This window comes from Alteromonas sp. G4i35, assembly GCF_054960375.1.
Genome location: NZ_JBHNZD010000014.1, coordinates 57,672 through 149,233, shown reverse-complemented (window position 1 = coordinate 149,233; position 91,562 = coordinate 57,672). Strand labels below are relative to the sequence as shown.

The following is a 91,562-nucleotide window of genomic DNA, read 5'->3' as shown; positions in this document are numbered from 1 at the left end:
CAAAAGTCCAAAATTACCTTTACGATAAGCAAAAAAAAAGCCAGCATGATAGCTGGCTTAAAAGTAAATTCTTTATTAACGTTTTGTTCTTCTAAATGCGCCAATTCCCACTAAGGCTAGCGACAAAAGAAGAATACTTGAAGGTGCACTGACTGTACTAACATTGCCTGTAGGTAAAGAAGTGATCGACAAGCTATTAAAGCCTTTTTCGAATACTTGTACGCTTTCTACGCCATTCGCATCGAAGGTAAGAAAAGAAAACGAATTGATACCAGTCAAGGCGTTAAAATCTAAATTAATAAACCAAAAATCACTTGAAAACGAAGAGAGAATTAGACCATCAGTACGATTAGCTCCCCACGTCATATCAACGTTGTACCCAGAAGATGTCGTAGTTATTACATCATTTCTCAGAGCTACATTTGGATCGTCTACAAAAACGATTTCCCCGTCACTGAGAGTGATATCAAAATTTACATTTCCCTTGACACTCCCTGGACCACCAAATATTAAATAAAGACCAAGCTGTCCAGCATTATCATTAGCGAAAAAACCCACTAACTGATTAGCTAATTCAAATCCAGTATTGGCACTGTAGTTACTTTTTGAAAAGTTATAGAAAGAAACTAAAGATTTGTTGATATCTAAAGCATTTACTTCACTACCGTTAACAGATAGAAGCCCTGCGTTGGCGTTTACACTCACACTTAAAAAACAGAAAGCACAAATAGCTTTCAGAAAAATACTCTTCATTGCAACTCCGGATATACAATAATTACTTCATCAAGCGTGTTTGCTTTTTGAACTCCTTTGAGACCATCATAATCAAGCAACTATCAAGCCAACATAAAAACAACAATAAAATCATAAACTTGAATTTGACAGTCATTTAATAAAACAGCTCTTGTTAAATAATTTGACACTTCATTAGCGCTTTTTAGAAGCCAACATTTCCTTAAGTTCATTGAGTTGCACTTTAGCGTGGCCAAAGAACAAGGTGATATACATGAAGGGGTAGATTAAAGCCCCACTTGCAATCAGAAGGATTAGCGATAAAACATCACTATTTACCCAATTGGTTATGTGTGGCTTTATAGTAATTAACAAAAAGTACATTGAAAGCGCTGAGAAGCTAGGTGGCACGAGTGAGCTAAACAATCGCTTTGAGTCTATTGAAACATGTCTATTCACAATAAAGATTCTAATTGGCAAAGAGATAAAGCTTGCTACAACCAAACTGATGAGCATAAATTTGATGCCAAACCATATCGTAGCCCCAGCGACCAATATATTCGAAATCAAATTAAGCAGTGTCAACTTAAAGGCATCATTTGTCTTTCCGCTTGCGATTAAAAGGTTTGGTAAAAACCAAGCAACTACACCTGGGAACATGGTAAATGCCGATATAGCCATAAACTCTGCACTTGGAGCAAACTTATCTCCAAACGCAATAGTTACAAATGGGTCTGCTACCGCCGCTAGTCCCATAAAAATCGGCAACACTAGTAATGCTGTTATAGTTACCATTTTTATAAAAAGGTTCCCCAAGTCATCTCTTTTCTTAACTCTTGAAAAGCTTGGAACGACCATTGAATTTATGGAGCTCATGGTTACTTGATTTATCACAAGCGCCCCTTTATGAGCAGCTGCCAAAAGCGCAAAACTAGCAGGTCCTAACACAATTCCAGTAAATAGATTACTCGCTTTTCTATGAAGAAAGTTCATTATTGTCATGCCAAACAACGGGAGGCAAAAGCTGATGAGTTCTTTATTATCTTCTCTATTGAAGTGAAAATAAGGTTTGAATTTAGCAACGTAGATAAGAAGAATATATTGAATGATAGCATTGACGAGCTTACCAATTATCAATGCCCATAGTCCATAACCACTCTCAGCCAACACGATAATGGTGGCTGCAGAAATGAGGGTCGCACAGAATTTTGCGATACCCATTTGTTTATTTTTAAACTCACGCAGAAGTTTTCCGCTAACAACCACTTGTAAGCTTGTTACGAGAGTAATCGGTGCGAGGCTTGCAACTACCCATGCTGCTAACTCAGAATAGGAGTAATAAGCTATTGGAGTACCGATACCGAGAATACCGATAACTACAACCAATCCCATTCCGGCGACGAATGTCATAGTACTTGCTGCGTATCTATCTTCCCACTTATCACGCTGTACGAGGTTTTGGTTAACGCCAGCGTTTACAAGAGTATTAGCGAATTCAATGAATAGAAAGCAGAAACCAGCTAATCCAAATTCTTCTAGCGTTAGAACTCTAGCAAGATATGCATAAACTAAGAAGTCTACAACATTGATCCCTGTTCTTGTAAGCGATGTCCAAATACTACCTTTGGTGGCTTTTTTCTTAAGCGACATTGGGTTTCTCAATAGTGAATTTGAAGAGATTTAAGGAAAGTAAATTAAGCTCTATTCGCTTCTTTTCCCAACTGAAGCTTTGTGAATTCACTTAAGCTTGTAAGAAAAATTAATAACAAAAGCCAAACCAAGCTGATTTTTCGTTTTATTGACAAGCCTGAGTGCAAACAGGTTTTTTTTGTTCTCCCCAAAAACATTTTTACCAATCCTACACAAAACCTCAGTTTCTCCTTAAAACCCGCTTTTGAGAGCTCAGCATCCCATGTTCCTCCGACAACCCGCCTCCGTTTTATCAACAATTCCGATTTATTTCTGGAAGGATGAAAAACTTCTGATTTTTTTGAATATATGATTTTTCCGCCAGAATTAACTACACGCTGACTGAACTCAACGTCGCCACCTGACTTTAGTTTTTCGTTAAAACCCTTGTGCTTTTTTATAAGCGACATCGAACAAAAAAGATTGGCAGTTATACACTTTCCACTGTTAGCATTTTGATCTTGTTTCATTGAAAACATATTTTCAAAATCCAACGCACTTTGCTGCGTTTGCTTTGAGGCATCGGAGAAAAATGAGACCTTTCCTGCGACTATCACATCGCCATGCTGCTGCGCCGCGCATCTTAGTAAGTTAGTAAGCCACTCTGTCGACACCAAACAATCAGAATCTGTGAATGCAACATACTCGCCCGATGCGACTTGCAAACCTTTATTTCGAGCAGCATATGACCCTGGCGTTAGACATTGAAGTAAACGAAAAGTATCGCTCGCTATCCCCTCCATTAACTGTTGCAAGTACTCATATGTTCCATCAGTAGAACCGTTATCGATAATTATCACCTCATAGCAACTAGCTGGGTAGTCGATGGCTTCTAGCTTTTCGATACAAAGGCCTACTCTATCGATATCATTGTATACTGGGACTAGGACACTAATTTTCGGAGTAGATGACGGAAAACTATAATCTGAATTCATTCCATTTCTCTTTAAGATTCTAAACTGTAGAAAGAATAACTTTCCAAGCATTAACCACTTTGTCTTCTCCGTAGCATGCGATCACTTCCTTGAGAACTTCCCTTTTGGGTACAAACATACTTTGCAATTTTTTCTCGGAGAGATTAGAAGTGTCCACAAGATGGACAAAAGAGTGTTGCCCATTCTTGACTCGACCAAATTCGCTTTCGTTGATTAAGACGTTACACCCCTCCCCGATAGCATGATAAAAAGATCCCGAGCTGATCATTGTGCCGTCAGAGTGAGGTAGAAGGACAAACTTAGACGTTCGAAGAAGGTAATTCAGCTCTTCACTGGAAAGAAACCGGTTGTCCCAAACAACGTTAAGCCCTCGCTCTTCGATAATAGATATTAGTTTTTTTGTATAAGTTGGATCTGAACACTTCCCTGCAATCTTAAGTGAAAGCGTTGCTGGCCAATTACTCAGAACTACGTCCAAATTTTTATAGGGCTTTATCCCTCCGAAAAACAAAACATCGGTCGTATATTCACTCTCGCCCTGCTTCATATCTGCGAAAATCGCATTATCGGACTTGTATAGGGGGTGAACAAGTGAAGGAGAACTAAAGTAATCTTCCAATGACACTGGGCGGATTCTCAGTAACGTGTATAGATTGCATAGAAATTTAAAACGTTTAGTGCTTCCATTACTATTATGTGGCCTGAAATTATGTTTCACCCAAACCACTTTTTTAGCGAAAATCTTTGAAAAAGTTATCAAAGCAATCATCTTGAAGAAGTATTGGACTGCTGTTTTATAAGATCTGCCATACACTCTGTCTTCTACCCAATTTAAAATAACAATTGCTTTGTTTGGACGAGTAATTAAATACTTAATAAATGCAAAATCAGTAGGCTGAACGTCATAGCCTAATTTTTCAAGAGCTATTTTATTTAAGTTCAAGAACTCATTTTGACTTCTAGGTGGGTACATAAAAGCTTTTTCTGCAATTTCCTGACTCATTTTACATCTTTTCAATTTGCGACTTTCCCTTAGCTTTTATTTCTTGTACTAAATAGACATGGGTTGTTTTAAAACCTTTCTTCTTAAAGCTCGATAGAAAAAACTGACCGTTGCTTTAACGCCAGCGAGCTTTACAGATAATAAAACCCATTTTGTTTTGCTATTTTTGTATTTAAGTGAAAACAATACTTGCTCACTGATTCGCTTTCTGAACCAATAATCACCAAGGAAGCTTCTATGCTTAATTGCCGAGGCTAACCTGGGATAGATGTTTTCAGGGCTTAAGTGACGAAGCTTCGCTCCTATACCGTCAGCATTTTGAAATCGATATGAAAACAATGCTTTTGGAATATTTCGGAATTCGGCATTGCTCAAAAATAACCTCACAAAAATATCCCAATCTTGCCCATTAGGGAGTTCTTCATCGAACCACAGGTTTTCTAACAAATCCCTTCTGCAGCTAAATCCAGACATACCGCAATAAGTATTGCCACGTAATAACGAAGTTTCAGTTACTCTGACGTCGTCATTTACGACTATTACACTCTCATTCCCTAACTGTCTAAACCCCGTTACTACTGCATCAGCCCCTTCTATATACTGGCGCGAAATTTCGCATAGATAATCAGGTAGCCAAACGTCATCATCGTCTAAGAAAGCAATAACTGCGCCTGAACTCTTAGTAATACCAATATTTCTTGCCCTATTAGCTCCGCTCCTTTTATCTAGGCGGACGAATTTTGCATTATTTCTCTGAATAGCGCTCAAAGCTTCTTGATAAGATTCTTCAGAACAATCGTCTATCACTATGACTTCTTTTGGCTTTTTCGTTTGTAAAGATAAGCCACTCAATGCTTCTATCAAAAAAGCGGGTCTATTACGTGTCGTAATTACAACTGAAATGTCCAACTAGATTCCTTTCTAACTGCGTGGAATTAATTTTTTAAATTAGGAGCTAAATTAGCAAATTTTGAGCGTGTCCCAAAGTAACATCTGAAATACTTTCCCAATTATATTTACTCAAAAACGCATCTCTATTGAGATTTAAGTCTAGGCCGGATAATGATGACAATTTTCCCGCTAGCACTTCTACATCCCCCACTCCAAAATAACAGTCTTTCGGTGCATCAATGTCCAAATTAGGAGAAATATCACTCAATAACACTGGACATCCAGCACTAATTGCTTCTAATGCAACTATAGGTAAACCTTCATGGTATGAAGGCAAAATAAATACGGATGCATGTTGAAACAACGCCTTGAGTTCGTCGCCAGACCTCCTTCCGGCGAACAGGATATTGCTAGAAGCAGATTTTCGTAGATTGCTACAATATTCATCTTGATGATCTGAATCACCAACAATAACCAGTTTTTTCGTTATATCTGATTTTTTGTAAGCGTCAACTAGGTCATGAAAACCTTTCTCAGGAACGAGCCTTCCTACCGTGAGAACGTAGTCATCTGAATTTATATCTAGATCTTTGGGTAAGTAATTACTTGATAGTTTTCCGGTAAATGTGGGAAGCATCCCGTTCGGAACAAAACTCACTTTATCGGCATGCTCAGGGTATGAAATTTTAAGCGCTTCGCTTAAACTGCGGCCAACTACCAGCACCCTATTCCCAAATACAATCCCCATTTTCTCGCCAAATCTAAGTACTTTTTTAGCGAAAGAGCTCCATTTCTGTCGATCGTAGTCTGCACCATGATGGGTAACCATGACTTTCATACCAAGTAGTCGAGCCAAAGGTGTAAAAAGTGCAGGTCCAATTGCGTGTAAATGCACGATATCAGGTTTTACGAACAATCTTGCGTAGATAATAGCAATGAACGTATGAAGGAACGTTTCTAATAGTTTGTGCCGAAGCGCCCAAACGCTAATCACTTCAACACCTTCAAAATTGTAGCGCTTTTGATTTACATAAGGGGAGCGAGCAAGCACAGTAACCTGTACCCCTTGCTGCACCATTTTGGGATACAGTTGTTGGCAATGGGACTCTATTCCCCCCATAACATCTGGAATACCGCGAAGGCCAATTGCACAAATCTTCATAAAACTAATCCCTTGTCGTTAAAAGTGCTAGCTGAGTTCTAAAGCTTAAGTGGGTTTTCGAAGGCTTTGTATTCCCTAAAGACACCCCAATCAGGATTGCAAAAAAGATTAACCCCTCTATGTTCCATAAAGGCATAGTTGCTAAATTCATTGTCAAAAAGCCAATTAGGGATAAAGGTAAAATTTTTGCCAACCGCTTGTCTGATACGTTTGCAGTTACAAACAGCGCATATAGACAGAGTAAAAGAAAAGACATTAGGCCAATGTAACCATACTCATAGAAGTAAGAAACGTAGGTATTGTGTGCATAATGCTTAAATACACCTTTCCAAGAGTCAGGGCCAAAGCCAATCATTTGTCGAAGCAGGTCTGAATTGGTAAGTGCGTTGATGTACTGACTCCACAGATAAACTCTAGAAGACATGATATCTTTTTCTGCTTCACTGAAATAAATCGGTGATTTAAATATCAAATCCAGGTTAGAAGCTAACGTACCTACATCCGCAAACCTTTCTCTTAAAGTAAAAGAAATGGCGACAAATACGAAAATAAGAAGCATGGAAACTATAGTCAAAACAGGCGCTTTTTGAGAAGGCTTGAGACGTTGCTCGACCAACGAGTAGTAAAATATTGCAGCTATGGGAAGGATAGTGAGTACAGCAGTTCGATAATTAACCAAGATCAGTAAGAAAACTGCGACTGTGAACAAGGTTGTTCGAAACTTTACTGCATTTCGCTCTGTTAAGCCTAACACAAATATGAAGCTCACAATGATCATCGAAAACGCCGCCTCATGGTTATAGCCTCCGATATAACTGGCTGAGCCGTCATTTTCTGTCGCCTTAACTTCACCAAGGGCGATAGACAAAACTTGTAAAGTAACCGGCATAAAAAAACAAACTAATAGTTTCTTAAACGTCTCACTGTGACCTTGGACTCTTACAGAAAGAAATATTGCGCCCGCTAAAACAAGAAAATAACACCATTTTACCAAGACATTAATGGTGCCCGGTATCTTTAAATTAATGAATCCACTGACAAATATTGTCAAAAATAAAAAATAGAAAGGTGCCAACTTTCTAAGCGCAAACACTTTGAGCGGGAGAAAGAATAGGCCCAAAGCAGCAATGCTAATGCTGCTTAAAGCATTAATGGAAAAACCCGCAACCAGTGAAGGGTACGTAATAGTATGAAATGCTGCTAAAAAAAACCTAAGCCAGATCGCGCAAATGGCGAACGCTAAGTATTTGTTACAGTTCCCAGTTATAGTGCGATACACCATAATGAAACTGATCAGGCCAACAACAACTTTTAACCCTTCGAACATGCTTATTTACAAACCTTATCGATTATCGCAATCACCTTTTCTTGGAAGGCATGGTAAGAGAATTGCTGCGCACAGACCTTACTCTTCATTGCATATGAGATGCGTACGCTCTTGTCTTCAAACAGTTTTAACGCGCTGCACACACCATTTATATTTTTCAATTCGCATAGGATACCGTTTTTTTCTTGGCTCGCACCAGACACATGATAAGGATACTTTTCAGCTATAATTTCAGCAGGCCCCGATTCACAATTAGTAGCGACTACAGCCTTCTCTAAACACATTGCTTCTACAATAGCGTTTGGAAACCCTTCAGCATTCGATGTGCTAATAAAATATTCAGCGCTTTTCACGTAAGGATATGGATTCGATTTAAATCCGAGGAAATGAACTTTGTTACCCACGCCGAGTTCGTTTGCCAGTTCTTTAAGCAATAATTCTTCATCACCCACGCCTAGAATAACTAGGTCTTCTGAAATATTCGCCTTTGCATACGCATTAATCAAAAGTGAGAAATTTTTGTTTTTTACTAATCGTCCAACACTGATGACATAGGGCGTTGATGGTAAATCTGAAACACCTTCCGCTGCCTGCCCCCTCAATTGCTCAATATCATAGGGATTATATAACACAGCGATTTTAGATTCCGGCACCGCATAATTTTGAATTAAGTCGGCTTTTACCCCTTCAGACACAGCAACTACACTATCGGCCTTATTGTAAAGCAATCTAACAAGCAGCCTACTTACGGTGTCTTTTAACCCACCTGAAAGGTGACTAGTAGTGTTGACCCGTTCACTGATGATGGATTTAAAACCCATCCGCCTGGAAAGTGAGACGTTTAGGAAGTTGCTGCGCGTGAGGAAACTAAACACATATTCTGGGTTGAGCTTTTGCAACACTGGCTTTAATTGTTGATAGCCCTTAATTAGGCTGCCCTGTGAATTCAGGACAGTCTTGTTGACGTACACGGGGCATTGATGAGACTCAGGGAGGTCATCTAAAAGGATGAGATGAACGGGAGTCTTTCTTTCTTTGAAATAAGGTTCCATTATGGTTAATAGCTTAACCATAACGCGTTCAGCGCCACCGCCTTCAAGTGAATTTATAATAAACACCGCTGGACGCGCTGAGTACTTCATGAAAGTTCCTTTTCGTTGTAATAAAGCTACAAACATTTGCAATAGTACAGGGGTTATCAATACCCGTACACGCTTGCTACCCTTTAAATTGAATCAAAGGCTCGAAATTATAGTGATTTTCTAGTGGCTTGTGTAAATACACCTTGTAATTAAGAAACACGAATTATGCCAATTATGATCACTTTTGAGTAAAAGATAATTCAGTTGAGCAAAAACCTTTTAAGTTATCACCAAGTTTGCCATCATTAACCTAATCACAGGTGAGTCAGCGTACACCGTTGTAGTGAAACATTTTTTACACTCACCTTAATCTATTGCATTTAAGTACCCACAGTTTGCACCAAAAAGAACGCTACGGCACGCGAACACAAAATTCAGCCACTCCACGCAGTTTAACTACTGCTGCACGTGTTGGCGCCGTTTTAGGATTTTGCGCCTGCTTTCTTACCTCTGGTGTTGCCCAGCAAAAGACGGTCTTTACTGAGCAGGTTTATCAGCGAATTGATATGGTGTATGGCAGCGATGCCGCTGAAGATGTTGCAGATTGGCGACAATTGATCGATGAATTACAGCATGAAGCGATTGATGAAAAACTCTATTCTATCAACCGTTTTTTTAACCGCTTTGATTTTGTGGATGATCTAGTTCACTGGAATGAGAAAGATTACTGGGCCACACCAATAGAGTTTATAGCCACCGGCGCCGGTGACTGTGAAGATTATACCATTGCGAAATATTTTTCACTGATTGAACTTGGGGTACCCGAAAGTCAGCTAAGGCTTATGTATGTTACGGCGTTAGAATTGCGCCAACCACATATGGTGTTAGCTTATTACAAAACGCCCACCTCAATACCGTTGGTTTTAGACAATATTAATAGACAAATTTTACCTGCAAATAAACGTAGAGACTTGTCCCCTATCTACAGTTTTAACGGTAATGGATTGTGGGCAGCAAAAGCAATGGGTACGGGCCGCAAATTGAGAGGAAGTGGCCCGATGAAAATGTGGGACGACATGGTAGAGCGACTAGAGCGCGTAATGTACGGAGATAAAGAAAAATAATGAGACTATCTACCCAATTAAGTACGAGCTTGGCCATATTTCTGGTCTTAGTGTTTGCTGGCTCTTTCATAATAAATGTTAAGCTAACTCGCGAGTATGTGAATGAGCAATTGGCGACTCACGCACAAGATACGGCAACGTCGCTAGGGCTTTCTATAACGCCTTATATTGGCGAGCCCAACGGAATAATTGTTGCAGAAACTATGGTAAATGCCATATTCGACAGAGGGTTCTATCAGTACATTACTGTCACTGACATGGAAGGCAACTTACTTATTGAACGCCAAAACCCACATACTCAAGATTCAGTGCCTACGTGGTTCACTAACCTAGTCGAAGTCACTCCACCTGTTCAACGTACAGAATTAAATGACGGCTGGACCCTTGCTGGAGAACTGACAGTTCAAAGCCATCCCGGGCTTGCAAACGAAACGCTTTATGAAAGCGTCAAGCAAAGTGCTTTTATGTTTTTCGCCGCATTTGTTGTAGCGTACATTGCGTTACTTTTCATTATTACTACTATTACAAAGCCACTGAGAATTGTGGTTCACAAGATTAACGACATTCAAAACCAAAAGTTCTCTCAAATAAACTACAAGCCGTTTACGCAAGAGCTTACGTTTATCACTCAAGCAGTGAATAAGTTATCCTCTTCTGTAGAAGGTATGTTTAAGGAACTCACTCAAAAAGCAGAGCATTTTAAAGCTCAAGCGTACGAAGACAGCCTGACGGGGGTTCAAAATAGAGGCGCATTTACCCGTCATATGAACGCTCTATTGAGCTCTACAGCCCACTCAATTGAAGGCTATTTGGTGATTGTGCGGTTGGCGCAACTTAATGCAATCAATACATCTCTTGGCGCCCAAGAAGGCGATAGCTACGTTACCTCTATAGCCAACATCCTCAAGCAATTTACTCACGAATCGGCAGAAACGACGCATTTATTTAGACTATCTGGCGCCGACTTTGCGCTAGTTACTGAAGCAGTATCTAAACGAGAATGTGCCGACCGAATTGGGAGACTCAGTGAAACCCTAGCTCTCAGCAACCCTTTGAAAGACGGTAACCGCTCAGTTTGGATGGGTGTGACACGATTTAGCGATGAGCAATCATTTTCCGAAATTATGGAAAATGCTGACAGTGCGCTTATGGCGGCAACTAAACAAGCCAGCGGATGGCAATTTGCCTCAGAACTTTCTCATATTCATAGCAATACAGCTTGGCGAGAGCGGTTAAATATTATCTTGAAGCAACAAAACGCAGATATTCTTATCCAGCCCATTATGAGTAGTGAAACAAACACCCCATCCTACTTTGAAGCTTTTGCTCGCTTTAAAGACAAGGAAAGTGGCAGTGTTATACCCATGTCTCAACTCATACCGGCGTCAGAACGTTTGAACCTGATCCCAGAAGTTGACAAATTGGTAGTGACCCTTGTTCTAAGAAAGCTTTCCCAAACCAAATGCGATGTAGCCATTAATATTGCAAACGCATCATTGGCGAGTGCTGATTTTAGGTCTTGGTTGGTGTCACAACTGAACCAAAATATCGCACTTTGCACTAAGTTGGTGTTTGAATTCGAGGACGCTGCGCTTATTCATTATAAAGATGACGCTATCTCTTTTTGTAAAACTCTGATGGAGTTGGGATGTCGCGTAACAATTGAACACTTTGGAGAAAATCTTGCATCACTTGCAGGGTTAAGAGCACTTCAGCCTCATTTCGTAAAAATTTCTGGAAAGCTTACAAAAGATATCCAAAGCGACAAAGACAATCAGTTGTTTGTAAGTAGCTTGTTGAGCATAGCACGCGGGTTAGGCATTAACGTTATTGCTGAGCTAGTTGAAAATGAAGAAGAGTCTGTGGCACTAACTCAACTGGACGTGGCTTATCAGCAGGGATTTTATTTTGCCAAGCCGACGCTTTGGCAACATTAAAAACCTTATCGAAAAGTCGTATAACAAAGTGAAGACCTAGCCAGTTTACTTGTTGTACAATATTACCAAGTGGTGCTAGCAAGAAGCTGGCTCAAGTTTATGAATAAAAGGATAAGCTATGCGTAGCAACGTTTTTTTATCTTTGTTTTTTGTTGTACTGTTCGCACTTTCTCCATTGTCGTCAGCGCAAGAAGGTACCATTCCTGGTATTCAAGTAAGAAACTTGCTGGTTACTGAACTTGAAAAAGGTACGGACATTCAAGGCGCATCTAACCAAGTAAGCGAAAAAGTAATTGATGAAGCTCTTTATTTTGATGCTTCAGGCACTGCCTATCTTGCCGAAAACCAGAAAGTGTTCGAGTCTCTAGTAGGTTTACTTAACGACAATGCTTCAGGATTTGAATTAGCAATAGCCGGGTTCGCGCAACTTCCCGATCAAGCACCTCAAGTCGTTACTATTACTATTCTGATGTTCCCTGATAGCGCCAGTGAAGTTTATAACATTGCTCTGCAAATGCAGGTAATAAGTGAAGAGGATGCATTGTTGGCCGTCATTAATGCTGGAATAGACCCAAGCACACTTACGGCGACAGCAGCGGGTGGAACCGGAAATACATTTTCTCCTCTTGGTGTCGGTACGGGTGCAGCAGGTGCCGGTGGTGGTGACACAACAATCTCGGCCAACTAGCCAATTTATAACTGCTTAAGCTTTAACTATTTATATTGTAGTTTTTTATGGTTAACGTTCTGAAAACCGAAAAGTTTCTTTTCGGTTTTCTTTTATTTACTCTGTTCTGGCTTCCGCTGTCTTTGGGTGCAAACCGTCCGTGGGCATGGGCACTGATGCAAATGTCAGTATTTTTTATTGGCGGAATGTTAGTGATTATCAGAGCCTCATTGCTATCTCAGCTTTATACAAGATACAAGCTGTTCGTTATTTTATGGCTCGCTTTTCTTGGGTGGCAGCTTATCAATATTGCCCCCCTCCCCCTTTCGCTTGTCGAAGTAATTCGGCCGGAGCGTGTCAGTCACCTTCTGGGCAATGGATTAGGTTTTCAAGAGAATATTACTTCAATGTGGCTATCTTTAAGCTTTGACGTCGGTCAAAGCGATGTCACCTTTTTTAAGTCCCTTGCTTATTGTTTTTTATTTTTTATCGCGCTAACCCTCATAAACTCGGCCGAGCGCTTAAGGTACACACTTATTGTTATTAGTGCCGCAGGTGTTTTTCAAGCTATTTATGGCTCACTGGAAGTCATGTCAGGCTTAAAGTATAGCTTGGTGTTCAAAGAGCCTGTATCACATATCGCAACAGGTAGCTTTATCTACAAAAATCATTACGCTAATTTTTTGATGCTTTGCTTAAGTGCAGCCATTGGGTATTTAATTGCACGTTTACACTTAGATGCTGACACCAGTAAACGTGAGAAACTCCGAAGGCTTGTACAGTTTTGGCTCAGCAACAAGGTGCTGTTTCGCATAGGCATTATTATCATGGTGATTGCCTTGGTTATGTCTCGCTCGCGAATGGGAAACAGCGCATTCTTTATCGCCATGACAGTAACAGCTACCCTCGGATTGATTTATTTCAAGCCTCGTCAAAAAAGCTATATCACTCTTTTCGTTAGTATGTTGATCATTGATATTTTGTTGGTGAGTAGCCTTTTTGGTCTTAAACAAGTGCAACAGCGTTTGGAGCAAACCAACCTAGCACAGGAAAGTCGGGACGAAGTAGTCCTCGATGCACTCCCTCTACTAAGCAAATATGGGCTGATTGGTACAGGCGGCGGTACTTTTTATACCATTTATCCCCAAGTTCAGAGTGAGAGTATTCAGCACTTTTACGACCATGCTCACAACGAGTACCTTCAATTCAGTATTGAGTTCGGCATCGTTGGTGCTTCACTTCTAGCGTTGCTGGTACTGTTGTGCTCTAAGAATGCCCTAAGCGCCATTAGACACAGACGCCATCCATTGCCTAGAGGTACCGCCTTTGCAAGTGTCATGGCTATCATAGGTATGGCATTACACAGTAGTGTGGATTTTCCCCTACAAGCCCCGGCAAATGCGGCTATATTTGTAGTTCTTCTAGCATTAGGCACGCTTAGTAGAGATATTTCGATGGGAAGGCAACCACGTAAATAGCAAAAGTTGCATGTTTACTAGCGTGTTTTTATCTTATCTCCTTTAAAAGGATCTTATGTGGTTTTAAAAATTAAACGCCCAGTTAGAGAAGAGCCTAACGTTCAGCACATGCTTGAACGCATGCCCAAAAAAGTAGCAGACTCATTCTCTGAAGAACAATTATCTCATTTGAATATCGCGCTGTCTGGAAGGCGTTGGGGGAATCACAAGATAGATGTTCGCGGTACAATCGGTATATTAAGAAGCCGCTACTATTTCGTTCTATTAGCAGGAAAAGATAAACGAGACTTATCTCGAACAGAAAGTCGGATTGGTAGAATTGCTATGGCTACAAGCGTTGTGCTGTTTTTCAGCGTGTCCTTGGGGTTAGGCTTAGTGCTGCTGTATATTCTTAAAAGCTGGCTAGGAATAAATCTATTCGAAGGGTTCTCATTGGGGCTTTGGGATTGGTTGAAAGGAAAGAGTTAATTGCGCAAGGCACTAATTATACGTTACACAGTTAGGTATACGCTTTCTAACAGGATAGCTTGAGTCATTCAACCACCGACATACTGTCTCAGTCACGTTATGCTGCTGAATCGCTTGTAAAACAAAGCTTCTGCTTAGCGGGTTTTGAATCCCTGCATCTAAGTGGCGTTTTAGTAAGTCTTTTACCTCTACGTAATGTAATGAACGTGCGACAAACATGTCTAACCCATACGCTACGACAAATTTATGCACAATCGCATCCTGTGGACCCACCTCAACCGCTCTTGCCAAATAGGCGTAGAAGGCGCTGTCTAACTCTCGCCGCTTCCATTTAACAGAAGCTAATCCTATCCAACTCCCGGCCCAATTAGGTCGAAGCTCAAGGCTCTTTTTGTAGGCGACAAACGCTTGATTCAAATTTTCAGGCGAATTAGAAGGAACTGTTTGAACGTCGCTAGGTACAGCTTCATCCTCTACGCTGAACGCCTTCCATTCATATAACTGACCCTGCATTTGGTAATAAAGTGCATTTTTAGGGAAATAGCTAAGCGCAATCTCTATTTTACCAAGAGCACGATCCACCTTAAATGCATTCACTAATTCTGGCTTTCTCTGCCATACATCAATGCTATTCTTAACGCTATAGTAGGCATTGCCCGCGATAAAAAGCTGTACACTCCATACAAAGCTCCATAACCCTATGAGTGCAATGATCCACTTAAGCCAAGCATCCATACTCGCCTTGTGTTGAAACTTAGCAATGTTTAGAAGCGTCATTGGGCATCTTTCTCAGGCGGAATACCCAATATTTCCGAGGGTCTTTTCAGGAAAACTTCCTCAGCCAAAGCTGTATCAAAATCGTAAACCACATCAAAGGCCCCTTTCATATCGTTAGGGCGTCGAATCGGGTCGTGGGTATCTGAAGCTACAACATGAAAGGCTCTGCGATGCATTAAACTTAACGCAAATTGCGCGACGTTGTCGCCAAAACGACCCGTAAGTGCACCTGCCGTAACTTGAAATAAACAACCTTGTCGCTGAAGCCAGCTAAACTTGGCTGGCTCAGCTAGCAACTCTCTGTTGCGCTCTGGATGTGCAATAAGGGGCTGCACGTTGTTGCGCAAGAGCCATTTTATTAAACTTTCAAGCCCTTGGGGAACGTGGCTATGAGGCATTTCAAGCAATAGGATTTTCTTGCCGTTTAGCTCACCAATAAAAGGTAATTCGCCCTGTTTATACCATATGGGAATAAGCTCATTTACTCTAACTTCCGCCGCGTAGGAAAGAGCGAGCGGAATTTCAGCTGCCTGAACAGCAGTCACAAGCTCGTCAAAAACAGGTTTAATTGTGCCGAGAGAATTGTCGAAGTAGCCTTTGTGTATATGCGGCGTGCAAACCATACGGCTGATACCACAGTCAACGGCTTGTTGAGCCATCTCTAAGGCAATATCTAGAGACCTGGCACCGTCGTCGATGCCAGGCAATATATGACTATGTAAATCTATCAATAAATACTATTAGCTGTCTTTATGACTCGTGTAACCATATTGGTCGTAGAATCCAGCATACCTTTGTGCCGCACCAGATTTGCGTAAGTCTACTTGATTTAGTACCACCCCATCAAGACGATGTCCGACTTGTAGGAAACGAGACAATCCATTGTTGATTAGTTTGTCGCTCGTGCTGTCCGCACGAACCACATAAATCACAGAATCACATGAGTTAGCAATCACCATAGAGTCACTGACCGCTTGAGTAGGAGCTGTATCAACAACAACATATTTGTATTGCGTTTTGAGCTGTTCGATAAGCTCGCCGAACCCCTTGTCGGCTAATAGCTCTTGTGGGTTTGATGGGATAGTTCCGGCGGTTAGGATATCGATTTTAGATTCTTCATCCTGCACCAAACACTCATCGAAGGTGTGAGACTTTAAGATGAGGTTGGCTACACCGGGCTGGTAATTTGGAATACCAAACTGCTTACCCACACTCGGGCGGCGTAAATCAGCATCAATCAGTATTGTTTTATCGAGCTGACCCAAGGCGAACGCTAAGTTGATTGAAACGGTTGTTTTGCCTTCTTTAGGCACGCTCGATGTGATCATTATAGCTTGCTGCTCTTTATCCAAATTCAGCAATGATAGACTTGTTCGAAGGGTACGCACCGATTCAGCAAATTGATGTTTTTTACCATCGAAGAACGAACGTATAGGTAAGTCTGTCTTTTTCTTATGCGGGAGCCACGGAATAAGACCGAGCATTCGCTGTCCAAGCTTACGCTCGACATCTTCAACTGAACGAATGCCGCTGTTTAGGGTTTCCATTGCAATAGCAAGAAAGACACCAAAACCTATGCTAAATACAAAAGCAGCACCTATTAGCAGCTTTGTATTGGGTTCAGAAGGCGTATATTTGGGTAGAGCAGCATCAAGCACTCGTGCATTTGCTGACTCGAAGCCACCTAACTCATCGGTTTCTTTTAATCGAGTAAAGAAAGAGTTGTAAAGCTGCTGGTTGATATCAACTTCGCGCTGAAGTGCTCTGCGTTGGTTATCTAGAGCAGACAGAGAACGAAACTCTGCTTTTGCTTGCGCGACTTCTTGCTCCAGTTGCGCAACGCGATCTTCTGACACTTCATATTGCGTTGTAATGCTTGTAATTAAATCCCTTATTTGGCTGCTTAATGTTTCGCGAATAGACGTCAGTTCGGCATTTGCAGCGATCATTCGAGGGTGCTTAGGTCCATAAACCTTGCTGAGCTCGCTTACACGAGTCATAGCTTTAGCTTCATCACGTCGAACATCTCTGATAGTGGGATGGTTCAGCACTTCAGGAAGACGAGCGATGTCATCTAACGATACATCATTACGAGTTTGTTTGTAGATAACCGCGTTAAGCTTAAGTGCGGTTTGCGCATCAAGTAGCTGCTTGCTCAATTGTTCTAGTTCGTCAGCCGCAAGACCCACCACCCCATCAATATTGACGACTTGATTCTGTTCATAGAACTTGGCGAGATTGCGCTCAGCCACAGTAAGCTTTTGCTTAAGTCCTTCAAGGCTGTCTGTTAGGAATGACGTTGCCTTAGCGGTCATATCTAGCTTTGCCTGAAGGTAGTTTTCAATATAAACGTCTGCGACTGCGTTGGCCAATTCTGCTGAAAGCGTGGGTGATTCCGTAGTAATGGTAATTCTCATCACTTGCGTGTTATCTACCATTTCAACGGTTAAAGCGCTCATCAACAGTGACGTAGCTTTACGTTTCTTTGCAGCTAAAATTTGCTCTTCAGTTAGCTCAGTGGGTTTTTCCTGTGGTAGAAACGGTAAAGTTTCGATGAGGCTAGCTTTAAGTTCATCAAACAACGTGGGGCCTTCATCATCCGGCATGAATTCTTCGTTGTTATACAGTGATAAGCTTTCAACGGTCCGCTCTGCAATTTGACGAGATTGCAGTATTTCAAACTGCGTTTGCATATAGTCCTTGCGCTTTGTATCAAGGCCGTATACTTCTTCAATAGAAACAACATTTGCTTTTTCAGCTTCTACCAAAATAGTTGTAGTAGAGGTAAACATCGGCGTCATTCGCATTACTAGCAATGCCACTAAAATTGTGAATGCAATTGCTAATGAAACAATTCGAAATGCGTAACGCTTTATAATTCCTAAGTAATGAGCAATGTCGATGGTCTCATTTTCAAACACACCAGCATTGAACTCTTCCCTGCCATTTACTGCCATTTTATTTCCTGCACGCTACGTAATTTAGAAGAAACGCTGATTGATAGTAATAATATCACCAGGCTGGATCATATCGCTGACGGTTACAGTGAACTCGTTAGTTCTGCCATCCTTTTCACGAATAATGGTGATTTTGTCTCGCGCTGCGCGCTCTGTGTACCCACCCGCTAATGCTGCGGCTTTGTTTACCGAAAGCCCGGGTTGATAAGGATAACCACCTGGCCTTTTTACTTCACCATCGATAAAAAATGGCCGGTACTCAACAATTGCCACTGAAACAGAGGGGTTTACTAAATAATCTCCAAGCAACCCGTCGTAGATTTTCTTTTCTACCTCGTCAGCGGTCAAACCAACCAGTTTGATTTCTCCCAAAAAAGGATAATTAATTGTGCCTACATCAGGCAGACGGACTTCCATAGAAAGATCGTCTTGCCCAAAAACACTTATCTTTATTCTGTCACCAGAACCAAGTTGATACTGACTCATGCTTAAGTTTCCCTCTTGGGCGAAGGAAATTGAACTGAACACGAGTAGGAATAAAATCGAAGCTAAACTAATTGCCTTCTGTCTCACAATGTTACCTCAGCAGTCACGCCAACGACGCTTTTATCGTATCCGATAGTTTCTCGGTTACTATCGCGGTCGGTGAATTGATAGTAAGTACTGAATTTTAGCCACCTACGCGCTTGGTAATTTAAAGCCGCAGAGTAATTCATCAGCTCATCATCTCTATTATCAATATCAACCTCATTAAACACATACTCGTCGTTTTGCTGAGTAACACTAAAAGAAGTGCTTAAGCGCTCAAGCCAATCATGATTCCAACGAACACTATAATTTTGACCTCGGATAAAGTCACCTTCACCATTTGTTTCAAATGTGTCTGCGCTTGTTGAAATTCTGAAGGTTGTATAACTGACTGGTTGCCAGTCAATGCCAACCTCCCAGTCCGTACCATAGAAGGTACCGCGAGCTTGGTTGTCGAAATCTTTTTCCTTGTAGCCTACTTTCGCAAATCCCGTTGTCGCGGCCGTGCTTTCCCACACAACACCAACCAGGACGCGCGTTTCGTCACTGTCACGTGTAACAAAATTCAATTGTTCATCATACCTAACATAGGTCTTGGTTACGTCTAGTACGGCTCTTGTGGCGGAGCCTACTTGATAGCCAAACTCTCCGCCCACCATGGTTTTTACCCTGTCACGGATTAAGTAGGCGTCCTCAGACCTATCATAGTCGAGAGCCTGTCGACGTGTTTTGAGAGTTATTAGGCCGTCGGAGGTAACAGCACCGTAAGAATATTCAGCAGAAAGGTTCGAGCTTTTATAGGTATCCGGCGTCGAAATATCTAATCCAGTACCGATTGAAAAACCGGTACCGCGATCTTCGTGACCATCTTCGTACTGGGCGAGCGCGCTCACTCGATGTCGACTATTCAGCTCGAAGTTCCCAGAAGCTTCAACAAAGTGATCGGTATAATCGTCGTTGTCACTGGAGAAGTAAACGCCACGCTCTAACCGATACCCTATTTGAACAGGGTTTCCGTCCACTTGAGTGGCCGCTATTAGTTCCGGCGATAAGATAGTACGCCAGCTGTAAATCTTTCTTTGATTGTCGCGTGCATTCGCTACGTTATCTACATACGCCATCGAAGATGTAAACGAAGGGATCAAATCAAATTGCCCAGCTTGAATTCGACCTGCCTCTTGGGCATTGAGGGTCGGTGTGGCGCAAATTACCGACATCGCTAGAATGCTCTTGGTCCTTATTAACATGTTATTTCCTTCCTACGATGGCTTGGGTGTATTAAAACGGTGCAAAATTATCACTATAGCCTTTTTCCTAAAACTCTTGAAAAAGCGCTATAAACAGCGAAACAGATAGATCACGTGTAATTATTACAAAGCAATTAAAGCTAGTACCTTAATAGTTCACTGCTCTACAGAATTCAGCAATACGCGTGCCGCTTTTGCTGACACGCGCTTTATACATCAATGTTACAGCGCTCGCGCAAACGGTTTTAAGTGCTATATTTTTTGTGTCACCAATGAGATAGCTAAGTATTGCAAGTTATACCTCGGTATTATTGCAGCCATGTGTACACGACCATTACTGTGATACTTGCTATCTTACTTATATTGCCCATGAGAAGCGCTAGCGCTATATTCTACGCATTTTGCACCAAATTAGAACGCTGTGAAGTTTGATTTTGTAATAAAATTACAATGTCCATATAATATCGTAACACTAGAGCGGTTAAGCTTTAGAATTGATCAATTTCATCGTGAATGTAATCAGCACGTTGTAACGTCTTATCCTAAAGCTTTTTAAAGTGGGCATAATACTTGCCTAATTTCTATTAGTTGTCTTCGCTATTCTTCTTAATTCATGGCTTGGCTTGTTTATGTTGTCATTAGCTTTGGCTACAGGCTTCACTTTTCACTTAGAGATTACTTAAATGGACAATAGAGTAGAATCTAACAAAGCACTTAAAGCTCATCCGGTAGAGCCTAATACAAATGGTGGTTTGGTAGTAAGGAATCAGAGTGGTTTTTCTACCTTCTACAGGCTCATCGATCTTTCGTTGGTGACAATTCTGTATTATTCATCAGCAGCGTATTACGGTACCCAGATAGACACCACCAGCTTAATTCTTCTTTTTGTAAATGTTATCTGCTTTCAAATCTCAGCAGAAGGTGTTGAGCTATATCGTTCGTGGCGTGGACACAGAACCCCTGAAATGCTTAGAGCTGCGGCAATTACTTGGACACTGAGTGTTTTAGGTACGATGTCGATGGGATACTTTTTTGTACAAGAAATTAAAACACCACCTCCGGCCATATTGTTGTGGTTTGCCTCCTCTTTTGTTGTCTTGATTCTGTGGCGTTACATCATGAGGAAATTTCTATTTCAAATTCGTAAAAGTGGTCTGAATACACGCCGCTCTATTATCATTGGTGCTACTCATTTAGGTGCGAATGTAGCGCTTCAGATACAACAGAACGAGCATTTAGGTATTCGTTTTAACGGTATATACGACGATAGAGAAGCAGAGCGCTTGCCGCATGAAATGCAAGGTGCGGTGCTTGGCAATATTGATGCCGCAATAGAAATGGCAAAGCGAAACGAGGTTGATTATATCTACATTGCACTACCTATGAGTGCAGAGAACCGTATTCGTGCAATTCTCGAACAATGCAGCGATACCACAGCTAACGTTTATGTTATTCCAAATTTCTTTATGTATAACCTGCTAAACGCTCGCTGGCAAACCGTTGGAAATGTACAGGCTCTCAGTGTTTACGACACTCCGTTCCAAGGCGCAAGTGATCTGCTGAAACGACTAGAGGATGTGGTATTAAGTAGTATAATCTTGATGCTAATTTCCATCCCTATGCTAGCTATCGCCCTTGCGGTTAAGCTAACTTCTAAGGGACCAGTCATTTTTAAACAAAAGCGCTATGGGCTCGATGGAAAGCAAATAACTGTCTATAAATTCCGTTCTATGACGACGCAAGATAACGGCGCCGTTGTGAAACAGGCAACGAAAAACGACGCTCGCTTAACCAAGATAGGTGGATTTCTAAGACGCACGTCGTTAGATGAGCTTCCTCAGTTTATTAACGTCTTACAAGGTCGCATGTCTATTGTCGGTCCTCGCCCGCATGCTGTGGCGCATAACGAGGAATACCGGAAAATCATTACGGGTTATATGCTTCGTCATAAAGTAAAACCTGGTATCACCGGCTGGGCACAAGTGAACGGCTTGCGCGGCGAAACGGAAACAACAAACAAAATGGTCCAGCGTGTTGAGTATGATTTGGACTACATACACCGATGGTCTATTTGGTTTGATATCAAAATTGTGTTTATGACTGTTTTCAATGGCTTCGTAAACAAAAACGCGTATTAGAAATACACTAATTCAAGAAAAGGACATCAGTTTATGAAACCTGTTGTATTGGCTGGCGGCACTGGTAGCCGCCTTTGGCCAAAGTCTCGCGCCGCTCTTCCAAAACAGTTTTTGTCGCTTACATCCAACAGCACGATGCTTCAAGATACAGTCACTCGACTTAATGGAACAAATGCCGAGCCTCCTGTATTTATATGTAACGATGCACATAGGTTTTTAGTTGCTGAGCAGCTTCGTAAAAAAAATATTGAACATGACGGTATTTTATTAGAGCCAGCGGGGCGAAACACTGCGCCAGCGATAGCACTTGCGGCATTACATGCCACAAAAACTGGGAATGACCCTGTTCTTCTTGTGCTCGCTGCAGATCATTTAATAAAAGACCAAGAGGCTTTCCACAGTGCTATTGTTAAAGCTGAGGCCCTAGCGAATGAAGGGAAGCTTGTCACATTCGGAATAGTCCCCGATAAGCCACATACAGGTTATGGTTATATTAAAGCGGGAAAAGTACTAAACGTTGGGTTTGAGGTCGCTGACTTTGTAGAAAAGCCACAACCTGAAACCGCTAAACAGTATGTTGAATCAGGAGATTTCTTCTGGAATAGCGGAATGTTCATGTTTAAGGCAAGCCGTTATATTGAGGAGTTGGGTAAATATAACCCCGAAATGTTAGAAGTGTGTCGACGAGCAATCGAAACTGAAGCGCCTGATTTAGACTTTATTCGCGTAGATTCTGAGATATTTTCCACGTGCCCTGATGACTCTATTGACTATGCTGTGATGGAGAAAACTGATAGTGCAGCGATGGTGCCTTTGGATGCCGGGTGGAGTGATGTAGGAAGCTGGACATCACTCTGGGAAACCGCAGATAAAGATGAAGACGGTAACGTTTGTGTAGGTGATACCATCTTAGAAAAGACCCGAAATAGCTATGTAAATGCAGAGCAACGCCTAGTTTCAGTAATAGGCTTAGAAGACGTTATTGTAGTTGAAACTAAAGATGCTGTTATGGTCGCGCATAAAGATGATGCGCAAAGTATAAAGAACGTAGTAAATAAATTAAAAGCAGAAAAGCGCCCTGAATTCGAATTTCACCGTGAAGTTTTCCGTCCCTGGGGCAGCTACGATTCAATTGATAACGGCGCCCGTTTTCAAGTTAAACGCATTACTGTTAAGCCGGGTGAAAAACTATCGGTTCAAATGCACCACCACCGCGCCGAACACTGGATAGTAGTTTCAGGCAGCGCCAATGTCACCATTGACGACAATACTAAATTGGTAACAGAGAACGAGTCTGTTTACATTCCTATTGGAGCAGTACACGCTTTAGAAAACCCTGGGAAAATTCCTCTAGAGCTCATAGAGGTGCAATCAGGCGCATACCTTGGTGAGGATGACATAGTTAGGTTTTCCGACCGCTACGGCCGTGTTGACAAGAAATAAGAGTACTTCACACTAAGATAATGAATACAAGCAGAGCTTCGGTTCTGCTTTTTTCTCTTTACCCCAAAAACGAAAAAAGGCGAGCATCCTGCTCGCCTTTTTCCGAAAGAACTTAAACTTAATTAGTTAATAATTAAGCTAATGCGCCTTTAGCCGCTTCGACTAGTGCGCTGAAAGCTGCTTTGTCATGTACTGCGATGTCGGCAAGGATCTTACGATCGATTTCAACAGACGCTTTCTTCAAACCGTTAATGAAACGGCTGTATGACATACCATTTTGACGAGCAGCAGCATTGATACGTGCAATCCATAGTTGACGGAATTGACGCTTGCGCTGACGACGGTCACGGTAAGCATATTGACCAGCTTTAGTTACAGCTTGTACCGCTACGCGATATACACGTGAACGTGCGCCGTAATAACCTTTTGCCTGCTTGAGGACTTTTTTGTGACGAGCACGTGCGATAGTGCCGCGTTTTACTCTAGCCATTAATCAGTCTCCTAAGTCTTATACGTAAGGCAACATGCGCTGAACCAATTTGGTATCAGAGTCATGAACCAGTTTTTTGCCACGAAGGTGACGTTTACGCTTAGAGCTCTTCTTAGTCAGAATGTGACGTAAGTGAGACTGTTTGCTTTTAAAGCGGCCAGAACCCGTTTTCTTAAAACGTTTGGCGGCACCGCTTACAGTTTTCATTTTAGGCATTGCTAAAACTCCGCATTGTTTGATATCGGTATTTTTCGTGTTGCAGTCACTTCATACCGGTTAATGTTTAGCAGCAAGGTGTTTAAGGGTGCAGATTCCTTAAAACTTTAGACCGTTACTACTTCTTATTTGGGGCTAGCACCATGATCATCTGACGGCCTTCCACACGACGTGGGAAAGACTCGCATGTAGCGATATCTTCTAAATCGGTTTTAACGCGGTTTAGTAGATCGATACCGATGTCTTGGTGCGCCATTTCACGACCGCGGAAGCGGATCGTAACTTTGGCTTTATCACCACCTTCAAGAAAGCGACGCAGGTTGCGCAGTTTGACCTGGTAATCGCCTTCATCAGTGCCAGGGCGAAATTTAATCTCCTTGACCTGAATTTGCTTCTGTTTTTTCTTCTGCTCTTTTTGAGCTTTACTTTTTTCGAAGAGGAATTTGCCATAGTCCATAACTTTACAGACTGGCGGCTCGGCATTCGGACTGATTTCTACTAGATCTAGGCCCGCTTCTTCTGCGTTACGAGTAGCTTCTGCTAGAGAAACCACACCAACCTGTTCACCGTCTTTGCCAATTAATCTTACTTCTCTGGCTTTAATCTCATCGTTAATGCGGGCTTTATCGCCCTGAGCCTTGTTGTTAGCGCCTTTAATGTGCTATTCCTCCAAACATTTAATTCTTTTGTCTGCTTTTGGGAGGTCGATTGACCTAAAGTAAAACCAAAAGCAGACACCTTAATTGTGCATTATACACAATTTGCTCAACTACTTAATCGTCTTTTCAACAACTTCTTGTTGAGCCATGGCAATAAAGTCTTCCAGGCGCATTTTGCCTAGGTCGTCGCCGCGACGAGAGCGTACTGCTACTTCGCCTGCTTCCATTTCTTTATCGCCCACAACTAGCATATACGGAATACGCTTCAATGTGTGCTCGCGGATTTTAAAGCCGATCTTCTCATTTCGCAAGTCAGACTTTGCTCTAAAACCTAATTCTTGCAGTTTTTTTACACAATCTGAGGCATATTCAGCTTGTTTGTCGGTAATATTCATTACCACAACCTGCTGAGGTGCCAACCAGAGTGGGAAGAAACCTGCAAATTCTTCGGTCAAAATTCCAATGAAGCGTTCTAGTGACCCCAAAATAGCGCGGTGAATCATAACCGGCACTTTGCGTTCGCCATCTTCTGCTACATAAGTAGAGCCCAAGCGACCTGGCATTGAGAAATCTAGCTGTACGGTACCGCACTGCCATGCACGGTCTAAGCAATCGTGCAGCGTAAACTCAATTTTCGGTCCGTAGAACGCACCTTCTCCAGGCTGATAATCGAATTCGATGTCATTGGCTTTAAGTGCATCTGCAAGCGCAGCTTCTGATTTGTCCCAAATCTCGTCAGCACCTACGCGCTTTTCTGGGCGAGTAGACAGCTTAACTTTAATATTTTCGAAACCAAACGCAGCGTATGTCTCGTACACCATCTTAATACAGCCACTCACCTCTTCTAGGATCTGTTCTTCAGTACAGAAAATGTGAGCATCGTCTTGCGTAAAGCCACGAACTCGCATTAAGCCGTGTAGTGCGCCCGATGGTTCATTACGGTGACAGCAGCCGAACTCAGCCATACGAAGAGGCAGGTCGCGGTACGATTTCAAACCTTGATTGAAAATTTGTACGTGGCCTGGGCAGTTCATTGGCTTAACGGCATATTCACGCTTTTCAGATTCAGTCGTAAACATGTTTTCAGCGTATTTGTCCCAGTGACCTGACTTTTCCCAAAGCGAGCGGTCCATCATTAATGGGCCTTTTACTTCGTCGTAACCGTATTCGCGTAGTTTCTTACGCACGTAGCTTTCAAGCTCGGTATAAATTGACCAACCGTCGTTGTGCCAAAACACCATGCCTGGCGCTTCTTCTTGCCAATGGAAAAGGTTTAGAGCTTTACCAATTTTACGGTGGTCACGCTTTTCAGCTTCTTCTAAGCGCTGTAAGTAAGATTTAAGCTGCTTCTTATCTGCCCACGCAGTACCGTAAATACGCTGAAGCATTTTGTTGTCGCTATCGCCACGCCAGTAAGCACCTGCCACTTTCATCAGTTTGAAGTGATGGCAGAACTTCATGTTTGGCACGTGAGGGCCTCGACACATATCTGTGTATTCTTCGTGGTGATACAGTGCTGGGCGGTCGTCCTTGCTGATGTTCTCATCAAGAATTTCCATTTTGTAGCTTTCACCGCGCGCTTCAAATGCATCGCGTGCTTCTTGCCAGCTAACTTTGTTCTTAACCACGTCGTAATTAGTTTTAGCCAGTTCAAGCATACGCTTTTCTAGTTTAGCTAAATCTTCCTGGGTTAGACTTTCTTCCATATCAACATCGTAGTAGAAACCGTTGTCAATAACAGGGCCGATAGCCATTTTGGTGTTAGGCCAAAGTTGTTTGATAGCGTGACCTAACAAGTGCGCGCAACTGTGACGAAGAATTTCTAAACCTTCATCGTCTTTTGCAGTAATAATTTGAAGTTGTGCGTCCGCGTCAATCATATCAACGGCGTCAACTAACTCACCGTTTACTTTTCCTGCAATGGTTGCTTTGGCTAAACCAGGGCCAATATCATTTGCAACATCTAGTACAGAAACAGCGTTATCGAAAGCGCGTTGGCTTCCATCAGGAAGGGTAATTACAGGCATTTTAATTCCTTTACAGTGGTGACGCCTACTCTGCGCCACATGCATATTTTTGAAAATTTAATCGTGCTTTATAGCACTCGAAACTTGCTTTATTTGAAGCAGCATAAAAATACAGCGCATTGGTACTGCAAAACTGCATACGCGTCGAACTTACTGAGTTTTCTCAGTATTAAAGCAAGTTGTGGATTATAACCAGTGTAGGGGCAACTTCAATATCGAAAAGCCTTTATTGGCTAATTTGTGAAGGTTTGATTTCGTTTAGGAAGATTTTGAGTAGGAATTTATGCATTTCACCGTTTTTATCCCATACTTTAGTGTAAGGCGATAAAGGTTGCTGGACCGGCTCTTCGCTGGTGTTCTAGTGTGCCATAGGAAAGTAGTCACTCAACACTCCAATCGCCTTGAAAAAAAGCATGAAAACAAGCAGAGCGTGCAATATGTGGCATTTTATCAGCGAGCATATTTCAGATGAAACCCAGCAGTTTTTTAGCTGCCAAAAAGCCGAACGAGTAAGTGGCGGAGATACACACGAAAGTCACATCATAAAAGATACGACCCATCGCTACTTTGTTAAAACCCGCAAATATGATGATACTCAGCAATTATCTCATGAAGCCGAAGGACTAGCGGCCATCGCTAACACGCAAACCATTGCTACCCCGCGAGTCATTTGCCATGGAATTACAGCCAATGAAACGCCCAATATGGAATATTTGGTACTTTCTCACGTTCGATTTATTGAACCTACTGAAAATGACTATTTCATTTTAGGGCAGCAACTCGCTGCACTTCATGCGGTTAACGCCTACACCAGCTATGGATGGCCGCATGACAATTACATTGGTGCCAGTGTACAAACCAATGGAAGAATGGCGTCTTGGGCTGACTTTTTTGCAGAAAAACGGATTGGTAGCATGCTAGAACGCTTGGCATCAATTGGTACATGGAAAAGCGGAGATGGCAATATAGACGATGTTGTTACTCGAGTAAGACATCTCTTGAGCTTACATCAACCCCACCCTTCACTACTTCATGGCGATTTGTGGGCGGGCAATGCAGGCTTTAATAAAAAAGGACCGGTGTTATTTGACCCCGCTGTGTATGTTGGCGATGCGGAAACCGACCTTGCCATGGCCGAATTGTTTGGTGGCTTTCCCCAATCATTCTTTGAGGGCTACCATCAACACACTCCAATTGAAAAAAATTACCCATTAAGAAAACCAATTTACCAGCTTTACCATATTTTAAATCACGGGTTATTATTCGGCGCGCATTACATTACGCAAGCCAAACAAATAATAGATGACATTTACAAGCGTTGATGTAACAAACAAATTCGCTTGCATTTGTTGCCCATCAGCCGTTTTACCTGCGGATTAAGAAAGAAAGCACCGCAAACTGTAAATAGATATAAGTCGATTTAAAATAGAGAGTAGCTTTTATTATGACAAACTCAGGCCCTGTAGCACTCATTACCGGGGCAGCAAAGCGAATTGGCGCCGCCATGGCGTGTCAGCTTCATAGCGAAGGCTATCGCGTTATTATCCATTATGGGCATTCTAAAGACGAGGCACTTGCACTGGCTGAAAAGCTAAATAGTCAGCGGGAGGACTCTGCTACCTGTCTTCAAGCCAACCTTTGTAATTCAGACGAAGTAAGTGCACTTGGGCAGCGAGCATTAGGCATTTGGGGTCAGATAAACGTTTTAGTAAATAATGCTTCTAGTTTTTACCCCACTCCGGTGGGCGAAATTTCAGAAGACGACTGGATATCTCTGATAGGCAGTAACGTGAAGGGGCCATTGTTTTTGTCACAAGCATTGGCACCAGCATTAGCGGTAAGTAAAGGCTGCATTATCAATATGGTCGACATGCATATTGACCGTCCACTCCCCAAACACAGTGTTTACCTCATTGCTAAATCCGGTCTTGCCTCACTAACCCAATCGTTAGCTATAGACTTAGCCCCCAACGTTCGCGTAAATGGTATTGCGCCAGGAGCAATTTTGTGGCCAGAACGGGAAATGGACGAGGACGAAAAAGACAAACTGATATCGAGTATTCCACTGGGTGAACTAGGTACACCAAATGACATTGCTAAAACATTGTCGTTCTTGGCATCGGCCCCTTACATCACTGGACAAATCATTTATGTCGATGGCGGGCGCGGACTTCATACTGGTGCCTCCGCGTGAATATTTCCCAAGCGAAACCATGGCACCTAAAAGTTTCGCAACTAAGAAACGCTTGCCGCGCTGGTGTCATCAGTGTTGCCATGTTTGCTTTGCTAGGCTGTTTTGGCGGTAGTACCGTAAAGCAAAGCATTGACGATTACGCCGCACGACTCTCGCGTGTACTCGATACGCCCCTCCCCGATTCGTTTAACGATAAGATTACCACCCCGCTTCCCAAACTTGCTGACTCCGCCACGCTTAAACACGCTATTGAGGGCGTGAGTATAAACATGCGTGAGTTTTATGCGCTGCAAGATTGTGAGCTGGGCACTGTAGTTGCCGAACGCAATACGTCGCTAGGAAAAAGTCAGCTGCCATCACAGCGGCTTGTTTATGAGAGCAAGCTGCTTACTGTACTCAAAAGCTGTGAAGCAGCGCTCACGAAAGAAAACGAGTCTAACAAGAGAAACGCGGCACTGGCAGCTACCATCGCATCGTGGCGTGAACAAAAGACACAAGAATACAGTAAAACGTGGGCAAACCTAGTCCAAGGGAGCCAAGAGTTGCGTCTGGCGCTTAATACACCTGAACGTCTTTTCTCAGTTGAGAATAATAAAGACGCACTTTCTAGCGTAAACGCGCTTTATTATATTAACAACTTAAGTAACAAAGAATTGCTCTTGAGCGATGTGTATTCTTCCAATACAGCATCGAGCGATACAGAAACAGAGGCTACGAATGAAAATAATAGTGAGAAGATTATTGAGAGCAGCGAGCTTGAACAACAGCTAAAAATTATACGCTCAGCCAGGTTACCCGCTACACTTTGGCATACACAACAAACCTTAACGCAAAACCTCTCATTGCTTACGGATATGCTTGAAACCGAGCTTGATGCTGTAAGCTGCCCAGAAGGTCGCGCCAGCGACAAAGCAAAAATATTGCGTAATGTATTCTATCTTTTCTTTATTGAGGAAATACAACCTGTAGGAAGTTTGGTAAATCAATACCATTACAAACTAGCGCCATTATGGGAAGACTGGCTTGCGCAGCCGTCGCTGCACGAGGAATTCAAACGCTACATCAGGCAACAGTCACAAGACGGATTCAATCAATACAGCAGCGTCATGAAAGCGCATGTCAACTTATGGCAAGGATTCCTTGGTAGATGTAATCTATCGCCCGTCGCGCCTGTTTAATAGCGCGACGAGCAAATCCACCAGCCCAGCTTTTGCTGAACATCTCCTCACCTCTGGCCAGCTTTGCTGTAGCACGTTCAATATGTTCGTTTCCCTTCTAGATTCCAAAAGAGGGCAAATTAGCTATTCCAATAAGACTTTACATAACAAACGCTAAAGAATATTTTCTCCTGCTTCCGGATCTCTCGAATTCCGAGCCTGCTCACGTATTTCATGAGCTTCGGAAGACACATCATCATTAATTTTCGATTCTTGTGGGCGCGAATTTCCAGCCCCTTTAGCACTTGATCTTTCGTTTCTATTTTCTGTGGCTCCACTACTCTTTTCGCTATCCAAGCTTTTTACGTTCTTTTGGCCTGTTGTTATTTCACTTAACTCATTTGCTTCATTTTCAGAAGGGCGAGCGCTTGAAGCGTCTTTCTCGGAAGCCTGGTAAATATGCATACCCTCAGGGAAAATGCGCTCTCTCGCATCATCAGGCATACTGATATTCGCCTCTAAGAAGGCTTGGGTGATTTTACGCATCAGCACCGACGCCATTTTTAGTACACTCGTTTTCTCTACATCCACCCAAAAATAAACCTTGATGTTGTAGGTCGAGGGGCCTAATTCGTCGATAAGAATTTGCGGTTCAGGGTCGATTAACACGTTGTCTTGTGCTGACGTAATTTCTTGCGCCATCTGCTGTGCGTGTTGTATGTCAGCATCGTAACCCACGCCAATAACAAACTGACCACGCATTAGCGGGTTGGCCGTAAGGTTTTTGATTACCCCTTTGTAAATAGTCGCGTTAGGTATTTGAATATGGTTGCCGTCAAAATCCACCAGTGTAGTCGCACGTGCCGTAACTTTCTGAATGATGCCGGTGAAATCGTTGATTTGTACGATATCCCCTATTCTAAAGGGGCGTTGAATAGTAAGCAGTAGGCTTGAAATAAAGTTCTCGGCGATGTCGCGAAAGGCGAAACCAAGAATAAGCCCCACCACACCTGTACCACTCACCACCGCGATTGCAAAACCAGTGAGCCCAGCTAAGAACAAAAATAGATAAATACCGAGTAAAATTAAGACTAAACTGACACTTCTTTGAATGACTGAGCGCAGCAGTGGAGATGTGGTCGTACGGGTTAACGGTTTAACTAAAACCTTGGCAATATGTGGCGCTAAAAGGATAAACGCCGCCATGATAACTAAACCTAGCGCCAACCCCGGTAAACGATAAACAAAGTTCTCCCAAAGCTGAGAGAGTAGCGACTGTGCACTTGATAAACTGCTTATTGCGCCACCTTCGTCACTTTGTTGAAGCAAAGTTTGTATAAAAGGTTCGCTGTCGGTTTGCGAGAAAGAAAGCCCCGCTCGCTTATTTAAAATAGAGGGTTGTAATATTTGTTGCGCACTGAACATCACCTCACTCCTTGGCGTTCATGTGTTTCGGTTTTTAATATAAATAACTACGACGCGATAACTAAATAAGATCCCAGCCCGATGGTAAATAAAAAACTGCCCCATATAGCGTGTTCTATAACCACCACGGGCGTCGAGTTAGTTTGCATATACCTATAACCGAAAATGCCACCGCCAATCCAAGAAATGACTACAGCAATCCAGTTACCGTACACTAAGTGGGCTAAACCAAATAAAAAAGTACTTAAGGCCCACCTTGCATATTTCGAAGGTAGTATTCGCTTGTAACGGTGAAAAAAGTACGTTCGAAAAATGATCTCTTGCGGGATGACCGACACTAACGGATAAATCAATAATGTAGCTATCCACATCCATGGCTGGTTCATAGACCAATGTAGGAACAATTCCGGTTTAAAAAAGTAAACTACCAGCGCCAGTAAGCTCGCCCAAGGCAAAAATAACCTTAGCGTACTTTTTAAATGCGTTCGATAGTCTTCCCAATGCCACAATTTAATGCGTTTAAATTGCTTATCTGCTAACAAGATAGCTAAGCAACAAAGTCCCATAACACCTAAAATAGGCATGAGATAATTTGCAAAATGCTTTATCCAGTAGAGAACGGCAAAGGGAATCACCACAAAGAGCAAGATCAATTCAGACCACAGCTTTGCCACAACTCACCTCTTTCTCTCGATCATGCTAGGTTCGCTGATCGATTCCCCAAACGTTTTTACTAACTAGAATCGATGCTAAACCAACAAGATAATTACCAACCGATGACACTTTTGTGAATTTTTACGGTTTATGTCTATGAAAGTGTAGTGCCAATTTGCAAAGCATGAGTGGTTAATTAAGTGCTACTTTAGCCCTATTCTTTACTGCGCATTCGTAACTCTCTATATAGATAAGGTTTTTTAAGAGCAGTGGAAACTTATAAGCGTTTTTTAGTAATAAGCAACAACGCTCATTATAGTGTTCTACTTCAATAATCGGCTTCGAAAAACCTATTTTGAAGTACGTGAACGCGTTGAATTCAGGTAGTGTTTGTATATCGCACAAAAGTCGTGAAATAATTGCATAAGATGTATAAGGCGATACCAATGACAAAAAATAGCCCTAGCGACGTTTTACAGCAAATTGAAAACCACTATGCCTCCTTGTCCCCTTCGGGCAAGGCTATTGCGCATTATATTCAGCAGAATCCTATCGCAGTATTAAGTCAATCTACGTCTTTAATTGCAGAAAAAACGGGGACGTCAAAGGCCACAGTCAGTCGCTTCTTTCGCCAGCTGGGTTTTGACTCGCATCAGCAAGCTAAAGAGGCGCTTATTCAGCTACGTGAGCAAGGCGTGCCTGTTGTAAGCCCTTCAAGTGGTGTACTTCAGCATGAGAATGATAGTAAGAATTTGGCCAATACATTTGATAGCACTTCCTCAGAGGCGTTGACAGATATTGCTAAATTGCTGGCATCAGCAGGCCAGGTCACCTTGATTGGTTTTAGAAACGCCTACCCCATTGCACTTCATTTTAGGCAGCAGCTCAAACAAATTCGTGCGTCGGTCCGTGTGCTTCCTCAGCCCGGTCAAACACTTAGTGAAGATATTATCGACCTAACCGAAAATGATCTTGTCGTACTTTTTGGTTTTCGTCGTAGAACCCGACAATTCAAATTTGTTTTAAATAGCATTAAACACTGTAAAACCGTATTAATTACCGAGCCAACGGGCCAAGGATATCGTCACGATGTCGACCACCTGTTGGTTACCCACATTGGCAGTGACTCGCCTTTTGATAGTTACGCGGCTCCAATGAGCCTGGTTGCATCACTGTGTAACCTTACCTACGAAGTATTAGGAAGCCAGGCCGCAGACCGCGTCGACGCGATTACTGACATCTACATTCAAATGGATGAGCTAGAAAGTCCAAAGCGTTAACCCTTCCCACAGAACATTTTTTAAGCAATACTATAAAGAGAGCGGATAGCAGAGAATTGTTATTTTGCAAGCGTAAAGGGAACTAAAGCGCTTAAAAATGGGTATAAGTATTAATTCACAACGCTTATTTTGGGTTTTAATGCATAAAAACGTACCTGTTAATTTAATTTCACTGCTAAAAGCGTGTGGTTGGAGTTGATATGGATAAAACGCAAGTAGTCATGGAAGAAGCTAACGGTGTGCTAGACTTTTGGTTTGGAGAACTCTCCCCAGAGCAATGGTTTAAGGAAGATGCAGCACTAGATAAAACGATCACTTCGCGATTTTCAAAATTGCGTGCAGCAGCCATAAAGGGCGAGTTGTGGCCTTGGCGAGCGACGGCTACCGGTCGTCTTGCCGAAATAATTCTTCTCGATCAATTCTCGCGAAATATTCATCGCAATGACAAAGATGCATTCAGTGCAGACAGCATTGCTTTGGTTCTTGCGCAAGAAGCGGTAAGTGTTGAAGCCGATAAGGTACTTACACCGCAGCAGCGCGCGTTTCTGTATATGCCGTTTATGCATAGTGAATCACTCGCAATCCACGACGTCGCATTGGAACTATTTTCACAAGAAGGCCTTGAAAGAGAATTCTCCTTTGAAAAGCGCCATCAACAGATAATTGAAATGTTTGGCCGCTACCCTCACCGCAACCGAATTTTAGGGCGCGAGTCGACACCAGAAGAAGTTGCATACCTGAAGCAAAACCCCCAAGGCTTTTAGCAACTTATTTAGTGTTCTTTAACGATTTACTCAGCGCTTTACCAATTATGTAACTCACAGAAAATAATGTACGTACTAAAATGCCCAATGAAGTAACGTTCGTTTCTCTTGACTTTTTAATGAAACAGTTGTTTCATTAATCTAAAGACGAATAAAGAAACAATAACGAATAAGTAACGCGCTGTGAGCTCTCCTTTTGTACTGAAGCCCTGTGATGCCAAGTTCACACAGGCAATTAAAAACCTAGAAATCGCATTCAGTCTTGACGGTAGTGTTAAAGATGACGCATTTTCGGCGTCAGGAAAAGCGCTGAATCAGGCAAAAAGTCAAAGTAAATTGCCGCTTAGCGGACTAGGTCTGGCAGTGAAAGATTTGTTTCACATTGAAGAATTGCCAACCGCAGCAGGAAATCCTGATTGGTTAGCCACACACGCGATTCCGAAAAACACAAATCGTTGCGTAGCAAAGATGCTTCAAGCGGGTGCCACGTTCAAAGGCAAAACCATCACTGATGAACTTGCCTACAGTTTACACGGGCAGAATAAGCACTACGAAACACTGGTAAATCCAGTGGCACCAGCTCATATACCTGGTGGTTCTTCGTCAGGTTCAGCGGTAGCCGTTAGCGCGCACCTTGCCGACATAGGGCTTGGCACCGACACCGGCGGCTCTATTCGCGTACCGTCTAGCTATCAAGGGTTATGGGGGCTTCGCACCACGCACGGCGTTGTGGCCTGCGACAATATGGTGGCACTTGCTCCGTCGTTTGATACCGTGGGCTGGATGACACGCGACCTAAACACGCTGACTAAAGTTGCCAATGTCTGCATAGATAGCGCAACACAAAGTGAAATATCAGGTTCGCTTCGATTTGGCATAGCAGCGCATTTATTTGAGCAGGCCGCTCACAAATCGCTGTGCAAAACATGGCTTGCAGCGCTGGCAGATAACAACGACTGTATTGTATTGTCAGAGACTCAGCTTGATTTAGACACATTACAAACAGCTGCTACTTTTCGTACCTTACAGGGCAATGAAATATGGCAGCAACATGGCGAATGGATTGAAAATACTCAACCTGATATCGCTAAAGATATCGTGTTGCGCTTGAATTGGTGTAAAACCATAACGACACAAGATGTACAACAAGCTAAAGCGCAACAATCTGTGGTAATCAGTCATTTAAATGCTCTATTTGAAGACATAGACGTACTGATTATTCCCACGACACCCGGTGTAGCACCTCGATGTGATGCCGATGAAACGACTCTGGCAAATGATAGAAACGCTCTGCTCGCACTTACGGCGATAGCTGGGCTTGCGGGTTTACCCCAGCTTCATCTGCCGTTGTTTACCCTACACAACGCTCCATGCGGATTATCGCTAGTGGGCAAAAAAGGCAACGATCTTGCACTTCTCGCGTTAGCAAAAAAGCTAGCCACTCGCTAAACGTGTAAAGCGCGCCTGTTTTATTTAAGTTGCACTCAAATAAAGCATTAGCGCCCTATCGCATTCAAGTAGAAAGTAGAAAGCGGAAGTAAGACCTAAGCGCCCCGTCATTTTGCCTTGTTTGGGCTTGACCTGACTGCGCGATTGCCGAGTTTTTGAAGGAATTAAAAATGAGTGAAAAACCAAATATAGCGTTTACCGCCCCTCACTTTGCAGCATCGCAAGTGGGCTTAAACATACTAGAAAAAGGCGGCACAGCTATAGAAGCTATGGTAGCTGCGGCGGCCTCTATCGCGGTTGAATACCCGCACATGAATGGCATGGGCGGTGATGGATTTTGGCTAATCAGTGAGCCTGGTAAAAAGCCGATTGGCATTGATGCATCTGGTGTAGCAGCAAAAGGTGCAACGCCTTCTTTCTACGAGGGTAGCGATGCCATACCGAGTCGAGGCGGAAAGTCTGCATTAACCATGGCAGGTGCTGTTGCTGGTTGGCAAGCCGCGCTTGAAATAAGTCACAAATGGCAAAGCGGTTTACCGTTAAGCACATTGTTCGATACGGCGATTAGTCAAGCTAACTGGGGGATTGAAGTTACCCAGAGCTTGGTGGATGCCAGCAACAAAACCTTTGACGAGTTAAGTGCGGATGAAAATTTCGCTCAGTTTTTGATTAAGGGGAAAGCCCTTAAAAAAGGTAAAATTTTAAAGCTAACAAAGCTCTCTGAAACTTTGAAGCATTTAGCAGAAAAAGGATTAGATGACTTTTACCACGGTGAGTTAGCTTCACAGCTGGCTGAAGACTTAGAAGCCGCCGGCTCCCCTATTCGTCTTGAAGATTTTAACAATTACAAAGCGACAATTGTTGAGCCATTGTCAGTATCCACCAGCAAAGGCAAGCTTTATAACTTGCCGGCGCCCACGCAAGGTGTGGCGTCGCTCATTATTTTAGCCCTGTACGACAAAGTTCAGCATTTAGGGAGCACCGATGCTGACATGGTGCATTTACTTATCGAGTGCACAAAACAAGCTTTTATTGCGCGCAACGCGAACGTTACCGACCCGTCTCGTACGCCCGTTAACTTACAAAGCCTGTTAAGTGATGATGTACTTGATGAAATGGTGAAGAACATTTCTTTAGATAAAGCACTTCCTTGGCCCCATGAAGCCAAGCACGGCGATACTATTTGGATGGGTTGCTGCGACTCTGAAGGTCGAATGGTGAGCTATATACAGTCGCTATATTGGGAGTTCGGCTCGGGCGTAGTGAGCCCGCAAACAGGCATTGTGTGGAACAACCGTGGCACTTCGTTTTCAGTCGTTCCAAGCAGTAACCAATATTTGGCACCAGGCTTAAAACCATTTCACACACTTAACCCCGCTTTCGCTGAGCTTGTTGACGGTCGACGCATGAGTTACGGCACCATGGGTGGTGAAGGTCAGCCTCAAACCCAAGCGGCGCTGTTTGCTCGTCATGTCTACCACGGCCAACCTATCGCCAAAGCTATTTCCCTCGGCCGTTGGCTACTTGGTAGAACCTGGGGCGATCAAAGTCACAACTTAAAAGCAGAGCGTGACTTAGTTGAGTATGTGGGGGAAAGCTTACTGGCACGAGGACACGATATGGTGACGGTAGATCCTTGCAACGAACTCATGGGTCATGCTGGTGCAATTATTCGCGACACAGAAGGTACAGTGAGTGGCGCAAGCGACCCAAGAAGTGACGGCAAAGCCTACCTTGGACACCGCTAGTTTATTCGCAGTGGCTAAGACGCAGCACTGACAAATAGTTAAACCAATAAACGTTAAAGAGAAAGAAATCACATGCAGTTTTTAATGGATAACCTAACGGTTATATTATCGCTTGCGGGAACAGGCGTGTTCGCAGGCATACTAGCAGGAATGCTTGGCGTAGGTGGAGGCATTGTTATTGTGCCGGTACTGTTTTTCTTGTTCCAAGCCCTTGGTGTGTCACCTGAGAGCGCAATGGTAATAGCCACGGCCACGTCATTGGCAACCATCGTCCCTACTTCAGTAAGCTCTATTCGTGCTCATCACAGTAAGGGCAATGTAGACTTTGCGTTGCTAAAAGCGTGGGCAGTGTTCATTTTAATTGGCGTGCTTGCCGGAAGCTATGCGGTGACGGCGGTTAACCCGACGTTCCTAACCTTACTGTTTGGCATTATTGCAACCTTGTCTGCCATTAATATGCTTATTGGCAAGAAAGACGCGCTATTTAAAGGGCTACCGGGCCGCGCGGGTCAGTCGATTATGGCAACCTGCATTGGCCTATTTAGTTCTATGGTAGGCATTGGTGGCGGTACGTTAACCGTGCCGACTCTCACATTTTGTAACTACCCAGCACACAAAGCGGTGGGTACCGCTGCTGCAGTCGGTTTAATCATTTCGCTTCCAGCGGCACTCACGCTGCTATTTGTTGGTACCACTCCTGTTGACGCTCCCTTCGCTACGTACGGCTATGTAAACTTGCTGGGGTTTGTCTGCATTGTTCCGCTCACCGTGTTATTTGCGCCTGTCGGAGCAAGCATAGCCAACAAGCTAGACGCTGGCTTACTTAAGAAAATCTTCGCCGTTGTTCTCATCATCACTGGCTTGCGCATGCTAGCGCAAGTGCTTATCTAGGAGTGCCCACATGTCTAAAGAAGCCTCTAACAGAATCTTTGCTCCACTATCCCCGCCGCCTCGCTTGCTAATGGGACCGGGCCCAATTAACTGCTACCCCCGAGTGTTAAGCGCCATGTCTACCCAGTTAGTAGGTCAATATGACCCTGTAATGACTGGCTACATGAACGAGGTGATGCAACTTTACCGCGATGTTTTCAATACGAAAAACCAGCAAACCTTCTTGGTTGACGGTACGTCGCGCGCTGGAATTGAAGCTGTATTGGTGTCGGCAATTGAGCCAGGCGATAAAGTCCTTGTGCCTATCTTCGGGCGTTTTGGGCATTTGCTTGCTGAAATTGCAGAGCGCGCCGACGCTGAAGTTCACACCATTGAAGTGCCGTGGGGCGAAGTGTTTTCACCTGAACAAATTGAAAAGGCGATAAAAGACGTAAAACCAAAACTGCTTGCCATTGTTCAAGGGGATACGTCCACCACCATGCTGCAACCGCTTGCAGAAATTGGCGCGATTTGTGAAGCAAACGATGTGTTGTTTTACTGCGATGCAACAGCGTCAATAGGTGGGAACCCGCTAGACGTTGATGCTTGGAAATTAGATGCGGTGTCAGTTGGCCTGCAAAAGTGCTTAGGAGGCCCATCAGGCAGTGCTCCTATTACACTAAGCGACAAGTTTGTTAAAACCGTGCGTACCCGTCACCACGTTGAAGCCGGCATTCGCGATGCTCACCATGAAGCCGCGCGTGGCCCTAAAATTCGTTCTAACTACTTCGACTTGCCCATGATCATGGATTATTGGGGCGAGGAGCGACTAAATCACCACACCGAAGCGGCCAGTATGCTCTATTGCGCCCGTGAATGCGCGCGCCTGCATTTAGAAGAAGGCCAGGAGAACGTGATTGCTCGTCACAAAGTAGCGGGCGACGCCATGCTAGCCGGTATTCAGGCCATGGGACTTGAGCCCTTCGGCGACCTGAAACACAAAATGTACAATGTTGTAGGTGTTCATATTCCCGAGGGTGTTCATGGCGAAGAGGTACGCGAAACCTTACTTCTGCGTTTTAACATTGAAATAGGCACTAGTTTTGGTCCGCTAAAAGGAAAAATTTGGCGCATTGGCACTATGGGCTATAACGCCAGAGAAGATGCCGTGTTACATACCCTCCAGTCCCTTGAAACTGTGCTTCGTATGCAAGGGGTTGCGCTACCTGCCGGTAAAGGGGTAGATGCTGCGCTTAGCGTTTATGCTAAGGCTAAAGCGGCGGGAGTCACCAATGGGTGAATTCGCAGAATTTGCTGAATTAGCTACGCAAGTTATGGCAAGGTGCGAAACATTAGGCACCTTAAGCCAGGACCCAGCCTGTTTAGACAGGCGCTATTTGACCGAACAACACAAGCTTGCAAATCAACTAGCCTCAGGGTGGATGATTGAAGCCGGAATGACCACCTGGCAAGACGCCGTTGGCAATATATGGGGGCGCTATACATCAAGCGTGCCCAACGCACCGCGATTAATTCTAGGTAGCCACCTCGACACTGTGCCTAACGGCGGAAAGTACGACGGCATGCTAGGCGTGGTCGCCGCTATTTCGCTGGTCGCTATGTTTGACGGCACGCAAACCAAGTTCCCTTTTCATATTGATATTGTGGGTTTTTGTGATGAAGAAGGCACGCGATTTGGCACCACCCTTTTAGGAAGCCGCGCGCTCACCGGTAAGTGGCAAGAGCAATGGCGTCATCTAAAAGATGAAAATGGCGTGAACTTAGAGCAAGCCATGGCAAACTTCGGCCTTAATTTCGACGCAGTAAACAGTGCCGCTATTTCCCGTACCGACATTTTGGGCTACATAGAGCTTCACATTGAACAAGGCCCTGTTTTAGAGCAAGAAAATCTGCCTGTTGGCGTTGTCAGTGCTATTGCAGGTGCAAAACGTTTTAATTTTTCAGTAGAAGGCATGGCGGGTCACGCTGGCACTGTGCCAATGTCTATGCGACGAGATGCATTGTGCGCAAGTGCAGAGATGCTATTGGCTGTAGAGAGCATAAGCTTGCAGCGTCCGGGCGTTGTAGCCACGGTAGGTAAAATTGAAAATGCGCCAAACGGTGTTAACGTCATTTCTGGTCGCACACGTTTTTCTCTCGATATCAGAAGCGAAGATGATGAATTGCGAGATTCTGTATTGGCAGAAATATTGCAAAAGTTTGATGCCATTGCGCATGCACGACAAATAACGCTAACACGGGAGCAAACACACAGCGCACCTGCGGTGCATTGCGATAGCCAGCTGAAAGAAGCGCTAGTTCGAGGCGTTAAAGAAAGCGGGATTGAGCCGAGGGTACTTGCCTCGGGTGCAGGTCATGACGCTATGGCTATTGCTGATATTTGCCCTGTGGCCATGTTATTTACTCGTTGTAAGGGGGGAATAAGCCACCACCCTGCAGAATCTATTACCATTGATGACGTGGCCGCAAGTTTGTCAGTACTTTATAAAACCATTAGCAAGCTCAAGCATACGTAGTGGTCAAATCAGTAAAGTTTTAATGAAGGGTTAATAATGAAAATAACAAGGATTTACAACGATGAAGCAGGTAAAAGTCACTTTGGCGAAGTGGAGATTGCGCTAAAAGACGGCGGTCCTATCGGTATGCTTTCAGAGAAATTCGGTGCAGATAAAATAATTTTTCGCGAAACGCCCGCAGATTATGATTTTAAGTGGCATCCAGCGCCGGCGCGACAACTCCTTTTCATTATTAAAGGGCGTGCTGAATTTACGGTGTCTAACGGTGAACGTCATGTGTTTGGAGCAGGTGACGTACTATTGCTAGAAGACACAGAAGGCGAAGGCCATTGTTCCCGCGCAATGTACAATGAAGTACGCCACTCAATTTTTGTGACGTTAGATGAAGGCGTAGTCCTATAAAACGACCGTTCGCACTGCTCTAAAAAAATGCGCTAATTTAGCGCATTTTTTTGTTTAGGCACCAAAATGGGGCTTACGAATTGCCTAATTATTTGCTCCTGACCCAAACCGACATAAAAAACACTTTAAAACAACAACTTAAAAACACATTACCAAGCAGACCAACTGGTCAATATCTTGCAACCATAGAGCAACTATTGCTAAGAAAAATTGCTCATGTCATTTGTTGTACGAACCCTGTTCATTTTGTCTTTATCCTTTGTTGGTCTTTATTCCGCCGCAAACCCCTTTCCCACTGAAGAAGACGCAAACAGTTGGTTTAAGCAATATACTCAGTCATTGACCGATTCACAGACCTATCAACTACTTAAACAGTTTCCAAAAGGCGGTGACTTGCACCATCACTTATCAGGCTCGGCGTACGGCAAATGGTGGTATGAGCTAGCAACTAATCAAGCACTAAACGGCGGCTATCAGTACTTCACTAAGATAAATCATAGCGAGTGTGACTCGGCGCCGTTGTTTCATACTATTTCTAACACTACCCACTCTAAACTAACGAAATGTAAGCAAAAGCAATATAAAGCGCTGAATGCCCTAAGTAACAAAGAACAAGAAGCGTTTATCCATAGTGTTGAACTTGATAAGCCAGAAGAAGGTCGAGAGGAGTTTTTTGAGTTTCACTGGCAGCGTTTAAGCGAGCTTACTCAAAACCCCTATATTACAGCGCAGGTTCTGCTTAGAAACATGCAGCTGTATCAACAAGAAAATGTGCGCTATTTAGAAACGCAAATGAACGTTAGGTTTATGAATCGCGCAGATGGGAGCCGCTTTCCCCCTGCTGAAGCGCTCAAAGTTATTACAGACATGCTCGATAGCGAACCAGCGAAAGCTACTGGTGTCACCGTTCGTTTTCAATATGCCTTGGTTCGTTTTACTGACAACATTGAAGCTCAACTAGACTGGATCTTCAAATTCGTAGACGCCAATAGAAAATGGTATGTAGGGATAAATTTGGTTGGCAGGGAGGACGATCCCCGAGGTCAACCCACGCGCTTTTTAGCGCCCATAACGAGACTTAGAGCTCAATATCCAGCCATTCGCCTCTCCTTTCATGCAGGTGAATCTGAGCATGCAGATACCAATATTCGGGACACCTTATTGTTAGGCGCAGAGCGAATAGGCCATGGCATTAATCTGCTAAAAGATCCTTCAACGTATTTGCTCATGCGCCATAACCGCTATTTGATTGAAACCAATTTAATTTCAAACCTAAAGTTAGAATACATCGATGATTTGAGCGCTCATCCCTTTCCTCAACTTTTAAGAACCGGTGTACCCACTGCACTTTCAACCGACGACCGAGGGATGTGGGATGCCACACTCACAGATGAATATTACCTGGCATTTACCCAGTTCAATCTAAGCTGGAGTGAGCTAGTTACATTAAGTCAAAACAGTATCAAGTACAGCTTTTTACAAGACGAGAAAAAAGAGCAACTACTTACTGAGCTAAACCGAGATCTAACACAGTTTTTAGCCTTAATAGCGGAAAGCGCTAACCAAATACCTTCTGCAAACAGCAAAGTACAACCTCTTAACAGCAACGTGGAACGCTACAGTGATTTCATCTGCGAGTTTGCCGCCTCGGTCTGCGCCAATGAAGGAAATAACAAGGAAATAACAAGGAAATAACCATGTCTTCAAATCACAGCGAACTACTTTACGATTTAAATGATAGTCCGGCATTTCTTCCTTCACTTACCGCGGCAATTCAGCATTTACTTGCAAGCTTTGTCGGTGTTATTACCCCGACTCTTATTGTTACATCAACACTGGGCCTTACTGAATACACGCCTTATCTTATCAGTATGGCCTTGTTTGTAAGCGGCTTAGGCACGGCAATTCAAACAAAGCGTATAGGCCCGGTAGGCAGTGGATTGGTAGCCATCCAAGGTACCAGTTTTGCGTTTATTAGCGCGTTGATACTGGCAGGAAATCAGGTCAAGGCGGATGGAGGAACACCCGAAGATGTTCTGTCTTTGTTGTTTGGATTAACTATGGCGGGTGCCATGGTCGAAGTGGTGTTCAGTCTATTTGTACATAAACTCAAACGTATCATTACACCATTAACTACAGGAATTGTGATAACCGCTATTGGGCTAAGCTTGATAAACGTAGGCATGACTGACCTTGCGGGCGGCTTTCACGCTGCTGACTTCGCCAGCACAGAAAACTTAGCCGTCGGCCTTGGCGTGTTGCTCATTATTGTTTTCTTGAACGCCTCAACAAATCATTGGCTGCGTTTGAGTGCCATCTTTATAGGTATGGCGATTGGCGCAACCTATGTCGGCATTACAAAAGGATTAGATTTCAGCGGCCTTGCTTCGCTTTCCGTCGTAGCGATCCCCACCCCTTTTGCCTTTGGCATTGCATTTGATATCACTCTCTTTTTACCTATCGCGCTCATCTATTTGTTTAGTGCAATAGAAACGGCCGGCGACTTAACCGCAAATAGCCTTTTCTGTAAGCAGCCTGTGAGCGGCCCGATTTATCTTGCAAGAGTGAAAGGCGGGATTTTGGGCGACGGCGTTAATTCGTTACTTGCTGGCATGTTCAACACCTTTCCAAATACTACATTTGGCCAGAATAACGGGGTTATCCAATTAACCGGCATCGCCAGCCGTAAGGTCGGCTTTTTTGTTGCAGCGCTATTCGTTGTTATTGGGTTCTTTCCCATTGTAGGTGGTGTGCTGCAGGCTATTCCCAAGCCAGTTCTTGGCGGTGCTACTCTGGTTATGTTTGCCATGGTGGCCGTGGGCGGTTTAAAGCTTTTAGCCAGCTACGCGCTTGATAGGCGCAGTAGTTTGGTGACAGCGTGTGCGCTAGGTATGGCGATTGGTGTAATGATGGTACCAGAAGCCCTTTCTGAATTGCCTTCATGGCTTGAAAATATCTTACTTTCTCCAGTAACCTCGGCCGGCCTTACCGCCGTCATCCTTGATTTAACCTTACCTGGAAAAAAGCCCCTTGCTTCCCCACACGCTAGTGCACAAAAAATTGAAAGCAGCACTGGCGTTGCACGGGACAACCCTGCTTACGAGCCTATTCAAAACCCAAAGCCAGAAAGTAGCCGTAGGGCGCCGAAAGTACTCAATGAAAAAGCCTTTGTAAACCATGAGGCTGTTAAGCACTCAGCACACTCGACATCCATTTTAAGTATAGACGGACAACCGGGCGTAACCTCTGCTCTTTTTAGTGCAAAAGCTCGCTAAAAATCACCTTATAAGTGCATGCATTTATGCGATTGAGTTTATTTACATAAAAATAACAATATAAGAACAACATTATATATTTTTATCCCTATAATTCAGCAACTTAAGAGAAGGTTAAAAGTTGACCAACTGGACAAGTAGTTGGCACTCATCCTGCTAACTCTCTTGCCAATAACAAAACGCATATAAAAATGCGTGAAAAGAACCCTAAAAAGGGGCAACTAAAAATAACGAGGAAACCATGAAAAACACTACATTCAATTTATCTCCTCTAGCAAAAGCTTTTGCAATGACTACCGCGGTCGCGCTATCGTCGCAAGCTTTTGCTCAAGAAGAGACAGAGGTTAAAGAAAAAGACGTTGAAAAAATTCAGGTAACAGGATCCCTTGGGAGCCTTCCTGGCCAAGACGTTGAGTCAGTTTTTGGCTTTGGCAAATCTATTCTCCAAACGCCTCGCTCAGCGTCCACGATTTCTCAAGAGCAAATGGAGCGCTTCAACGTTTCAGACATTGATGAACTCGTCGCGTTCGCACCAGGTACATTCACACAGTCGTTCTTCGGTGTTGCAGGCTCTCTGGATGTGCGGGGCACGCCCGGGGAAACTTACTTCCGCGGTGTTAAGCGCTTAGACAACCCAGGTAACTACCCTACGCCTATTGGCGCGTCCAGCCGAATCGACATCGTTCGTGGTCCGGCATCACCTATTTACGGCCCATCAAAAATTGGTGGTTATCTGAACTTTAATCCCAAGTCTGCCCGTGCGTCATCGGGGCAGTATTTAGATGCACCAACAGGCGCGTTGTCTTACACAACGGGGTCGTGGAACAAGAGCATTTTAACCGCAGAAGTTGGCGGACCGACTAGTGTTGCCGGTAAAGAAATGGGCTATTACATATACGGTGAGCTAGAAAACTCTGACAGTTACTACGACAATACCCAGACTGATCAAACCGTACTTCAAGCATCATTTAATATCGATATTACCGATAACCTTCGCTTTGAATTTGGTGGTATGTACCACGACTACGATGGTAACCAAGTGGCCGGCTGGAACCGATTAACTCAGGAGTTAATTGACGACGGAACCTATATTACAGGTACGGCTCAACCATTAGATACGGACGGCGACGGTCAAATCAGTCACGAAGAATATGCTGAAGTCGCCGACTTGATTTCACCGTTTATTTTCACGCCAGCTGTCCCATTAGATTCGGTTACAGGCGACTTTTTCGATCCTTTAATGGCATTACAAAACCCAGGTACCACGACCTTAAGTGGTAGCCAAACTTTGGTAGCACCTGATGACCAACTTGGTAACGAAGCCATAACGCTCTACTTCGACACCATTTACTACACGGATAATTGGGAAATTCGCAACCAGCTTTTCTATGATGCATACGACAACATAAACGAAAATGCTTATGGCTTCTCACAATTCCATGACAGCTGGGTTATAGAAGACAAACTAATTTTTGCGACAGAATATGAGAACGACGGACTATTAGCGCAATTTCAATTTTCTCCATCTGTACGCTATACCGACTTTGAGCACGGCGATGACTTTACTTACGAGTTCTTTAATCGTCGCGACCTAACCATGCCGTCTTCAGCGCTAGATCGCCGCCTTTTGTCTACCCGCTCGGGTAAAAACTACGACAACTATGACGTAGGTAATTACTTAGACTTAGGCATTGCTGCAATGACCGATTTAACTTGGGACTGGGGTTTAAACTTAGTACTAGGTTTACGATACGACACTATTGATATTGAAAGCACATCGCGCACGGATTTACTTCTGGGTGCTACTGGAGATGAAACACCAGTTTATGCTGAAGAAACCGTAGATGGATGGTCTTGGAACGCTAGTATTTCATATGAATTTGAATTTGGCCTTATTCCTTATATCACTGCAGCAGAGCAAGCTACCCTTGTTGCAGGCCAGGGCGCCGAGATTGGTGTTGGCCAACTCAATCAACCTGGTGGTGGCGGTGCATTCGACACCTCTGAGCTGATGGAATACGGTATTAAAGGTTCTCTCGTTGACGATACACTCTATTTTGCCCTTTCATTCTTTGAGCAAGAGCGTACCGACTTCAATACTCAGAATACGGTCACCAACAACACAACCAATAACGAAGGCACTGAATTTGAACTTCGTTGGGTAGTCAATGAGAACCTTGTTGTTTCTGCTGGCTATACAAATATAGAAGTTATCAACTTAACTGCACTTGCCAATGGAAACCAATTTGGGTTCTTAGGTGCTGACGATTTAGTTGCTCTTGATGATCCTTCGTTAATTTTTGGCGGGAACGTAGTAGGTCTTAACCTTGTTGGTGAAGGAGAAACAAACTCTGACGGACGAAAGGCCGGTATTCCTGAAAATATTTACACGCTGACAGCAACCTATGACTTCCAAAATGGTTATGCTGCCAACGTGAGTATTGTGGATGTGGATGAGGTCGCGTCTGGCTACTCAGCTGCAGTGACACTTCCAGCCTACACGTTAGTCAATGCTGGCTTGTCATATCAAGCAGAAGATTGGTCGATAAACTTAACCGTTAAAAACTTAACTGACGAGCGTTATTTCCGCTCTAACTTCCCTGATCTATTTGGTAGTCAAATTGTACTACCTGAACTACCGCGTCACTGGAATGCTAAATTTACTTACTCATTCTAAGTTCGCATACTCTTTGAGCGTGGTCGTGCCTCATGTGTAGATTGAACGTTCGACACACGCTCTCAGGCCTGTAAGTTTTTTCGATAAGAAGCCCAGTTTGATAATGCTGGGCTCTTTTTTAGGAGTACTAAATGCATCTTTCTTTTTATCCACTGCTTAAACAAAAACGGTCTGCCTTTTTCAACGCTTTGCTTATATTGGCTATGTTTTTGGGTTTCTGTAGCAGTAGTTATTCTGCCAGTGTTAAAACCAATGACGCTAAGCCGCCAATGAAAGTGAAAGTTGTTGTGGTAAGTATGTTCGAAATTGGCAGCGACGAAGGCGACGCGCCTGGTGAATTTCAATTGTGGAAGGCTCGCCAGAAACTCACAACCCAATACCCTTTGCCTCATGGCTTTCACGATATTTACGCCAACCCTGATACAGGTGTAATCGGTATGGTTACGGGAATGGGCATTGCGCGCGCTTCAGCAGCAATAATGGCACTAGGTCTTGATCCTCGCTTTGATTTATCCCAAGCCTATTGGTTGGTTGCAGGGATCGCGGGAGTCGACCCAGCGGATAACACCATTGGAAGTGCAATTTGGACCGATTACGTAGTCGATGGCGACCTAGCACATCAAATTGACGCTAGAGAAATTCCGTCTCAGTGGAGTACGGGTTATTTCCCCCTCTTCACTCATGCGCCCTTTGAGAACGCTGACGCTGTAGACGTAAACAACAGCCCAAATGGCGAGGTGTACGCGCTGAACTTACCGTTAGCAAAGTGGGCCTATTCGTTGACAAAAGACACCAAGCTTTTAAACAACGAAGCGATGGATGCATTGAGAGACAAGTACACCAACTCAGCTAATGCGAGGGCACTTCCAAATGTATCTATGGGTGCGCATTTATCTGCTTCTACTTTTTGGCATGGCGAAAAACTAAATGCGTGGGCAAACGATTGGGTGGCATACTGGACGCAGGGCAAAGGAAATTTTGTTACCTCGGGCATGGAAGACTCAGCAACACTTCAAAGCTTGAGCTACTTGGACAATGCAGGGTTAGTCAACAAAGACCGCTTACTTATTCTTAGAACGGCGAGCAATTTTACCATGCAGCCACCATCGTTGAGCGCTGCGGAGAACCTAAAGTTAGAGAGTTCTGGCGATGGATATGCAGCAATGGGAGCCGCTATAGAAGCCGCCTATAATGTCGGCTCGCAGGTTACAGACTATATTGTAACGCATTGGGAAACCGTAAAAGATACGGCCCCTTCAGCGGAATAAACGTACTTTAACCTCTACGCTGTCACTGATTTAGCATTTAGTGCATGGCGCACCTGAAGGGTAACGTCATTTTGTACCACGGGCTTGGCAAGAAAATCGGCCATGCCCGCATTGCTACAATTAGTTTTATCTTCAGGCGTTGTATTTGCCGTTACAGCCACAATACGACCGTGTTTGGGCAATAAGTTTTCTTGGACAATAATCTTAGTCGCACTTACCCCATCGAGCACTGGCATAGCGCAATCCATGAATATAATGTCGTATTTTTTAGCTCGAGCCATTTGAACGGCCACTTCGCCATTTTCGGCTTCATCTGGAAGGTAATTAAACTTCTCTAGCATGGATGCAAGCACGAAACGGTTTATATCGTTGTCATCAACAACCAAAACGTTAAGAGGAACGCTAAGCAAGTCTGAAGAGAGGATAACGTCACTCTGCTTTTCTTTATCTAAAACTGCCATTTCTACAGGTATAGCAATATCGAAACAGGAGCCTTTCCCTGCGCTTGAGCGCACTTCAAGCTCGCCATCCATTTTGCCAACAAGTTGATTGACGATAGACAACCCTAAACCGTTTCCATTTAACTCCTCAGAGGCACTGGCGGTGTCGTTTTGAAATGGTCTAAAAATACGTGACAATATTTCATCACTCATGCCCACACCAGTGTCTTCAATTGACGCAAGTAAGATAGGCACATCGCCTTGGTGCTTTAACGTAACTTGCACCGAAATATACCCTTTCGGCGTAAATTTAACCGCGTTCGATAGTAAATTTGTAATGACTTGACTGATTCGGGCGGCATCTCCGTGAACATAAGTGTTTTCGTCAAAAGACAGCACCGCGTAAAGCCTTACGCCTTTCTCTGCACATTTTGTTTTAAATACATCCAGGATATCTTCAATTAACGAACGCGCACAAAAGTCGCTATATTTTAGTGAGAATTCGCCGTTAATAATGGACGTGTAATCCAAAACATCGTTTATAAGAGACAATAAGCGGTCTGCGCTATGAAGCGCCACATCCGCTTTACGCATTCGCACATTTTCTTTATTTTCGAACTTGAGCGCCTGCAGCATGCCGGTAATGCCATTAAGCGGCGTCTTTAACTCGTGGCTTATACGGGATAACAACATGCCACGTTCTTTAGACGCAGCTTCGGCTTCTCTTCTTCTCTCATCCAATTCAAGTCTAAGTTGCACCGACTTGTTTACGTTTTGGCAAGTCCCAAACAAACGAATACACTTTCCGTGCTTCATCTCAGCCATGCCGTGGGTTTCTATCCAAACTGAATTACCTTTGGCGGAGACAAGTTCAAGCGTTGCACTCCACGGTTCACCCGTAGCGACCGTGTGGGAGACAATGCGGTTTATCTCATCTCTATCAAACCCCTCTTTGTAGAAGTTGATAGCTGTTTCTAATGTGGGGACAAAGTCTTCTGAGACTTCGTGAATAAGCCGAGTTTGTGAAGACCAGCTAAGTGCATTAGTGGTCAAATCAACTTCCCATGTGCCTATGTTCGCTACGCTTTGTAACTTTTCGTACAACGTGTTTTGATTGGTCTCTGCTTTTTCGAGATGAAACTTATCCAACATCACGCTCAGGCAATCGTCTAACAGCGACAGCTTGTCGAGGTTTACCGACTGTTCCGGGCACGCATTAATAAAGACTAAGCAGACTTGGCTTCCATCTAGGGTATGAACACGGCCTCGAATGTATTTTTCGGCATTAAAATAAGTAGAAAACCATTGTTTAAATGCAGTAGAACACTTAGCGCTGTTTACAGGGAAACAGTTGTCTACAGGCACACAGGTAGAGAAAGAAGGGACCGACTTAAAGTTGGGTGCATACGCCGACGAAGCTTTAACCAATATATTAACTGTCTCTTCGTCCAGCTGTAAAAGTAAACCTTGAAACACGCCAAACGAATCGCAGCCTCGCTGTACCAAACTGGTTAGCGATGCCTTCAACTGGTGTTCCAGTTTCACATTCAAACTCGATTGTTCGTCAAAATAAACCATGGTTCGCTACCCAAGCGTAAAGACCACAAGATTCTTGCCGCCTTGCTCGATTCGTGCACAGCGGCCCCGCATTTATAATGATAGCTTGGGATTTGAATACGGGATATTAAACAATAGGCTAGAAATTCTATTTTTATGATGGGATATTGGGCGGTGGCCTCAGCCCTTGGCTTGGTTTCGCCCTAATTCTTTTGCTTCAAACAATGAAATGTCAGCGTCTTCTATAAGCGCAGCCACATCGTCTTCAACCACATCCGTAGCTTTCCAAACTGCAAAGCCTGCACTTATTGATACGCGACTTTCTATCCCTTTACCATGTGGAATGCTTGCATTGGCGACAGCCTCAACAAGCTGTTGTGCCACTAGCTTTGTGCCCTGATGGTCGATATAGGGGAGGACGACCAAAAACTCTTCGCCGCCAAAGCGAATAACGGCATCTTTCGGCCGTTTAACCGTATCCGATACAATTTGCGCCACTTTTTGAAGACAAATATCGCCTTCGAGATGCCCGTACGTATCATTGAAAAGCTTAAAATAATCGATGTCGATCATTATTGCTCCAACCGTACCTTTGTCTCTCGCAACTTGCTTAATGAGTAACGGAATTTCCTTGGTTAAATACGTACGATTGTACAAACCCGTTAGCTGATCGTGAAATGTCATCATTTCAAGGAATTCGGTGCGAAGCTTATTTTGCAGATGTGTTTTGATGCGATGCGTTAACGTAGAGGCGTTAACCGGTTTCATGACAAAGTCTGACGCCCCTACTTCCCAGCACGCATTTTCACTCTCAATATCCATTGTAGATGTAACGAAAATGACGGGGATATGATTCGTTTCAGGCGAGGCTTTTAAAGCGGTACAAACATCTAACCCATTAATGTCTGGCATGTTCATGTCAAGCAGGACTAGGTCAGGAAGGTTTGCCTCGCAGTAGGATATGGCTTCTTCTCCCGACTCGGCTGTAGCACAGGTAAACACCGACTCTAGGATGGATTCGAGCAGCATACGACTCATCGGCTCATCGTCCACAATAAGTACGTTACACTCTGCGTAGGGTTTTATTTCTTTTCGATTCATCAGGTACTTTTATTGTTACTACACCAAGGTGACCATTCTCGCTTGCGTTGTTTCTGCTTTTACAATATCAAAGTAATAACAACGCTTTACGCAAGTCTAACACCTTACATCCAAATTTGTATCGAAAAGTCAGCTAGTTTGCTTTCAAGTAGGTATGGTTTGAACGACAAGGTTATAAAGAAGAGACTATCGATTAGCACTCTACTCAGCGGCCAGTGAACTTTACGCTACTTGGCAATCATCGATGAACTTCGTGAAGAAATCCGCCATCGCCATAGGGCGACACATAAAATACCCCTGCCCTAAGTGACACCCAAGTGCTTTGAGCGCGGCAAAATGAGATTGGGTCTCTATCCCTTCGGCAACAATGGTTAACTCTAAGCTTAATGCTAAATGCACTATTGCCGTTACGATATCATGTGCCTGCTGTTCTTTATCCATATCAATAACGAAAGAGCGATCTATCTTAAGCACATTCAATGGGAACTGACGTAAATAAGAGAGACTTGAATAGCCCGTACCAAAATCATCCAACGCAATAGTAACGCCCAATGAAGCCAAGTCGTTCAGGATATCTCTGGTTTGTTCAAAGTCGTGCATTAAGGCTGATTCTGTTACCTCCAATTCTATAGACGACGCGGCGATACCCGCTTCGTTGATAATTTCAGCAACTTCTTTTGCGAACCCTGGGTTTGAAAGCTGTTTAGCAGCTACGTTTACCGCCACTTTGAAGTCTTGCCCCAATTCGTTGCATCTAGCGACAAACTCACAGCTTTTTTGCAACACTTGCTTACCTAACTGATGTATTAGCCCAGTCTCTTCTGCCAGCGGGATAAATTCATCGGGTCCAATAACTTTTCCATTTTCGTCGAACATTCTGACTAAGCTTTCCGCACTTAATACTGCGCTATCGTCAAAGTTATATTTTGGCTGTAGGTAAATGGCGAGACTGTCGTTCTCGATAGCATTTCTAAGCTTTACCTCCATCTCCACACGATGATGCATGGCATGCTGCAGGTCTTTTGAAAAGAAACTGAAAGTGTCTTTGCCTTTTGATTTAGAGCGGTACATGGCTGAGTCTGCATGGCGCATCATCTCTTCCGCATTAACAGCATCTTGGGGATAAAGGCTAATTCCAATGCTTAAGCTAAGTTGATGGGCCTTACCGTCTATATCAATGGGCTCTCTGCCCGCCTGCAAACACGCCATAGCAATACTGTCTGCACTGTAGCCCGAACCAATTTCAGTAAGTAAGCAGGCAAACTCATCGCCACCCACGCGGGCGAGCGTAGCGCTTTCTCCAACAACCTTTGCAAGGCGCTTTGCAATAGACGCAATAATATAGTCGCCGACTTGATGCCCCAGGCTGTCATTGAGGTATTTGAAATTATCGATATCGATTAACAGTAACGCTATGCTTTGCTTAGAGGTAAAACAACGAGTGATAGCTTGAACAACTCTATCGTGCAGCAGAACTCGGTTTGGCAGGCCCGTGAGCTGATCATGATTGGTTAAATGTGTCATCTTTACTGCCATTTCAATGGCTTCTGACACATCTTGGAAAACGATAACCGCGCCAGACAGATGGCCATCCTCATCAATGATGGGCGACGCTGTATCTTCTACCCTGAATACTTGATTGTGTCGGCTTACCAGCGTGGCGTTATAAGACATAGCTACCGGGCGCATCACTTCTAGTGCGTAAAGAGCGGGGTTTAAAAGACGCTCATTTGTCGAGGCATCTCTTAAATTCATAACCTCATCGATAGGTTTGCCAAGGGCTTCCGTTTCACTATAACCGGTTAACCTTTGCGCTACCGGATTAATAAAAGTTACATCCCCTGCTGCGTTAATTGAAATAACGCCGTCAGCTATAGATTTGAGAGTAATAGCAAGCTGCTTTTTCTCTGCTTCTAATTCGTGATTAACACGAGCAAGCTTCGTTTTTTGGTCCTGAATAGTGAGATGATTTCTAACTCGCATCTGGCACAACCCAATATCAATGGGCTTGGATATAAAGTCTATGGCACCTAACGACAATGCCACATGTTCATTTTCTGGATCGCTATGGGAAGTGACAAAGATTACTGGAATTGCTGCCGTTTCTGGACACGCTTTTAACTGCTTGCAGACCTCAAAGCCAGATAGCTCAGGCATGCTTATATCTAGAACAACCAAATCAGGAAGTTGTGCTTTTATCACCGAAAACGCATTCGCGCTTTGCGAGACCGTAACAACCTTTGCTAGAGATTCTACTGCACTTTCTAATAACAAGAGTGTTGTTGGTTCATCGTCAATGATGACTACTTTCTGTGTCTCATTATCCATGAGAAATTCCACACCATGTAACAAATATCAGAATAAGTATCGCCCGAGATACGTAAAAAAAAATTAGTCTTTAGTCTAGGGCCTGTTGACCTTTGGTGTACGAATTTTGGTCTAAATGGCAGCCTTTTAATCGCGGAACAGTCCTGCAAGCCTAGCGGGCTAAGTTAAAGGACTGTGACAAAGAGTAAAAGGCTTCCATAACGACCCCTTCGGGCAGCGCCTTTGTGCCATCTATACTGCGTTGAATGTTCTCGATTTAGAACCACTAGACCGTCAAACATTCGCCTTGTCTAGATGGCACACAGACCGCTGCAAAAATGTACAGCAAAGGTCAACAGGCCCTAGGTTTTGCTGGTTTATGAACCGCAGTATGCTAAGCGGCTGAACTTGCTGTTTTTTGTTTAGAACATTTATTGTACACTGGCATAACGCTTCAATTACGGTGGCACATATGGACACATCTAACTCAAACGATACGCCCACTCGAGAACAATTATGGAACCGCGATGCCGCAATAAGCAGGCTGGGTGGAAATGAGGGGTTATTGAACCGTATTGTTGAAATGTTCCTTGCGCAAATAGAACAAAAACAACAAGCACTTCAAAGTGCAGCGACCGCATTAGATGTTGAAGCTGTTAGATTCAACAGTCATGCTATGAAAGGTGTGTCGGGCGATGTAGGTGCCGATGCCATTCGGGAAAAGGCATCGTCTATTGAAAACAAAGCCAAGCAAGACGATTTAAGCGAAATCGTTCAAGACATCGCAGAATTAGACAGTTTGATTAAGCAAACTATTGCAGTCATGCAATCGTAAAATCACATTAGCTTCTCGCATTAATCGCCAGAAGCTAACGCGACTATCTTCCACTCCTCGCCTTGCTAGGGCCTGTTGACCTTTGTTGTACATTTTTGCAGCGGTCTGTGTGCCATCTAGACAAGGCGAATGTTTGACGGTTTAGTGGTTCTAAATCGAGAACATTCAACGCAGTATAGATGGCACAAAGGCGCTGCCCGAAGGGGTCGTTATGGAAGCCTTTTACTCTTTGTCACAGTCCTTTAACTTAGCCCGCTAGGCTTGCAGGACGGTTTCGCGATTAAAAGGCTTCCACTTAGACCAAAATTCGTACACCAAAAGTCAACAGACCCTAGGCTGAAAGAACCTTTTCAACAAGCTGATTTTTCTGCTCCTGCGGTAAAAAACTTGCCTTAAAGCTATTTGCTACCAACGTACGAATTGTTTTTTCGTCAATACCCAGAGACTGGTGCAACGCTTCAAAATTGTCATTTAGGAAGCCACCAAAATACGTAGGATCATCAGAGTTAACCGTGACCAGAAGCCCAGCATCAAGAAGCTGGACAATATTGTGGTCTTTCATATCATTTATCACACACAGCTTGAGGTTACTTAACGGACAAACAGTGAGTGGAATTTGTCTTTCTTTCAAGAGGTCCATAAGCGCTTCATCTTCTTGGCAGCGTACACCGTGGTCAATACGATCAACGTCCAATAGCTCGATGGCTTCCCAAATGTAAGATGCCGGTCCTTCTTCTCCAGCATGGGCGACAATTTTAAATCCCAGCGCTTTGGCTTTTTTGAATACGCGTTCGAATTTTGACGGCGGATGACCAAGTTCGGAGCTGTCTAACCCTACCGCTGTAATGTGCTTGTAATAAGGCTCTGCTGCAGAAAGCGTATCGAAAGCAGCATCTTCAGGCAAATGGCGAAGAAAAGACATGATTAAATAGCTACTGATACCGTATTCATCTTTTGCTTTTTCCATCGCCTTCAAAAAGCCTGGCATGAAAATATCGAAACCTATGTCACGCTCTGTATGGGTTTGCGGATCAAACATAATTTCTGTGTGGACGATATTGTCCTCATGACACCGCGTTAAGTATTCCCACATTAAGGCAAAGAAATCATCCTCATCGCGAAGCACGCCCGCCCCTGCATAATATAAGTCAAGGAAGCTTTGTAGATCTTCAAAGTTATACGCCGCTTCTATCTCTTCCACGCTAGCATAAGGAAGTGATACACTGTGCTTTTCAGCTAGGCGCCACATAAGTTCAGGCGTTAAGCTACCTTCTATATGCAGATGCAGTTCGGCCTTTGGAATGTTTTTAATTATTGATGACAGCGACATGGCCCCTCACTTATTTGCACCACAACAATGCAATGGCATTTAATTGGTGCGTAATAGTTTATCTTTAATGCTATCTGTAAACGAGTTCTATTGCTCATTTAGGTTTTGTTTGCGGTTTTTTTGACTTCATCTATGTTGATTACTAACCGTTTGGCTGGCTTTGTGCTGCCTGGCTAGTGACCTTGAGTCACGCAATGGCTATTAATTAGTCATTGTACTGAAAAGTAAGTTAGCACAAAACACACCAACAAGTTGACTAATTGGTCAGTTTATTGCTTTCAACGCACAAAACACACAATGAAATACTAACAGAGAACTCTTGATGTCCAACAACGTAATCGAACGGCTATTTAAGCTGCAGGAACACGGAACAACAGTAAGAACAGAGATCATTGCAGGACTTACTACGTTCGCAGCCATGTCTTATATACTCGTGGTGAACCCAGGAATTCTTGGGTTAAGTGGCATGCCCGTAGAGGGCCTAATTACAGTGACAGCAATAGCGGCGTGTATTGGCACTTTAATGATGGCGCTAATGACTAACTACCCTATTGCGTTGGCACCAGGTATGGGCTTGAACGCCTTTTTCGCGTTTACCATTTGTCTCGGTCGTGAAATTCCATGGGAAGCAGCGCTTGGTATTGTTTTCTGGAACGGCATTCTCTTTTTACTCCTTTCTCTCACCGGAGTTCGAACCAAAATAGCCGAGTCTATACCTCCTTCTCTTAAAATCGGCGTGCAGTGTGGCATAGGTTTGTTCATTGCCTTTATCGGCCTTAAAAATGCGGGGCTGATTGTTGATAATCCCGCAACCTTCGTACAGCTTGGCGACCTTTCTGAGCCAGCAGTAATGTTAGCGCTCATCGGCATTATCTTTACTATCGTTTTGATGGTGAAACGCGTTACAGGCGCTATCTTAATCTCTATCGTAACACTCACCTTAATTGGTGCTTTTATCCCCACTGAAAACGGTACCTTAACTGCAACGCCTTCTGCTGTAGTTGGCATGCCAGAATCTATTTCAAACACTTTTATGGCAATGGACTTTTGGTACCCAATTGATCACCTTGCTGAAACGTGGGACCTCATTTTCGCACTTATGTTTGTGAACATGTTCGATACCATTGGCACCTTAATCGGCGTATCTCGAAAAGCCAATCTACTTACTCCCGAAGGCAAGCTACCGAAAATTGGCTCAGCAATGACAGCCGATGCATCAGCGAGTATTGCTGGCGCATTAGTGGGTACATCTCCAGTAACTAGCTATGTGGAGTCCGCTACGGGCGTATCGGCGGGCGGCAGAACCGGGCTTACCGCAGTAGTGGTTTCTGTCTGCTTCTTACTCTCGCTATTTTTAACACCGCTAATGAAAGTTATCCCGCTAATGGCCACTACGCCAGCGCTATTGATGGTAGGTATTTTAATGATGGAATCGATTCGACAGGTTGATTTCGACGACTTAGGTGCGTTAGCCACTGCTTCTGTTGCACTTATCGCCATGCCGCTCACATTCAGCATTAGCGAAGGCATTGCCCTTGGCTTTATTACTTATGTTGGCGTTAAGGTAGGTACGGGAAAATTTAAAGAAGTAACACCGCTCACTTATGCACTGGCGATTGTTTTCTTATTACGATACTTATTGGATTTAAAATAATTCAACGGCGCTTATTGCGTGCCTGTAAATTAACGCTTTAGATACAAAAAAGGTGGCTTTCAACGCCACCTTTCCTTTTTAAATTAAGCAAGTAAACAGGATATCGTTTACTTCAGCCCATCATAAGTGAAAGTAACAGCTTTATCACCCATAAAAACGATTTTAACGTGCTTACTGTCTTCCTTGCCCCACGTACATGCCATGGTACCCATTGTTTTTCCGCAGTTGTCAGCTGAACCCAGAATTGCTTCAACTTCGTCCTGAGACATACCCATTTCTAATTTATCGTAGTTTTCTTTAGTCAGCTTTGAGCATGCTGTCAGCGCTAGCGCCCCAAGGGCAATAATGGCTAGTTTTGTTTTCATGGTTTTGTCCTTTATTAAGTGAAGGCGATAGCGCTCCATTTGTTTCACTTTCGTCTCTTCACTTTACTGTACTTCAAATATAGTAGGCGTACTGTAAACGCTACGTACGCGGCTTGTCACCACCATCTTTAGGATGAAGCTCCAACCAGTGACGGGCAATTTGCTCTCGTGTCGCTAGCCATACTTTATCATGAGACTTAACGTACTCGATAAAGCGCTTAAGTGCGGCGAGTCGAGCAGGCCGTCCTATTATGCGATTATGAAGGCCGATAGATAGCATCTTAGGCGCTTCTTCTCCTTCTTCATACAACACGTCAAACGCATCTTTTAAGTAGGTGAAAAACTGTTCCCCACTGTTGAAGCCCTGAGGCGTGGCAAAGCGCATATCATTGGTGTCTAATGTGTACGGCACCATCAATAACGGCTTGCTGTAATGGCAGTCGTAGTAAGGTAAGTCGTCAGCATATGAATCGGCGCAATATAAGATATCGTCGCGCTCTGCAATCAACTTCAGCGTATTCGGACTCGTTCTTCCTGTATACCAACCTACAGGTTTACTGCCCGTTAACTGCTCATGAAGAATAATCGCCTCATCAATTTGTTTACGCTCTTGCTCTTCGTCCATGTCTTGATAATGCACCCAGCGCATGGCGTGGCTGGCGATTTCCCAACCAGAATCCATCATGGCTTTTACTACGTCAGGGTGTCGTTGCATAGCCATAGTGACGCCAAACACAGTAACTGGAATGTCGTATTTATTAAGCAAACGGTGTAAACGCCAAAACCCTGCACGACTGCCGTATTCGTAAATAGACTCCATGCTGAGGTGGCGATCTTTATACGCTTGTGCGCCGATAATTTCCGATAGGAATATTTCCGACGCCTCGTCACCATGAAGCACGCAATTTTCGCTACCTTCCTCGTAATTTAATACGAACTGAATCGCGATTTTTGCGTCGCCCGGCCACTTAGCGTGAGGTACATGTTGACCGTAACCAACCAGATCACGAGGGTAAACAGACTCTGTCATGCTACACCTCGAAGTTTTCTGGCACAGATAACCCACAGCCACCGAGCACGAGTTTTACCACTTGTTTTGTAGCGTCTTCAAAATCTAATTTTGTCATCTTTTTACCGCGTAGACGGGTTATTTGCGCAGAGAAGTCAGCATAGTGCTGGGTACTCGCCCAGATTGTGTAAAGCAAGTATTCACCTTCAACAGGTGGCAGTTTGCCGGCCTTTACCCATGCATCAATAACCGCAAGTCGCCCTTTCATCCAAAGCGCATGCTCTTCATCAAAGTAGCCACTTAAGTTTTGTGCACCATTGATAATTTCCATCGCAAAGATCTTAGAGGCCATTGGATGCGTTCGCGACACTTCCATTTTCTCGGCGATATAATTGGCGAGTACCTCGGCTGGGTCGTCTTCTACTGTGGCTTTATCAAAACGTGAGTTCCACAGCGAGAGGGTTTCTTCTAGTACCGCTACGTAGAGCTCTTGTTTTGTTTTGAAATAATACAAAACGTTAGTCTTAGGAAGTCCTGCTTCATCAGCAATTTTTTGTACTGCTGTGCCTTTGAAGCCAAACTGTGCAAAACATTTTTCAGCGGCTTGGAGTATTTTTCTTCTGTTCATAGCGCCAACGCCAGCGTCAGCACTTTTTACCTTCATCATTATTATTAAAATTCCTTTGCAATCTACTTTGCAAGCGCACGGGCAGTATAAATGCTGCATGCCTTTTCGATAGGTTAGCATTTATTGCCGACGAGTTGCTATGCTCTTATAGATCATACATACCCTATGCAGGGAGTGTTAACCATACTAAAACACGAATTACGCGAATAGTTCAAAACCTTGCACGAATCTTGCCTTATTCTTTATTAACAAATCGACGTAGTGTTTAGCAAAAGAAAAATAGAAAGGTATCACTTCTTTTTTTCCAATCAAATTTGCGCAAAATCATGGCCTTTTAGAACTCGGCCTTTTTTTATAAGCAATAAATTGACCAAATGGTCTACTTTTATTGAAAAAATACAGCTATATTAATGAATACAAGAATGAATTTAACAAGAAGGTGTGAGTATGATTCGCTTTCTAATAAATAACGATGTCGTTGAATTAAATGAAGCGCGGGCCGACCTCACCCTTCTACAATTTATTCGCGAACATCGCAAAAAAACAGGCACAAAAGAAGGCTGTGCAGCAGGAGACTGCGGTGCATGTACCGTAGTACTTGTGGAACCAGCCTCCTCAAATAGCGCTGCAAAACTTAATTATCGAACAGTGAATAGCTGCATCACGCTAATGAGTGCAGTTCATGGGAAGCAGCTTTTATTTGTTGAGCATTTGAACGATGGTAAACACTTACACCCCGTACAGCAGGCGTTAGTTGATCACCATGGTTCTCAGTGTGGCTTTTGCACACCTGGTTTTATCATGTCGATGTTTGCCTTATATCACAGCAATACAAAACCAAATCGCGACGATGTGCTGCACGCTTTATCAGGCAACTTATGTCGCTGCACAGGCTACCGCCCTATTATCGATGCTACGATGGAGGTGTGCGAACAAACACCTGTTGATCAATTCACTGCACGCCAAGCTGCCACCCTTTCTGCATTACTGTCATTATCTGGTGAGAAACCCACTGGTACGGGCAATATCCATACGCCAACGTCTCGCGAAGAACTGAAGACTCTGATTCAAGCGCATCCAGCTGCACAGCTAGTCGCTGGCAGCACGGATTTAAGCCTTCAGTTCACGCAACAGCTAAAAGATGTAGAAACGCTTATCAGTGTGACGCATATTGATGCACTAAAACAATGCACCAAAAGCGAGCATTCTCTTATTCTTGGTGCAGCTGTACCGCTAAATGATGCGGCACCTTTAATACTAAATGCATTTCCGCAAGTGGCTGAGCTTGTTACCCGATTTGCCTCGTTGCCTATCCGCAATCAGGCTACCATTGGCGGTAACGTGGCTAACGCTTCCCCTATTGGTGATATGCCACCGTTACTACTCGCGTTGAATGCCATACTGCATTTAGATAACGGCGAGAGCGTTCGTATGATCCCAATTAGCACATTCTTCACAGGCTATCGCGAGACCATGCTGGCGAAAGATGAATGGATAAGTGCAATAGAAATACCATTGAAACAGCCCAATCAAGCATTAGCTGCATATAAGATATCGAAACGATTTGAAGATGATATTTCTGCAGTATGCGCCGTATTTAATGTCACACTCGACAACGGCAAGGTAGAAGCCATTAGCAGTGGCTTTGGTGGTGTAGCAGCAGTTCCGTCAACCTGCAATGCGTTAGAAAACGTTTTGAAAGGTAAGCAGTTCGCTAGCAACGAATGTTTAACGTTGGGCAAACAAGTCTTATTCGATGCATTTTCACCTATCGATGATGTGCGCGCTACAGCCCAATACCGTAAAACTGTTTTAGCTAACCTGTGGCATCGCTTCTGGTTAGAGAACCAAACAGCAAACCAAATTGAAACACGGGTGGTGCAGCATGCGTAAGTTAATTGATGCCCCTAATCCACTGCAACAAAACGACAAGCAAAGTGTCGTTCATGTATCTAAAAAACACGAGAGCGCAACACGCCAAGTACAAGGCAGCGCAAACTATGTTGACGATGTTATTGAACCTCAAGGCACTCTTTATGCTGCAGTTGGTGTAAGCCAATGCGCAAAAGGTACGATTAACTCGATAAATCTTGACGCTGTTCGCCAAAGTGAAGGCGTTGTAGATGTGGTTACGATTGACGACGTGCCTGGCCATAAAGATATTGGACCTGTGTTCGAAGGCGATCCGTTACTTGCTAATGGCGAAATCAAATTCTTCGGTCAGCCTGTATTTGCAGTGCTTGCCACTTCGGTAAACCTTGCCCGACAAGCTGCGCTAAAAGGGAAAGTAGAGGTGAGTGAAGCCAAACCTATACTTAGTGCCGAAGCTGCCCACCAGCAGCAAACGTTTGTGCGTCCCCTACATCGGTTTGGCCAACATACTGACCGCGTTGAAAGTACATTTGAAAAAGCGATCCACCAAGCACATGGCACGCTCAGTATTGGTGGACAGGAACATATGTACTTAGAAGGACAAGTGAGCCTTGCGATCCCTGATGAAGAAGATCGCATGAAAATCTATACGTCTAGTCAACATCCCAGTGAGGTACAAAAACTCGTTGCCGAAGTGCTAGATGTAAAATTGCACCGTGTAATGGTAAACATGCGACGTATGGGCGGCGGCTTTGGCGGAAAAGAAACGCAAGCCGCGCAATGGGCCTGTATAGCGGCTTTACTGGCATCGCGCAATCAATGTGCGGTTAAGCTTCGCTTACCACGCTTCACCGATATGCATGTTACTGGCAAACGTCACCCGTTCGAAAACGAGTTCGACGTGGCCTTTGACGAGACAGGTAAAATTGAAGCCACCCGCATGACAATCAATGGTATTTGTGGGCACTCGCCTGATTTATCTGACGCCATTGTCGATAGAGCCATGTTCCATGCGGACAACGGTTATTTCTTAGGTGATAGCGACATTATTGGCCACAGATTGCAAACCAATATGGTATCGCACACCGCTTATCGAGGTTTTGGCGGACCGCAAGGTATGATTATGGCTGAAGCCATGATTGATAAAATTGCCCGTGCTATTGGCAGCGACCCCCTATCGGTAAGAAAACGTAATTTATACGGCCCCACGACAGGTAGTTTTACCCCCTACGGAATGAAGGTAGAACATAACCTTCTGCCCGATATGATTGCCGAGCTAGAAGAAACCGCTCAGTATTGGCAGCGCCGTGAAGCTATTGCAGCGTTTAACCGCGAAAGCCCGGTGATTAAGAAAGGTTTAGCGCTAACGCCTGTTAAGTTTGGCATTTCATTTACCGCGAAGCATTTAAACCAAGCTGGCGCTTTAGTGCACATTTATACTGATGGTAGTATTCAGGTGAACCATGGTGGTACTGAAATGGGCCAAGGGCTTCACACCAAAATAGGCCAAATTGCAGCCAATGAATTTGGACTAGATTTGGATATGATTGAAGTCACTGCCACACGCACTGACAAAGTACCTAACACTTCACCAACAGCTGCTTCAAGCGGCACTGACTTAAACGGAAAAGCCGTACAAAATGCGTGTATTACGCTAAAAGCCCGTTTGGCCGAGTGCTTTGCCAAAAGCTTAGGTCTAGAGGACCGCGCTGGCGACGTGCTATTCATTAATGAGCACGTGGTATTGGATGAGCACAAAATTACCTTTACCGAGCTTGTGCAGCAAGCGTATTTTGCTCGTGTATCTTTGTCTTCAAGCGGTTTCTACAAAACCCCAAAATTACAGTATAACCGCGACACCGGTGAAGGCCGTCCGTTTTTCTATTTTGCCTATGGCGTCTCAATGAGCGAAGTCTCTGTCGATACACTTACCGGTGAATATACGGTAGATAAAGTTAACGTACTCCACGATGTTGGCAACAGTCTTAACCCTGCCATTGATATTGGCCAAATAGAAGGCGCGTTTATTCAAGGTATGGGTTGGCTTACCACAGAAGACCTTAAATGGAATGAAGCGGGTAAGCTGATAAGTGAAAATATGGCGACCTATAAAATTCCAGCTATTGGCGATACGCCAAAAGAGTTTAATGTGAAGCTGTTTGGTAGAAAGAACGCTGAAGACAGCATTTACCACTCAAAAGCGGTTGGCGAGCCACCATTTATGCTCGCTATTTCAGTGTGGTGCGCCCTTAAAGACGCCATATCTAGCCTATCTGGCTACACAGTTGATCCGCAACTAGATACACCAGCCACACCAGAACGGGTGTTAAATGCAGTAAGTGCTATGCAGCATTCTTCCAGTCGAGGCGGTGTTTTATGACACTCACTGCAGCAAAGTCATCTCGCGCGCCCCAATCATTTCGTGCAACAAACTGGTATGAGGGAATAGCCGAATGCCAAGCGCGTAATGAAGGCTATGTGCTTGTGACTGTGATTGGCACTGCAGGCTCTACACCTCGTGAACCCGGGAGTAAAATGGTAGTTACCGCTTCACAGAGCATCGATACCATTGGCGGAGGGCACCTTGAGTTTGATGCCATTGCCCGCGCACGAGAGTACCTTGCAAAAGGCGAAGCATGCACTGAACTTCACAGCTACCCGTTAAGCAGTTCTTTAGGACAGTGCTGCGGCGGCGCAGTAAAGGTGCTATTTGACGTGTGTAACGTTCATCAGCAGCACATCGCCATTTTTGGTGCTGGCCATGTTGCAAAAGCATTGGTGCCTATTTTGGCTCAATTGCCTGTACGCATTTCGTGGATAGACAGTCGCGAGGAACTGTTTCCATCGTCTTTGCCAGCCAACGTGCACAAAGTCGTGGAAGAAGCACCAGAGAGCGAAGTTAGACACCTTGATGAGAACAGTTGGCTGATTATACTCACCCACGATCATCAATTGGACTATCGCATTACAGAGCAGGCGTTAAAGCAACCTTCCCTCCCCTTTGTTGGGTTAATTGGTTCAGACACCAAAGCAAAGCGCTTTATTACCAAGCTGACTCAACGTGGGTTTGACGACAACGCGCTGGCAAGGCTATTTACGCCAATAGGTAACCGAGATATCCCTGGCAAGCAACCAATTGAAGTCGCCGTTTCTATATCTGCGCAAATTATCGAACGTCTTCATGAAAAAGAAGTAACGGCAGGCAACAGTAACAAATACAGTGAGAAACCCGCTACAGCGCTTCACAAAGAAAAGGACACCACCAGTGACACTTAAAGAATTAAATACGCTAAGCGCTGAAGAGGCGTCATCTTGGTTTGAGCAATGCTGCGCGGCGAAAACCTGGGTTTATCAAATGGTAAAAGCACGCCCCTACAGCGACAAGAATGCACTTGTTAATCAAGCGAAGAGCGCGTGGGCCAAGTGCAGTGATGACGACTACCTTGAAGCTTTTACGGCACACCCCATGATTGGCGACGTTGATTCGTTGCGCAAAAAGTTTGCAAATACCAAAGCCATTGCTGCGGGCGAGCAGTCGGGTACAGCCAGCGCGTCCGAAGCCGTTTTACACCAGTTAAAAGAAGCCAATCACGCCTATTTAGACAAGCACGGGTTTATCTTTATTATTTGTGCCACCGGTCTTTCTGCGCAGACTATGTTAGAAGCATTACAAGCTAGGCTACCCAATACCACACAGCAAGAGATTACCAATGCTGCTGCAGAGCAAATAAAGATAACCCTATTGCGTATTAACAAAGCGCTGGATTAACCCCCGTATTTTCAAAAAAATGGTCAATACGCATTGAATAGTTTTTAAGGAAAACAGTATGAATACGCTTTCTAGCCACGTACTCGACACTACATTAGGTAAGCCAGCACAAGGCATTGCCCTTACACTTACACTACCTGACGGTAGCACCCTTTCGGGTGAAACGGATAATGACGGGCGTTTTAACAACTGGGGCGTTGAAGACGGTTTTGCCGCAGGCGTTTATACCCTGCGCTTTCACTGCAAGCCTTACCTTGTAGAAACGCATGGCAAAAGTTTCTACCCACACATTGATATTACATTTGAACTTGATGAGAATGGCGGTCATTATCATGTGCCACTTCTTATCTCTCCATTCGGTTTCAGCAGCTACAGGGGCAGCTAACAAACATGCAGCTTTTTCGTGCAAGCATTGCGCACTTTCCTAACCAAACTACACAGTTCGATAATGACATCGCTATATTCAAAGACGGTGGTTTGTTAGTAGACAATAAAGAAATAAAAGACATTGGCACATTTGAAGAGATAGCAAAGCGCTACCCTGCTGCCACTGTGACAGATTTTTCAGGCAAGTGGATTTTGCCAGGTTTAATAGACAGCCACCTGCATTATCCGCAAACACAGAGCATAGCTCATTATGGCGAACAGCTGTTGAGCTGGCTTGAAAACTATACGTTTCCCACAGAAATGCAGTTTGCTGACAGTGAACACGCTAAAACCATTGCTAACGTATTTTTGCGCCAATTGCTAAAGAACGGTACTACCACAGGTTTTGTTTTTACTACGGTTCATAAAAGCAGTAGCCACGCATTATTTAGTGCAGCAAGCGAAATTGATATGGCAATTGTGGCCGGTAAGGTATGTATGGACAGGAATTGCCCTAGTGCGCTTAATGACTGCGCCGACACAGCACAAGCTGACAGTGCAGAATTAATCGAAGCTTGGCATAACAAGGGCCGCAACCGCTATGCGCTAACGCCCCGTTTTGCGCCAACCAGTACCGAAGCACAACTTGCTGCATTAGGGGAACTTGCCAAGCAGTATACCGACGTTTTCATTCAAACACACTTGTCTGAGAACTTAGACGAGATTGCATGGGTGAAGAGCTTATTCCCTAAAGCGGACGGCTATTTAGATGTATATGACACCTACAGCCTTGTGCGTGAACGTGCGGTGTTTGGCCATGGCATTCACCTTACGCCTAACGAATGGGCACGCTTAGGCGAAAGCGGCGCTACGGTGGCCTTCTGTCCGACATCTAACCTGTTTTTAGGAAGTGGCCTTTTTGATATGACCGCAGCGCGTGCTAACAAGGTCCATGTGGCCATGGCCACCGATGTGGGTGCAGGCACTACGTTTAACATGTTTAAAACCTACGGCGATGCATACAAGGTTAGTCAATTGCGCAGCGAGCCCATCAGCCCGTTAGAAGGCTTTTATCTTATGACCCAAGGCGCGGCCGTAGCTCATGCGCTTGATCATGAAATAGGCAACTTAAACCCAGGCACCACTGCTGACTTTATCGTTGTTGAGCCTAGGTTTGACGAATTGACACAATTGAGAATAAAAGAAGACGCGGACTTTGACGATGTGTTTTTTGCCTTGAGTATTTTAGGTGATGACCGCGCTATCGACCAAACGTGGATAAGCGGCACCTGCCGCTATAAAAAAGAACATCATTAATAACAGGCTGCTGTAGGGCCTTTTGGCCCTAAATAAGGAGAACAATAATGCCGTGGCTAGATTGGATAAGTTTATTTGTACGTTGGTTCCACGTTGTAGCGGGTGTAGCGTGGATTGGCGCGTCGTTTTACTTCATTTGGTTGGATAACAATCTACGCACGCCACCTAAATGGAAACAGGACAAAGGTATCAAAGGCGACTTATGGGCTATTCACGGTGGCGGCTTTTATGAGGTTGCAAAATACGCCTATGGCCCAGAGAAAATGCCAGAAACGCTACACTGGTTTAAGTGGGAAGCCTATACCACGTGGTTGTCGGGCTTCGCACTACTCATTATTGTTTATTACTTTGGTGCTAGCGCTTATCTTATCGACCCATCGGTAAACGCCATGTCACCGACCACGGCAATATCTTTAGGTTTAGGGTTAATCTTTGGCGGACTAGCCTTATACGAATTTGCGTGTCGCAGCCCATTGGCAAAATATCCACTCGCCTTCGGTATTGGATTAGTCGCGCTTGTTTGTATTGTCAGCTACCTGTCTACCCAGTGGTTTAGCGGTCGCGGTGCTTATATTCACGTTGGCGCACTTATTGGCACTATCATGGCAGGGAATGTCTTTTTCAACATCATGCCGAACCAGCGCAAAATGGTAGCAGCTGTAGCCGATAAGAAAGATATTGATCCTAATTGGGGGGCGAGCGCTAAATTGCGTTCGGTACACAATAACTACTTTACGCTGCCACTGCTGTTTATCATGATTTCAAATCATTACCCCATGACGTATCAACACCCGCAAAATTGGCTGGTACTCATTGCGATAATGGCCGCTGCCGCTTGGATACGTCATTTCTTTAACTTGCGTCATGTAGGCACCACTAAACCTGGTATTTTAGTGTCTGGCGCAGTCGCCATGCTAGCAATCGCCCTATGGGTATCATGGCCACAGTCGCCATCACATACATCGAATGAGGGACATGAAGATGTGAGCCTTGTCGATGAAGTAGGTAAAAAAGTAACGGCTAACAATGCAGTCATCCAAGCGAGTTCTGAAGTAAGCAATGAGCGAGTAGTAAGCTTAATTACAACCCATTGTGTGGGTTGCCACTCGCGCACGCCAACCGACGATATCTTTAAAGTCGCACCTTTAGGCGTAGTGTTAGATACATGGGAAGATATTGAAAGGTTTGCGCCACAAGTGGTTCGAAGAACCACTGTGACCAAAGACATGCCATTTTTAAACAAGACAAAAATGACAGACGAAGAGCGTCAGGAAATAGCGCGCTGGTTCGCTCAAAGACAAAAATAGAATGGCGAAAGCGATGTAGATATCGAGTCTCAGGAATAGCTGTCTACATCGCTTTATCAATCGCGGTTAAAACTTGCTGATAACGCTTTTTTCCGTACATTACCTCATCGGCCTTATCTAGCCATTCCTGCACGGTTTCAATCCCTTCGCTCCACTCAACCCAGCCAACACTGAAGCCAATTGGTACTACCTTATTGCCATCTACATTAACTTCAAAGTCGCTTTGGGCAACCCTATTAAAAAAAGCTTCCGTTTCCTTTTCACCCGTGCCATAGAGCAAGATGACAAATTCATCTCCTCCAATACGACCGAATCTATCACTATCACGCAGCAAACTACTCATTCTTTCAGAGAACTCAACAAGCGCCTTGTCTCCTACCTTGTGACCATATTTATCGTTAATTTCTTTGAATTTGTTTAAGTCTATATAAACAAGCGTTGACGTTTGTTGGCCACGATCCATACGAGAAATTTCGTCACTTAACTGGCTAAATATCTCTCTCCTATTGGCAAGTCCAGTGAGCGAGTCGGTTTTCGACAGGTGCTCTAATTTAGTAACGGCGCTCATCAGAGCTTGTTGCTGCGTTTTCTCTCTTGTTATGTCGTCGGCTGTACCTAAAATAAGCGACTGCATTTCACGGTCGTCAAATATCAAGCTTCCGCGATCGTGAAGGTACTTCACTTCGCCTTTCGAGTCGTATATACGATATTGAATATCCCAATTCTGCAAAGGGCGTTGACTGAACAGTTTTAACACCCGTGCTTTATCATCTTCATGTACATGATCAATAAAACTCATAGGGTTACAGTAAAGTTCGTACTCGTTGCGACCGAATATGTTTGAATAGCCATCGTTAACGTATTGCAGTTTAGACAAGTCTGGCGTCGCCACCCATATAAACGTTCTATCAGAAAATGCGCTAACAATTTTGCTAAACAAGGCATCAACTTGAAAGAGCTCAGACTGGATGCGCTTTTTCTCGTCGATATCTTCCACAATAGAAATAAAATAGTCTGGGTTGCCGCGCTGATCTCTTACTAAAGACACTGTTAACTTCGCCCAAACTTGCTCGCCATCGCGCCTTACATATCGCTTTTCAATCGCATAGTCATCAATATCACCTGCCATCAGGCGCTCTAAGTAACTTAGATCTTCATCAAGATAATCTGGCGCAGTTAATTCTTGAAAGGTTAACGTCGTTAGTTCTTCATCAGAATATCCTAAAAAATCACACAGTCGCTCATTTACACGTATAAAGCTTCCATCCACGCTTACGTGAGCGAGCCCAACAGGACAAAAGTGAAAAGTTTTTTCAAACATAGGGCATCGCCCCGTTCGGTAATTGCATTCCGTCGCCTCAAGAGGTGGCACTCAAAGGATAATGAGCACCCTTTTATACTTTAGTATAAATCATTATAGATTAACTTTTTTCATTCGCTAAAAAATGCATCTAAGAAAAAGGCTTAGATAGCGTCTAACTGCGACATAGCGGTAAAAGGCATTTGATGGTGGAGATTGCTTTTCACCTGAAAAAAGTTGCTAGTCAGCTTTAAACGCTAACCATTACTCCGTTAGTTGCCTATGTTAGCGTTTTTTCTCAATAGGACAGTAAAATGATCGAGTTTTCAGTCGTAATCTATTCTCAACCAAACCAACAAGATGCACTTTTAGACGCATTGTTACCCTTGGTTAAATCAAGCCGAGAAGAAGTCGGCGCAGTGATGTATGACCTACATGCAAGTGAAGAGGGTGTGTTTGTTATTACGGAGAAATGGCAATCTCAGGATGCCCTTGATGCTCATGAAGCTACTGAACACTTTGTTGGTTTCCAAGAAAAAGCCGGAGAGCTTGTTGAAAAAGTACTTCGATTACCGCTAGTGTCGGTCTAGCTCTTTATAAAGCAAATGCGGTGAGATAAATGCTCACCGCTAGCGGTATTCAATCATTCGTGTGGTTTTCAGACCAGACTCTTAGCTGTTCAAGAATATCTAGCGCTGAGCGCCCAAACTCGGTGAGACTATAAGCAACCGCAATTGGACGAGAGTCGATAACGTTGCGGATCACCATACCGTTGTTTTCCAGCTCTTTAAGGCGCTGATCGACCATCTTCCGGCTGGCGCCGCCAAGCATTCTACACAGGTCGTTAAATCTAACAGGCTCATCTTTGAGATGATAAATAATAGAACCCGTCCACTTTCCACCAATTAGGCGCATTCCACGCTCTATAGCACAAGGCTCTGTACAAGTATTTAGAACGGTTTTTCTACCCTTAGCGTCTGTTTTTATTTCACTTTCCATCTATTTTCCTAAAAAAACCACCTAGTTACTAAAAGTATACTAATTGTTTGTTTGAACAAGGTAACTAAAATAGACCACATAAGCAAGTTTGGCCTCTAGTATACCTTTAGTTAATTAGTCTAACTCCAATTCGAAAGGTTCATTCGGGCGTCTATGGAGTGAGGGGTTATTAAAGGGAGAGCCAACGCGGCCAGATTTTAATAATACCAATTAAAACAGGCAAAACAGACCGTTCAAACCAAGTACAGCGCCTTGGCGAGAGCATATTAAACATTAACTTCACGGTGACACAAACCATGATTGAATTTACGTTAAATGGAAAAAGAGTGCAGACAGATGCTGCATCAGATACGCCTCTCGTTTGGGTAATACGCGATGAATTTGGACTAAAAGGTACCAAGTTTGGGTGCGGTGTAGCGATGTGTGGCGCATGCACGGTACATATTGATGGTAACGCTATTCGCTCTTGCTCCTATCCCGTTTCGTTAGCTAAAGATAAGAACGTAAACACTATTGAAAGCTTCAACAACGCGCATCCGCTGCAATCTGCTTGGGTAGAAGAGCAGGTTCCTCAGTGTGGCTATTGCCAGTCTGGCCAAATCATGCAAGCAGCGACATTGCTAGATAGAAATCCAAACCCGAGCGACCAAGATATTGTTAATCACATGAGCACCAATTATTGCCGCTGTATGGCTTACGCGCGCATAAAAAAGGCGATTAAGCGCGCTGCAACGTCTTCTGTTCAATACTTTGATCCAACCGCTTCATCAGAAGGGGAAAACGCATGAGCATGAAAAATATCTCTCAAGAAAAGAAAGACATGATCAACTTATCTCGCCGGTCTTTTATAGTGGGATCAGTGAAAACGTCTTTATTCATGGCATTTGGTGCTGCCGCTATTCCATCCCTGCTGTCGGCGAAAGAAAGTATTGAAGCCAAACAGTTTTCTCCAAATATTTGGTTTGAAATGGATACAGATGGCAACGTTACCGTCAACATAGCCAAAGCGGAAATGGGTCAGCATATCGGCACGCCAATCGCTAGAATCTTGGCTGATGAGCTTGAGTGCGACTGGGAGAAAGTGTCTATAGTTCACGTTGATACAGACCCGAAATGGGGCTACATGGTAACAGGCGGCTCTTGGTCAATTTTCCATACTTACAAGCCAATGTCTCAGGCGGGCGCCGCTGGCCGCATGGTGTTAATTGATGCAGGTGCGAAGCTACTTGGCGTGCCTGCCGATAGTTGTAAGGCAGAAAAAGGCTTTGTTATCTCAGGTAACAAAAAAATTAGCTACGGCGATATCGTAGCGAATGGCAAAGTAGACAAAACATTCAGTGCAGATGAGCTTGCTGAATTGCCAATTAAACCGGGTAAAAAACGCCACCTTATCGGTGTTAACGCAGACTACAAAGCACTCGACATCCCGCCTAAAACTAACGGTACTGCGGTATACGGCATTGATGTGGAAGTGGAAAACATGCTTTATGCACGCCCCATTCTGCCTCCGACTCGTTATGGCAGTACAGTAACAAATGTCGACGACAGTAAGGCTAAGAGTCTACCGGGATATAAAGGTTATAAAGTGCTTACCGATCCGAGCGGTACTATCGAAGGTTGGGTTACTGTATTGGCTACAGACTACCCTACTGCGATAAAAGCTGTTGATTTGGTGAAAGTTAGCTACAACGCCGGTAAAACTGCCAATGTTTCTGAAGCTGATATACAAAAAGAAGGCGAAAGAATTGTACGCGATCGTAATGAAGGCACCGTTTTTGTAGATGAAGGAAATATAGAGCTGGCGCAAACAAAAGCGGCACAAACCATTGAAGCTTTATACACCACCGCGACTGCCAATCATTTCCAGCTAGAGCCACTTAACGCCATTGCTGAATTTAAAGGTGGTAAATGGCATATACATACGGGTAACCAGTGGCAGAGCCTAACACTTCCTACTGTAGCTAAAGCCGCAGAGGTCCCAGAAAGTGATGTAGTCCTTCACCAGTATTATCTTGGCGGTGGCTTTGGGCGACGCCTTTTTGGTGATTGGGTTGTTCCAGCTTTGCTTACAGCTAAAGCTGCTGGCCAGCCAGTCAAACTGGTGTTCATGCGCCCGGATGATACATTATTTGATCAACCCCGCTCTGCCTCTACTTCACTGTTTAATGCGTCGTTCGATGAAAATAATCAGTTTTTAGGCATGGAGCATGCGCTAGCGGCAGGCTGGCCAACACTAAAAATGGCACCAGGATTTCTAGCACCAGGAGTAAACGGTGAAGGGAAAGTCGATATGTTTTCGGCATCTGGTGCCGACCACTGGTACACCATGTCTCACCATCGCGCACGCGCGGTTAACAATAAGGTAGCGCAAGATACGTTTACGCCAGGTTGGCTGCGTTCGGTAGGTCAAGGTTGGATTGTATGGGGCTTAGAATCATTTATTGACGAAGTGGCAGTGAAAGCCAACAAAGACCCCGTCGACTTCAGACTTGCTATGTTAGATGGTAAAGGTAAACAAGGGGGCAAAGCGCCTGAAAGTGTCGGCGGTGCCACACGACTTGCCAATACGCTTGAAATTCTTAAGAAAAAGACTGCGAAAGTTAAACTTGGTGCTGATGAAGGCATTGGCTATAGCGTAAGTGCAGGTCAAGAACGCACTATGCCAGCTTGGCTCGCGACTGCAGCTCATGTTCACGTTAATAAGCGTACTGGAAAGATAACGGTTAAGAAGTTATGGGTTGTGTCTGATGCTGGTATTGTTATTCATCCAGATGGCGCAATGGCACAACTTGAAGGTTCACTGCTGTGGGGACTGAGCTTGGCACTGTTTGAACATAACGAAGTGAAAAACGGTCAGGTTTCAAAAACAAACTTACATACCTACCTTCCTCTACGTATGAACGATGTCCCAGAGATGGATATTGAACTTGTTGAAAGTGAGGAGTTTCCAGTAGGACTGGGTGAACCAGGCGTTATTGGTGTCGCGCCGGCTATCGGCAATGCCGTGTACCAAGCTATTGGTGTACGGCTACGTCATTTGCCCATGCTTGCTCAACACGTTACCGCAGCATTAAAAGCATAAGGGCAGTATGATGAAAATGATAACAGTCCTATTAATTGGTGCTCTCTCATCATTCGTCCTGAGTGGGTGTATTGCAAATAAAAATGACGATAGCGACCATAGTAATTTGACCGCTAGCGCTTCAAAAGCAGCTAACTCAACGCCTGCTTTTGAGGCTTATCAGCAAGACCCTAACCCAACGACAGCATTTAACTATTTGTTCGATGTAGCAACACATCCACGGTGTGTGAACTGTCACGGTGTTATTGAAGATGGCGCTCACCGACCGACAGTGGGCGACAACAGCGTCCCCCACCCTATGAACATTACCTCTGTGAATAACTTGAAAATGGCGGTGCAAGATGGAAAGTTTGTTCAGGTTGGCGAAACGCACCCCGTAAACTGCCGCGGATGTCACCAAGATGAAAATGCGCGTGAACCCGGCAGGCCGCCTGGTGCAGCAAACGACCTTATGCCAGGTTTCGTGTGGCACATGCCGCCTCCTACCATGATTATTGGCAGCGACATGACACCCTCAAAATTATGCAACAATTGGTTAAACCCACGTTTGAACTCTTTTCTTGCTCAACGTGGGGGAAGAGATGACATGAAAACGTTTAAAAAAGAATTTGAGCATCATGTCAGTGATGACCCATTAGTGAGATGGGCATGGAACCCCGGCCCAGGCAGAACACCTGCTCCTGGGACACATGCACAGTTTGCTAAGGCAATGTCGGTTTGGATTAACGGCGGCGCACCTTGCCCGACAGAAAGTTAAGTTAAAAGAGTTTTTGCCCAACATTGAACAACCCGCGTTTTAAGCGGGCTGTTCAACAAAAGAAGTAGGCATTGCTTGTTTAGGCGAGATTAGAAATGGTAGTGAGCGCTCAATACGAACGATTCTGAACCAGGGTTCGTGTCCCCTAGCCCACCGTTAGAAATATGGCCAATTTCAGCTTCTAGCGAAAATGACTCAGAAAAATTGTAGAGTCCGGAAAGTGATGAATAGAATTCAATGGTGTCGCCTAAATTTTCAGATTCATCAACAATGCCCGCGTGAAAGGCAACGCGTACTGAAAAGTCATTGTATTTGTAGACATCTTTTGCCAACCCCGCAGCGAAATAGTGTTGGCCTTGATCTGCGTTTACCAAGAGAACTGTTGGTCGAATTCCGAAAAATGATTCGAGCGGTTTGTGAACATAAGCCACATGCAATGCGTAACGGTCTGCGTCATCAAACAAGTTCCATACCGCAGCCCCAGCTTTAAGCTCACTTCCTTGCGGCAGGGCTTGAGTAGAAAGAGAAACAAGGGGAGAAAGTAAAGATAATGCAAGTGCGAGTGTTTTTACTGGTGTTTTCATGTTTATACTGTTCTAAGCAAAAGTTAAAAATAGTGTTCCGTCGACGCTTCTGTTCGAAGCTGTTTTTATACGTGAGTACATAATGGTAATCAGGTTACTTTTTTCAACCTAATAAATATTAGTAACCTTATAACTTTGAGGAAAAACACATTCTTATTTGCTCTAAACGTACAGATTGAATTAATGAATAACCTAGGGTCTTTTGACCTTTGCTGTGTTTTGCACATCAAAAATCAACGGCTCCTTATAGCTCAACGAGAGCTGGCTGTAGCACTGAGTAGAAATGTATGACTGACGAGAACATCATTGAAAGCAATGTAGAGAGCACTAAGAAAAGTAAGAAAGTACTGGTTCTCTTTGCCCACCCCGCGCAAACCCGTTCAGAAGTAAATGTGCCGCTTTTTCACGAAGCAAAAATGAATAAACACGTTACTGCTGTTGACTTGTATGCAGAGTATCCAGATTTCAATATTGATATTGAACGGGAGCAGCAGCGTTTAATCGACCACGATGTCGTTGTTTTTATGTTTCCACTTTACTGGTATTCCACACCTTCAATCTTAAAAGAATGGCAAGATTTAGTGTTGGAATATGGTTTTGCCTATGGGCATGAAGGCACTGCACTTAAAGATAAATTATTTCTTTGCGCATTAAGTGCAGGCGGTAAGGAAGAAGCCTATCAAACTGATGGCTTTAATCATTACACCATCAGGCAGCTGCTCCAGCCTTTAGAGCAAATGGCTCAGATCACGCACATGACCTACATTGCTCCTTTTGCGATCTTTGGCTCTCGTACTGCGCAAGAAGAACATCGCATTGCTGAACATAGAGGTAAGTGGACAACCTTGCTAAACAAATTGACCACTAACACCCTAGATCTAGAAAAAGCAAAGCACATCGAGAATCTCGCAGACCTTTGTACATCGCAAGGAGAGTAACGTGACTGGCTATTTCTTATATGCATTTATCTATCTGGTCGCCGCCGTAATTGCAGTGCCCATTGCGAAGCGTCTTGGATTAGGGTCTGTACTAGGCTATTTAATAGCAGGGCTAGTGATTGGCCCGATATTCGGCCTTGTTGGTGACGAAACTGTTGCCATTCAACATTTTGCTGAATTCGGTGTAGTCATGATGCTGTTTTTGGTTGGGCTAGAACTAGAGCCTCGCTCGCTGTGGGCGATGAAGTCAAAACTAATGGGATTGGGCGGCCTTCAGTTAGCGTTAACCACCGCCCTTATCACAGGCGTAGCCATATTGCTTGATCAGCCTTTTAGCATTGCCCTTACAATAGGCCTTATATTCGCCCTTTCTTCAACTGCCATTGTTTTACAAACGTTGCAGGAAAAAGGGCTGCAAAAAACGGAAGGAGGCAAAAGCGCTTTTTCTGTGTTGCTGTTTCAGGATATCGCGGTTATTCCCATGCTTGCGCTTATCCCTCTTCTTGCCATACCCGAACTGGTCGAAGCAGGAAATGCACATGGCGGCGATACAGGGTCACACGATAGCTTTAATTTAGTTGAAGGGCTTGCCCCATGGGCTTCAGGTCTTGTGATCATTAGCTCAATTGCCTTTTTAACCATCGGAGGACACTACTTAAGTCGCCCCTTATTTAAGTTTGTTGCTGCATCGGGTTTACGGGAAATTTTTACCGCCACTGCGCTCATGCTCATTATAGGAATTGCAGCACTAATGGGACTTGTAGGTCTCTCTCCCGCCCTTGGTGCATTCTTGGCTGGTGTAGTTTTAGCAAACAGTGAATTCAGGCATGAACTTGAAGCTAATATCGAGCCGTTTAAAGGCTTACTGTTAGGCCTCTTTTTCATAACGGTAGGCGCAGGCATTAACTTTTCCGTACTTAGTGAGAGCCCAATGCTAATAGCAGGGCTAACCGTAGCTGTTATGCTTGTGAAAGCCATTGTGCTGTTTATCATCGCCTTAATTTTTAAAATAAAAGGCACTAACAAATGGCTATTCACATTAAGCCTTGCTCAGGCGGGTGAATTTGGCTTTGTGCTATTAAGTTTTGCCTCGCAAAACTATGTGCTTCCCAGCGACATTATTTCTGTTCTCTCGCTGGTTGTTGCCATTTCAATGTTCCTAACGCCAGGACTTTTTATTCTTTTCGACAAGGCCATCATTCCGCGCTACAAAAACGCGAAATCACAGCGAGCTGAAGATGAAATTGACGAGAAAGGCACAGTCGTTATTGCTGGAATTGGACGCTTTGGACAAATCATTAACCGTCTTTTAGTAGCCAACGATGTAAATACCGTTGTGCTTGATATTCGCTCTGAGCAAATAGACCTTATCAGACGGATTGGCACCAAAGCCTATTTTGGCGATGCATCCAAACCAGACATCTTGCATACTGCTGGCGCCCATGAAGCATCGTTACTAGTTATTGCTATAGACGATAAAGAAACCGCTGCAGAAATGGTGAAATACGCCAAGCACGCATTTCCTAACATTAAAGTGCTTGCCCGTGCCTTTGATCGCGGTCATGGGTATCGCTTGCGCCAGTTGGGTGCAGATTTTGTGGTATCTGAAACGTACCACAGCGCTCTTGAGATGGGCGCAGAGGCACTTCGCTCACTCAACATTCACCCTTTCCAAGTTGAACGGCAAAAAATGGCGTATAAAAACATTGAGGCTCAGCAAAACGATGTGCTTTATCACGCGTGGGCGGATGAGGCCAGCGGAGAACGAGTAGACAATAATTATCTGAAACTCTTTATTGAACTTGAATCGCTAATCGAAAATGCGCTAAAAGCAGATTTACACGACAAGCATTCGAAAATGCGTGGCTGGACTCCACCGCCTAAAGGATATGCTGAAAAACTAGCGCCCGATGAAAACCCTGATTAGGGTGAATTGCGAACTAGCCGGCGGTATTTCGAGAAGGTAATTGTCTGATAGTGACCGGTCACCCACGAATATTTATGGGCGGTAGCATACTATCGCCTTGTAAAAATAAACAAAAAGCTGATCGAAAAGGGAAAAAAGCGCTATAACCTGTATGTATATCAAACTTGTCGTATATTGGCTTTTTATCTTTCACGTTCAGAAGTTGACACGCGCCTTGTACAAGATAACCCATTGCCTAAGTGGGAATAAAAAGTGGTCTATTTAAATGGAGAGTTACCATGTTGTCTGAAAAAAGTCTCTTTCACAGCTTAGCCCTGCGCACTGTGATGGTATTTACTGCACTCGCTGGATTAAGTGCGTGTGAAGAAGCCCCTACGCCACCCAAGGCAGTCTCATCAACACCGGTAACGCTTTATAAAGTGCAGCACTCAGACGAAACCATCGCCAAATTCCCGGGGCAAGTGGAAGCGGCTGAGTATTCAAACCTTTCGTTTCGCATTGGCGGCAAACTCCAAGAACTCAAAGTAAAAGCGGGCGAGGAAGTTAAAGAGAACCAGCTTATCGCTAGACTTGATGATAGAGACGCGAAAGCACAGTTAGCCACCGCCCAGTCTCAGTTTGACGTGTCATCGGCTATGTTTGAACGTATGGAGGCTTCCGTTGAAAAAGGCGCGGTAAGCCGCTCAACTTTTGATGAAGCGAAAGCCAATTTTTTAGCCGCTAAAGCCAGTCTGACCAACGCACAGGATCAGCTAAGCTATACGGAGCTTCGCGCACCGTTTGCGGGGCTTATTGCGTCTGTTCCTGTTGAAAATTACCAAGTCATTGTACCGCAGCAAACCATTGCCGAGCTTCATATGCCGGGTGCAATCGACGTTACGTTTCAATTGCCAGAGCAAAAAATGCGTATGATTGATCGCTCACGAGCCCGTGAAAATCGTACATCTGAAATGGCATGGGTGAGCTTTTCAGGTATGCCAGACAAGCGTTACGCGGCCATGTATAAGGATCACGAAAGCACCACGCGACAAGGCGAGCTTAGCTATGAGGTAACAATTACTCTGCCAGAACCAGACGACATCAATGTTCTAGCGGGCATGAGCGCCACCGTATTACTTGATATGTCGAAACTCATTGAGTCTAACGCAAAACTTTGGCTAGTGCCTTTTGGTGCGGTGGTTACCGACAATGCAAATCCAGACAAAGCGATTGTATGGCGTTTTAAACCCAGTGATAACGACGCGACGAAGGGCACCGTAGAAGCAGTAGAAGTGATGATTACGCGCGGTATTTCCAACGGTCTGTTAGTTGAAGGCCCGCTAAACGACGATGATAAAATCGTTGCTGCTGGAGCTCATCTTGTAAAAGAAGGCCAAGCTGTTACGGAGTGGACGAAAGAAGGGGGCCTATAAGCCATGGTCGAGTATTTTTTTCGTCAAAAAGTAATTAGCTGGATGGTCGCCATCATCTTGGGTGTTGGCGGCATTGTGACTTTTCTTGGCTTAGGTCAGCTAGAGTTTCCCGAATTCACCATTAGAAATGCTCTGGTTATTACTCAATACCCAGGGGCAACGCCTGAGCAAGTTGAGGAAGAAGTTACGCTGCAGCTTGAAAAGGCGATTCAGCGTATACCCAATGTGAAACGAATTAGCTCAGTAAACATGGTTGGGCTATCGCAAATTACTGTTGAGCTTAAAAGTAGTGTTCAGGCCAAGGACCTAGAGCAATACTGGGACAACTTGCGCCGTAAAGTGGGCGATGCACAAGCATCACTGCCACCTGGCACCAGCACCTCGATTGTAAATGATGACTTTGGTGACGTTTTTGGCCTGCTGCTTACCCTTAAAAGCGAAGACTACTCCCTTAAGCAAATGGAAGACTTTGCAGATTTAATGCAGCGAGAGATCCAGCTTGTTGACGGTGTAAAAAAGGTATCTATTGCCGGTACCGTTAATGAACAGATTATTGTGTCGTTAGATCACGATAAAATGAAAACCCTTAATGTTTCTGCAGAATCCATTGCTGGCCTTTTAACCGCGCAAAATGTAGTGGGCAACGCGGGGTCGATCAAGGTTCAGGGCAAGCGCCTGTCCATACAGCCCACTGGCGAATTTGATAACCTAGAAGCGTTAGGTCAGGTGGTGATTGGCTCACCGGCAAGCGGCCTTATTCGCTTAACAGATATTGCGACTATTGAGCGCAAGCTTAACGATACCCCTTCAATCCTTTATCACAGTTCTGGCACGCCGGCTCTGTCAATTGGTGTATCGTTCGCGTCGGCGGTAAATGTAGTTGATGTAGGTAAACGACTTGATAGCAAAATTGCCGAGCTAGAGCAGCGTATGCCCCTGGGTATGACGCTGGATACCGTTTACAACCAGCCTACAGTGGTCGACGATTCTGTAACTGGCTTTCTTATTAACCTTGTTGAAGCCGTGGCCATCGTTATTTTCGTGCTGCTACTTTTCATGGGCTGGCGCAGTGGCGTTCTGATGGGGCTCATTCTTGTGCTTACCATTCTTGGCACTTTTATATTGATGTCGGTAAAAGGCATTGAGTTGCAAAAAATCTCCTTGGGTGCGCTTATTATTGCTCTTGGCATGTTGGTCGACAACGCCATCGTGGTAACCGAAGGCATGTTGATTGGTGTGAGAAAAGGGCAAACCAAACTTCAGGCGGCAAAAGACGTGGTATCGCAAAATGGGTTACCGCTGCTTGGCGCGACTGTGATTGCCATCACCGCTTTTGCGCCAATTGGTCTATCGCCAGATGCCACAGGTGAATTCGTCGGCTCCCTCTTCTGGGTACTGTGCTTTTCGCTTTTCTTAAGTTGGATCACCGCACTTACCATTACCCCCTTCTTTTTCGACTTACTGTTTAAAACTGAAAAAGAGCGCGGAGCTAATGACGAAGATGACGACCCATATAAGGGCATTATTTTTACGGTATACAAGCGTGTGCTTACTGCTGCTATCAATCATCGTTACGTGACAATTGTACTGGTACTTGTTGCATTAGTAGGCAGCATGGCTTCAGGTAAATTCGTAAAAAATGCATTTTTCCCAGATTCATCCACACCGCTGTTTTTCGTCGATTTATGGTTGCCTGAAGGTAGCGACATCTTAACCACCGAGCAGTCTATTCGTCGCTTAGAAAACAACGTGTTAGGCATGGAGAATATCGCCAACGTAACAAGCGTTATTGGCGGTGGAGCACAGCGCCTTACCCTCACCTATGCGCCAGAAGACAGATACGCCAGTTATGGTCAGCTTATCGTTGAAACTGATACGGTTGAGTCTCGTGATGCTCGTATGCGAGAAATTATCGAGCTGGTGCGAGAAGACTTCCCTAATGTGCAATACAAGGTAAAAGCACTGCAAGTAGGCCCTTCTGCAAAAGCGGCAATTGAAGCGAGAATTTACGGACCAGAGCCTGAAGTTTTGCGTGAGATTAGCAGCGACATTGAAGCCATATTTCAAGCAGAGAAAACCATGGACAGCGTTCGCTTGTCGTGGAGCAACAAAGTCCCATTTGTTGAACCTGTGTTTCTGGAAGAACAAGCCAGGCGTATCGGCGTAACGCGAGATGCCGTTCACACCGCATTTTTACTCAACAATGAAGGTGAGACTGTGGGCCTTTACCGCGAAGGCAGCGATTTAATACCTATTGTCATGCGCAACGATCCAAACCAGCGCTATGACATAGATAACCTCGCCTCGCTCAACGTATGGAGCCAAGAACAAGGTAAATATATAAGCATGGCTGATGTTATCAGCAATGTGGATGTATCGCTTGATAACCCTATCATCAAACGCCGCAACCGGGTGCGGATGCTAGCGGTTTATGCAGAGCCCATGCCTTTATCCGGTGAGACAGCTGCGAGCGTGCAAGCTAAAGTTCGTCCTCTTGTAGAAGAGCTTCAACTGCCAGATGGCTACCACATTGAATGGGGCGGCGAATATGAGACATCAACAGACGCGCAAAGCGCCCTATTTGCAAGTATGCCTATTGGTATATTAGGTATGTTCATTATCACCGTTTTGCTGTTTGGCAAGCTTCGTCAGGCGTTAGCGATATGGGGCGTAATTCCGCTCACCACTATCGGCATTATTGGCGGCTTGGTGTTAGTTGGTGCCCCCTTTACATTCATGGCGCTGCTCGGCAGCTTAAGCCTTATTGGTATGGTGCTTAAAAACGGGATCGTATTAATGGAAGAAATAAACGTACAGGCAAAGGGTAACAGTGGCGCATTCGATGCCGTAGTAGCCGCGTCAGTATCTCGTGTACGTCCCGTTTCAATGGCAGCCATCACCACTATACTGGGTATGATTCCGCTGTTTTCTGACGCGTTCTTCGCGTCAATGGCAGTTGTTATTGTATTTGGTCTGACCGTTGCCACCGTACTTACACTACTCATATTGCCGGTGCTGCACTGTACGTTCCACGGTATAAAGTCAGAATAAAAAGTACGCACAACAAATTCGATTAGTTGTGCGCTAGTTCGTGTAGGTAGCGCAAAAACGGTTCGGACCTAATATTGTTAACAGCCAGCATGAGGAGAGTCTACTCATGCTGGCTGCATACTATCGCTTAGCTGCAATCTATCCTTCTCAACAAAAACTACACCCACCAGTTTACTTTTAACAAAATTAGTTTATTATGGGTAAACTACACTGTGCAGTATACTTTTTTTTATTTAAGGTGAGAGCATGCCCGTTTTTAATCGCACACGCTTTCTTGTTGGAGTTTTATTTATGACATCTTTCTGTGGTTCTTCAAATATCCTTGCTGCAAGCGCGCCGCAACCTGAAAAATTCACTAATACTCATATTGAATATAAAACGACGTGGCGAGACATGTGGAAAGTCACCAAAGCGTATTTTCGTGACAATAGAGATGCTGCAACGCCAACGTTTGACATACCCGTGTTGGCACTTACACCACAAATGCTTGACGCAGTTGCAGAAGACAGCGTGATAAAGCTGGGCCACTCTACTACCCTATTGAAACTTGCCAAACGTTATATCTTGATCGATCCGGTCTTTAGTGAGCGTGCTTCTCCCGTCCAATGGATGGGACCTAAACGTTTCCACCAAGCGCCAATTTCACTGGAAGATTTGCCTAAATTAGATGCCGTTATCATAAGTCACGATCATTACGACCATTTAGATAAGGGCAGTATTGAAATACTAAAAAACAAAGTCGACGTGTTTATTACACCGCTAAAAGTAGGCAATCATTTACGTGACTGGGGTGTGGATGCAAATAAAGTTGTTGAGCTAAATTGGTGGCAAAGTACAGAAGTGAGCGACATTGAAATAGTGGCCACACCGTCTCAGCATTTCTCAGGGCGAGGTTTATTTGATAGAGATGAAACTCTTTGGGCAAGTTGGGTTATCAAGTCTGCAAATACCAATATCTTTTACAGCGGTGACTCGGGCTATTTTGACGGATTTAAAGCCATTGGTGAAAAGTACGGTCCGTTTGATTTATCGATGATTGAAACCGGTGCGTACAACGAGCTATGGTCTGACATTCACATGCTGCCTAAAGAGAGCTTGCAAGCCCATATTGATATTCAAGCTAGTGTCATGATGCCCGTGCACAACAGTACCTTTGATTTAGCACTACATAATTGGAATGAGCCTTTAATAAAAATCACAGACCTTGCTGGTGCTAAGGGTGTTCCCACCAGTATTCCTATCTTTGGCGAAGTTGTTCCGGTTAAGGGTGCAGGCGAAGCTCCGAACAAAACCTGGTGGTTAGACGAAAGGTGAGTAGCTAATAAACAGCGCTTGCTTCATTATTCTGGGCTTTAATTGCTCGCTTAACTCTATGTTTTGCAGTACATTTATTATTCGCCGCTTAGGCACTATTGGCGGGTATAACAAAAGCCTCAATCAAAGTGATAGCACTCGAATTGGTTGAGGCGAATAATAAATTTCTCAGTTAAAGGAGCTAACTGCTAGCAATGAAGCTGTCTAGTCAAATTAATTTGGGCGTTTTTGCCCTTATGCTTTTAGCATTTACGGTGTTGTCGAGTATTGAGCTAAGCGAAATAAAATCTCGCACTTCAGTGTCAATCGAGCAAGAAGCTGAAGAAGCACGGCTGCGTTACGAAACAACCGTCTTACAAACCTCTGCCTTGTCTTCTCAGTCGAAGCAATCAGTGATTGATGCCTTGCTTCGTCAAATGGTATTGCAGCCGTTTTTATCTGCAGCCAAAGTCATTGATGTCGAAGGAAATGTGTTTGCGAAGTACGAGCGCTCGCCTAACACTATTGTTCCTAATTGGTACTTACAGCTGGACTCCGCACCTGCCGTTAACAAGAAAATTCCTTTTTCGAACAATGATGGTTATTTGTTAGTTACGTCAGACACGTCTTATATTTACACTGAAATCACCGCTATTCTCATCAAAAATGCTGTTATCTTTTGTGGGCTATTTTTCGCCCTCGCGCTATATATCGTCACGGTAACCAAATTTGCTAGGCGCCCCATTGCCAACACCATTAAGAAGCTTAATGAGATAAATAGCCACGACTTCACCCCCTCGCAGGTAAATGCGTTTACAACAGATTACCGCCAACTTACCAGCACAGTGAACACTCTAACCACGTCGTTAGCATCAAAATTTAATGACATTGCTCAGCAATCTGAGCGATTCAAAACAGAAGCCAATAAAGATACATTGACGAAGTTGTCGAACCGCAGTGCATTCGAGCGACACACTCGCGCGCTGTTGTCTGACACGTCTAATTTCCAGGAAAAAGAGCTGATTCTCATCAGGCTCGCTCAACTTACCACTATTAATACAAAGTTGGGCATGTTGGCTGGTGACAATTATGTAAAATCTATCGCGGACTTTCTTGTGCATGAGGCGAAGCACAGTTGCAAAAGTGGCTTTGTATTTCGGTTATCAGGCGGAGATTTCGCCTTGATAAGTGAAATTATGGGGCGGGACGAACGGGATTTGATGTTAGAAAATATGTCGAAGCAGTTTGCAAACGCCACGCCACTTCGAGATGGAAGCAAAGCAACGTGGATGGGCGTAACACGTTTTTCTAGCCAAATGTCGTTACAGCAGGTAATGGAAAGTGCTGACAGTGCGTTGATGGCGGCAATGAAAACGCAAAAAGGATGGCAGTTTTCTTCAGAAGTGTCTCAGGTTCATAGCAATACAAAATGGCGTGAGCGCCTCAATTACATCGTGTCGCAGCAATATGCCGATATTCTCATTCAACCCGTGATGAATGTAGAGCGAAACGCACCAGCATATTACGAAACGTTTGCTCGATTTAAAGACAAAGACACCAATGATGTTATACCCATGGCGCAACTTATCCCCGCATCAGAGCGATTGGACCTTATTCCTCAAGTCGATAAGTTGGTAGCAGGCATCGTGTTTAAAAAACTAACGGTAACGTCTCATCAGGTTGCTATAAATATTAGTAACGCCTCAATTGCCAACGGCGAGTTTAGACAATGGTTAATTGAAGAGCTTCGAACCCGGGAAACGCTATGCCCAAGACTTATTTTTGAAGTCGAAGATGCAGCGCTTATTCATCATCGAGAAGTAGCCGAAAACTTTTGCCGTCAACTCATACAGCTTGGCTGTAGAATTACCATAGAACACTTTGGCGATAACTTTGCCTCGCTTGCGGGTTTAAGGGCAATTCAGCCTCAATTCGTTAAGCTTTCGGGACGGCTAACCCAGGGAATTCATACCAATAAAGATAATCAGTTATTTGTCTCTAGCCTTATCAATATTGCGAAAGGCCTTAATATCCATGTTATTGCGGAAATGGTAGAAAACGAGGCTGAGTCTGTTGCACTGAGCAAACTAGACGTTGAACACCAACAAGGCTATTACTTTTCTAAACCCACACTTTGGACAATGTACTAAGTGTAAGCTCGCTGGTCTGAGGCACTGAACGTCAGAATAAGTATTGACGCTTTATGAGAGACCTCGCGCTTTATACGACTTAATTGTGCGTCGATTCAATGAAACGTTTAAGGCGGTGTTGTGAAAATCTCTTTCATATACACCTCCTCTTAACCGCATTTACTGTTCGTTAAGCAGCTTTATAATGGCGTCAGAGCTAACGGGTTTTGAATACAGAAAGCCTTGCACATATTCAACGTTAAGAGACTTACAGTAGTTCGATTGATTTTGAGTTTCCACGCCTTCAACAACAATGTTTAAATCGAGTTTGTGACCAACATTCACGATAGCCTCCATTAGCGCGCTATCGTAGGCATTTTCCGGTGCACCTCTTAAAAATGAACGATCTATTTTTAAGTGGCTAACGGGAAACTGTTTTAAATAACTAAGCGAAGAATAACCCGTACCAAAGTCATCAATCGATATTTCAACGCCTTGGTCGCGTTGCGCTCTCAAATTCTCTAAAATCGTATTGTCAGACTTAATGAGTACATTCTCAGTAAGCTCTAACCCAATATCTTTAGGCAGTAAACCGTGCCGCTCTCGACACTCCCTTAAGCGTTCGAAGTAAGCATTCTGCTCTAACTCTTTTCCTGAAACATTGATATCAACGCGAATATCAATGCCTTGCTCTTTCCATAGCTGTGCCTGTTTGCACGCCTTTTCTAACACCCAATTTCCGATGTGAACAATTAACTCACTGCGCTCAGCGATGGGGATGAAGATATTGGGTGGAACAGCCCTTTCCTCATCTTTAGGACGCCACCTTAACAGCGCTTCACACGATGCCACTTTTCCAGTGAGCAAATCGATTTGAGGTTGATACAAGAGTTCAAACTCGTCGTCAACCAAAGACTCATGGAGATAGGCTGCGATACTTCGCTGTTGTCGAACTTTCTGACTTAAAGCGTGGGTGAAAAAATGAAAACGGTTTCGGCCTTCAGCTTTCGCCTGATACATTGCGACGTCTGCATTTTTCAGAAGATCATCAATCTCACTTCCGTCTTTAGGGTACATACTAATACCGATACTTGAAGTGATATGCACGTTTTCAGTGCTAAGCGCGAAGCTCTGCTTAAAACACTCAGTAAGTTTCTTTGCAATGTCAGCACTTTCATTTTCAGAAGTCACTTGTGTGGCGACAAAAACAAATTCGTCTCCACCAAACCGAGCCAGTAAGCCTTGTTCGCTTAGACAATCTGACAGCCGCTTAGAAACAGAGCGCAGTAATTCATCACCCCAGGTATGCCCAAGCGTGTCATTAACTTCTTTGAACATATCTAAGTCAATGAAAAACAAAGCGAAGCCAGACTCATTGCGCGATGCATCTTCGATGGACGACGTCAAAAACTGCTCTAACAGGCGTCGATTAGGCAACTCGGTTAACAAATCTGTGGATGCCATTCGCTCAAGTTCTTGCCTGATATTGTGCTGCTCACTCAGGTCAATATCCACACAATACATTTCGGGTGAATCTGTGCCTTCTTTCAGCATGACGTGAGATGAGAAAACATGGATAGGCTCGCCACTTTTCTTCTCAAGCACGAGTTCGTCTGAAGGAATTGCCTCACCGTAATCTATCCATCGCTGATGTAGCTTTATCACTTCACTTTTCATGAACGAAGGAATGATGAGATCTTCAAGTTTTTGACCTAGTGCTTCGCACTCACGAAAGCCATACATGTCTTCACTTGATTTATTCCAGTAGATAACTTTTCGGTGCTTGTCATAACCTTGCACCGATACCTTTGGCAAGGCACTAATAAGCTGAAGGAACCGCCTTTCAGCCGAACCATGCTGTTCAAATAACGGGGGCTCTTGGTATTTCTGTAAGCTCATCGTACTCCCGCGAGTGCTAAATTGTTAGATAGCAAAGATATAAAAATGGCCACCATTCTTTTAGTGTAGTCCAAATCACACAGACCACCCGACATTAAAAAGTTAAATTGCTCGTGAATATCGCTAAATAAAGAAAAGGGTACCAGTGCGTGTTGCGCAGAACTTGGGTAAATAAAAGATGAAATTAAATCGTAAGATGGTGCGTCTACCCTGATTCGAACAGGGGACCTCTACCATGTCAAGGTAATGGTAGAAGGATGAATTTAAGCGCGATTATCAATGGTTTATAAACCTTTTTCGCATAAAAAAGATAGGAAATTAAAGAAAAGATGGAAACTAGGGAAATCAAAGACTTACAATAATTCTATTACTGTATATTGGTACGCATCAAAGGCACCAGAAGGAATGCTCTTTATATAAGTTTCTAAGTATGAGGTAGCAGTTTTAAACAGCTGCCAGATATTGTCGTACTTGATAAATTGAGATAGACTTTATTTACTCTTTAGCGTACAGGCTTGCGGTTATAGCCTTGTCTGGCGTTTCGCCGGACACAAATTTATTGAGCACATTTAGGGTTGCGAAAGATGTATTTCTTCCGATCCCTCGTGCCTCGCGAGCGGAAGAAATACATCTTTCGCTTCCTCTAGTAAAGAGTGCAAGTGCGGGGATAATCCCGCACTTTTTTAAAGGGATATTAGTGGAAGTTGATTTTGATAACGTTTTAATTGAGCAGTTTGGAAAACTGATCTTCGAACGTTTTAAAGTTAACTTTGCAAAACCTCATATTTTTGTATGTGGTGGAAAGGTAGATCCAACTTGTATAATTCCCCCAAGCTTCCGAGACAGATTTCTCCAATCATCCGCCAATACCGCACCTAAAATTCATGATGCTATTGTACTGGCTGAGAATTTTAAAGATTACTTCAAAGAAAACAACTATAACGACCTTCTGATATTTGAAGATGAGATTGCTAATATAGCAAGTTTAGTTATGATTTTTCTAGAAAGCCCGGGCTCATTAGTCGAATTGGGAATGTTTTGCAGCAGACCTAATTTTTATAAAAAGTTGTTGGTAATAGCTGCTCAAGACCAGATTGAATCAGAGGATTCATTCATTTACCTTGGTCCACTTGAGCATATAAAAAGACAGGATAACAGTTCCGTACTTGTATACCCTTGGCCTAGTGATAAAGATATAAATTATGACGATGATTATTTGGTAGATCTTCTAGGAAATGTTGAAGACAAGCTAAGAAGATCTCCAAAGACCAGCAATTTTAGCAAAGAAAACTCAGCTCATGTCGCATTACTAATACTCGAAATAGTGAGGCTATCATATCCTATAACAATTAGTGAAATTGAGATTAGTCTCGCAGCTTTAGATCTAGATATATCTGAAAAGGATATAAAAAGACACATATATCTACTTACGAAAATGCAACTATTGAGCAATCTTTTTTATAGCAGCTACACGTACTACTACCCACTAATAAAAGATTTAAAATATGTAAGTTTCGGAAAAGATAGGAATAATAAAATTTCTGACTCACAATCTATGCAAATGAGTATAAACCAGTCTTACATAATGGAAAACTCAGAACAGGCTAGAAAAAGAAAGGCAGCGAAGAAACAAATTAACTTAAAACTAAAGGGGACAGACTGTGGTTAAAATAGTTAATTTTATCTCTGAAAGCCTTTGTATAGAGGAGAGTGAGTTAATTTCTTTTGCTCATACTGCGCCACACCGGTATAAAATATATACAATCCCCAAACGGTCTGGCAATGGCAGAAGAACAATTGCTCATCCATCTAAGCAGTTAAAATTTATTCAACGTCTAACACTTAGGCTGCTGCAAGATGTATTGCCGATACATGAATCTGCTTTAGCATACAAGAAAAGCATAAGCATAAGAGATAATGCTAATATTCATAGAAAAAATCAGTATTTACTGAAAATGGATTTTAAAGATTTTTTCCCAAGCATTACACCTTCATTACTTTTCAGAGAGCTTGAAAGGAAAAATATTATAGTTAGCGATGAAGATAAAAATTTTCTTGCTAGCATACTTTTCTTTAAATTAAGAAGTAATAGTAGTTTGAAATTAAGTATAGGGGCGCCTAGCTCACCTCTAATATCAAACTTTATTATGCATCATTTCGACCAGATCCTGTCATCGGAATGCAAAAAAATGAAAATTTGTTATACAAGGTATGCTGACGACATTACGTTTTCAACAAACATAAAAGACTCTTTATTTAAAATCCCTTCTATCGTAAAAAATATACTTAAAAATGAAAACTATCCTGAACTAAAAGTTAACGAAGAGAAAACCGTTTTTTCTTCAAAGGCACATAATAGGCATGTAACTGGCATTACGATTACTAATGAAGGGGCATTATCTGTCGGAAGAGAAAAGAGAAGACTACTATCAGCTTCGCTTCACAGGTACATTGAAGGAAAAATTGATGGAGAGACTAAAAATACATTGAAAGGTCAACTTTCTTTTGCTTTTTTTATAGAACCTCAATTTAAAATTCGTTTACAAAAAAAGTACGGCGTGAGAGCACTAGAAAAACTATTTTCGAATGAATAAATTTTATTTTAAAGCCTAATTTTTAAATTTACGTACCTTTAAATTTGAAGAGAAGGAATTTCATTGCCGATACCGCAACATAATGCAAATCGTTATGTATATATGCTCTTCTTGGTTCACTTATCATAAGTCGCCGATCATTGTCTGAAAAATGAATAAAATTTGCCTTCAAAAATAGCCTTGGTAGCCTCGCATTATGACCATTTATCCTGATCTTAACTAATTTCGGAACTAACTCATCATATTTATTCTGAGTGTATTGCATGATCTTTTCTAATTCTACTTCCTTCAACAATTCAATAAATTCATAAAACCTTTTGCTAGGTTTCAAGTTTAACTCTCTAAATGAAGGTGCGCGTTTGCCTTTTTTAAGGTCAAAAATCAAGCCCTTTGCTAGCAAAACAGCTTTAAGTAAAGCACCACTATAGTTCAAAATATTTTTTATACTAACCTTACGAAGAAAGCGCCAACAACCAACCATCCCCTTCAAACCAATTACAGAAAAGGCTCGAATTTTATGACAACTTCTCCAAGCTTCGACCGAAAGTACCTTTCGCTCATCACCGTCAAGCATTGCTATGCTTCTGTCACATAAGCCAATATTTTTCATAATATATTTACTAAGGTAAGAAGTAGCTCCTGAAGAACTATCTTTAGTTGAGGCCATTGAATTATTACCAATCTTTATTTTCGAGCCAGCTAAAGCACATTCACGCTCATTACCTTGCAACCCATCGAACAACTTGTTTACTCTAGATTTGGCACTTTCTGAATCTACTTTCGAGCCAGAAATATACTCCTGATGGTCAAATGCTTTGAGTGTAAGTTCCATGATCTTCTTTATATCTTTACTTCGCACAAATAGTAAAATATGTGCATGTGGACAGCCATCTTGATGCGGCTCAATTACTTTCAAACCGAACGCATGGTTTTTAGATAAGAAAATGTCATTGTCACTTAAGCGTCTCGTTACAGAGCTCCATTTTCTGTTCAAGTATTCCACTGCCTGTTTGGTAGTAGTCCCATCATATGAATTTCGACCATATTTAGGGTTGGGATGCAT

74 protein-coding genes (1 of these 74 only partly in view) are annotated in these 91,562 nt (G+C 43.8%); 43 read left to right on the top strand and 31 right to left on the bottom strand.

Annotated features, from left to right (window positions below; genetic code table 11):
• Positions 1–75: 75 nt before the first annotated feature.
• From ACFI6L_RS11085 to ACFI6L_RS11050, 8 genes are all read right to left on the bottom strand, one after another.
• Entirely contained in the window at positions 76–753 is a 678-nt protein-coding gene (locus tag ACFI6L_RS11085; RefSeq protein WP_462574005.1) for a hypothetical protein, read from the bottom strand.
• A gap of 174 nt (positions 754–927) precedes the next feature.
• Positions 928–2,382: an oligosaccharide flippase family protein gene (locus tag ACFI6L_RS11080; protein WP_462574004.1), complete on the bottom strand. Its 1,455-nt coding sequence runs from the start codon at positions 2,380–2,382 to the stop codon at positions 928–930.
• A gap of 44 nt (positions 2,383–2,426) precedes the next feature.
• The gene (locus ACFI6L_RS11075) at positions 2,427–3,356 is read right to left on the bottom strand and encodes a glycosyltransferase family 2 protein (RefSeq protein WP_462574003.1); all 930 of its coding nucleotides are present in this window, start codon (positions 3,354–3,356) and stop codon (positions 2,427–2,429) included.
• 19 nt (positions 3,357–3,375) lie between these two features.
• Complete coding sequence (locus ACFI6L_RS11070) at positions 3,376–4,359, bottom strand: glycosyltransferase family protein (protein ID WP_462574002.1); 984 nt, start codon at positions 4,357–4,359, stop codon at positions 3,376–3,378.
• A 48-nt stretch (positions 4,360–4,407) separates the two neighbouring features.
• Positions 4,408–5,268, bottom strand: a complete 861-nt coding sequence (locus tag ACFI6L_RS11065; protein ID WP_462574001.1) for a glycosyltransferase family 2 protein — start codon at positions 5,266–5,268, stop codon at positions 4,408–4,410.
• A gap of 46 nt (positions 5,269–5,314) precedes the next feature.
• The gene (locus ACFI6L_RS11060) at positions 5,315–6,412 is read right to left on the bottom strand and encodes a glycosyltransferase family 4 protein (RefSeq protein WP_014998058.1); all 1,098 of its coding nucleotides are present in this window, start codon (positions 6,410–6,412) and stop codon (positions 5,315–5,317) included.
• Between the two features lie 4 nt (positions 6,413–6,416).
• On the bottom strand, positions 6,417–7,739 hold the full coding sequence (locus ACFI6L_RS11055; protein ID WP_076011195.1) for an O-antigen ligase family protein: 1,323 nt from the start codon (positions 7,737–7,739) through the stop codon (positions 6,417–6,419).
• Positions 7,740–7,741: 2 nt separating this feature from the next.
• Positions 7,742–8,881: a glycosyltransferase gene (locus ACFI6L_RS11050; RefSeq protein WP_076011194.1), complete on the bottom strand. Its 1,140-nt coding sequence runs from the start codon at positions 8,879–8,881 to the stop codon at positions 7,742–7,744.
• A 335-nt stretch (positions 8,882–9,216) separates the two neighbouring features.
• Between ACFI6L_RS11050 and ACFI6L_RS11045 the strand changes: the two genes are divergently transcribed.
• The 5 genes from ACFI6L_RS11045 (at position 9,217) to ACFI6L_RS11025 (ending at position 14,495) form a co-directional block, all read left to right on the top strand.
• Positions 9,217–9,945, top strand: a complete 729-nt coding sequence (locus tag ACFI6L_RS11045) for a transglutaminase-like cysteine peptidase (protein WP_462573999.1) — start codon at positions 9,217–9,219, stop codon at positions 9,943–9,945.
• The gene (locus ACFI6L_RS11040; RefSeq protein WP_462573998.1) at positions 9,945–11,882 is read left to right on the top strand and encodes a bifunctional diguanylate cyclase/phosphodiesterase; all 1,938 of its coding nucleotides are present in this window, start codon (positions 9,945–9,947) and stop codon (positions 11,880–11,882) included. The genes ACFI6L_RS11045 and ACFI6L_RS11040 overlap by 1 nt, the downstream gene beginning before the upstream one ends.
• A 118-nt stretch (positions 11,883–12,000) precedes the next feature.
• On the top strand, positions 12,001–12,570 hold the full coding sequence (locus ACFI6L_RS11035; RefSeq protein ID WP_462573996.1) for a hypothetical protein: 570 nt from the start codon (positions 12,001–12,003) through the stop codon (positions 12,568–12,570).
• Between the two features lie 47 nt (positions 12,571–12,617).
• Entirely contained in the window at positions 12,618–14,027 is a 1,410-nt protein-coding gene (locus tag ACFI6L_RS11030) for an O-antigen ligase family protein (protein WP_462573995.1), read from the top strand.
• Between the two features lie 57 nt (positions 14,028–14,084).
• The gene (locus tag ACFI6L_RS11025) at positions 14,085–14,495 is read left to right on the top strand and encodes a hypothetical protein (RefSeq protein WP_014979008.1); all 411 of its coding nucleotides are present in this window, start codon (positions 14,085–14,087) and stop codon (positions 14,493–14,495) included.
• Between the two features lie 12 nt (positions 14,496–14,507).
• Here ACFI6L_RS11025 and ACFI6L_RS11020 read toward each other — a convergent pair whose 3' ends face one another.
• The 5 genes from ACFI6L_RS11020 to ACFI6L_RS11000 all read right to left on the bottom strand — a co-directional run bounded on the left by ACFI6L_RS11020 (position 14,508) and on the right by ACFI6L_RS11000 (position 20,004).
• Positions 14,508–15,272, bottom strand: coding sequence for a VpsP family polysaccharide biosynthesis protein (locus tag ACFI6L_RS11020; RefSeq protein WP_462573994.1), 765 nt, complete (start codon positions 15,270–15,272; stop codon positions 14,508–14,510).
• Positions 15,269–16,003, bottom strand: coding sequence for a tyrosine-protein phosphatase (locus ACFI6L_RS11015; protein ID WP_462573993.1), 735 nt, complete (start codon positions 16,001–16,003; stop codon positions 15,269–15,271). Before ACFI6L_RS11015 ends, ACFI6L_RS11020 begins: the two co-directional genes overlap by 4 nt.
• Positions 16,004–16,012: 9 nt before the next feature.
• Positions 16,013–18,229, bottom strand: a complete 2,217-nt coding sequence (locus tag ACFI6L_RS11010) for a GumC family protein (protein ID WP_462573992.1) — start codon at positions 18,227–18,229, stop codon at positions 16,013–16,015.
• Positions 18,230–18,253: 24 nt separating this feature from the next.
• A complete protein-coding gene (locus ACFI6L_RS11005) occupies positions 18,254–18,715 on the bottom strand; it encodes a polysaccharide biosynthesis/export family protein (RefSeq protein ID WP_014949103.1) in 462 nt (153 codons plus the stop codon).
• Positions 18,716–18,798: 83 nt separating this feature from the next.
• The gene (locus ACFI6L_RS11000) at positions 18,799–20,004 is read right to left on the bottom strand and encodes an outer membrane beta-barrel protein (protein WP_014998048.1); all 1,206 of its coding nucleotides are present in this window, start codon (positions 20,002–20,004) and stop codon (positions 18,799–18,801) included.
• A gap of 683 nt (positions 20,005–20,687) precedes the next feature.
• On the opposite strand from ACFI6L_RS11000, the gene ACFI6L_RS10995 reads away from it, so the two are divergent.
• Together ACFI6L_RS10995 and ACFI6L_RS10990 are read left to right on the top strand one after the other, a co-directional pair.
• Entirely contained in the window at positions 20,688–22,142 is a 1,455-nt protein-coding gene (locus ACFI6L_RS10995; RefSeq protein WP_014979002.1) for an undecaprenyl-phosphate glucose phosphotransferase, read from the top strand.
• 33 nt (positions 22,143–22,175) lie between these two features.
• Positions 22,176–23,585: a mannose-1-phosphate guanylyltransferase/mannose-6-phosphate isomerase gene (locus ACFI6L_RS10990; RefSeq protein WP_462573991.1), complete on the top strand. Its 1,410-nt coding sequence runs from the start codon at positions 22,176–22,178 to the stop codon at positions 23,583–23,585.
• Between the two features lie 133 nt (positions 23,586–23,718).
• On the opposite strand, the gene rplT is transcribed toward ACFI6L_RS10990, so the two are convergent.
• The 4 genes from rplT to thrS all read right to left on the bottom strand — a co-directional run bounded on the left by rplT (position 23,719) and on the right by thrS (position 26,977).
• Entirely contained in the window at positions 23,719–24,075 is a 357-nt protein-coding gene (rplT, locus tag ACFI6L_RS10985; RefSeq protein ID WP_012518092.1) for a 50S ribosomal protein L20, read from the bottom strand.
• Between the two features lie 18 nt (positions 24,076–24,093).
• The gene (gene rpmI, locus ACFI6L_RS10980; protein WP_012518091.1) at positions 24,094–24,291 is read right to left on the bottom strand and encodes a 50S ribosomal protein L35; all 198 of its coding nucleotides are present in this window, start codon (positions 24,289–24,291) and stop codon (positions 24,094–24,096) included.
• 118 nt (positions 24,292–24,409) lie between these two features.
• Positions 24,410–24,949 (bottom strand): translation initiation factor IF-3, encoded by a 540-nt coding sequence (gene infC, locus ACFI6L_RS10975; protein ID WP_071814473.1) that lies wholly within the window; start codon positions 24,947–24,949, stop codon positions 24,410–24,412.
• Positions 24,950–25,060: 111 nt separating this feature from the next.
• A complete protein-coding gene (thrS, locus tag ACFI6L_RS10970; protein ID WP_039230082.1) occupies positions 25,061–26,977 on the bottom strand; it encodes a threonine--tRNA ligase in 1,917 nt (638 codons plus the stop codon).
• 437 nt (positions 26,978–27,414) lie between these two features.
• On the opposite strand from thrS, the gene ACFI6L_RS10965 reads away from it, so the two are divergent.
• The 3 genes from ACFI6L_RS10965 to ACFI6L_RS10955 all read left to right on the top strand — a co-directional run bounded on the left by ACFI6L_RS10965 (position 27,415) and on the right by ACFI6L_RS10955 (position 30,349).
• Positions 27,415–28,299: a fructosamine kinase family protein gene (locus tag ACFI6L_RS10965; protein ID WP_462574007.1), complete on the top strand. Its 885-nt coding sequence runs from the start codon at positions 27,415–27,417 to the stop codon at positions 28,297–28,299.
• A gap of 122 nt (positions 28,300–28,421) precedes the next feature.
• Entirely contained in the window at positions 28,422–29,171 is a 750-nt protein-coding gene (locus tag ACFI6L_RS10960) for a pteridine reductase (protein ID WP_110287947.1), read from the top strand.
• A gap of 80 nt (positions 29,172–29,251) precedes the next feature.
• The gene (locus ACFI6L_RS10955) at positions 29,252–30,349 is read left to right on the top strand and encodes a DUF3080 family protein (RefSeq protein WP_462574006.1); all 1,098 of its coding nucleotides are present in this window, start codon (positions 29,252–29,254) and stop codon (positions 30,347–30,349) included.
• A gap of 153 nt (positions 30,350–30,502) precedes the next feature.
• On the opposite strand, the gene ACFI6L_RS10950 is transcribed toward ACFI6L_RS10955, so the two are convergent.
• Together ACFI6L_RS10950 and ACFI6L_RS10945 are read right to left on the bottom strand one after the other, a co-directional pair.
• Entirely contained in the window at positions 30,503–31,753 is a 1,251-nt protein-coding gene (locus tag ACFI6L_RS10950; protein ID WP_462573990.1) for a mechanosensitive ion channel family protein, read from the bottom strand.
• 47 nt (positions 31,754–31,800) lie between these two features.
• The gene (locus tag ACFI6L_RS10945; RefSeq protein WP_462573989.1) at positions 31,801–32,427 is read right to left on the bottom strand and encodes a CPBP family intramembrane glutamic endopeptidase; all 627 of its coding nucleotides are present in this window, start codon (positions 32,425–32,427) and stop codon (positions 31,801–31,803) included.
• Between the two features lie 426 nt (positions 32,428–32,853).
• Here ACFI6L_RS10945 and ACFI6L_RS10940 point away from each other — a divergent pair, with 426 nt between their 5' ends.
• The 12 genes from ACFI6L_RS10940 to ACFI6L_RS10885 all read left to right on the top strand — a co-directional run bounded on the left by ACFI6L_RS10940 (position 32,854) and on the right by ACFI6L_RS10885 (position 48,677).
• A complete protein-coding gene (locus tag ACFI6L_RS10940) occupies positions 32,854–33,687 on the top strand; it encodes a MurR/RpiR family transcriptional regulator (protein ID WP_321825325.1) in 834 nt (277 codons plus the stop codon).
• Positions 33,688–33,887: 200 nt separating this feature from the next.
• A complete protein-coding gene (locus tag ACFI6L_RS10935) occupies positions 33,888–34,451 on the top strand; it encodes a DUF924 family protein (RefSeq protein WP_014949092.1) in 564 nt (187 codons plus the stop codon).
• Between the two features lie 183 nt (positions 34,452–34,634).
• Entirely contained in the window at positions 34,635–35,900 is a 1,266-nt protein-coding gene (locus ACFI6L_RS10930; protein WP_462573988.1) for an amidase, read from the top strand.
• Positions 35,901–36,070: 170 nt separating this feature from the next.
• Positions 36,071–37,648 carry a gamma-glutamyltransferase family protein gene (locus ACFI6L_RS10925; protein WP_462573987.1) on the top strand — a complete coding sequence of 526 codons (1,578 nt, stop codon included), beginning with the start codon at positions 36,071–36,073 and terminating at the stop codon, positions 37,646–37,648.
• A 72-nt stretch (positions 37,649–37,720) separates the two neighbouring features.
• Positions 37,721–38,539, top strand: a complete 819-nt coding sequence (locus ACFI6L_RS10920) for a sulfite exporter TauE/SafE family protein (RefSeq protein WP_014949089.1) — start codon at positions 37,721–37,723, stop codon at positions 38,537–38,539.
• Between the two features lie 10 nt (positions 38,540–38,549).
• Complete coding sequence (locus ACFI6L_RS10915; protein WP_462573985.1) at positions 38,550–39,818, top strand: pyridoxal-phosphate-dependent aminotransferase family protein; 1,269 nt, start codon at positions 38,550–38,552, stop codon at positions 39,816–39,818.
• Complete coding sequence (locus tag ACFI6L_RS10910; RefSeq protein ID WP_462573984.1) at positions 39,811–41,055, top strand: allantoate amidohydrolase; 1,245 nt, start codon at positions 39,811–39,813, stop codon at positions 41,053–41,055. The genes ACFI6L_RS10915 and ACFI6L_RS10910 overlap by 8 nt, the downstream gene beginning before the upstream one ends.
• A gap of 36 nt (positions 41,056–41,091) precedes the next feature.
• The gene (locus tag ACFI6L_RS10905; RefSeq protein ID WP_014976207.1) at positions 41,092–41,457 is read left to right on the top strand and encodes an AraC family ligand binding domain-containing protein; all 366 of its coding nucleotides are present in this window, start codon (positions 41,092–41,094) and stop codon (positions 41,455–41,457) included.
• Positions 41,458–41,673: 216 nt separating this feature from the next.
• A complete protein-coding gene (locus ACFI6L_RS10900) occupies positions 41,674–43,152 on the top strand; it encodes an adenosine deaminase family protein (RefSeq protein ID WP_462573982.1) in 1,479 nt (492 codons plus the stop codon).
• Between the two features lie 2 nt (positions 43,153–43,154).
• Positions 43,155–44,732: a uracil-xanthine permease family protein gene (locus tag ACFI6L_RS10895; protein ID WP_462573981.1), complete on the top strand. Its 1,578-nt coding sequence runs from the start codon at positions 43,155–43,157 to the stop codon at positions 44,730–44,732.
• 241 nt (positions 44,733–44,973) lie between these two features.
• Positions 44,974–47,409 carry a TonB-dependent siderophore receptor gene (locus tag ACFI6L_RS10890; RefSeq protein ID WP_462573980.1) on the top strand — a complete coding sequence of 812 codons (2,436 nt, stop codon included), beginning with the start codon at positions 44,974–44,976 and terminating at the stop codon, positions 47,407–47,409.
• Between the two features lie 131 nt (positions 47,410–47,540).
• Positions 47,541–48,677: a purine nucleoside permease gene (locus tag ACFI6L_RS10885; protein WP_462573979.1), complete on the top strand. Its 1,137-nt coding sequence runs from the start codon at positions 47,541–47,543 to the stop codon at positions 48,675–48,677.
• Positions 48,678–48,691: 14 nt separating this feature from the next.
• Here the strand turns inward: ACFI6L_RS10885 and ACFI6L_RS10880 are convergent, their stop codons facing one another.
• The 3 genes from ACFI6L_RS10880 to ACFI6L_RS10870 all read right to left on the bottom strand — a co-directional run bounded on the left by ACFI6L_RS10880 (position 48,692) and on the right by ACFI6L_RS10870 (position 54,103).
• Entirely contained in the window at positions 48,692–50,695 is a 2,004-nt protein-coding gene (locus ACFI6L_RS10880) for a PAS domain-containing hybrid sensor histidine kinase/response regulator (RefSeq protein WP_342340624.1), read from the bottom strand.
• Positions 50,696–50,854: 159 nt separating this feature from the next.
• The gene (locus ACFI6L_RS10875; RefSeq protein ID WP_014949080.1) at positions 50,855–51,775 is read right to left on the bottom strand and encodes a diguanylate cyclase; all 921 of its coding nucleotides are present in this window, start codon (positions 51,773–51,775) and stop codon (positions 50,855–50,857) included.
• Positions 51,776–51,997: 222 nt separating this feature from the next.
• Positions 51,998–54,103, bottom strand: coding sequence for a two-component system response regulator (locus ACFI6L_RS10870; RefSeq protein ID WP_014949079.1), 2,106 nt, complete (start codon positions 54,101–54,103; stop codon positions 51,998–52,000).
• A 451-nt stretch (positions 54,104–54,554) separates the two neighbouring features.
• Between ACFI6L_RS10870 and ACFI6L_RS10865 the strand changes: the two genes are divergently transcribed.
• Positions 54,555–54,917: an Hpt domain-containing protein gene (locus ACFI6L_RS10865; protein WP_462573978.1), complete on the top strand. Its 363-nt coding sequence runs from the start codon at positions 54,555–54,557 to the stop codon at positions 54,915–54,917.
• A gap of 331 nt (positions 54,918–55,248) precedes the next feature.
• Here the strand turns inward: ACFI6L_RS10865 and ACFI6L_RS10860 are convergent, their stop codons facing one another.
• A complete protein-coding gene (locus ACFI6L_RS10860; RefSeq protein ID WP_462573977.1) occupies positions 55,249–56,247 on the bottom strand; it encodes an adenosine deaminase family protein in 999 nt (332 codons plus the stop codon).
• A 322-nt stretch (positions 56,248–56,569) separates the two neighbouring features.
• Here ACFI6L_RS10860 and ACFI6L_RS10855 point away from each other — a divergent pair, with 322 nt between their 5' ends.
• The gene (locus ACFI6L_RS10855) at positions 56,570–57,901 is read left to right on the top strand and encodes an NCS2 family permease (protein ID WP_462573976.1); all 1,332 of its coding nucleotides are present in this window, start codon (positions 56,570–56,572) and stop codon (positions 57,899–57,901) included.
• Positions 57,902–58,008: 107 nt separating this feature from the next.
• Here ACFI6L_RS10855 and ACFI6L_RS10850 read toward each other — a convergent pair whose 3' ends face one another.
• The 3 genes from ACFI6L_RS10850 to ACFI6L_RS10840 form a co-directional block, all read right to left on the bottom strand.
• Positions 58,009–58,266: a DUF3862 domain-containing protein gene (locus ACFI6L_RS10850; protein WP_101566567.1), complete on the bottom strand. Its 258-nt coding sequence runs from the start codon at positions 58,264–58,266 to the stop codon at positions 58,009–58,011.
• Between the two features lie 100 nt (positions 58,267–58,366).
• Positions 58,367–59,296, bottom strand: coding sequence for an allantoinase PuuE (gene puuE, locus ACFI6L_RS10845; protein WP_462573975.1), 930 nt, complete (start codon positions 59,294–59,296; stop codon positions 58,367–58,369).
• A 1-nt stretch (position 59,297) separates the two neighbouring features.
• Positions 59,298–59,942, bottom strand: coding sequence for a TetR/AcrR family transcriptional regulator (locus ACFI6L_RS10840; protein WP_462573974.1), 645 nt, complete (start codon positions 59,940–59,942; stop codon positions 59,298–59,300).
• Positions 59,943–60,350: 408 nt separating this feature from the next.
• Here ACFI6L_RS10840 and xdhA point away from each other — a divergent pair, with 408 nt between their 5' ends.
• From xdhA to ACFI6L_RS10805, 7 genes are read left to right on the top strand one after another with little or no spacing between them, the layout of a single operon-like run.
• Positions 60,351–61,796, top strand: a complete 1,446-nt coding sequence (gene xdhA, locus ACFI6L_RS10835; protein WP_462573973.1) for a xanthine dehydrogenase small subunit — start codon at positions 60,351–60,353, stop codon at positions 61,794–61,796.
• Positions 61,789–64,155, top strand: coding sequence for a xanthine dehydrogenase molybdopterin binding subunit (xdhB, locus tag ACFI6L_RS10830; protein WP_462573972.1), 2,367 nt, complete (start codon positions 61,789–61,791; stop codon positions 64,153–64,155). The genes xdhA and xdhB overlap by 8 nt, the downstream gene beginning before the upstream one ends.
• The gene (xdhC, locus tag ACFI6L_RS10825; RefSeq protein WP_462573971.1) at positions 64,152–65,051 is read left to right on the top strand and encodes a xanthine dehydrogenase accessory protein XdhC; all 900 of its coding nucleotides are present in this window, start codon (positions 64,152–64,154) and stop codon (positions 65,049–65,051) included. The genes xdhB and xdhC overlap by 4 nt, the downstream gene beginning before the upstream one ends.
• Entirely contained in the window at positions 65,041–65,544 is a 504-nt protein-coding gene (uraD, locus tag ACFI6L_RS10820; RefSeq protein ID WP_239301650.1) for a 2-oxo-4-hydroxy-4-carboxy-5-ureidoimidazoline decarboxylase, read from the top strand. The genes xdhC and uraD overlap by 11 nt, the downstream gene beginning before the upstream one ends.
• Positions 65,545–65,602: 58 nt before the next feature.
• Entirely contained in the window at positions 65,603–65,929 is a 327-nt protein-coding gene (uraH, locus tag ACFI6L_RS10815; RefSeq protein WP_014976192.1) for a hydroxyisourate hydrolase, read from the top strand.
• A gap of 5 nt (positions 65,930–65,934) precedes the next feature.
• Entirely contained in the window at positions 65,935–67,227 is a 1,293-nt protein-coding gene (guaD, locus tag ACFI6L_RS10810) for a guanine deaminase (RefSeq protein ID WP_014976191.1), read from the top strand.
• A 47-nt stretch (positions 67,228–67,274) separates the two neighbouring features.
• Complete coding sequence (locus ACFI6L_RS10805; protein WP_462573970.1) at positions 67,275–68,534, top strand: urate hydroxylase PuuD; 1,260 nt, start codon at positions 67,275–67,277, stop codon at positions 68,532–68,534.
• A 43-nt stretch (positions 68,535–68,577) separates the two neighbouring features.
• Here the strand turns inward: ACFI6L_RS10805 and ACFI6L_RS10800 are convergent, their stop codons facing one another.
• Positions 68,578–69,855, bottom strand: coding sequence for a diguanylate cyclase (locus ACFI6L_RS10800; protein WP_462573969.1), 1,278 nt, complete (start codon positions 69,853–69,855; stop codon positions 68,578–68,580).
• A 293-nt stretch (positions 69,856–70,148) separates the two neighbouring features.
• On the opposite strand from ACFI6L_RS10800, the gene ACFI6L_RS10795 reads away from it, so the two are divergent.
• Complete coding sequence (locus tag ACFI6L_RS10795; RefSeq protein ID WP_014949064.1) at positions 70,149–70,424, top strand: putative quinol monooxygenase; 276 nt, start codon at positions 70,149–70,151, stop codon at positions 70,422–70,424.
• Positions 70,425–70,473: 49 nt separating this feature from the next.
• Here ACFI6L_RS10795 and ACFI6L_RS10790 read toward each other — a convergent pair whose 3' ends face one another.
• On the bottom strand, positions 70,474–70,833 hold the full coding sequence (locus ACFI6L_RS10790) for a winged helix-turn-helix transcriptional regulator (RefSeq protein WP_014949063.1): 360 nt from the start codon (positions 70,831–70,833) through the stop codon (positions 70,474–70,476).
• Between the two features lie 296 nt (positions 70,834–71,129).
• Between ACFI6L_RS10790 and ACFI6L_RS10785 the strand changes: the two genes are divergently transcribed.
• From ACFI6L_RS10785 to ACFI6L_RS10775, 3 genes are read left to right on the top strand one after another with little or no spacing between them, the layout of a single operon-like run.
• Positions 71,130–71,621 (top strand): (2Fe-2S)-binding protein, encoded by a 492-nt coding sequence (locus tag ACFI6L_RS10785; protein ID WP_014976187.1) that lies wholly within the window; start codon positions 71,130–71,132, stop codon positions 71,619–71,621.
• Positions 71,618–73,915, top strand: coding sequence for a xanthine dehydrogenase family protein molybdopterin-binding subunit (locus tag ACFI6L_RS10780; RefSeq protein WP_462573968.1), 2,298 nt, complete (start codon positions 71,618–71,620; stop codon positions 73,913–73,915). The genes ACFI6L_RS10785 and ACFI6L_RS10780 overlap by 4 nt, the downstream gene beginning before the upstream one ends.
• 10 nt (positions 73,916–73,925) lie before the next feature.
• Entirely contained in the window at positions 73,926–74,672 is a 747-nt protein-coding gene (locus ACFI6L_RS10775) for a hypothetical protein (protein WP_462573967.1), read from the top strand.
• Between the two features lie 89 nt (positions 74,673–74,761).
• Here the strand turns inward: ACFI6L_RS10775 and ACFI6L_RS10770 are convergent, their stop codons facing one another.
• The gene (locus tag ACFI6L_RS10770) at positions 74,762–75,256 is read right to left on the bottom strand and encodes an acyloxyacyl hydrolase (RefSeq protein WP_462573966.1); all 495 of its coding nucleotides are present in this window, start codon (positions 75,254–75,256) and stop codon (positions 74,762–74,764) included.
• Between the two features lie 287 nt (positions 75,257–75,543).
• On the opposite strand from ACFI6L_RS10770, the gene ACFI6L_RS10765 reads away from it, so the two are divergent.
• The 6 genes from ACFI6L_RS10765 to ACFI6L_RS10740 all read left to right on the top strand — a co-directional run bounded on the left by ACFI6L_RS10765 (position 75,544) and on the right by ACFI6L_RS10740 (position 86,027).
• The gene (locus tag ACFI6L_RS10765) at positions 75,544–76,194 is read left to right on the top strand and encodes an NAD(P)H-dependent oxidoreductase (protein WP_462573965.1); all 651 of its coding nucleotides are present in this window, start codon (positions 75,544–75,546) and stop codon (positions 76,192–76,194) included.
• A gap of 1 nt (position 76,195) precedes the next feature.
• Positions 76,196–78,121 (top strand): monovalent cation:proton antiporter-2 (CPA2) family protein, encoded by a 1,926-nt coding sequence (locus ACFI6L_RS10760; RefSeq protein ID WP_110287923.1) that lies wholly within the window; start codon positions 76,196–76,198, stop codon positions 78,119–78,121.
• 278 nt (positions 78,122–78,399) lie between these two features.
• On the top strand, positions 78,400–79,533 hold the full coding sequence (locus tag ACFI6L_RS10755) for an efflux RND transporter periplasmic adaptor subunit (RefSeq protein WP_462573964.1): 1,134 nt from the start codon (positions 78,400–78,402) through the stop codon (positions 79,531–79,533).
• Between the two features lie 3 nt (positions 79,534–79,536).
• Positions 79,537–82,584 (top strand): efflux RND transporter permease subunit, encoded by a 3,048-nt coding sequence (locus ACFI6L_RS10750; RefSeq protein ID WP_462573963.1) that lies wholly within the window; start codon positions 79,537–79,539, stop codon positions 82,582–82,584.
• A gap of 246 nt (positions 82,585–82,830) precedes the next feature.
• Positions 82,831–83,898, top strand: a complete 1,068-nt coding sequence (locus tag ACFI6L_RS10745) for an MBL fold metallo-hydrolase (RefSeq protein WP_462573962.1) — start codon at positions 82,831–82,833, stop codon at positions 83,896–83,898.
• Between the two features lie 194 nt (positions 83,899–84,092).
• Positions 84,093–86,027, top strand: a complete 1,935-nt coding sequence (locus ACFI6L_RS10740) for an EAL domain-containing protein (protein ID WP_462573960.1) — start codon at positions 84,093–84,095, stop codon at positions 86,025–86,027.
• A 159-nt stretch (positions 86,028–86,186) separates the two neighbouring features.
• Here ACFI6L_RS10740 and ACFI6L_RS10735 read toward each other — a convergent pair whose 3' ends face one another.
• The gene (locus ACFI6L_RS10735; protein WP_462573959.1) at positions 86,187–87,905 is read right to left on the bottom strand and encodes a sensor domain-containing protein; all 1,719 of its coding nucleotides are present in this window, start codon (positions 87,903–87,905) and stop codon (positions 86,187–86,189) included.
• A 697-nt stretch (positions 87,906–88,602) separates the two neighbouring features.
• Here ACFI6L_RS10735 and ACFI6L_RS10730 point away from each other — a divergent pair.
• On the top strand, positions 88,603–89,574 hold the full coding sequence (locus ACFI6L_RS10730) for a retron St85 family effector protein (protein WP_462573958.1): 972 nt from the start codon (positions 88,603–88,605) through the stop codon (positions 89,572–89,574).
• The gene (locus ACFI6L_RS10725; protein WP_462573957.1) at positions 89,567–90,499 is read left to right on the top strand and encodes a retron St85 family RNA-directed DNA polymerase; all 933 of its coding nucleotides are present in this window, start codon (positions 89,567–89,569) and stop codon (positions 90,497–90,499) included. Before ACFI6L_RS10730 ends, ACFI6L_RS10725 begins: the two co-directional genes overlap by 8 nt.
• A gap of 28 nt (positions 90,500–90,527) precedes the next feature.
• Here the strand turns inward: ACFI6L_RS10725 and ACFI6L_RS10720 are convergent, their stop codons facing one another.
• A protein-coding gene (locus ACFI6L_RS10720) for a replication endonuclease (protein ID WP_462573956.1) crosses the window boundary here: on the bottom strand, positions 90,528–91,562 show its 3' portion. 690 nt of this gene lie beyond the right edge of the window; only the last 1,035 of its 1,725 coding nucleotides appear in the window; its start codon lies off the right edge, out of view; the stop codon is at positions 90,528–90,530.

What these genes read in the sequence shown, in the direction of transcription:
- xdhB (WP_462573972.1), top strand. Translation starts at nt 61,789, where the DNA reads ATGCGTAAGTTAATTGATGCCCCTAATCCACTGCAACAAAACGACAAG.
- ACFI6L_RS10735 (WP_462573959.1), bottom strand. Translation starts at nt 87,905, where the DNA reads ATGAGCTTACAGAAATACCAAGAGCCCCCGTTATTTGAACAGCATGGT.
- xdhC (WP_462573971.1), top strand. Translation starts at nt 64,152, where the DNA reads ATGACACTCACTGCAGCAAAGTCATCTCGCGCGCCCCAATCATTTCGT.
- ACFI6L_RS10900 (WP_462573982.1), top strand. Translation starts at nt 41,674, where the DNA reads ATGTCATTTGTTGTACGAACCCTGTTCATTTTGTCTTTATCCTTTGTT.
- ACFI6L_RS11085 (WP_462574005.1), bottom strand. Translation starts at nt 753, where the DNA reads ATGAAGAGTATTTTTCTGAAAGCTATTTGTGCTTTCTGTTTTTTAAGT.
- uraH (WP_014976192.1), top strand. Translation starts at nt 65,603, where the DNA reads ATGAATACGCTTTCTAGCCACGTACTCGACACTACATTAGGTAAGCCA.
- ACFI6L_RS10920 (WP_014949089.1), top strand. Translation starts at nt 37,721, where the DNA reads ATGCAGTTTTTAATGGATAACCTAACGGTTATATTATCGCTTGCGGGA.
- ACFI6L_RS10780 (WP_462573968.1), top strand. Translation starts at nt 71,618, where the DNA reads ATGAGCATGAAAAATATCTCTCAAGAAAAGAAAGACATGATCAACTTA.
- ACFI6L_RS10960 (WP_110287947.1), top strand. Translation starts at nt 28,422, where the DNA reads ATGACAAACTCAGGCCCTGTAGCACTCATTACCGGGGCAGCAAAGCGA.
- ACFI6L_RS10755 (WP_462573964.1), top strand. Translation starts at nt 78,400, where the DNA reads ATGTTGTCTGAAAAAAGTCTCTTTCACAGCTTAGCCCTGCGCACTGTG.
- ACFI6L_RS10955 (WP_462574006.1), top strand. Translation starts at nt 29,252, where the DNA reads ATGTTTGCTTTGCTAGGCTGTTTTGGCGGTAGTACCGTAAAGCAAAGC.
- ACFI6L_RS11030 (WP_462573995.1), top strand. Translation starts at nt 12,618, where the DNA reads ATGGTTAACGTTCTGAAAACCGAAAAGTTTCTTTTCGGTTTTCTTTTA.
- ACFI6L_RS10795 (WP_014949064.1), top strand. Translation starts at nt 70,149, where the DNA reads ATGATCGAGTTTTCAGTCGTAATCTATTCTCAACCAAACCAACAAGAT.
- guaD (WP_014976191.1), top strand. Translation starts at nt 65,935, where the DNA reads ATGCAGCTTTTTCGTGCAAGCATTGCGCACTTTCCTAACCAAACTACA.
- ACFI6L_RS11075 (WP_462574003.1), bottom strand. Translation starts at nt 3,356, where the DNA reads ATGAATTCAGATTATAGTTTTCCGTCATCTACTCCGAAAATTAGTGTC.
- ACFI6L_RS10865 (WP_462573978.1), top strand. Translation starts at nt 54,555, where the DNA reads ATGGACACATCTAACTCAAACGATACGCCCACTCGAGAACAATTATGG.
- ACFI6L_RS10745 (WP_462573962.1), top strand. Translation starts at nt 82,831, where the DNA reads ATGCCCGTTTTTAATCGCACACGCTTTCTTGTTGGAGTTTTATTTATG.
- ACFI6L_RS10880 (WP_342340624.1), bottom strand. Translation starts at nt 50,695, where the DNA reads ATGGTTTATTTTGACGAACAATCGAGTTTGAATGTGAAACTGGAACAC.
- rplT (WP_012518092.1), bottom strand. Translation starts at nt 24,075, where the DNA reads ATGGCTAGAGTAAAACGCGGCACTATCGCACGTGCTCGTCACAAAAAA.
- ACFI6L_RS10855 (WP_462573976.1), top strand. Translation starts at nt 56,570, where the DNA reads ATGTCCAACAACGTAATCGAACGGCTATTTAAGCTGCAGGAACACGGA.
- ACFI6L_RS10800 (WP_462573969.1), bottom strand. Translation starts at nt 69,855, where the DNA reads ATGTTTGAAAAAACTTTTCACTTTTGTCCTGTTGGGCTCGCTCACGTA.
- ACFI6L_RS10890 (WP_462573980.1), top strand. Translation starts at nt 44,974, where the DNA reads ATGAAAAACACTACATTCAATTTATCTCCTCTAGCAAAAGCTTTTGCA.
- ACFI6L_RS10885 (WP_462573979.1), top strand. Translation starts at nt 47,541, where the DNA reads ATGCATCTTTCTTTTTATCCACTGCTTAAACAAAAACGGTCTGCCTTT.
- ACFI6L_RS10875 (WP_014949080.1), bottom strand. Translation starts at nt 51,775, where the DNA reads ATGAATCGAAAAGAAATAAAACCCTACGCAGAGTGTAACGTACTTATT.
- ACFI6L_RS11055 (WP_076011195.1), bottom strand. Translation starts at nt 7,739, where the DNA reads ATGTTCGAAGGGTTAAAAGTTGTTGTTGGCCTGATCAGTTTCATTATG.
- ACFI6L_RS10905 (WP_014976207.1), top strand. Translation starts at nt 41,092, where the DNA reads ATGAAAATAACAAGGATTTACAACGATGAAGCAGGTAAAAGTCACTTT.
- ACFI6L_RS11050 (WP_076011194.1), bottom strand. Translation starts at nt 8,881, where the DNA reads ATGAAGTACTCAGCGCGTCCAGCGGTGTTTATTATAAATTCACTTGAA.
- rpmI (WP_012518091.1), bottom strand. Translation starts at nt 24,291, where the DNA reads ATGCCTAAAATGAAAACTGTAAGCGGTGCCGCCAAACGTTTTAAGAAA.
- ACFI6L_RS10740 (WP_462573960.1), top strand. Translation starts at nt 84,093, where the DNA reads ATGAAGCTGTCTAGTCAAATTAATTTGGGCGTTTTTGCCCTTATGCTT.
- ACFI6L_RS11005 (WP_014949103.1), bottom strand. Translation starts at nt 18,715, where the DNA reads ATGAGTCAGTATCAACTTGGTTCTGGTGACAGAATAAAGATAAGTGTT.
- ACFI6L_RS10805 (WP_462573970.1), top strand. Translation starts at nt 67,275, where the DNA reads ATGCCGTGGCTAGATTGGATAAGTTTATTTGTACGTTGGTTCCACGTT.
- ACFI6L_RS10850 (WP_101566567.1), bottom strand. Translation starts at nt 58,266, where the DNA reads ATGAAAACAAAACTAGCCATTATTGCCCTTGGGGCGCTAGCGCTGACA.
- ACFI6L_RS10965 (WP_462574007.1), top strand. Translation starts at nt 27,415, where the DNA reads ATGTGGCATTTTATCAGCGAGCATATTTCAGATGAAACCCAGCAGTTT.
- ACFI6L_RS11080 (WP_462574004.1), bottom strand. Translation starts at nt 2,382, where the DNA reads ATGTCGCTTAAGAAAAAAGCCACCAAAGGTAGTATTTGGACATCGCTT.
- ACFI6L_RS10765 (WP_462573965.1), top strand. Translation starts at nt 75,544, where the DNA reads ATGACTGACGAGAACATCATTGAAAGCAATGTAGAGAGCACTAAGAAA.
- ACFI6L_RS10860 (WP_462573977.1), bottom strand. Translation starts at nt 56,247, where the DNA reads ATGTCGCTGTCATCAATAATTAAAAACATTCCAAAGGCCGAACTGCAT.
- ACFI6L_RS10925 (WP_462573987.1), top strand. Translation starts at nt 36,071, where the DNA reads ATGAGTGAAAAACCAAATATAGCGTTTACCGCCCCTCACTTTGCAGCA.
- ACFI6L_RS10750 (WP_462573963.1), top strand. Translation starts at nt 79,537, where the DNA reads ATGGTCGAGTATTTTTTTCGTCAAAAAGTAATTAGCTGGATGGTCGCC.
- ACFI6L_RS10775 (WP_462573967.1), top strand. Translation starts at nt 73,926, where the DNA reads ATGAAAATGATAACAGTCCTATTAATTGGTGCTCTCTCATCATTCGTC.
- ACFI6L_RS11060 (WP_014998058.1), bottom strand. Translation starts at nt 6,412, where the DNA reads ATGAAGATTTGTGCAATTGGCCTTCGCGGTATTCCAGATGTTATGGGG.
- thrS (WP_039230082.1), bottom strand. Translation starts at nt 26,977, where the DNA reads ATGCCTGTAATTACCCTTCCTGATGGAAGCCAACGCGCTTTCGATAAC.
- ACFI6L_RS10940 (WP_321825325.1), top strand. Translation starts at nt 32,854, where the DNA reads ATGACAAAAAATAGCCCTAGCGACGTTTTACAGCAAATTGAAAACCAC.
- ACFI6L_RS10840 (WP_462573974.1), bottom strand. Translation starts at nt 59,942, where the DNA reads ATGATGAAGGTAAAAAGTGCTGACGCTGGCGTTGGCGCTATGAACAGA.
- ACFI6L_RS10950 (WP_462573990.1), bottom strand. Translation starts at nt 31,753, where the DNA reads ATGTTCAGTGCGCAACAAATATTACAACCCTCTATTTTAAATAAGCGA.
- ACFI6L_RS10990 (WP_462573991.1), top strand. Translation starts at nt 22,176, where the DNA reads ATGAAACCTGTTGTATTGGCTGGCGGCACTGGTAGCCGCCTTTGGCCA.
- ACFI6L_RS10915 (WP_462573985.1), top strand. Translation starts at nt 38,550, where the DNA reads ATGTCTAAAGAAGCCTCTAACAGAATCTTTGCTCCACTATCCCCGCCG.
- ACFI6L_RS10790 (WP_014949063.1), bottom strand. Translation starts at nt 70,833, where the DNA reads ATGGAAAGTGAAATAAAAACAGACGCTAAGGGTAGAAAAACCGTTCTA.
- ACFI6L_RS11000 (WP_014998048.1), bottom strand. Translation starts at nt 20,004, where the DNA reads ATGTTAATAAGGACCAAGAGCATTCTAGCGATGTCGGTAATTTGCGCC.
- ACFI6L_RS11035 (WP_462573996.1), top strand. Translation starts at nt 12,001, where the DNA reads ATGCGTAGCAACGTTTTTTTATCTTTGTTTTTTGTTGTACTGTTCGCA.
- ACFI6L_RS10870 (WP_014949079.1), bottom strand. Translation starts at nt 54,103, where the DNA reads ATGGATAATGAGACACAGAAAGTAGTCATCATTGACGATGAACCAACA.
- ACFI6L_RS10935 (WP_014949092.1), top strand. Translation starts at nt 33,888, where the DNA reads ATGGATAAAACGCAAGTAGTCATGGAAGAAGCTAACGGTGTGCTAGAC.
- ACFI6L_RS10770 (WP_462573966.1), bottom strand. Translation starts at nt 75,256, where the DNA reads ATGAAAACACCAGTAAAAACACTCGCACTTGCATTATCTTTACTTTCT.
- ACFI6L_RS10995 (WP_014979002.1), top strand. Translation starts at nt 20,688, where the DNA reads ATGGACAATAGAGTAGAATCTAACAAAGCACTTAAAGCTCATCCGGTA.
- ACFI6L_RS11070 (WP_462574002.1), bottom strand. Translation starts at nt 4,359, where the DNA reads ATGAGTCAGGAAATTGCAGAAAAAGCTTTTATGTACCCACCTAGAAGT.
- ACFI6L_RS11040 (WP_462573998.1), top strand. Translation starts at nt 9,945, where the DNA reads ATGAGACTATCTACCCAATTAAGTACGAGCTTGGCCATATTTCTGGTC.
- ACFI6L_RS10785 (WP_014976187.1), top strand. Translation starts at nt 71,130, where the DNA reads ATGATTGAATTTACGTTAAATGGAAAAAGAGTGCAGACAGATGCTGCA.
- xdhA (WP_462573973.1), top strand. Translation starts at nt 60,351, where the DNA reads ATGATTCGCTTTCTAATAAATAACGATGTCGTTGAATTAAATGAAGCG.
- ACFI6L_RS11010 (WP_462573992.1), bottom strand. Translation starts at nt 18,229, where the DNA reads ATGGCAGTAAATGGCAGGGAAGAGTTCAATGCTGGTGTGTTTGAAAAT.
- ACFI6L_RS10910 (WP_462573984.1), top strand. Translation starts at nt 39,811, where the DNA reads ATGGGTGAATTCGCAGAATTTGCTGAATTAGCTACGCAAGTTATGGCA.
- ACFI6L_RS10895 (WP_462573981.1), top strand. Translation starts at nt 43,155, where the DNA reads ATGTCTTCAAATCACAGCGAACTACTTTACGATTTAAATGATAGTCCG.
- puuE (WP_462573975.1), bottom strand. Translation starts at nt 59,296, where the DNA reads ATGACAGAGTCTGTTTACCCTCGTGATCTGGTTGGTTACGGTCAACAT.
- ACFI6L_RS11020 (WP_462573994.1), bottom strand. Translation starts at nt 15,272, where the DNA reads ATGACGCTTCTAAACATTGCTAAGTTTCAACACAAGGCGAGTATGGAT.